General features: G+C 32.7%; 116 protein-coding genes (2 of these 116 only partly in view). 41 read left to right on the forward strand and 75 right to left on the reverse strand.

The window, feature by feature from the left end; translation table 11 throughout:
• On the forward strand, positions 1-223 hold the end of the coding sequence (locus Q0770_RS04715) for a YdeI family protein (RefSeq protein WP_299114529.1). The gene continues 353 nt to the left of window position 1, outside the view; the window shows 223 of its 576 coding nt (coding positions 354-576); its start codon lies off the left edge, out of view; it ends in the stop codon at positions 221-223.
• A 397-nt stretch (positions 224-620) separates the two neighbouring features.
• On the opposite strand, the gene Q0770_RS04720 is transcribed toward Q0770_RS04715, so the two are convergent.
• Together Q0770_RS04720 and Q0770_RS04725 are read right to left on the reverse strand one after the other, a co-directional pair.
• Positions 621-2,084 (reverse strand): magnesium chelatase, encoded by a 1,464-nt coding sequence (locus Q0770_RS04720; protein ID WP_299114530.1) that lies wholly within the window; start codon positions 2,082-2,084, stop codon positions 621-623.
• Positions 2,085-2,191: 107 nt separating this feature from the next.
• Positions 2,192-3,334: a VWA domain-containing protein gene (locus tag Q0770_RS04725; protein WP_299114531.1), complete on the reverse strand. Its 1,143-nt coding sequence runs from the start codon at positions 3,332-3,334 to the stop codon at positions 2,192-2,194.
• Between the two features lie 91 nt (positions 3,335-3,425).
• Between Q0770_RS04725 and Q0770_RS04730 the strand changes: the two genes are divergently transcribed.
• The 3 genes from Q0770_RS04730 (at position 3,426) to Q0770_RS04740 (ending at position 9,313) form a co-directional block, all read left to right on the forward strand.
• Positions 3,426-4,043 (forward strand): hypothetical protein, encoded by a 618-nt coding sequence (locus tag Q0770_RS04730; RefSeq protein WP_299114532.1) that lies wholly within the window; start codon positions 3,426-3,428, stop codon positions 4,041-4,043.
• 88 nt (positions 4,044-4,131) lie between these two features.
• Complete coding sequence (locus tag Q0770_RS04735; protein WP_299114533.1) at positions 4,132-7,341, forward strand: hypothetical protein; 3,210 nt, start codon at positions 4,132-4,134, stop codon at positions 7,339-7,341.
• A 19-nt stretch (positions 7,342-7,360) separates the two neighbouring features.
• A complete protein-coding gene (locus Q0770_RS04740; RefSeq protein ID WP_299114534.1) occupies positions 7,361-9,313 on the forward strand; it encodes an alpha/beta fold hydrolase in 1,953 nt (650 codons plus the stop codon).
• A gap of 66 nt (positions 9,314-9,379) precedes the next feature.
• Here the strand turns inward: Q0770_RS04740 and Q0770_RS04745 are convergent, their stop codons facing one another.
• Positions 9,380-10,057, reverse strand: coding sequence for a Crp/Fnr family transcriptional regulator (locus Q0770_RS04745; protein ID WP_299114535.1), 678 nt, complete (start codon positions 10,055-10,057; stop codon positions 9,380-9,382).
• A gap of 111 nt (positions 10,058-10,168) precedes the next feature.
• Here Q0770_RS04745 and Q0770_RS04750 point away from each other — a divergent pair, with 111 nt between their 5' ends.
• The 9 genes from Q0770_RS04750 to Q0770_RS04790 all read left to right on the forward strand — a co-directional run bounded on the left by Q0770_RS04750 (position 10,169) and on the right by Q0770_RS04790 (position 19,690).
• Positions 10,169-12,544, forward strand: a complete 2,376-nt coding sequence (locus Q0770_RS04750) for a heavy metal translocating P-type ATPase metal-binding domain-containing protein (protein ID WP_299114536.1) — start codon at positions 10,169-10,171, stop codon at positions 12,542-12,544.
• A gap of 81 nt (positions 12,545-12,625) precedes the next feature.
• Complete coding sequence (ccoS, locus tag Q0770_RS04755) at positions 12,626-12,790, forward strand: cbb3-type cytochrome oxidase assembly protein CcoS (RefSeq protein WP_299114537.1); 165 nt, start codon at positions 12,626-12,628, stop codon at positions 12,788-12,790.
• Positions 12,791-12,819: 29 nt separating this feature from the next.
• Positions 12,820-15,012, forward strand: a complete 2,193-nt coding sequence (gene ccoN / locus Q0770_RS04760; protein ID WP_299114538.1) for a cytochrome-c oxidase, cbb3-type subunit I — start codon at positions 12,820-12,822, stop codon at positions 15,010-15,012.
• 6 nt (positions 15,013-15,018) lie between these two features.
• A complete protein-coding gene (locus Q0770_RS04765; protein WP_073085916.1) occupies positions 15,019-15,204 on the forward strand; it encodes a cytochrome C oxidase subunit IV in 186 nt (61 codons plus the stop codon).
• Positions 15,201-16,169 carry a cbb3-type cytochrome c oxidase N-terminal domain-containing protein gene (locus Q0770_RS04770; RefSeq protein ID WP_299114577.1) on the forward strand — a complete coding sequence of 323 codons (969 nt, stop codon included), beginning with the start codon at positions 15,201-15,203 and terminating at the stop codon, positions 16,167-16,169. The genes Q0770_RS04765 and Q0770_RS04770 overlap by 4 nt, the downstream gene beginning before the upstream one ends.
• 29 nt (positions 16,170-16,198) lie before the next feature.
• The gene (gene ccoG, locus Q0770_RS04775; RefSeq protein ID WP_299114579.1) at positions 16,199-17,623 is read left to right on the forward strand and encodes a cytochrome c oxidase accessory protein CcoG; all 1,425 of its coding nucleotides are present in this window, start codon (positions 16,199-16,201) and stop codon (positions 17,621-17,623) included.
• A gap of 11 nt (positions 17,624-17,634) precedes the next feature.
• A complete protein-coding gene (locus tag Q0770_RS04780) occupies positions 17,635-18,081 on the forward strand; it encodes a FixH family protein (RefSeq protein WP_299114581.1) in 447 nt (148 codons plus the stop codon).
• A gap of 2 nt (positions 18,082-18,083) precedes the next feature.
• Positions 18,084-18,785, forward strand: a complete 702-nt coding sequence (locus Q0770_RS04785; protein ID WP_299114583.1) for a sulfite exporter TauE/SafE family protein — start codon at positions 18,084-18,086, stop codon at positions 18,783-18,785.
• 77 nt (positions 18,786-18,862) lie between these two features.
• The gene (locus tag Q0770_RS04790) at positions 18,863-19,690 is read left to right on the forward strand and encodes a universal stress protein (protein ID WP_299114585.1); all 828 of its coding nucleotides are present in this window, start codon (positions 18,863-18,865) and stop codon (positions 19,688-19,690) included.
• Positions 19,691-19,705: 15 nt separating this feature from the next.
• On the opposite strand, the gene Q0770_RS04795 is transcribed toward Q0770_RS04790, so the two are convergent.
• The gene (locus tag Q0770_RS04795; protein WP_299114587.1) at positions 19,706-20,098 is read right to left on the reverse strand and encodes a hypothetical protein; all 393 of its coding nucleotides are present in this window, start codon (positions 20,096-20,098) and stop codon (positions 19,706-19,708) included.
• Positions 20,099-20,218: 120 nt separating this feature from the next.
• Between Q0770_RS04795 and Q0770_RS04800 the strand changes: the two genes are divergently transcribed.
• The gene (locus tag Q0770_RS04800) at positions 20,219-20,581 is read left to right on the forward strand and encodes a hypothetical protein (protein ID WP_299114589.1); all 363 of its coding nucleotides are present in this window, start codon (positions 20,219-20,221) and stop codon (positions 20,579-20,581) included.
• Between the two features lie 113 nt (positions 20,582-20,694).
• On the opposite strand, the gene Q0770_RS04805 is transcribed toward Q0770_RS04800, so the two are convergent.
• Positions 20,695-21,528 (reverse strand): universal stress protein, encoded by an 834-nt coding sequence (locus tag Q0770_RS04805; protein WP_299114591.1) that lies wholly within the window; start codon positions 21,526-21,528, stop codon positions 20,695-20,697.
• 30 nt (positions 21,529-21,558) lie between these two features.
• Positions 21,559-22,923: an oxygen-independent coproporphyrinogen III oxidase gene (gene hemN / locus Q0770_RS04810; protein ID WP_299115349.1), complete on the reverse strand. Its 1,365-nt coding sequence runs from the start codon at positions 22,921-22,923 to the stop codon at positions 21,559-21,561.
• A gap of 85 nt (positions 22,924-23,008) precedes the next feature.
• Here hemN and Q0770_RS04815 point away from each other — a divergent pair, with 85 nt between their 5' ends.
• From Q0770_RS04815 to Q0770_RS04855, 9 genes are all read left to right on the forward strand, one after another.
• Positions 23,009-23,497: a YdeI/OmpD-associated family protein gene (locus tag Q0770_RS04815; protein WP_299114593.1), complete on the forward strand. Its 489-nt coding sequence runs from the start codon at positions 23,009-23,011 to the stop codon at positions 23,495-23,497.
• 58 nt (positions 23,498-23,555) lie between these two features.
• Positions 23,556-24,137, forward strand: coding sequence for a superoxide dismutase family protein (locus Q0770_RS04820; protein ID WP_299114595.1), 582 nt, complete (start codon positions 23,556-23,558; stop codon positions 24,135-24,137).
• An 86-nt stretch (positions 24,138-24,223) separates the two neighbouring features.
• Positions 24,224-24,754 (forward strand): RNA polymerase sigma factor, encoded by a 531-nt coding sequence (locus tag Q0770_RS04825; RefSeq protein ID WP_299114597.1) that lies wholly within the window; start codon positions 24,224-24,226, stop codon positions 24,752-24,754.
• 1 nt (position 24,755) lies between these two features.
• On the forward strand, positions 24,756-25,544 hold the full coding sequence (locus Q0770_RS04830; protein WP_299114599.1) for an anti-sigma factor: 789 nt from the start codon (positions 24,756-24,758) through the stop codon (positions 25,542-25,544).
• Positions 25,545-25,780: 236 nt separating this feature from the next.
• On the forward strand, positions 25,781-26,719 hold the full coding sequence (locus Q0770_RS04835; RefSeq protein WP_299114601.1) for a hypothetical protein: 939 nt from the start codon (positions 25,781-25,783) through the stop codon (positions 26,717-26,719).
• A 175-nt stretch (positions 26,720-26,894) separates the two neighbouring features.
• Complete coding sequence (locus tag Q0770_RS04840) at positions 26,895-27,398, forward strand: hypothetical protein (RefSeq protein WP_299114603.1); 504 nt, start codon at positions 26,895-26,897, stop codon at positions 27,396-27,398.
• 312 nt (positions 27,399-27,710) lie between these two features.
• Complete coding sequence (locus tag Q0770_RS04845) at positions 27,711-28,436, forward strand: hypothetical protein (RefSeq protein WP_299114605.1); 726 nt, start codon at positions 27,711-27,713, stop codon at positions 28,434-28,436.
• Between the two features lie 327 nt (positions 28,437-28,763).
• Positions 28,764-29,066, forward strand: a complete 303-nt coding sequence (locus Q0770_RS04850) for a hypothetical protein (protein WP_299114607.1) — start codon at positions 28,764-28,766, stop codon at positions 29,064-29,066.
• Positions 29,067-29,372: 306 nt separating this feature from the next.
• Positions 29,373-31,601: a SulP family inorganic anion transporter gene (locus Q0770_RS04855; protein WP_299114609.1), complete on the forward strand. Its 2,229-nt coding sequence runs from the start codon at positions 29,373-29,375 to the stop codon at positions 31,599-31,601.
• Positions 31,602-31,787: 186 nt separating this feature from the next.
• Here the strand turns inward: Q0770_RS04855 and Q0770_RS04860 are convergent, their stop codons facing one another.
• The 4 genes from Q0770_RS04860 to Q0770_RS04875 all read right to left on the reverse strand — a co-directional run bounded on the left by Q0770_RS04860 (position 31,788) and on the right by Q0770_RS04875 (position 34,869).
• On the reverse strand, positions 31,788-32,270 hold the full coding sequence (locus Q0770_RS04860) for a hypothetical protein (RefSeq protein WP_299114611.1): 483 nt from the start codon (positions 32,268-32,270) through the stop codon (positions 31,788-31,790).
• A gap of 4 nt (positions 32,271-32,274) precedes the next feature.
• Positions 32,275-33,555 (reverse strand): lipopolysaccharide assembly protein LapB, encoded by a 1,281-nt coding sequence (locus Q0770_RS04865; protein WP_306420458.1) that lies wholly within the window; start codon positions 33,553-33,555, stop codon positions 32,275-32,277.
• Positions 33,556-33,631: 76 nt separating this feature from the next.
• Positions 33,632-34,201, reverse strand: coding sequence for a DUF4331 family protein (locus tag Q0770_RS04870; protein ID WP_299114613.1), 570 nt, complete (start codon positions 34,199-34,201; stop codon positions 33,632-33,634).
• Between the two features lie 17 nt (positions 34,202-34,218).
• The gene (locus Q0770_RS04875) at positions 34,219-34,869 is read right to left on the reverse strand and encodes a DUF4331 family protein (protein WP_299114615.1); all 651 of its coding nucleotides are present in this window, start codon (positions 34,867-34,869) and stop codon (positions 34,219-34,221) included.
• A 143-nt stretch (positions 34,870-35,012) separates the two neighbouring features.
• On the opposite strand from Q0770_RS04875, the gene Q0770_RS04880 reads away from it, so the two are divergent.
• Both Q0770_RS04880 and Q0770_RS04885 read left to right on the forward strand, forming a co-directional pair.
• On the forward strand, positions 35,013-36,185 hold the full coding sequence (locus Q0770_RS04880; protein WP_299114617.1) for an LETM1-related biofilm-associated protein: 1,173 nt from the start codon (positions 35,013-35,015) through the stop codon (positions 36,183-36,185).
• Positions 36,186-36,235: 50 nt separating this feature from the next.
• Positions 36,236-36,664 (forward strand): DnaJ domain-containing protein, encoded by a 429-nt coding sequence (locus Q0770_RS04885; protein WP_299114619.1) that lies wholly within the window; start codon positions 36,236-36,238, stop codon positions 36,662-36,664.
• Here the strand turns inward: Q0770_RS04885 and Q0770_RS04890 are convergent.
• From Q0770_RS04890 to Q0770_RS04940, 11 genes are all read right to left on the reverse strand, one after another.
• Complete coding sequence (locus Q0770_RS04890) at positions 36,656-37,411, reverse strand: LytTR family DNA-binding domain-containing protein (protein ID WP_299114621.1); 756 nt, start codon at positions 37,409-37,411, stop codon at positions 36,656-36,658. The two genes, Q0770_RS04885 and Q0770_RS04890, sit on opposite strands and share 9 nt — an antisense overlap.
• A complete protein-coding gene (locus tag Q0770_RS04895) occupies positions 37,411-37,881 on the reverse strand; it encodes a DUF2306 domain-containing protein (RefSeq protein WP_299114623.1) in 471 nt (156 codons plus the stop codon). Before Q0770_RS04895 ends, Q0770_RS04890 begins: the two co-directional genes overlap by 1 nt.
• 12 nt (positions 37,882-37,893) lie before the next feature.
• Positions 37,894-38,208 (reverse strand): 2TM domain-containing protein, encoded by a 315-nt coding sequence (locus tag Q0770_RS04900; RefSeq protein ID WP_299114625.1) that lies wholly within the window; start codon positions 38,206-38,208, stop codon positions 37,894-37,896.
• 2 nt (positions 38,209-38,210) lie between these two features.
• The gene (locus Q0770_RS04905; protein ID WP_299114627.1) at positions 38,211-38,570 is read right to left on the reverse strand and encodes a 2TM domain-containing protein; all 360 of its coding nucleotides are present in this window, start codon (positions 38,568-38,570) and stop codon (positions 38,211-38,213) included.
• 4 nt (positions 38,571-38,574) lie between these two features.
• The gene (locus Q0770_RS04910; protein WP_299114629.1) at positions 38,575-38,898 is read right to left on the reverse strand and encodes a 2TM domain-containing protein; all 324 of its coding nucleotides are present in this window, start codon (positions 38,896-38,898) and stop codon (positions 38,575-38,577) included.
• 5 nt (positions 38,899-38,903) lie between these two features.
• Entirely contained in the window at positions 38,904-40,265 is a 1,362-nt protein-coding gene (locus Q0770_RS04915) for a 2TM domain-containing protein (RefSeq protein ID WP_299114631.1), read from the reverse strand.
• A gap of 14 nt (positions 40,266-40,279) precedes the next feature.
• Positions 40,280-40,903 carry a hypothetical protein gene (locus Q0770_RS04920; protein ID WP_299114633.1) on the reverse strand — a complete coding sequence of 208 codons (624 nt, stop codon included), beginning with the start codon at positions 40,901-40,903 and terminating at the stop codon, positions 40,280-40,282.
• A 26-nt stretch (positions 40,904-40,929) separates the two neighbouring features.
• Entirely contained in the window at positions 40,930-41,352 is a 423-nt protein-coding gene (locus tag Q0770_RS04925; RefSeq protein ID WP_299114635.1) for a DUF2141 domain-containing protein, read from the reverse strand.
• A 175-nt stretch (positions 41,353-41,527) separates the two neighbouring features.
• Positions 41,528-42,223, reverse strand: coding sequence for a lipopolysaccharide assembly protein LapB (locus tag Q0770_RS04930; RefSeq protein WP_299114636.1), 696 nt, complete (start codon positions 42,221-42,223; stop codon positions 41,528-41,530).
• Between the two features lie 93 nt (positions 42,224-42,316).
• Positions 42,317-42,745 (reverse strand): hypothetical protein, encoded by a 429-nt coding sequence (locus tag Q0770_RS04935; protein WP_299114638.1) that lies wholly within the window; start codon positions 42,743-42,745, stop codon positions 42,317-42,319.
• A 121-nt stretch (positions 42,746-42,866) separates the two neighbouring features.
• A complete protein-coding gene (locus Q0770_RS04940; RefSeq protein ID WP_299114639.1) occupies positions 42,867-43,799 on the reverse strand; it encodes a peptidylprolyl isomerase in 933 nt (310 codons plus the stop codon).
• A 114-nt stretch (positions 43,800-43,913) separates the two neighbouring features.
• Here Q0770_RS04940 and Q0770_RS04945 point away from each other — a divergent pair, with 114 nt between their 5' ends.
• On the forward strand, positions 43,914-44,339 hold the full coding sequence (locus Q0770_RS04945) for a hypothetical protein (RefSeq protein WP_299114641.1): 426 nt from the start codon (positions 43,914-43,916) through the stop codon (positions 44,337-44,339).
• Between the two features lie 9 nt (positions 44,340-44,348).
• On the opposite strand, the gene Q0770_RS04950 is transcribed toward Q0770_RS04945, so the two are convergent.
• Together Q0770_RS04950 and recQ are read right to left on the reverse strand one after the other, a co-directional pair.
• Positions 44,349-44,786 (reverse strand): hypothetical protein, encoded by a 438-nt coding sequence (locus Q0770_RS04950; protein WP_299114643.1) that lies wholly within the window; start codon positions 44,784-44,786, stop codon positions 44,349-44,351.
• Positions 44,787-44,913: 127 nt separating this feature from the next.
• Complete coding sequence (recQ, locus tag Q0770_RS04955; protein ID WP_299114645.1) at positions 44,914-47,115, reverse strand: DNA helicase RecQ; 2,202 nt, start codon at positions 47,113-47,115, stop codon at positions 44,914-44,916.
• Between the two features lie 87 nt (positions 47,116-47,202).
• Between recQ and Q0770_RS04960 the strand changes: the two genes are divergently transcribed.
• The 4 genes from Q0770_RS04960 to lptB are packed head-to-tail and all read left to right on the forward strand — an operon-like array spanning position 47,203 to position 50,154.
• On the forward strand, positions 47,203-48,177 hold the full coding sequence (locus Q0770_RS04960) for an SIS domain-containing protein (protein ID WP_299114647.1): 975 nt from the start codon (positions 47,203-47,205) through the stop codon (positions 48,175-48,177).
• On the forward strand, positions 48,177-49,007 hold the full coding sequence (gene tatC / locus Q0770_RS04965; protein WP_299114649.1) for a twin-arginine translocase subunit TatC: 831 nt from the start codon (positions 48,177-48,179) through the stop codon (positions 49,005-49,007). Before Q0770_RS04960 ends, tatC begins: the two co-directional genes overlap by 1 nt.
• Positions 49,008-49,011: 4 nt before the next feature.
• Positions 49,012-49,362 carry a carboxymuconolactone decarboxylase family protein gene (locus tag Q0770_RS04970; RefSeq protein ID WP_299114651.1) on the forward strand — a complete coding sequence of 117 codons (351 nt, stop codon included), beginning with the start codon at positions 49,012-49,014 and terminating at the stop codon, positions 49,360-49,362.
• Positions 49,363-49,413: 51 nt separating this feature from the next.
• Entirely contained in the window at positions 49,414-50,154 is a 741-nt protein-coding gene (gene lptB, locus Q0770_RS04975; protein WP_299114653.1) for an LPS export ABC transporter ATP-binding protein, read from the forward strand.
• A gap of 56 nt (positions 50,155-50,210) precedes the next feature.
• Here the strand turns inward: lptB and Q0770_RS04980 are convergent, their stop codons facing one another.
• Together Q0770_RS04980 and Q0770_RS04985 are read right to left on the reverse strand one after the other, a co-directional pair.
• Positions 50,211-51,014: a TerC family protein gene (locus Q0770_RS04980; protein WP_299114655.1), complete on the reverse strand. Its 804-nt coding sequence runs from the start codon at positions 51,012-51,014 to the stop codon at positions 50,211-50,213.
• A gap of 6 nt (positions 51,015-51,020) precedes the next feature.
• Positions 51,021-51,773 (reverse strand): phosphatidylcholine/phosphatidylserine synthase, encoded by a 753-nt coding sequence (locus Q0770_RS04985; protein ID WP_299114657.1) that lies wholly within the window; start codon positions 51,771-51,773, stop codon positions 51,021-51,023.
• A 127-nt stretch (positions 51,774-51,900) separates the two neighbouring features.
• Between Q0770_RS04985 and Q0770_RS04990 the strand changes: the two genes are divergently transcribed.
• A complete protein-coding gene (locus Q0770_RS04990) occupies positions 51,901-52,971 on the forward strand; it encodes a PorV/PorQ family protein (protein WP_299114659.1) in 1,071 nt (356 codons plus the stop codon).
• A gap of 17 nt (positions 52,972-52,988) precedes the next feature.
• Positions 52,989-54,161, forward strand: coding sequence for a DUF4105 domain-containing protein (locus Q0770_RS04995; RefSeq protein WP_299114661.1), 1,173 nt, complete (start codon positions 52,989-52,991; stop codon positions 54,159-54,161).
• Here Q0770_RS04995 and Q0770_RS05000 read toward each other — a convergent pair whose 3' ends face one another.
• From Q0770_RS05000 to Q0770_RS05150, 31 genes are all read right to left on the reverse strand, one after another.
• Positions 54,162-55,556 (reverse strand): sugar transferase, encoded by a 1,395-nt coding sequence (locus tag Q0770_RS05000; protein WP_299114663.1) that lies wholly within the window; start codon positions 55,554-55,556, stop codon positions 54,162-54,164.
• 59 nt (positions 55,557-55,615) lie between these two features.
• A complete protein-coding gene (locus tag Q0770_RS05005) occupies positions 55,616-56,632 on the reverse strand; it encodes a glycosyltransferase family 4 protein (RefSeq protein ID WP_299114665.1) in 1,017 nt (338 codons plus the stop codon).
• Positions 56,633-56,645: 13 nt separating this feature from the next.
• Complete coding sequence (locus tag Q0770_RS05010; protein ID WP_299114667.1) at positions 56,646-57,926, reverse strand: O-antigen ligase family protein; 1,281 nt, start codon at positions 57,924-57,926, stop codon at positions 56,646-56,648.
• A 124-nt stretch (positions 57,927-58,050) separates the two neighbouring features.
• Positions 58,051-59,178 carry a glycosyltransferase gene (locus tag Q0770_RS05015; protein WP_299114669.1) on the reverse strand — a complete coding sequence of 376 codons (1,128 nt, stop codon included), beginning with the start codon at positions 59,176-59,178 and terminating at the stop codon, positions 58,051-58,053.
• Positions 59,175-60,281 carry a glycosyltransferase family 4 protein gene (locus Q0770_RS05020; protein ID WP_299114671.1) on the reverse strand — a complete coding sequence of 369 codons (1,107 nt, stop codon included), beginning with the start codon at positions 60,279-60,281 and terminating at the stop codon, positions 59,175-59,177. Before Q0770_RS05020 ends, Q0770_RS05015 begins: the two co-directional genes overlap by 4 nt.
• A complete protein-coding gene (locus Q0770_RS05025) occupies positions 60,281-61,531 on the reverse strand; it encodes a glycosyltransferase family 2 protein (RefSeq protein WP_299114673.1) in 1,251 nt (416 codons plus the stop codon). Before Q0770_RS05025 ends, Q0770_RS05020 begins: the two co-directional genes overlap by 1 nt.
• Positions 61,532-61,589: 58 nt before the next feature.
• On the reverse strand, positions 61,590-62,444 hold the full coding sequence (locus tag Q0770_RS05030; protein ID WP_299114675.1) for an FkbM family methyltransferase: 855 nt from the start codon (positions 62,442-62,444) through the stop codon (positions 61,590-61,592).
• Positions 62,437-63,606, reverse strand: a complete 1,170-nt coding sequence (locus tag Q0770_RS05035; RefSeq protein ID WP_299114677.1) for a glycosyltransferase family 4 protein — start codon at positions 63,604-63,606, stop codon at positions 62,437-62,439. The genes Q0770_RS05030 and Q0770_RS05035 overlap by 8 nt, the downstream gene beginning before the upstream one ends.
• Positions 63,603-64,712 (reverse strand): glycosyltransferase, encoded by a 1,110-nt coding sequence (locus Q0770_RS05040; protein WP_299114679.1) that lies wholly within the window; start codon positions 64,710-64,712, stop codon positions 63,603-63,605. The genes Q0770_RS05035 and Q0770_RS05040 overlap by 4 nt, the downstream gene beginning before the upstream one ends.
• Positions 64,705-66,090: an asparagine synthase C-terminal domain-containing protein gene (locus Q0770_RS05045; protein ID WP_299114680.1), complete on the reverse strand. Its 1,386-nt coding sequence runs from the start codon at positions 66,088-66,090 to the stop codon at positions 64,705-64,707. The genes Q0770_RS05040 and Q0770_RS05045 overlap by 8 nt, the downstream gene beginning before the upstream one ends.
• 75 nt (positions 66,091-66,165) lie before the next feature.
• Positions 66,166-67,356, reverse strand: coding sequence for a glycosyltransferase family 4 protein (locus Q0770_RS05050; protein ID WP_299114681.1), 1,191 nt, complete (start codon positions 67,354-67,356; stop codon positions 66,166-66,168).
• Positions 67,353-68,111 carry a cyclopropane-fatty-acyl-phospholipid synthase family protein gene (locus Q0770_RS05055; protein WP_299114683.1) on the reverse strand — a complete coding sequence of 253 codons (759 nt, stop codon included), beginning with the start codon at positions 68,109-68,111 and terminating at the stop codon, positions 67,353-67,355. Before Q0770_RS05055 ends, Q0770_RS05050 begins: the two co-directional genes overlap by 4 nt.
• Positions 68,111-69,100, reverse strand: coding sequence for a glycosyltransferase family A protein (locus Q0770_RS05060; RefSeq protein ID WP_299114685.1), 990 nt, complete (start codon positions 69,098-69,100; stop codon positions 68,111-68,113). Before Q0770_RS05060 ends, Q0770_RS05055 begins: the two co-directional genes overlap by 1 nt.
• On the reverse strand, positions 69,093-70,211 hold the full coding sequence (locus tag Q0770_RS05065) for a glycosyltransferase family 4 protein (protein WP_299114687.1): 1,119 nt from the start codon (positions 70,209-70,211) through the stop codon (positions 69,093-69,095). The genes Q0770_RS05060 and Q0770_RS05065 overlap by 8 nt, the downstream gene beginning before the upstream one ends.
• A gap of 6 nt (positions 70,212-70,217) precedes the next feature.
• A complete protein-coding gene (locus tag Q0770_RS05070) occupies positions 70,218-70,970 on the reverse strand; it encodes a class I SAM-dependent methyltransferase (protein ID WP_299114689.1) in 753 nt (250 codons plus the stop codon).
• A 27-nt stretch (positions 70,971-70,997) separates the two neighbouring features.
• A complete protein-coding gene (locus Q0770_RS05075; RefSeq protein ID WP_299114691.1) occupies positions 70,998-71,912 on the reverse strand; it encodes a glycosyltransferase family 2 protein in 915 nt (304 codons plus the stop codon).
• A 1-nt stretch (position 71,913) separates the two neighbouring features.
• A complete protein-coding gene (locus tag Q0770_RS05080; RefSeq protein WP_299114693.1) occupies positions 71,914-72,789 on the reverse strand; it encodes a glycosyltransferase in 876 nt (291 codons plus the stop codon).
• Positions 72,776-73,609 (reverse strand): glycosyltransferase, encoded by an 834-nt coding sequence (locus tag Q0770_RS05085; protein WP_299114695.1) that lies wholly within the window; start codon positions 73,607-73,609, stop codon positions 72,776-72,778. The genes Q0770_RS05080 and Q0770_RS05085 overlap by 14 nt, the downstream gene beginning before the upstream one ends.
• A 4-nt stretch (positions 73,610-73,613) precedes the next feature.
• Complete coding sequence (locus tag Q0770_RS05090; RefSeq protein WP_299114697.1) at positions 73,614-74,570, reverse strand: glycosyltransferase family 2 protein; 957 nt, start codon at positions 74,568-74,570, stop codon at positions 73,614-73,616.
• 6 nt (positions 74,571-74,576) lie between these two features.
• Positions 74,577-75,542, reverse strand: coding sequence for a hypothetical protein (locus Q0770_RS05095; protein WP_299114699.1), 966 nt, complete (start codon positions 75,540-75,542; stop codon positions 74,577-74,579).
• Between the two features lie 5 nt (positions 75,543-75,547).
• Positions 75,548-76,993 carry an MBOAT family protein gene (locus Q0770_RS05100; protein ID WP_299114701.1) on the reverse strand — a complete coding sequence of 482 codons (1,446 nt, stop codon included), beginning with the start codon at positions 76,991-76,993 and terminating at the stop codon, positions 75,548-75,550.
• 26 nt (positions 76,994-77,019) lie between these two features.
• A complete protein-coding gene (locus tag Q0770_RS05105) occupies positions 77,020-78,258 on the reverse strand; it encodes a glycosyltransferase (RefSeq protein ID WP_299114703.1) in 1,239 nt (412 codons plus the stop codon).
• Positions 78,259-78,260: 2 nt separating this feature from the next.
• Entirely contained in the window at positions 78,261-79,172 is a 912-nt protein-coding gene (locus tag Q0770_RS05110; RefSeq protein ID WP_299114705.1) for a glycosyltransferase family 2 protein, read from the reverse strand.
• Between the two features lie 2 nt (positions 79,173-79,174).
• Positions 79,175-79,582, reverse strand: coding sequence for an N-acetyltransferase (locus Q0770_RS05115; RefSeq protein WP_299114707.1), 408 nt, complete (start codon positions 79,580-79,582; stop codon positions 79,175-79,177).
• Positions 79,579-80,280 carry a WbqC family protein gene (locus tag Q0770_RS05120; RefSeq protein WP_299114709.1) on the reverse strand — a complete coding sequence of 234 codons (702 nt, stop codon included), beginning with the start codon at positions 80,278-80,280 and terminating at the stop codon, positions 79,579-79,581. The genes Q0770_RS05115 and Q0770_RS05120 overlap by 4 nt, the downstream gene beginning before the upstream one ends.
• Entirely contained in the window at positions 80,277-81,350 is a 1,074-nt protein-coding gene (locus tag Q0770_RS05125) for a DegT/DnrJ/EryC1/StrS aminotransferase family protein (RefSeq protein ID WP_299114711.1), read from the reverse strand. The genes Q0770_RS05120 and Q0770_RS05125 overlap by 4 nt, the downstream gene beginning before the upstream one ends.
• A complete protein-coding gene (locus Q0770_RS05130; RefSeq protein WP_299114713.1) occupies positions 81,343-82,620 on the reverse strand; it encodes an ABC transporter ATP-binding protein in 1,278 nt (425 codons plus the stop codon). The genes Q0770_RS05125 and Q0770_RS05130 overlap by 8 nt, the downstream gene beginning before the upstream one ends.
• Positions 82,620-83,432 (reverse strand): glycosyltransferase, encoded by an 813-nt coding sequence (locus Q0770_RS05135; protein ID WP_299114715.1) that lies wholly within the window; start codon positions 83,430-83,432, stop codon positions 82,620-82,622. Before Q0770_RS05135 ends, Q0770_RS05130 begins: the two co-directional genes overlap by 1 nt.
• Before the next feature lies 1 nt (position 83,433).
• Positions 83,434-84,297: an ABC transporter permease gene (locus Q0770_RS05140; protein ID WP_299114717.1), complete on the reverse strand. Its 864-nt coding sequence runs from the start codon at positions 84,295-84,297 to the stop codon at positions 83,434-83,436.
• Between the two features lie 101 nt (positions 84,298-84,398).
• Positions 84,399-86,882 (reverse strand): tyrosine-protein kinase family protein, encoded by a 2,484-nt coding sequence (locus Q0770_RS05145; RefSeq protein ID WP_299114719.1) that lies wholly within the window; start codon positions 86,880-86,882, stop codon positions 84,399-84,401.
• Between the two features lie 3 nt (positions 86,883-86,885).
• The gene (locus tag Q0770_RS05150) at positions 86,886-87,680 is read right to left on the reverse strand and encodes a polysaccharide biosynthesis/export family protein (protein WP_299114721.1); all 795 of its coding nucleotides are present in this window, start codon (positions 87,678-87,680) and stop codon (positions 86,886-86,888) included.
• A gap of 103 nt (positions 87,681-87,783) precedes the next feature.
• On the opposite strand from Q0770_RS05150, the gene Q0770_RS05155 reads away from it, so the two are divergent.
• The 6 genes from Q0770_RS05155 (at position 87,784) to secA (ending at position 96,015) form a co-directional block, all read left to right on the forward strand.
• The gene (locus tag Q0770_RS05155) at positions 87,784-89,646 is read left to right on the forward strand and encodes an ABC-F family ATP-binding cassette domain-containing protein (RefSeq protein WP_299114724.1); all 1,863 of its coding nucleotides are present in this window, start codon (positions 87,784-87,786) and stop codon (positions 89,644-89,646) included.
• 3 nt (positions 89,647-89,649) lie between these two features.
• Positions 89,650-90,420, forward strand: coding sequence for an O-methyltransferase (locus Q0770_RS05160; protein ID WP_299114725.1), 771 nt, complete (start codon positions 89,650-89,652; stop codon positions 90,418-90,420).
• Positions 90,421-90,506: 86 nt separating this feature from the next.
• On the forward strand, positions 90,507-91,193 hold the full coding sequence (locus Q0770_RS05165; RefSeq protein ID WP_299114726.1) for an ABC transporter ATP-binding protein: 687 nt from the start codon (positions 90,507-90,509) through the stop codon (positions 91,191-91,193).
• Between the two features lie 95 nt (positions 91,194-91,288).
• A complete protein-coding gene (locus Q0770_RS05170) occupies positions 91,289-91,864 on the forward strand; it encodes a cob(I)yrinic acid a,c-diamide adenosyltransferase (protein ID WP_299114727.1) in 576 nt (191 codons plus the stop codon).
• A gap of 322 nt (positions 91,865-92,186) precedes the next feature.
• Positions 92,187-92,408 (forward strand): DUF2795 domain-containing protein, encoded by a 222-nt coding sequence (locus Q0770_RS05175; RefSeq protein ID WP_008272287.1) that lies wholly within the window; start codon positions 92,187-92,189, stop codon positions 92,406-92,408.
• Positions 92,409-92,655: 247 nt separating this feature from the next.
• Complete coding sequence (secA, locus tag Q0770_RS05180; RefSeq protein ID WP_299114728.1) at positions 92,656-96,015, forward strand: preprotein translocase subunit SecA; 3,360 nt, start codon at positions 92,656-92,658, stop codon at positions 96,013-96,015.
• 145 nt (positions 96,016-96,160) lie between these two features.
• Here the strand turns inward: secA and Q0770_RS05185 are convergent, their stop codons facing one another.
• The 4 genes from Q0770_RS05185 to Q0770_RS05200 form a co-directional block, all read right to left on the reverse strand.
• Entirely contained in the window at positions 96,161-96,847 is a 687-nt protein-coding gene (locus tag Q0770_RS05185; RefSeq protein WP_299114730.1) for a peptidoglycan DD-metalloendopeptidase family protein, read from the reverse strand.
• Positions 96,848-96,963: 116 nt separating this feature from the next.
• Positions 96,964-98,559 (reverse strand): hypothetical protein, encoded by a 1,596-nt coding sequence (locus tag Q0770_RS05190; RefSeq protein ID WP_299114732.1) that lies wholly within the window; start codon positions 98,557-98,559, stop codon positions 96,964-96,966.
• 47 nt (positions 98,560-98,606) lie between these two features.
• Positions 98,607-99,179, reverse strand: a complete 573-nt coding sequence (locus tag Q0770_RS05195) for a hypothetical protein (protein WP_299114734.1) — start codon at positions 99,177-99,179, stop codon at positions 98,607-98,609.
• Positions 99,163-99,708 (reverse strand): RNA polymerase sigma factor, encoded by a 546-nt coding sequence (locus Q0770_RS05200; protein ID WP_299114736.1) that lies wholly within the window; start codon positions 99,706-99,708, stop codon positions 99,163-99,165. The genes Q0770_RS05195 and Q0770_RS05200 overlap by 17 nt, the downstream gene beginning before the upstream one ends.
• Before the next feature lie 187 nt (positions 99,709-99,895).
• Here Q0770_RS05200 and Q0770_RS05205 point away from each other — a divergent pair, with 187 nt between their 5' ends.
• Positions 99,896-100,483, forward strand: a complete 588-nt coding sequence (locus Q0770_RS05205; protein WP_299114738.1) for a DUF2911 domain-containing protein — start codon at positions 99,896-99,898, stop codon at positions 100,481-100,483.
• Positions 100,484-100,493: 10 nt separating this feature from the next.
• The gene (gene meaB / locus Q0770_RS05210) at positions 100,494-101,573 is read left to right on the forward strand and encodes a methylmalonyl Co-A mutase-associated GTPase MeaB (protein WP_299114740.1); all 1,080 of its coding nucleotides are present in this window, start codon (positions 100,494-100,496) and stop codon (positions 101,571-101,573) included.
• Between the two features lie 3 nt (positions 101,574-101,576).
• On the opposite strand, the gene Q0770_RS05215 is transcribed toward meaB, so the two are convergent.
• On the reverse strand, positions 101,577-102,518 hold the full coding sequence (locus Q0770_RS05215) for an NAD(P)-dependent oxidoreductase (protein WP_299114742.1): 942 nt from the start codon (positions 102,516-102,518) through the stop codon (positions 101,577-101,579).
• Positions 102,519-102,628: 110 nt separating this feature from the next.
• Here Q0770_RS05215 and Q0770_RS05220 point away from each other — a divergent pair, with 110 nt between their 5' ends.
• Positions 102,629-103,342, forward strand: coding sequence for a glycosyltransferase (locus tag Q0770_RS05220; protein WP_299114744.1), 714 nt, complete (start codon positions 102,629-102,631; stop codon positions 103,340-103,342).
• Here the strand turns inward: Q0770_RS05220 and Q0770_RS05225 are convergent.
• The 14 genes from Q0770_RS05225 to Q0770_RS05290 form a co-directional block, all read right to left on the reverse strand.
• Positions 103,339-103,911 carry a phosphatase PAP2 family protein gene (locus Q0770_RS05225; protein ID WP_299114746.1) on the reverse strand — a complete coding sequence of 191 codons (573 nt, stop codon included), beginning with the start codon at positions 103,909-103,911 and terminating at the stop codon, positions 103,339-103,341. The two genes, Q0770_RS05220 and Q0770_RS05225, sit on opposite strands and share 4 nt — an antisense overlap.
• Complete coding sequence (locus tag Q0770_RS05230) at positions 103,911-104,138, reverse strand: hypothetical protein (RefSeq protein ID WP_295834167.1); 228 nt, start codon at positions 104,136-104,138, stop codon at positions 103,911-103,913. The genes Q0770_RS05225 and Q0770_RS05230 overlap by 1 nt, the downstream gene beginning before the upstream one ends.
• Entirely contained in the window at positions 104,139-105,521 is a 1,383-nt protein-coding gene (locus Q0770_RS05235) for an MATE family efflux transporter (RefSeq protein ID WP_299114748.1), read from the reverse strand.
• A 257-nt stretch (positions 105,522-105,778) separates the two neighbouring features.
• Positions 105,779-106,375 (reverse strand): NUDIX hydrolase, encoded by a 597-nt coding sequence (locus tag Q0770_RS05240; RefSeq protein WP_299114749.1) that lies wholly within the window; start codon positions 106,373-106,375, stop codon positions 105,779-105,781.
• Between the two features lies 1 nt (position 106,376).
• A complete protein-coding gene (locus Q0770_RS05245; RefSeq protein WP_299114750.1) occupies positions 106,377-107,219 on the reverse strand; it encodes a hypothetical protein in 843 nt (280 codons plus the stop codon).
• Positions 107,216-107,776, reverse strand: coding sequence for an adenylyltransferase/cytidyltransferase family protein (locus Q0770_RS05250; protein WP_299114751.1), 561 nt, complete (start codon positions 107,774-107,776; stop codon positions 107,216-107,218). The genes Q0770_RS05245 and Q0770_RS05250 overlap by 4 nt, the downstream gene beginning before the upstream one ends.
• Positions 107,773-108,795: a selenide, water dikinase SelD gene (gene selD, locus Q0770_RS05255; RefSeq protein ID WP_299114753.1), complete on the reverse strand. Its 1,023-nt coding sequence runs from the start codon at positions 108,793-108,795 to the stop codon at positions 107,773-107,775. Before selD ends, Q0770_RS05250 begins: the two co-directional genes overlap by 4 nt.
• A gap of 277 nt (positions 108,796-109,072) precedes the next feature.
• On the reverse strand, positions 109,073-109,828 hold the full coding sequence (locus tag Q0770_RS05260) for a hypothetical protein (protein ID WP_299114755.1): 756 nt from the start codon (positions 109,826-109,828) through the stop codon (positions 109,073-109,075).
• 93 nt (positions 109,829-109,921) lie between these two features.
• Positions 109,922-111,013 carry an AraC family transcriptional regulator gene (locus Q0770_RS05265; protein ID WP_299114757.1) on the reverse strand — a complete coding sequence of 364 codons (1,092 nt, stop codon included), beginning with the start codon at positions 111,011-111,013 and terminating at the stop codon, positions 109,922-109,924.
• Positions 111,014-111,067: 54 nt separating this feature from the next.
• Positions 111,068-111,985 (reverse strand): AraC family transcriptional regulator, encoded by a 918-nt coding sequence (locus Q0770_RS05270; protein ID WP_299114759.1) that lies wholly within the window; start codon positions 111,983-111,985, stop codon positions 111,068-111,070.
• A 24-nt stretch (positions 111,986-112,009) separates the two neighbouring features.
• The gene (locus Q0770_RS05275) at positions 112,010-112,765 is read right to left on the reverse strand and encodes an SDR family NAD(P)-dependent oxidoreductase (RefSeq protein WP_299114761.1); all 756 of its coding nucleotides are present in this window, start codon (positions 112,763-112,765) and stop codon (positions 112,010-112,012) included.
• Positions 112,766-113,004: 239 nt separating this feature from the next.
• On the reverse strand, positions 113,005-114,048 hold the full coding sequence (locus Q0770_RS05280) for a reverse transcriptase family protein (RefSeq protein WP_299114763.1): 1,044 nt from the start codon (positions 114,046-114,048) through the stop codon (positions 113,005-113,007).
• Between the two features lie 185 nt (positions 114,049-114,233).
• Positions 114,234-114,563, reverse strand: coding sequence for a hypothetical protein (locus tag Q0770_RS05285; protein WP_299114765.1), 330 nt, complete (start codon positions 114,561-114,563; stop codon positions 114,234-114,236).
• Positions 114,550-115,343, reverse strand: partial view of a hypothetical protein gene (locus Q0770_RS05290; protein WP_299114767.1) — the 3' portion only. It continues 55 nt past the right edge of the window; only the last 794 of its 849 coding nucleotides appear in the window; the start codon falls outside the window, past its right edge; its stop codon occupies positions 114,550-114,552. Before Q0770_RS05290 ends, Q0770_RS05285 begins: the two co-directional genes overlap by 14 nt.

Here is a 115,343-nt window from a genome sequence, read left to right on the forward strand (position 1 = left end):
AGCTATGGATGATGTTGAAAGTGGAGTAATACCAGACAATCTACAACAAGCATTTGATAAAAATCCACGTGCTTTCGAGAATTATCAAAATTTTTCTAAAGGCTATAGAAAAGGATATCTATCGTGGTTAAATAGTGCTAAACGCGAAGAAACCAAACAAAAAAGAATCGCAGAAATCATAAGACTCTGCGATGCAAACATTAAAAGTAGAGAAGCTTGGTGATACATACAATTCATAATAGCCTATAGAAACTCTAGTTTTCAACTTCTTATATCTAAATTTTTAATTTATCTCTTTCTGAATTTATATCATTTCAAAAAATTATTAATGATGAATTTTAATGGTATTATTTATTCATTAGTTTTCATTTGACTACACTTATGTCGTTTTTATAACCACTTATTACTTAACAATTTCATTATTTCTCTTTTTACAAGACATTAGTCATTATTAATTGATTGTAAATTTTATTAAAAATGCAGATAAGAAGAGATCACACAAAACACTGTTGGAAAATTTCATTAAGTATAATAGAGTTAAGAAAAATCTTTTTTTTGTTAGCACTTATATTATTTTCAATTCTCATAGTATCATAAAACTTGAAACTAAACTTCTTGTATTACAAACCACTAATATAACTCCCGTAAGGGTCTTGAAATTTTAAGCCTTTGGAATATCTATATTTACTTAACTTTTTGAATTGTGTTAATCCCCATAGAATAAACTCTTTTTCAAAATAAATATCTTCCTTTTCTATATCTGGTTGATACTCCTCCAATAAAGTATCCAAGGGCTTTATTTCATCTAACTTAGATTTATATTCTGCATCATTCATGGTATCTAAAAGTTCAAATCCTTCTCCATTAAAAAACCATGAAATCAAATCGTCATAAGGTGTCACCTCATCCTGTTTTTCAAGTTTCTCAATTTTAGGGAAATATCTAGGAAATAAAGTTTTTATAGCATTCTCTAACAATGTATTTGCTACAAAATCAGCACCTTCTTGTTCGCCTTCATAAACCAATTCTACTTTTCCTGTAATCGAAGGAATGATACCAACAAAATCGGATAAACGGATTACAGTATTTTTATCACCTGCTAACAATGCACGACGTTCCGCTGTACTCAATAAATTTTGAAATGCTGTAATACTCATACGTGCACTTACACCACTCTTTACATCTACATATTCGCTGTCGCGAGCTTCAAAACTAATTTGCTCTAATACATCTTTAGCTAAATCTGGTATATGTATAGTCTCAGATTGTCGAGCATCTAGTTTTGCTTCTTGTGCAGTAATGGTACGTGCAGTATCAACATTTTCTGGATAATGCGTCAAAATTTGTGAACCGATTCTATCTTTTAATGGTGTAACTATACTTCCGCGATTGGTATAATCTTCAGGGTTTGCTGTAAATACAAACTGCATATCTAAAGGCAATCTTAACTTAAATCCTCGAATCTGAATATCACCTTCTTGTAATATATTGAATAGTGCTACTTGGATACGAGCTTGCAAATCAGGTAACTCATTAATAACAAAAATACAGCGGTTTGCGCGTGGTATCATTCCATAATGAATCACCCTATCATCGGCATAACTTAATTTTAAGTTCGCCGCTTTTATGGGATCTACATCTCCTATGATATCTGCAACAGTAACATCTGGTGTTGCTAACTTTTCAGCAAAACGCTCATCACGATGCAACCAAGTAATTGGTGTATCATCTCCTTTTTCTGTAATCAATTCTGTTGCAAATCTTGAAATGGGTTGCAATGGGTCATCATTAATTTCTGAACCTTCCACAACTGGTATATATTCATCCAACAAATTAATCATCATTCGAGCTAACCTAGTCTTTGCTTGTCCTCGTAAACCTAATAGATTGATATTATGACGTGATAAAATAGCGCGCTCTAATTCAGGAATCACTGTATTTTCATAACCATGAATACCATCAAATGTATTGACTTTATTCTTTATATTTTCAATTAAATTATCTCTCAATTCGTCCTTTATAGACTTTGATTGATAACCTGATTGCTTTAATTCGCCTATGGTTTTAATAGTTTCTATTTTCATATAATTTTCGATTGAGACATCTCGACTGCGCTCGATGTGACAGTATTTATTTTATTTCTAGAGATTGTAAGACTTATAACTTTTTACTTTTAACTCTTAACTGATTTTTATCCTTTAATTCTTCTTTTTCTATTATTCTCGTAATCTTCAAAAATCATTTCTCCTAAACCTTTCAACCCAGTATAGAATGCTTTTCCTCTATTGGCTTGTGTAAACTCTCTAACAAATCGCATGAGGTATGGGTCTTCTGCAATCATAAACGTGGTTATAGGAATATGCAGACGTCTTGCCTGTTGCGCCATAGCATAGCATTTGTTTGTAATGTATGGGTCGAGCCCATTGGAGTTTTTATAATACTGCCCGTCTGATAAACGCAAACAACTTGGTTTACCATCAGTTATCATAAAAATCTGTTTATTCGTATTACGCTTTCTACGTAGCATATCCATGGCCAATTGCAAACCTGCAACCGTATTTGTATGATATGGCCCAACTTTAAGGTATGGCAAATCCTTAATTTTTATGGGCCAAGCATCATTTCCAAAAACTAAAATCTCAATGGAATCTTTTGGGTAACGCGTAGTTATCAATTCTGATAATGCCATAGCCACTTTTTTGGCAGGAGTGATACGGTCTTCACCATACAATATCATACTATGACTAATGTCTATCATTAACACCGTGCTCATTTGACTTTTATGAAGTGTTTCTTCGACCACCAAATCATCTTCTGTCAAATTGAAATTTCCTATACCATGATTAATCTGGGCATTACGCAAACTCTCTGTCATTGATACTTTATCTAAAGCATCTCCAAACTGATAAGCTCTAAAATCTCCAGTATGCTCATCTCCTAAGCCAACACCTTTACTCTTATGATTTCCTGCCCCACTACGTTTTATCTTTCCAAAAATATGGTCTAATGCTTGCTGACGAATGGCGCGTTCTGTTTTTGCCGTAATAGAAAATCTTCCATTTCCTTCACCCTCACCTTCTCCATCACCAGTTGGGTCAATCTCTTCGCGGATATAACCCTTATTTTTTAAATCTTCAATAAAATCATCTATGGTGTAATCTGGAGTTGTCAATTCATATTCCTTGTCTAATTGTCGCAACCAATCGATAGCCTCATCAAAATCACCAGAAGTATACGTAATTAGCTCCTTAAAGATTTCGAAAAGCTTATCAAAAGGTGATTGAAAAGGTGCTTCATAAGTTTTAAATACAAAACCTGATTTTCTCTCTTTCATAATTATATAAAAATAACGCTTTTTAGCCTTGTGCTCAAAGAGTAATTATATTCTAACATTTTATTAACTTTACTGCTAACAAACCAAATAAATGTCTGAGGAAACTGAACAGCTCAAAAAGAAAATTAATTGGACAACTGATAAAATAATGAGTACTTCTGCTCTGTTTATTAGTGTAATTTCTTTAATAGCATTATTATACCAATCGTATTTAGCAAGAGAAGAAAATAGGCTCATTCAAAAGCAGCAAAGTGCTAATGTAATTCCTTATTTACAGTTTGAAAACATATATAATGTTCGTTCATTTAGCATACATATGGTAAATAAAGGTGTTGGCCCAGCATTTGTTAAAAAAGTGTCTTTTGCAATAAATGATAGCCTAAAGTTTGATAACTCAACTAATGCATTTCTACATGTAATCAAAGAAAGAATAAGCAAAGGTGATTCAATTGGTTACAATGGTTCGATTACTATTAAAGAGAATACAGTTGTCCAGCCAGGAGAAGACATAAGTGTTTTTGAAATTTCCTCTACAAATAATGGTAATTTTTCTGGAGTTAAAAGCTTCAAAGACTACATAAACAATTCACCTCCTACTTTTACTATTGTATATGAGGACATCTATGGAAACCAATGGGAGCTTTCGAATAATAAAAACAAACAAGATTTTCAATTTTTAACGCCTATACTTATCAAAAAAGTGGACTAATACGGTTCAAGTTCTTTAAGATTTTTTTATGACTTTTTGAAAAGAGTAACTTGTACCTTTAAGCCTTACTCAACTAACCCAAAAAATAATGAAACAATTTTTCTCGTTTGTTATGCTATTTTGCGTAACATTTCTTTCTGCACAAGAATTTTCGATGGACATGGTGAAAAACATGGAGCCACGAAATATTGGTCCTGGTGGCATGTCCGGCCGCGTAACAGCCATTGATGTTGTAAATAATAATCCAGACGTTATGTATGTTGGTACAGCTTCTGGTGGTCTTTGGAAGTCTACTTCTGGCGGTATTAAATGGGAACCCATTTTTGATGAAGAATTAACCGCTTCGATTGGTGCTGTAGAAATCCAGCAATCAAACCCAAGTGTGATTTGGGTTGGTACTGGAGAAGGAAATCCACGTAATTCTCTTAATGGTGGTTATGGTGTTTATAAATCTCTTGACGGTGGAAAAACATGGATGGCCATGGGCTTGGAAAAAACAAGACATATCCATAGAATTATTGTAGACCCAACAAATCCAGATGTGGTTTATGTAGGTGCTATTGGGTCTCCATGGGGTGTTCATCCAGAACGTGGTGTTTTTAAAACTACAGACGGCGGAAAAACATGGAATAAAATCTTATTTGCTAATAACAAAACAGGTGTAGCAGACTTAGTTATGGATCCAACCAATCCAAACAAATTATTTGCAGCCATGTGGGAACATAAACGTGACCCCTGGTTTTTTAAATCTGGAGGTGAAGGTTCTTCATTACAGATGACGCATGATGGCGGAAAAACATGGAAAAAAATTACAGATAAGGAAGGCTTCCCAAAAGGAGACTTAGGACGTATAGGTATTGCCATAGCACCTAACAAGCCTAATATTGTTTATGCTCTTGTTGAGGCTAAAAAGAATGCACTTTACAAAAGTGAAGATGGTGGTTTTAAATGGAAAAAAATCAATGACAAGAATGATATTGGAAACAGGCCTTTCTATTATTCTGAAATATATGTTGACCCACAGAATGAAAATCGTGTGTATTCAGTTTTTACTTATGTTAATGTTTCTGAAGACGGCGGAAAAAATTTCAAACAACTCATGCCAGCTTATGGCGTAAGTAACGGTGTTCACCCAGACCATCATGCATGGTGGATTCACCCAGAGAATGGAAACTTTATGATTGATGGTAATGATGGCGGAATGAATATCACTAAAGACGGTGGGAAAACATGGCGTTTTATTGGCAATTTACCTGTGGCGCAGTTCTATCATATCTCTGTCGATAACGAATATCCGTATAACGTTTATGGTGGTATGCAAGATAATGGTTCATGGCGTGGTCCAGCTTACGTATGGCGCGCTCAAGGCATTAGAAATAGTTATTGGCAAGAAATCAGTTTTGGTGACGGATTTGATGTTGTTCCGGATAAGGATGATAGTCGTTACGGTTGGTCAATGAGTCAACAAGGATTTGTGAGTCGTTATGATTGGCAAACAGGTAATAATTATGGTGTTAGACCTACGCATCCTGATGCAGATGTGAGATTACGTTTTAATTGGAATTCGGCTATAAACATAGACCCTTTTAATAATAGCACCATTTATTTTGGGAGTCAGTTTGTACACAAATCCACTGATAAAGGTGAAACTTGGACAGTTATATCTCCAGATTTATCTACTAATGACCCAGAAAAACAAAAACAATCTGAAAGTGGTGGCTTAACTATGGATGCAACAGGTGCAGAAAATCACTGTACCATTTTAGTCATTGAGCCTTCACCTGTTGAGAAAGATATGCTTTGGGCAGGCACAGACGATGGACGTGTACATTACACTATCAATGGCGGTGATTCTTGGACAGAGGTTACAAACAACATTCCAAAATTACCTAAAGGTAGTTGGGTTGCACAAATTAAAGCTTCTAACAAAAATAAAGGCGAAGCACTTTTAATTGTTAATGATTATAGACGTTTTAACTACACACCATATGCTTACCGTACCAAAAACTATGGTAAATCTTGGGAACGCATTGTAGATGAAAATGATGTACAAAGTTATACATTGGCTATTGTTGAAGATTTAAAAGAACCAAACCTTATGTTTCTTGGAACTGATGATGGATTGTATGTATCTATAAATGCTGGCGAAAAATGGACCAAGTGGACTAATGGTTTTCCTACCACATCAGTTAAAGATTTAGTCATTCATCCTAGAGAGCATGATTTAGTAATAGGTACATTTGGTCGTGCAGCTTGGGTTTTAGACGATATTAGACCTTTACGTGAAATGGCTAAAAATACTTCTGTTATGTCTTCAAATATAACCCTATTCAATCCACCAACAGCTTATCAAGCCGCTTACCAACAACCAACTGGGAGTCGTTTTGGTGCTGACGCTATGTATCATGGAGAAAATCGACGTGGAGGCGCAAGATTGGCATACCTATTTAACAAGAAAGAGAATGTAAAGTCCGATATAAAATCAGATTCTAAAAAAGGAGATAAGAATACTAGCGATAAAAAAGATGAAAATAAAATTAAGTGGGATTCTTTAACACTTAAGCTTTATGACGGCGAACGTTTAATAAGAACTTTAAAACAAAAAGCACCAAAAGAAAATGGACTACAGCGTTGGACTTGGTTTATGGACGAATCTGGAAAAGAAAGACCTTCTAGACGTATCAGAAAATCTACTAGAGAACCAAGTGGAGTTTCAGTAAAACCAGGAACTTACAAAGCGGTGCTGCATTACGGCGACCAAACTTCTGAAACTATGGTTAATGTTGAATCTGACCCAAGACTAAATGTATCACAAAAGAATATTAATGAAGTTTACGATGCTGCAAAAGAGTTAGAAAATATATCGCAAACGCTTGCTGATGCATCAAAACAATTAATTGAAAGTAAAGACATAGCTTCCAAGTATCAATCAGAATTAAAAAAGTTAGATAAAGAAGCGTATAAAGATCAGATTAAAGCTTCAGATTCTGTTGTAAAATCTATTGATAAGCTACTAGACAAATACTTCGGTAAAGTCGATAAACGCCAAGGTATTACTAGGAATCCAGAAGTTACTGCTTTACAGCGTTTGCGAACTGCAACTGGCTATATTTATGGAAGTCAAACGGGTATAACTACTACGGAAACCACATTAATGAAACATGCAAAAGACGCCGTTAAAGAATTACTTAGTGAAACTAATGCCTTCTTTAACAATGAATGGAAATCTTACGAAGCAGATATGAAAGCTTTAAAGACCAACCCATTTAAGGAGACCAAAATCTTTGGGATTGATTAAATCAACTAAAACAATCATTATGAAAACAAAATTTTTAGGATTTTGTATTGCTGTTTTTCTATTTTCTTGTAAAGAAGATGCAAAAAAATCTGACATAGCTAAAAAGGAAGTCAAGCAATACACTATTGAACAATTTATGGATAACGAAGCCATTGGTGGCGGTAGTTTTTCGTACGACAACTCACAATTACTAGTCTCTAGTAATCGTTCGGGAATTTACAATGTCTATACTGTATCTGCAGAAGGTGGAGAAATGACTGCTATTACAGCATCTGATAGTACATCGATTTTTGCTGATGCCTTTTTTCCTGAAGATAATAGAATGCTATTAAATGCCGACGGAAATGGTGATGAAATAGACCATTTATTTGTTAGAGATCTAGAAGGAAACATTAAAGACATTACACCCGAAAAAGGTGCAAAATCAAGTTTTTATGGATGGTCCGATGACAATAAAAGTCTTTATTATGGCTCGAACAAAAGGGATCCGAGATTTTTTGATGTTTATAAAATGAATTTGGAAGACTATTCGTCTGAAATGATTTATCAAAACAATGATAACCTCTCATTCTCGGGTATGTCTAATGACGAAAATTACTTTGCACTTTCAAAAAGTTTAAATACAAATGATAGTGACTTATTCATCTACGACTCAAAAACTGGTGAGAAAACAAAAATTAATGAAAATCAAAGTGGTAATTCGGCTCAAGATTTTTCAAAAGACAATAATACCTTTTATTATACAACAGATGATGGTGGTGAATTTTCGTATCTGATGTCATATAATTTTGAAACTAAAGAGCGAAAAAAAGTTGTAGAAAAAGACTGGGACGTTAGTGGTGCAGGTTTTACAAAGAATGGAAAATACATGGTCGTTTATGTTAATGAAGACGGCAAAAATGCTATTGAAGTTTTAGATACTAAAACAAGTACTCTAATTGATTTACCAGATTTTGAAGGAAAAAGTATTACTAGCGTCGGTTTTAGCAGTGACGAGAGTTGGATGCGTATGTATGTTGGTGGTTCTAATTCGCCTTCAGATTTATATACTTACAATTTTGAAACTAAAAAACAACACCGAATTAGTGATGTATTAAATAAGGATATCAATGCAGAAGATTTGGTTACTGCAAAAGTAGTGCGATACAAATCTTTTGATGGTGTTGAGATTCCAGCTATTTATTATTTACCTCATCAAGCATCAGCAGAAAACAAAGTGCCTGCTATGGTATGGGTACATGGTGGCCCTGGCGGGCAAACACGTCAAAACTTCAGTTCTTTAATCCAGTATATGGTTAATCATGGTTATGCGGTTTTAGCTGTCAATAATCGTGGTAGTAGTGGTTATGGAAAAACATTCTACCAAATGGATAACAAAAACCATGGTGAAAAAGATTTGCAAGACTGTGTTGAAGGCAAAAATTGGCTTGCTGAACAAGCAGAGATTGATGGAGATAGAATAGGAATTATAGGTGGTTCTTATGGTGGTTATATGACTATGGCAGCGTTGACGTATACACCCGAAGAGTTTGATGTAGGTGTTAACCTTTTTGGAGTTACAAATTGGATGCGTACTTTAAAAAGTATTCCGCCATATTGGGAATCTTTTAGAGAATCTTTATACGATGAGTTAGGCGACCCTTTTTCGGCAGATTCTGTACGTTTAAAACGTATTTCGCCATTATTCCATACAGATAAGGTTACAAAACCTCTAATTGTATTACAAGGTGCTCAAGACCCTAGAGTTTTACAAGTTGAGTCTGATGAAATTGTTGCAGGTGTTAGAAAGAATAATGTACCTGTAGAATATGTTTTATTTGAAGATGAAGGTCATGGGTTTATTAAAAAAGAAAATCAGATTGAAGCTAATGAACGCATCGTACAGTTTTTAGATAAGTATCTTAAAAAGGATGGTGCTCCTAAAGACGGACAAGAACCTGTTAATGAAAAAATTGAAGCTGAAACAGATTAAAAAAATATTGTATTAAAAAAGCAGAGCCGATAATTACTTATCGGCTCTTTTTATTAACTACAACTGCTACTCTATCAATTTAAGCGCATTATAGTTTTCAATCTTTATGTGCTTTCCTGATGTACTAATAATATTTTCTTTCTTAAATAGAGATAAGATACGTATAGCAGATTCTGTTGCTGTCCCAACAATACTAGCATAATCTTCTCTTGATAGTACAATTGAAAGGTAGCCTTGCTCATCAACACCAAAAGTATCATGATTATATATTAAGGTTTCTGCCATTCTTTGTTTTACAGGTTTTTGCGCCATATTGACTAATGCATCATCTGAACCTTTTAAATCTTCAGCCATTTCTCTCAATACATCCATTGTGAATTTTGGATTCTTGGACAAATCATTCATTATTTCACGTTTTGGGATAAAACACATTTCCATATCATTGAGTGCTACTGCACTCAGATTAGTTTTCTGTTCAGTCACCAATGAGCGCTTCCCTAAAAGACCTCCTTTAATAACCAATTTAACAACTTGATCTTTACCGTTTTCACTCAACTTAGATAATTTACAAACGCCATCTCTAACACAATACACACCATTAAGTGTTTCTCCTTCTTCAAAAATCACTTGTCCTTTTTTATAGAACTTACCTGTTTTACATGCAGAGACACGCATCAATTCTTCTCTAGTTAAAGATTTTAGAGTATTAAACTCTTTAATGATACACGACTCACACTTACTCATCTGGGTTGTTTTTGGCAGTATCTCAAAGATACAAAGAACATGACAAATATCATATTTTAAAACCTATCGAAACACCAACTTTGTTCTAGGTATAAAATGAGCAAATAAAAGATGGAAGACAATACTTGTTTTCATTGTGGTGATTATTGTGATAAAAAAAACATAGATTTTCAAGGAAGAAAGTTTTGCTGTAATGGCTGTAAGACTGTTTTTGAAATTTTCAATGAAAATGATTTAATCTGTTATTACGATTTACAAAATGCTCCTGGAGCTATACCAGAAGGAGTTGAAGGTAAATACGACTTCCTCTCTCAAGAAAACATAATAGAAAGACTTACGGAATATAGAGGTGATTCTATCGAAATCGCAACGCTTTTCATCCCACACATACACTGTAGTTCCTGTATTTGGATATTAGAAAACCTCAACAAACTTAATTCAAGCATATCTGTCTCTCAAGTAAATTTTGGAAAAAAAACAGTTCGCGTAACATATAAAAATCAAGAAACAGACTTAAAATCAATAGTGATATTACTAAGTACAATCGGTTATGAACCATATATAAGCTTGGACGATTTTAAATCTGACAAGGAGTATATCAATCGCTCAATTATATATAAATTAGGTGTTGCAGGATTTGGTTTTGGGAATATTATGTTTCTCTCATTTCCTGAGTATTTTGAAGTACATGAGTATTGGTTAGAGCAATATAAACACCTCTTTAGATGGTTAATGTTTGGCTTATCGCTTCCGGTTGTTTTCTATTCTGCTCAAGACTATTTTATTTCAGCTTATAAAGGGCTTCGAGCAAGAATTCTAAATATAGATATCCCAATAGCTTTGGGTATTTCAGTGCTATTTATTAGAAGTACTATTGAAATTGCTTTTGATATAGGCTCTGGTTTTTTTGATAGCCTAGCTGGCTTAGTTTTCTTCTTATTAGTTGGCAAATTTTTTCAGCAAAAAACCTATGCTTTTTTATCATTCGAGCGTGATTACAAGTCTTATTTTCCGATTGCAGTTACCAAAATAGACAAGAATAATGAAGAAACTAATATTCAAGTATATGACATAAAAAAAGGCGACAGAATTATTATTAGAAATGAAGAACTTATACCTGTTGATGGAATTATAATAAATGGTAGAGCAAAAATAGATTACAGTTTTGTTACAGGCGAATCTCAGACGGTTACAAAGCAATCTGGCGACAAGCTTTTTGCAGGCGGAAAACAAACCTCTGGCGTCATAGAAATTGAAGTTCTTAAGTCTGTTGAGCAAAGCTACTTAACCCAATTATGGAGTAATGATGTTTTCAACAAAAACAAAGAAGAAGATTTTAAAAGCATTACTAATTCTATAAGTAAGCATTTCACAATAACAATTTTGGGGATAGCTCTTATATCAACAATTTATTGGTTATTTATTGACCCAAATAAATCCTTAAATGTTTTTACTGCAGTATTAATTATTGCTTGTCCATGTGCAATAGCACTATCAGCCCCTTTTACTTTTGGTAACTTATTACGAATATTCGGTAAGCTAAAATTTTATATTAAAAATGCTAGTGTCATAGAGCAATTGGCACAAATAAATACTGTTATTTTTGATAAGACAGGTACAATAACTTCAAATAAAACAAGCTCTGCAGAATATAATGGTAAAACCTTATCGGATAAAGAATCTCTTATTTTAAAAAACTCGCTTCGAGGTTCTAATCACCCGCTAAGCAGAACACTTTATAATATTTTAGATGAGCACCATATTATTACTCTTGATAAGTTTGAAGAGCACATTGGTAAAGGCATTGAAGTGACGCATGATGACATCAATCTAAAAATTGGCTCAGCCAGTTTTGTTGGTAATATACAGGACACTTCTGTATTAAACACTACTGTATGCATAAGTAATAATAATAAGTACAAAGGTAAATTTACATTTTATAATAGTTACCGAAAAGGAGTTTCAAAACTATTTAATCAACTAAAAAAGCATTACGATTTAGTGATTCTTTCTGGTGATAATGAAGGTGAATTTAAAAACCTTAAAAAGTTATTACCATCTAGGACAAAACTCATATTTAATCAAAAACCTCAAGACAAGCTAGAATACATAAAACATCATCAAAGCGAAGGCTCAAAAGTATTAATGATTGGTGATGGACTAAATGATGCTGGTGCTTTGATGCAAAGCAATGTTGGGTTAGTCATCTCTGAAGACATCAATGTCTTCTCTCCTGCTTGTGATGGCATTTTAGATGCTTCCAAATTCAAACAATTATATCACTACATAAGAGCTTCAAAATCGGCTATAAAAATTATAAAATGGAGTTTTGTGCTCTCCTTCATTTATAACATAATAGGTTTATACTTTGCAGTTACAGGTCAATTAGAGCCTGTTGTAGCGGCAGTTTTAATGCCTCTGAGCTCTATAAGCATTGTAGTATTTACAACAGTTGCTACAAATATTTTAGGAAGACGATTAAAGTGATAAAAAATAACCCAACATGATAAATATCATGTTTTAAAAAAAGGTTCAACTGTATTTTTGAACCATAACTTCAAATTAGGTATGAGTGTTATATACATTTTATTGGCAGTAAGTATTATAGTTGCTATTGTATTTTTTGCAGTCTTTGTTTTTGCTGTAAAATCAGGACAATATGATGATAATTATACACCTTCTATTCGTATGCTTTTTGAAGACGAATTGGTAAAGTCAAAAAAAGAAAAATAACTCAACTAAATAAATCAATTACACTAACTATGGAAATTCAACAATTCTATTACGATAACAAAATCGTTAAAAAATTCCTTTATGCAACCATACTTTGGGGAGTTGTTGGGATGCTAGTGGGGCTCATACTAGCATTTATGTTTTTATTCCCAAACATGACAGATGGTATATCATGGTTAAGCTTTGGTAGGCTTAGACCACTACATACTAACGCTGTAATATTTGCCTTTGTAGGTAATGCCATTTTTGCGGGTGTTTACTATTCCTTACAGCGTCTCTTAAAAGCGAGAATGTTTAGTGACATGCTAAGTAACTTTAATTTCTGGGCATGGCAATTACTTATTGTTGGCGCAGCAATTACATTACCATTAGGTTATACAACTTCAAAAGAGTATGCCGAATTGGAATGGCCTTTTGACATTGCTATTGCTTTAATCTGGGTAGCATTTGGTGTTAACATGATTGGAACCATTCTTAAACGCCGTCAGAGGCATTTGTATGTTGCTATTTGGTTTTACTTAGCCACTTTTGTAACAGTTGCTGTACTACATATTTTTAATAGTTTAGAATTACCTGTTAGTGGTCTAAAAAGTTACTCTGTATATGCTGGTGTACAAGATGCCTTGGTACAATGGTGGTACGGGCATAATGCAGTCGCATTTTTCTTAACGACTCCTTTCTTAGGCTTAATGTATTATTTTGTACCAAAAGCAGCTAACAGACCTGTTTATTCTTATCGTTTATCTATAGTCCATTTTTGGTCACTGATTTTTATCTATATATGGGCTGGACCTCATCACTTATTATACACTGCTTTACCAGAATGGGCGCAACACTTGGGTGTAGCTTTTTCAATAATGTTAATTGCACCTTCTTGGGGTGGTATGATAAATGGTTTATTAACCCTTCGTGGTGCTTGGGATAAAGTTCGTACAGATCCAGTTCTTAAATTTATGGTTGTAGCCATTACGGGATATGGCATGGCAACTTTTGAAGGTCCAATGCTATCATTAAAAAATGTAAATGCAATTGCTCATTACACAGACTGGATTATTGCTCACGTACATGTAGGAGCTTTAGCATGGAACGGCTTCTTGGCATTTGGCATGATTTATTGGCTAATTCCAAGAATATTTAAAACAAAACTATTCTCTAATGGATTGGCTAACCTTCACTTTTGGATAGGAACACTTGGCATCATTCTTTATGCTTTGCCTATGTATGTTGCTGGGTTTGCTCAAGCAAGTATGTGGAAACAATTTAATCCTGATGGCACTCTGGTTTATGGAAACTTCTTAGAAACTGTTACTGAGATTATACCAATGTATTGGATGCGAGCTATAGGTGGAACACTATATATAATAGGTATGCTCATTCTAGTGTATAATGTAATAATGACCGTAGTTAAGTCTAAAAACAAAGTCACTGATGAATTAGCTGAAGCACCTGCTTTGCAACGCGTATCTAAAAAACGAGTAATCGGAGAAGGTTGGCACACATGGTTAGAACGCAAACCCGTTATGCTTACCATATATGCTACTGTAGCTATTTTAATTGGTGGTATAGTACAAATCATTCCAACTATAGTTGTAAAATCTAATATTCCTACTATAAGCAGTGTAGAACCCTATACTCCACTTGAATTAGAAGGTAGAGATATATACATACGAGAGGGTTGTGTTGGCTGCCACTCTCAAATGATTAGACCATTTAGAAGTGAGGTAGAACGCTATGGAGAATATTCTAAAGCAGGTGAGTATGTCTATGACCACCCATTCCTTTGGGGAAGTAAACGTACTGGACCCGATTTACATCGAGTTGGAGGAAAATATACAGATAGTTGGCACCTGAGTCACTTATACGATCCACAAGCCATGAACGAAAAATCTATTATGCCAAGATACCAATGGTTGATTAGAGATGAGCTAGACAAGTCCATGACCGAAAATAAAATGGAAGTAATGGTGAGTCTTGGCGTCCCTTATACAGATGAAGATATTGCAAATGCGCAACAATCTATGCTAGAACAAGGTGCACAAATAGAGAAAAACCTATACGATGACCCTGACTTTGTCAAAAGTTACGAAGCAGATAAGGCAGCTTCTGGAACTGATTTTATAGAAATGAAAAATCGCGAAATCGTTGCAATTATAGCTTACTTACAGCGCTTGGGGACTGATATAAAAGTGAAAGAAATCTTAGAAGAAACCGTTCAAAACTAAAAAGCCATGCTAAAATTTGTAAAAGGACATATGGAAAGTATCACAGGTATAGAAATATATCCATTGATATCACTACTTATATTTTTCATCTTTTTTGTGACCCTCTTTTACTGGGTGTTTACAGCCAAAAAAGAATATATCAACACCGTGAGTAATTTGCCATTAGACAACCAAAACGATACAGAATCATGAGAAAGTTAATCCCATCATACATAAGAGTCCCGTTAATATTCTTTATCATAGCTGGACTCACCGAATATTTTTTAGACTCAGGAGACCAGCCTGCATTTATGGAAAACCCTGTGGTAATGGTATTTCTATTACTTGTACTATTAATACTCATCGCTATTGAGGGTATTGTTGGTGCAATGGAAAATTTACTCTACCAAAGTTTAGACGAAGAAGGAAGAGCACGTTACGATTCAAAACAAGCTGAACCATCTAAGCTAATATTATGGATTAAAAACGCTTACAAAAAACTTCTAGGTACAAAACCGATTGAAGAAGAAGGCGAAATCATCCTAGACCATAATTACGATGGTATAAAAGAATTAGATAACAATCTTCCACCATGGTGGGTATATAGCTTTTATATCACTATAATTTTTGGAGTTATATATATGATACGCTATCATGTATTTAATGCAGATGACCAGTTTGCTGAATATGAAATCGAATATGCAGAAGCGCAACGTGCTATCGAAGAATACAAAAAGAATGCAAAAGATTTGGTAGACTTTAATACGGTAGAATTGTTAACAGATGCCTCAGACTTAAAAGCTGGAGAAAATATTTTTGTAGCCAAATGTGCTGTTTGCCACAAAGCAGACGGTGGTGGCGGTATTGGACCAAACTTAACTGATGAGTATTGGATACTTGGTGGTGGTATTAAAAATATTTTCAAAACCATTTCTGAAGGCGGACGCTCAGGTAAAGGTATGGTATCATGGAAAAAAGAAGGTTTAAAACCTTCAGAGATAGCACAGGTAGCCAGTTATATATTACAATTCCAAGGCACAACACCAGCAGACCCTAAAGCTGCCGAAGGCGAAATCTGGGTAGATGAGTCTGCTCCTGAAGAAAATACAGATAAAGAAGAAGCAACAACAACTGAAGATACAGAAGCTATCGAAGTTGTAGAAGCTACAGAAAACTAATAAAATAAGTCACCAGTAGCGTAAACAAAATGGAAACTCCATCAAACGAAGTCTTTAGAGATTCTATTGGTACCATTAATGAAGATGGTAAACGCAATTGGATATTCCCAAAAAAGCCATCTGGTCCTTTTTGGGAAAAGCGCAAATTAGTTAGTTATTTTTTGTTAGCATTTTTAATTGCTGCACCGTTTGTAAAGATTAATGGCAATCAGTTTTTAATGTTTAATGTTCTGGAGCGTCGTTTCAATATATTTGGTTTTCCGTTTTGGCCGCAAGATTTTCATTTGTTCGTTATATCAATGATAATTCTTGTAATCTTTATTACACTGTTTACTGTAGGATTTGGTCGTATTTTTTGCGGTTGGATTTGCCCACAAACCATCTTTATGGAAATGGTATTTAGGCGCATAGAATTTTGGATTGATGGCGACAGAAACAAACAACGTAAACTCGCAAAACAAAAATGGAATGCAGAAAAGGTTAGAAAACGTGTCTTAAAGTGGTTTATCTTTTTAGTGATTTCGTTTTTAATTGCTAATGTATTCTTAGCCTATTTAATAAGTGGAGATAAACTCCTGAGATATGTAATAGATGGTCCTTTTAAGCATCTAGGGACGCTTATACCTTTAATAATCTTTACTGGAGTATTCTATTTTGTATTTGCCTGGTTTAGAGAGCAAGTCTGCATTATTGCTTGTCCTTATGGTCGATTACAAGGTGTACTCTTAGATACAAAATCTGTTGTAGTTGCTTATGACCACAAAAGAGGCGAAAGCGAAAATGGACGAAAATCTTTCCGAAAAAATGAAGACAGACAAGCCCTTGGACATGGCGATTGTATAGATTGTATGCAATGTGTACATGTTTGCCCTACTGGTATAGATATTAGAAACGGCACACAATTAGAATGTGTTAACTGTACAGCATGTATAGACGAGTGCGATATTATAATGGAAAAAATAAGTCTTCCCAAAGGTTTAATTCGTTATGCGAGTGAAGAAAACATAGAAAACAAAACCAAGTTTAAACTCACAGCGCGTATGAAAGGTTACATTGCTGTATTAACTATTTTAACAGGTATTTTAATTGGAATGCTTGCCTTACGTAATGATATTGAAGCCAATATACTTAGGTTACCAGGACAACTCTATGAGCAAAAAAGCGAAACAATAATTAGTAACGTTTACACTTATAAATTAGTAAATAAAACTTCTGAAGACATCGAAAACATAAGTTTTAAAATTAGAAATATGAAAGGTGAAGTGAATCTTGTTTCTAACTCAGATAATTTAGTTCTAAAAGCGCAAGATATTGCGGAAGGCACCTTATTTATTGAACTCAATAAACAAGATTTATCTGGAGATAAAAATAAATTGACAATTGATATTTATAGCGACAATAAACTTATTGAAACCACAAGCATCGGTTTTTTAGGACCTAGAAGCTATAATTAAATATACAAAAGATGAAAATAAATTGGGGAACAGCTATAGTAATAGCATTTGTAGGGTTTATATCCTTTATCATGTATTTTGTTGTAAGCATGAGCACTAATGATAAGTATAATCACGATTTAGTGACGGATGATTATTACCAACAGGAGCTTAAGTATCAAGAAGATATTGATAAGGTAGAAAATGCCAAAAAACTATCAGAAAACATTAGCTGGAAAAAAACTGAGAAAGGTATTGTTTTAACCTTCCCTAAAGATTTAAGCATAAAAGATATTAAAGGAAAAGTGTTCCTATATAGGCCATCTAATAAACAACTAGATTTTGAGATACCTATCTCATTATCTATTCACAACTTGCTCATACCTGACAATCGTTTATTAGATGGTCGCTGGAACATAACTATAGATTGGTCATACAAGACTAACGAATTCATGTATAAAAACGAATTTAATTACTAAAAATGTTAACAACGGCTTTTATACTGGGACTTTTAGGTAGTTTACACTGTGTAGGCATGTGTGGTCCTATTGCTTTTATGTTACCTGTAGACCGTTCTAATTCTTTTAAAAAAATAACCCAAATTGTCATTTATCATTTTGGACGTTTATTGGCTTACAGTATAATAGGTTTAGTTTTTGGTATTGTTGGCAAGAGTCTTTACATCTTTGGTTTTCAGCAACAACTATCTATTGGTATTGGTATTTTAATGATTGCATTAGTATTAATACCTTATAAAACCATTGGTAAATATAACCTGTCTAAGCCATTGAACAAGCTCCTCTCAAAATTAAGATCTAATCTAGCTCAGGCTTTAAAGAAGAAAACTGCAGACACCTTTCTCTCCATTGGTTTTCTTAATGGGTTTTTACCTTGTGGTTTAGTATATATGGCGATTTTTGGCGCCATTGCTACTGGCAGTTTGCTCCAAGGGAGTTTTTACATGGTTTTATTTGGGCTAGGAACAATTCCTTTAATGACCTCAGCAATTTATATTGGTAAGTTTCTAAACTATACCATAAAACAAAAAATTCAAAAAGCAATCCCTGTATTAGTTATTATTATTGGAGCTTTATTTATTGCGCGTGGTTTAGGTCTTGATATACCATATATATCTCCCGCCCCAATCATTGAGCCTGTGTTAGGTAATATTAATTGTCATTAGAATACTCTAACTGACCTTTATCATATTCTGCATGTGGAATTATTAATAACTTTAAAGTAGAACCAATTCTATTTATCATGAAAAATGTACTATTACTAACTGACTTTTCGGATAGTTCTATAAATGCTATAAACTATGCCATGCATTTTTTTAAATCAGAAAAATGCACGTTCTATATAATGCATGTTCATAAATCTGGGTCCTTTACTAGTGATGATTTTATTTTAAGCGATTCTAAAACTAGCATTCATGATATTATTGCAAGTAAACCTAAAGCGAAGTTGGTCAACTTAATAAAAGTACTAGAGAAAGACTTTAATAATACTAAGCACAATTTTGAAACAATCATTGATTTTGACAACTTTATTGACGCTGTAAATCATATCATAAAATCTAAACATATTGAGATTGTTATTTTGGGTAGCAATGGTAAAACTGGAGCCAAAGAAATTATTTTTGGCAGTAATACGCTAAACATAATTAGTAATGTAAATTGTACAACGCTAGTCATACCTGAAGACTATACACATAAAACCCCTAAAGAAATATTACTCCCAATAGATGAAAAAGACAATTTGCATGGCAAAGCACTATTAAGCTTAAATTCTTTTATTAAAAAACACAAACTCAATCTAAGTGTATTAAGAATTAATCCTCAAAAGAAGCATAAAAATTTTGGCTTCTATGATCAATCAAATCTTTCGAATATATATTATACCTATTTTGAAGTAAACGAAGTCCCTGTGCATTATGCTACAAGTTGCTTTATACAGATAAAAGGTATTGATATGACTATCCTCTTAGCTTACAAAGACACCTTTTTTGAGCGGTTGTTTTATGGTTCTAAAGCTTCGAAAATAAGGAGCTCATTAAAAACACATCTTTTAATACTGCATAATGACTAAATAACACTTATCCTTTTAGTTGTTATAAAATTCAGCAACCCATTGAATAAGCTGATTTCTAGTCATACTATCTGTTGTTTCAACAGCTACAACTCTATCGCTTAAATCTTTATAATTTTCATCCAACTCTTTTTTAAATTTATGCTTAATTTCTGCTGGTCCAAAAATCACTAAAGTCGCATTAGTTTTAATAAAATCTACTATGCTAGCAAAGTATTTCTTAAGCTGCTGTTTATTTCTCTCTAAATATTTACTGTCTTGAACTACATCTTGAGGACCTCCTTTAAACCGAGTTCCTGAACCGCCTTTAGGATGAAAATGTTCAATATTGGAAGGCACCTCCTTTATATGTTTATTTGCAATTATATAAGCGATATTTCCATCTAACCAAATTCCTATATTTTCCATAATAATTAAGTTTAATCTACTCTATAAATCTATAAGAATATTACATCAATCGATATGATATAAGTCATTGTTTTGTAATAAAACAAGCTCTAATTTTAAATACATAATTATCTAGAAATTATGGACTTATATAAAAACATCGGTAAGTTATTTTATGCCATTTCAGCTTCGGACAAGGTTATTAAAACCATTGAGTTTAAGGCATTAAAAAAAAGCTTAGATACACAATGGCGTAATGATTATACCAAAGCTCAGATAAACGCTATCATCGATTCTTTTTTATTTCTAAAAGACTGTTATGCCTCTCCAAATATTTGCTTTAATGAATTTTCAAAATACAAGGAAGAACATGAATGGCTGTTTACCACGAAATTAAAAAACTTAATTTTTAATACTTCATGCTCAATTGCTTCAAGTTTTGCTTCAAAAAATAAGTCTGAACTAATTTTGTTAGCAAAGCTAGGTTTACTATTTAAAAAGTAATTGTCTAAAAAAATAAAACTCTTCCATTTAGATATAACATAAAAAAACGCCAAAATCTCTGATTTTTGGCGTTTTATAATAACCTTATTAATACTAACTAATATATATAAGAATTATATTTTAAATGTCATTACTGGTAGTGTGGAGTGGTTAGCAATATCTTCAGAAATACTACCTTCAAAAAAGTGTGCTAAACCTCTACGTCCATGAGTAGCAATCGCTACCAAATCTGCACCAATACTATTGGCAAAGTTTAAAATGCCTTTTTCTACCGAATAATCTGATACCACATAAACATTAGGATAATTATCTAAATTACCTTCTGCTTTTTTAAGAAATTTAGTGACCAACATATCTATTTCCGTACTACTTTTAAAGCTATTATCTGGTGTATTGACATAGAGAATGTGCATGTTAGCATCCAGCATATCGAAAGTGCTTTTTGCTCTTAGATAAGGTGCAATTGCATCTTCTGAAAAATCACTTGCAAAAATAGCAGTATCAAACTCCACTAAAATAGGATTGTGTTTTACAATCAAGACTGGAACATTAGAGTAGCGCACCACTCTTTCAGCATTAGAGCCTACCATAACCTCTTTTACACCACTAGCACCATGAGAACCCATCACTATAAGATTAATACCATGAGCATCAACTATTTCATTAATTTCTTTAAAAACCTTAAAGTGTTTTACTATTGGTGTAATTTCTATGCCTTCAAGGAATTTTCGGTCCAAAAAAGTGTTCATTTTCTTTTCTGCAAGTTTAAAGTAAAACACCCCAGCATCACTAAGAGAATCTCTACTCGAGGTATAAACCGCGCTAGATATTTCTAACATATGCAACACAAAAATCTCTGAATTGTGTTCTTTAGCGATAGCTGCTGCTGTTTCTAGGGCATATTCTGAATGCTCTGAAAAATCTATAGGCACTAGTATTTTTTTCATGATTAATAGTTTTAAGGTTACTAAATACAGTTATATCGTCATTGAAAATAACTGACTCTCTGGGCGTTTGCGTTGTAAAAGCAAGTCAAATGCCATACAAATATTTCTTATAAATGGTTTACCTGCTTTATTGACAACTAATCCTTTATCAGTAAAATTGAGTAGACCATCTGTTTCTAATTCTTTAAGTTTAATAAGCACTTCTGGTAATTCTGTAAATTGCAATTCTTCTTCTTTCCAAGATGTTTCAAAATGACACATTAGATTTAAAATGTGCTTTCTAATCTTTAGGTCTTCAGAATTAAGTATATGTCCTCTATACACAGGAAGGATATTTTCATCTAAAAGGTGATAATACGCCACGATGGATTTTACATTTTGAGCAAATCCGTACCAACTATCTCCTATCGAAGATACTCCCAACCCAATCATAACTTGAGTCTTAGAAGCGGTATAACCCATAAAATTTCTATGAAGTGTATTATTTTCTCTAGACTTGTAAAGTAAATCATTAGGTAATGCAAAGTGATCCATGCCTATTTCCATATAACCAACTTGTTGTAAAAATGCTTTACCTGTTTCGTATTGCTGACGCTTATCTTCCGCTTTTGGCAAATCTTCATCTTTAAAACCACGTTGACCATTACCTTTTATCCATGGTACATGAGCATAGCTATAAAAAGCAATACGATCGGGTTGTAATGCTTCAGTCTTTTTTATAGTCTGAATAACATCATCTTCGCTTTGAAATGGTAACCCAAAAATAATATCGTGTCCAACAGATGTATAACCGATTTTTCTTGCTAACTCTGTGACTCTTTTTACGTTCTCATATGGCTGAACTCTATTAATAGCCTTCTGGACTTTAAGATTATAATCCTGTACTCCAAAGCTCACACGCCTAAAGCCTAAACTGAATAACGTTTGTAAATGAGACTCTGTAGTATTATTTGGATGACCCTCAAAACTAAACTCATAATTTTCAGCTAATTGAGATGTAATTAACAACTCATCAATAAGGAATTTTATATTCTTTTCTGAAAAAAATGTAGGTGTTCCACCACCTAGGTGTAATTCTTTAATTTTTGGTTTTGCCCCCAAAATTTCTCCATATAAACTCCATTCTTTTAACAGTGCTTTTATATATGGTAGCTCTAATTCGTGACGTTTAGTAATTCGTTTGTGGCAACCACAAAATGTACATAAACTCTCGCAGAATGGTAAGTGTATGTATAGACTTATACCTTCAGTTGTATTACTTTCATTAAAAGATTGTTTTAATGAAGCCTCCCATTTTTTTTGAGAAAACGTATCTATATCCCAATAAGGAACCGTTGGATAACTTGTATACCTTGGACCCGCTACGTTATATTTATTAACTAATGATTTGCACATACCTATAAATTGATACTCAAAATTACTGGTATGACTTATCATAAAATATGATATTTGTCATATCTATGATCTAATGTTATACTTTATGATTAAAACTGAATCTTTCGAAGTCTCCTTGGCAGACAAACAGAGTGTTATTATTCCTAAAGAGTTTGCTGAACAATTTTATAAAGCCGATAAAAAACGAATAAAAGTAAAAGCCCTTTTCGAAGGAAAATCTATAGATTTTCATGCAGCACTTAAGCACGAAAAAACAGGTGTATTTAGAATTTATTTCAGCAGAGCAAAACAAAAAGAGCTTAATATATTTCCTAATGATTATTTTGAATTACAACTCTTCGAAGACAGGTCAAAATACGGCGTTGAACCCTGTGAAGAGTTTGAAGCTGTAATGCTTAGCGACTATGAAGCCTATACCATTTTCGAAAACTTTACACCCGGAAAAAAGCGAAGTATTATTTATGCCATAGGCAGATACAAATCCTCGCAAACCAGAATTGACAAATCCATTTTATTTACCAACAATATAAAACGAGGCGTTTCTGACCCTAAACTTTGGTTAAAAGAAAATTAGAGCATTTGCATAGCCCATACAATCTGCTTAACTTTACTTCTAACTAAAAAACCTAATAATGAAAAATGTAAAACTCATAGCATTTCTTTTCTCTATTACAATTATGGTCGCTTGTAAAAACGACAAAAAAACGGAAGAAGTAATAGAAGAAACGGAAGTTGAAGAAATAAAAACAGAGACGTCAGAAAAAAAGGAAATGACCATTACGCTTTCTCCAAAAAGTGAAAGTAATGTAGAAGGCACAGTGACTTTTAAACAAGATGGAGACCCAGTAATGATGATAGCAAAAATGACGGGCTTAACAGAAGGCACACATGCCATACACATACATCAAACTGCAGATTGTTCTTCAGCAGATGGAAAATCTACTGGAGGCCATTGGAACCCAACATCTCAACCACACGGAAAATGGGGAGATGCCGCTGGCTTTCATAAAGGAGATATTGGTAACTTTGAAGTAGGTGCTGATGGCACAGGAGAAGTCCAGTTTTCTACAGAACAATGGTGCATTGGCTGTGGTGATGAGACTAAAGACATCCTAGGAAAAGCTATTATAGTACATCAAGGTACGGACGATTTTACATCACAACCGTCAGGTGCTGCTGGCAAACGTGTGAGCTGTGCAGGAATTATAGAATAGTATTACAGAAAAGACATAACAAAAGCCATCATTTTAGTGATGGCTTTTGTATTTTTAGACTTATAAACCAAGACGAAAGTCTTTTTATGGATCATATAGACGCACTTGTAAAACAGTTTCAAGATAAGGACATAAAAGCCTTTGAAACCCTATACAAAATGTATAGCAATAGCATACATGGTGTAGTCTACAATATTGTAAAAGATACAGCTATTAGTGATGAGTTAATGCAAGATGTGTTTATAAAAGCTTGGAACAGTGCTGAGAGTTACAACTCTAGTAAAGGACGTTTTTTTACGTGGATACTTAATATTGCCAGAAATGCGGCAATAGATAAGACACGTTCTAAGGCGTTTAGGCAATCAAAACAAAACTTAGATGCTAGTTTTTTCGTAGATATTATTGCTGGTAATAGTAATTTAGACAATCAGACAGATGCCATAGGTATTAAAAAATTTGTAAATCAATTAGGTGAAAAATGTAAAGTACTAATTGAGTACCTTTATTTTAAAGGTTATACTCAAAAAGAAGTGGCAGAAACTTTAGACATACCCATTGGTACTGTAAAAACAAGAAATAGAAGCTGTATCCAAAAATTAAGGGATATCGTTTTATAATATGGATATTAAAGCATACATAGAATCTGGAATTTTAGAGCTGTACGTGGCTGGGCAACTTTCTGAAAAAGAAAATCAGGAGGTTTATCAACTCATGCAACAACATCCTGAGATACGCAAAGAAGTATTAGAGATTGAATCTGCTATTGTAAAACTAACGGGAGCAGTATCTTCTAATGCTGTAAAATTTGATGCTTTAAAAGATAAAATAACAGATACAAAAGTTATAGACCTAAAACCAAAAAAGAACAATTGGATAAGCTACTCTGGTTGGGCGGCATCGATTATTCTGGCGGCCGGATTATTGTGGACACTTAATAACAAAAGCCAATTAGAAGAAGACATAAAAACTGTTGCGACAGAAAAACAATATCTCGAAACTCAAATTGAAGACGCGCGTAACAATCTTGCAAAAACCAAAGATTTATTGGAAGCCATTAGAGCGAAAGACATTGTAACGGTTCCACTTGATGGACAAGGTAATTTTGACAGCTCCTATGCCAAAGTCTATTGGAATAAAAGTGATAATGCCATATATCTAGATGCACTAGGACTGCCTGATGCTCCAGAAGGCAAAGTATGGCAAGTTTGGTCATTAACACTTAATCCTTTAACACCAACGAGTTTGGGCACTATCGATGACTTTAATACCGATGACAATAAGATTTTTGCAATTGCCAATACCAACGAGAGCCAAGCCTTTGGTATTACACTTGAGCCAGAAGGCGGTAGCGAAACACCAACCATGGAGCAATTACATACACTTGGTATTGTAAATGCCACACCATAAAAACTCAAGATTTAGTTTTGGTATAGTAATAGCGGATAATGTATATCAGAACATAAATAATACAGGCATTTTGTATATCATTTGTATACAAATATAAGGATTTGATATACAAAATGCATGACTCTAAAAAATAGAAGACTTCTTGTATGGCAGGGTGTTGAAAGAATTTGCTATATTAGAAAAAAGAAACGTATATACAGACATATATACGAGTTCTACGCAATTTGACCAAACCAATGAATGTATATTTCGATTTAAACATTTTCGATAGAATAGAAAAGAAAGAAAATCTTTCTGAATCTGAAAATGAAATTTACACAGAATTGGAAAACTTAATTCTTAATAAACAAATAACTGTACCTTACTCAAATGCACATCTGAATGATTTATTTCGTGGATATCAAAAAAATCCAAACTACATAGATGGTCACTTAAATAACATTAAACGTTTAACAAACGATTTATGCATTTGCCAATACTGGAATAGAAAAGATGTCACTTGGCACTTTAGAGATATCAAAGAATTTTTCGAGAAAAAAAAAGACGAACGAGATTTTGAATCGAACTCTTTTGGCGAACTTTTCACAGATAATGGATTACCAAATTTATTGTTACCTATGAAACTTATTCCATTAGACGATAATTGGAAACTTGGCTATAAAGACCCAATGTTTGGTGTAATATATCCAAAATCAAAAATTGAAAACACAGCTTATTCCTTGATGGAAGATATCTATGATTTTCAATTAAGACTAAAATCTGATTATTCTTTGTACAAAAACTTTAAAGCATATTTAATCAAGAGTATCTCAAAATTGAAAAACAACAGAGAATATATGAAGTCAATTCGTGAAAACTTTAAAGATTTACCAAAACATTTGGACATTTTTGAAATTTCGGAATTATACGCACCTAAAGAAAACTCATTGAAAAACAGAAACTATTCAAAGGTTCTAGATGTATTCTATAAATACGACTTGAAAGGTTACAAAACTGATGGAAACTACAATAATATGTTTGATGATTCTTTACACACTTTCTATTCAGCTCATTGTGACTTTTTTGTTACTAATGACGATAGATGTAAATACAAAGCGGAAAAAACTTTTGAAAGATTAAAAATTAATACCGTAGTAATTAAAGCAAATGAATATAAACAAATAAAAACTGCGTAGAACAACGTGTATAGCTCATTGCGGCTGAATTCCTTAATCGGAATTCATTGCAATTTGCTATCTTTCGTTTACGGCGGAAAATCATAGCTGATTTTCCGCAACGAGCCATACACAACACCGTTGTGTGTCATACCCAAAAAACCGTGAAAACTGAATGAAATTAAAGAATATAAATTTGAATTTATCCTTTTTTGGAATATTAGTTCTTATGCTTTCTGTGTCTTGTAATAATGGAGATTATTTGCAAGAATTTGAGAATTACGATGAATTCAGCAAAGTTGAAAACCCAAGATTAACAGGTTGGTTTCCTGTCGAATTAATAAAATCTGACGCGCAGAATATAAAAAACATATCCTATTTAAGTACAAAATGTGTATTTGGAGTTTTTGATTACGAAAATGAGGAACTTTATAACTCAATCTTTGATAAAGAAAATCATATTGACAAAACCTACATTGGAATTTTCCACTCGCAAGTTGAATTAGTGAAAGATATCTTTCCTGAATGGTTTCCGAAAATAGAATACTGGAGGAATATAAACTCTGGAATAATACTTTTTGATAATTGTTATGCAGTAAAGGATTCGAATAAAAAGAAGATATATTATTTCCATCCAGAAGAAGAGAGTACTCAATTTAATGGGAAAATGTATCCTGGAATACGAAACACAATTAGATGAAAAAGTACGAACACACAACAATGTATAACCGCAATTGCGGCGGATTCGACTAAGTCCGAATCCACTCGGAATTGCTAAAGCCTGTGCTAAACCGAAAATTAACGCATATTAACCCGTAACTGACGGTTATACGAGACCGTTGGCAATAATTATGAAAACACGTTTTTCTCATACACTACATTTTTTTTAAATATTTTGGGACAAAAAGGCTCTATTAGTTGTGAAAATAGTCAGACTTAACAGAAATTAAAAAACCTATGTAGCACAAAACTATGGACTAGATTCGCTAAAGTGTAAATAAAAATAATATTAATGGAAGAAGAGACCATTGAACATAACGAACTTGTAAAGATGATATTTAAAGAATATTCATCATTGGTAAAAAGTAAAATCATCGCTCAATTTTTATCTAGTTTTAATTCTCAGAAAATAAAATTTAGAAGTGGATTACCTGTATTTGCAATATTACAGTCGTTTCCCAAACATGAATTCATCCTTAGAGATGGACAAGAGATGGACGACACAACTCCATGTGCTATTTGTTCAAATTACCCTAAAATTGATGTTGATTTAGAATTAGCTGAAGAATTTTATCAAGATTTAGGTGGATTAGTTGGTTTCCAATTAGAAGATTTTTGGTACTACCTTTCCGCAACAAATAAACTTGAAGAAGTAAATCCTACAAAAACTGACATTTCTATTTTTTCTGAAATTATTTTTATAATAAATAGTGCCAACGATGAGGATACCGTAAAAAAGAATGTTCAAAAGCAAATATCAAAAATAAAGGGATTTAAATCAGATGCAGAGCAAAGAAAATCCTTATTGGAAACATTAGGTTACTGCAGTATTCTTGAAACTAGTGAACACCAAGGCTTACTGAAAAAATATATAAACTTGGCTGTAGCACCTTCAAAAACCCATAGTTCAGATTGGTATTACCCTGTAGATTGGTGGTTAGGAAAAGACGGAATAAACAAAGACGCTTTTAAATTTTGGTTCGGTAATTATTCGGAATTGGAAAAATTCTGGAAGTAAAATAGTTTAATTTCAAAGAAATTGAATGCCGAAAATTTAGAAATATTGACCTCAATGTATAAAACTTTGAAAAGAGAGCTTGAAAAATAACTATTGCCAACATAACCTATAAACAATACGGGCTTCGGGCTTTATCCCAGGGTTTGTGTATTTTTATGAAGTTCGCAAAATCTGTTGGATTTTACTTTAAACAAGGAAAAGAAAAAAGAAAACCAAAAGATTTCGCTATGTTCTTAGCAGAAAGCAAACGCTAGTTTGCTCCCGTACTGTTTATAGCTAAACCGTTGTGTGCAATGCCCAAACAAAACTGCTGTAAATCACCTAATCATGTCAAAAATAATAATCAATAGAATTTCTGAATTTGAAAACCGAGCGAGAAAAATAAAACTCCAAATCGATGGGGAAATCTTAGGTGAAATAAAAAATGGTGAGGAATTAACCTTTGAAATCTCTCCAGGACATCATTACATACAGGCAAAAATTGATTGGTGTACATCAAATTTAATTGAGACTCATATTGAGGAGAATTCTAAAATTAAATTTGAATTAAGAAAAGGACTTGGGTCTGCGTTATATAGAACTACTTTTGGTTATGAGAAGTATTTGCAACTAATTCCTATCAATAGCTAACACTATTAATATCTTATTAGGCTTGAATTTCCTGTTAGGAATTTCAAGCCTTTTTATTATCTTTCGGTCACAACGGAAAATCCTTACTAATTTTCCACAACCAGCCATAGACAAAATCGCTAGGCATCATTAACACATAAAATAACTATTGTTTTAACACAAGTTCATGTTGCAAATCATTAATCTAAATTTAAACTTTCCAAAAGTAAAACTAGGTCATATATCACATGATTATGGTATGATTAAATGTATTGGCATATTTTATATTCAAAACCCAAATATTTAATAAGCCTAGATAGATCGTAAATGGAAGGTATACCAAAAAAAGGCTTTAAGGGCCTCATTGAAAATTGGCAAAGTGATTTAATTGCTGCAATAAGTGTTTCTCTTATTGCTTTACCGCTATCATTAGGTATTGCATTGGCAGCAGGTGCACCTGCAATGTCAGGCATCATTTCGGCAATTATTGGCGGCGTGGTTACAACACTATATCGAGGCGGTCATATATCGGTCAACGGACCAGCCAAAGGCGTTATCGGGGTCATCCTTTTGGGTATTGCATTAATGGATGATGGTTCTGGCCAAGCCTTTAACTATGTATTGGCGGCAGTAGTTGTTTCGGGTGCTCTCCAAATGTTATTAGGGCTATTGAAATTGGGTCGATTAGCAGATATTTTCCATTCTTCCGTAATTCACGGGATTTTGGCAGCCATCGGAATCATCATATTTGCAAAACAAATTCATGTGGCTATGGGTACGCATTCCGATAGTCCGAGCATAGTGCAAAACCTTATAGATGCAGTTGTATACTTACCTCAAGCCAATCCCTTTGTAGTGGTTATTGCCTTGTCAGGCTTGCTTTTATTACTGTTTCATTCCAAAATCAGTAACCGATTTTTCCATTTGCTACCTGCACCAATGTGGGTTATAGCACTTTCAATTCCATTTGTTTATGCCTTTAATTTTTTTGACGAGCATACACTCTCGTTCTTCGGAAAAGCATATGAGATAGGACCTCAGCTATTATTGGATATTCCCGATACAATTATGGATTCCATTATGCATCCTAACTTTAGTAAAATTAATACTATTGAATTCTGGACAACGGTGTTCTCTATGCTAATTATTACAAGTATAGAATCCTTAGCCATTGCAAAAGCAGTTGATAAAATTGATCCTTATAAACGAAAGACAGATTTAAATAAGGATTTAACAGGTATTGGATTGAGTACCATAGTAGCAGGTATGATTGGAGGCATACCAATTATTGCTGTGATTATTAGAAGTACGGTTAATATCCACAATGGCGCGAAGACAAAATGGTCTAATATGTATCAAGGTCTTTTGCTGCTCCTTTTTATTGTGGTATTAAGCCCGATAATGAGGCAAGTACCCTTATGTGCCTTTGCTATTTTACTTGTTTACACTGGGTTTAAATTGGCATCCCCAGCGGTTTTTAAGCAAATTTATAGCCAAGGAACTGAGCAGCTCATATTCTTTGTTGCAACGATGATTTTTACCCTTTATACAAATTTATTAATTGGTTTAATTGGTGGATTATTATTAGCACTGATTACCCATATGTTATTGGCGAAGCTATCCATTCCTCAATTTTTTAAAATGGTGTATAATCCACGAACAAAAGTGGTGAAACGACCTGATGGTACATTCGATTTAAAGATTAGAGGAATTGCAAATTTTTTAGGAATTATAAAAGTCGACAAATTGGTGGCCCAGATTCCTTCTGGAGCAGACGTCAATATTGATTTATCAGAAACAAGATTGGTAGGTATAACTTATATGGACTACCTCGTGGAATATTTAAAGACGCAAAGAGCTACAGGCGGTAATGTCTTTATATCTGGATTGGACTCACATGTTTCATCATCTACGTATAATAGGGCTTTAAAAATTAGTTTAACCAGTTCTTCTGCTAAATTATCACCACGGCAAAAACGATTACGGAATTTAGCCACTGAGAAAAGTTATCAATATACGAGTCAAGTAGATTGGAATACAATTTACCTAAAGAAATTCCACTTTTTTGAAATTAGACCTATTGAGCGTAAATATAATTGCCTCAAAGGAACATTTGAAGGCTTGGACGCATCCTGGGAAATTGCGGATGTCACATTTAATGAAGGCCAAGCTTTTACAGCAGAGACGTTTAACACGACACTAATGGTCTTGAAATTGAATAGAAAAATACCCGTTTTTACCATGGAAAAAGAAGGGGTATTAGAAAAAATATTTGATCGTATGATGGCATTTACGGGCTATAAAGACATTGATTTTAAGATGTATCCCGATTTTTCTAAAAAATTCCTGCTTATGGGGAATAATGAAGTAGAGATTAGGGAGTTTTTTACAGATGAAATCATTCGTTTTTTCGAGAATCATCAGATTTACCATATAGAAAGTAATGGCGAGGCGCTAGTTATTTTTGATAAAATAAAACTAGCAAGGACAGATGAAACCATTGCATTTATAGATTATGGTGCAGCATTAGCCACACTTTTAGATGTAACCGATTAGGATAAAGAAATTAAGCACCTATTGTAGCTCAGAACACCTAGAATTTAGATAAAAACACCCACTATTTCTAGCAGGTGTTTCAACTAACAAAACTCAAAAAACAGCATTTAAATAATGCTTGTAATTCCCTTGAAATCACGATTGTTAGTTTTCAAATCAATCAACCAAAAAAACTTTTCTTTTTCATTAAAAATTAAATGTTATTGATAGTAAAGCCAGAGCATCTGCTTCTTGGCTGTAATAAAGCGTCTGCTGTATGTTATTAATGACTTCGACATTGGGCTCTATAGCAAAATTTGTATTACTAAAATTCAATATATTTTCAAGAGATAAGCCAAAACTAAAGTCACCAACATTATAGCTAAAACCAAAATCTAAATAGTAAAACCCATTATAGTCATAACTAGAATCCTCGTAAGGCAGCTCTTCTTCTATTCTTGCGGCAAAACCTACTGACACTTTATTATTAGTATAGTTTAATAATTGCGCAGTAAAGGCATCACTACCAATTGCAAAAGTTGAAAATAATGGTGCTTCAAATTCTTGATTAATAATGTTTAAATCAAAGGTTTCATCAACTTCAACTAAGCTAAATTCTTTCAATTCTTGCGAAAATACCTGGCCTAAACAAAGGCTAAAGAATAGCGATATATAAACTCTGACTTTCACCTTTTTAAAGCTTTAAAATCTTTTCTTCCATCGTCGGGCCTAACTCATAAATACTCGCTAATAACTCTTCTTTTAGTGGAGAGACTTTATCTGTTTTACCAATAGCTTTGTATATTTCTGCCATATGATACAAAACATCAGGCTCGCTAGTCTTACCAGAAATATGTTTGTCTACAATAGTGTTAGCCTCTTCTAAATTTCCGTTTTTAAAGTAGCTCCAAGCCAACAAATCATAACTCTGAGCTGTAGGTCTATTTTTCACTTCTTGCATTGCTATTTCAATAGCTCTTTCAGGTTGTAGCATATCTTCTGCATAAAGCAACGCATTGTATTTGTTATACATATTACCATACAATCTGTTTTTGCTTTCAGACATGTATGTTTTGTAGGCATTTTGTTTTAATTCTTCATTACCAATGAATTCAGCAATCTCCGCCTTAAATAAGTTATAATCTGGCGCGTTGTAATAAGAGGTAATATGATTTAATAGGGTCAATGCTGCTTCAGGATTCTTTTCATAAGAATAAACAATCCAAGCAATCCCTTTTTTGGCGTACGCATCATTAGGGTTTAACTCAAGCGCTTTTATATAATAATGATACGATAAATCTATTTTGCCAGCATGACCATAAAAGTCAGCCAAGTTAGTATATGACCACTGTTTTAGAGATTTTGTGTTACTAGATTCTGAAATTTTAGTAGCACGTTCCATATAAGTAATGGCACCATCTAAATTGCCATTGTGGTCTTCCCATTTGGACAAGCGGATTAGGTAATCAAAATCTGAAAAATTCTTAATCTTATTAAGATACTCTTCTGCTTCAGTAATATTGCCTAATTCTAGATTTACATCAAAAAGCATTTTTTGTGTTCCTCTAAGTTTTTCACCTAAAACTTCAGCTTTCTTAAGAAGATTAAGGGCTTCTTTAAACCTATGCTGAGAAATATAATTATGCGCTAAAGCTTTTAAGCATCCTGAAGTATTATAATTTGTTAACGTATTAGCGTTAACTAAATCTTTTTCGGCATCTATTAAATAGTCTATTTTTCCTGTAGCACTAAATAAATTGGTATTGGCATTAGCACGCTTAACCATATATAGGTATTCATTGGGAGCTTTTTCTAATTTGTTTGTCCAGAAAATAATATCTTCTTTAGCTACAGAATTATCTTCATTTTGAATTAAAAACGCTTGATAATCTTTAATATCTGTCACTTTTTTTGAATCACAGCTGTAAAAAGCTATAAAAAGTAGTAGTGTAAGTAATCTATATGTTGACATCATAATTTATTGTTTTGAGTTTTTTTTGAAATACAATTCTGAAGTGAGCTATAGACTCACCTCAGAATTTATAAGTCATCTACCAAGGTGTTGCTAAATATGGAAAGCTTGATAAAAATGCTTTATCATTGGCATTGACATTGTCATCTGATAATCCAGGGTTTTCAGAGTTAGTTAAACCTGTTTCTCCACCAAAAATTAAAATTAATTCTACCGTAATGACATCATCAGCTAAGGCTCTCCCCGTTAATACATTTGTACCATCAAAGAATGTGGTTGTACCATCTAAAGACACATTTAAAACATCTGTTGCAAGTAATCCAGAGAATTGTGCAGACGTTAATCCTAAGGCATTAGCATCTCCAGGATTTGTATACGCTGGACTTAATCCTTCTAAGTTATTCTGAAACATCATCTGAAATGCAGAACTCTGCTGTGATGGTGTTGTTACATTAAAGCTATCCTTACTGCCTGAAGACACAAATACTGTCCCAACTGCTGGCCTAGCCATCTGATCTTCTTGCATATAAGTTCCTGTAAAATCTGGACCTGTTGGTAGAGTGATATTATCATCATCATTACTACAATTAAAAGTCACTAATGCTATTGTGATTGCTAAAGCAAATAATTTTATTCTATTAAATTTCATGATTTTAGTTTTTGAGATTATTGTCTTCTTTTAGATTCTACCCAAGTATTTATTGTTCCTGACCCTCCGACAAGAGATTTAGGTACTTCTACTACTATTGACAGAACATTAGTACCTGCAAACGAGTCATTACCAGGATTGTTAAAACTTGTCGCCATGCCATCGATTATTGCATTATACTGACCCGAGTCGAAGAAAAAAGGATCATCTCTTGGTCCAGCAAAAAATTGCATACCGTTTTCAGTCGCAGTAATTGCATTTTGTCCATAGGCAGTAATATCTACTGAACCAGCTTCATCATTAGTTAAGATGGTACTATTAAGCCCTGTTTGCAATGGTGCTGCGGGACCAAAGAAGTACATTACACCGTCTCTTGGAGTTGCTTGGATAACTAAGTCTTCAACATTATCATTATTAGTATCAATGTTAAATTCTATAAGTGTGCTCTCATCAAATGTTGCATTTGCTGTCGAGCTAGGACTTAGTAAACCTTGAACATTGGCTACCAATACTAAGTTTGACGTATTCTGACCTTGAAAGGCATAAAAATCTGTGATATCATTTGTACCACCAGTAACTGCGGGCGCATCTATATGATCTGCCGCAATAGCAACAATACTGGAAATACCAATAATAGCCGCTGTAATTAAAAATTTTGTTTTTTTCATAATAATGAGATTTTGTTAATTTATTTGTTCTCTGGTCTACCTACGAAAAAATGAATAGGTGGGTTTTATTTTATTTTGAAAAAAATTTTAGGACTTAAAAAATTAGGAGATAAAAACTATCTTTAACCTTTAATAACTGGTATATGAATCCTTCTGCTTCTGGCTGGATAAAAAAATTACTAACCGTACTTCCTGATAGTTCTGTTTTAGGACAGGATAGATATGGTTTTTACAATAGACTCAAGGAAACAGGTTTTATTTATGGTAGTAATGTTAGCTGCTTATGTGGTTTGGTCAAGGATGAGGATTTTAATGAAGAAGAACGCTGCAAGGTGAACTTAGTAACTGCTTTCTATTACATACATGATTTAGAAAACAGCCAAAAAAATTTCATAGAAAGTATTGTAGACTATTATAAGGTAACTGACGAGCATAAACGCTCTTTTTTATCTGGACTTTTTGGTGAACCCGATAAAGACAAACTGCTTGAGCAGATTATTCATAAGCGTATACATATTGATGATAATATCATTACAAAGAATTTTAATTACTTTTTAATTAATGCCTTTTTATTTATAGACATTATAGGCTATCATCATTACCTTACCACTACTGATAGTACAAAGGCTTATATCACAAATTTTGAATCTGCACTTGAGAATATTGTGTTTACAGTTTTAGATTCTAAAACCGATAAAACAGAATATGATTATAACTTAGTAAAGCTTTTTGAAGCCTCATTAGGTCATAAAAATTCTAAACGAGATAATTGTGAAGACATTGCCAAAACCATAACAGAACCTCTAGAAAAACTCTATATTATTGATACGGTTTGTATGGCCTCTTGGAGTGATAAACAAATTGACAAGGCGGAATACCTTTACCTCAATAAGCTAAGAACAGATTTAGATATTGACACAAATGTACTTATAAAATCTGTAGATGACATCAATCTATTTTATGAGAAAAATAAAGACAAAATTGCGTTTTTAAGTGCTAAAAACTTAGCGCAAAGTTTTTATGATAATAGTAGCAGTATTGTAACCAGACTTATAAAACGAAATAGTAAGCGTTTACTAAAAGAACTATCGCAGAGTAAAGAAGCCATGCTATTACTTACGCAATCTACAACCAGAAACCTTACAGATGAAGAGCAAAAGAAAATTCAGAATCAGTTGCTTGACATTTTTAAGTCTATTCCTAGCTTAGCCATATTTATGTTACCTGGAGGTATGTTATTGTTACCACTTTTTGTGAAATTTATTCCTAAATTATTACCATCTGCTTTTGATGAAAATCGTATTGAAGAAGATTAGGTTGTAACATTTTATTAGAATTTGTGACTTACAAATAAAGCCTTCTAAAAATGATAACTGACTACTACTCTATTCTTGATATAGAAAAGAATGCCGATATAGAAACCATTAAAAAAGCATTTAGAACTCAAATTGCTTTATATCATCCTGAAAATAACAAATCACCTGAAGCCAAAGAGAAGTTTGATATCCTTATTGAAGCTTTCAACGTGCTTTCTGATGAAAAAAAGCGCAAAGAATACGATATTATATTAGAAAAAAGTTTTTCTAATAAACCTATGGTGATTACTCCAAAAGAAGAAAAAACCTATACAGATTGGAAAAAAGAAGCCAAAAGGAAATCCAAAAGATCTTGGGAATCTGATTTAACAGATTTATTGCTTCTAGATTTATTTTTTGACGTAGGCATGTTTGGTATGTTTGATGACTTTGGAGATATTATTGGGGATACTATCGGAGATGTTTTCGATTTATTCTAACCAATTTTTAAAGTCTTTTACACGTTCTCTTGCCACAATAACATCTTGCTCATTATAGGTGTTTAATTTTATTTGTAGTCTTGAATTGGTATAGCTTACCATATCTTTTATAGCATTGACATTGACATAAAACTTTCGGCTAATACGAAAGAACACATGTGGCTCCAATTCATTTTCGAGTTGGTCTAATGTAGAATCTAAAAGATAGTTTCTTCCTTCTTTAGTATAGGCATAAGTTCCTTTGTTTTCGCTATAAACACATTCAATATCTTCGATATTAATCAACTTTAAATGCTGCCCAACTTTTACCGAAAAACGCTTTTTGTATTCGCGTTCAATAGGATTGACTAAGAGATTCTTTATATCATTAAAATCAAGTGTTACTGCTTGTTTTTGTGGTGCTCTATTTTTGAACTTTTCTACTGCAGTTTTTAAGTCATCGTCATCTATTGGTTTTAATAGGTAATCAATGCTATTTAGCTTAAAAGCCTGTAGTGCATACTCATCATAAGCAGTTGTAAAAATGACCGCAGATTTTATATCTACAGCATCAAAAATCTCAAAAGATAAGCCGTCACTTAATTGAATATCTAAGAAAATTAAATCTGGGTGTGTATTATTTTGAAACCATTCTACAGCTTCTTCAACAGAATGCAGCATCGTTTCTGCATTAATATCAATAGCGCTTAGCATACGCTGCAAGCGTCTTGCTGATGGTTTTTCGTCTTCAATGATTATAACATTCATTACTTAAGCTTTAATTTTTTTGCTTCTCTATTTATTATTCTACTGCCTATATATCCTGTAATTCCGGTAGCTAGGGCTACCATCCACCAAAAATCTGCCATATTATTTACAAAACGAGTTCCAACTTCTGCCCAAAAGGCACAGTACAAACCAACAACTGACCAACTCATAAAATAAAAATGGTATTGAAACCAATTTTTAACTCTACGAATAGTAGGTATAATTGCTCCTAAAACAGTAGCTAAACTAGCTATTGCAAAAAAGTGGAACAAACTAAATCCTCCAAAATTGACAATAAAAAAAGAACTAATATTTAGCAATAACATTGATGTTACATAAACATAACCCGTACGCTTATGAAACATTGTTCCTTTTTTGTTTAATAGAACTATTGTTCCGGATAGCATTGCCAGTATAGAGGTTATAAAATGGAACCAACCTATATTACTATCTATAATATCTACAAACATAATCGCTAATTATTACTCCCAAGTTTTATGATTTTCACCCATGAATTCTTGCATCTTTTTCTCTTCCCATTTTTTATTGAAAACACTACGGCCTTTAAAAACCTTTATAGCATTAAGGACAACAAAAAATCCCCAAATAACAATGGTAGAATAGTTTACAGCTAAAATTGTATTTGTATATGGCGTATCTTCAATAATTATAAGATTCCAAATAACACAGGCAACCACAACTAAATAGCCTGCTAAATGAATGTAAAACCATTTGAGTTTGGATACCTTTTTTTTGGCTTCTATATAAAATAATTCTTCTTGTTCTTTGCTATTCATGACTACTCAAATTTTCTATCCTTTTCGCGTTCTTTATCCATAAATTCTTGGATTTTACGTTGCTCCCAATTATTACCTAAAATAAAATTGAAACCAAATACACCAATAAAATGAAACAGCAATCCAATACCCCAAAAGAAGGCTGTTGCATAAGGTCCAAATCCTCTAAATCCACTACCAGAATTTAAGCCAATAAGTAAGATTAAAAAGATATTAACTACTACATATGATGCTAAATGCCAATAAAATCCTGTAATAGCTTCTACACGTTTTTTTGCTCTTAGATAAGCTTCTTCTTTTCTATAATCTCTATCTTGATGAGATTGATTGTCTTTATATGGTTCTATACTATACTTTTCCATAATACTATTTTTTTGAATTTAATTCTTCCTGCATATACTTTTCAATTTTTCGCTCTTCCCAATCGTAACCTAATAATGATGGCAAAACAAATACGGTGAATGCATGTATAACTAGTATAATGCCCCAGATTATCCAAGAACTTAAAGTACTGAAGCTTAACAAATCTGCTTGAAAGGCATCCCAGCTATCTAAATTATTAGACACTTTAAATCCTGTAATTACGCTATTTATAATAAAGTAAATACCCAAATGCGTGTAAAACTTCTTTAGCTTTTCAACGCGACTTTTAGCTCGTTGCAATTTTGAAATTGAATCTTGATGTTTCATAACTCTTAGTTCCAGCGGTTATTATTTTCTTCTTCACGCATAAATTCTTCTATTTTACGCTCTTCCCATTTGGCTCCAAAAGCACCGTCATTGACAAATACTCTATATGCTTGAAAAGCTAAACCTAATCCCCAACCAAACATTGGGAACCAAAACCATTGTATGGTATGGCTAGAATATGTGTACCAAATAAATATTAGAAATGGTATAACTAAGCAATAGGAAACTAAACTTCCGTAAAATCCTTTAAGTTCCTCTAGACGTTTACGAGCTTTAACGTAATTATCGTCTAATCTGTTTTGTGGTAATTGTGATGTTCTCATGATTGATACTTGTTTTGTGAGCATTGGTATTGCTACTGCAAAATCTTCTGCTCGTTGATTGATGATGACTTTTTTATTTGATAACAGTTTGTAGCGCTGCATAATGTTCTCTAATCCTACGCCACTACTCTTTTTTACAATTTGCTTTGGCTGTAGATTATTCATAACTACTAGATAATCGCCATCTTCATATATTTTGATGTGTAATGGTTTACTAGATGTTACCATATTATGTTTTACAGCATTTTCTAAAAGTAACTGTAGTGATAATGGCACTACTTTACTCTCCGGGTTTGAAGCTTTTTCTGGTATCTCGAAAATAATACTGTCTTCAAATCTCATTTTTAATAAAGACATATAGGTTTTCGCAAACATTAACTCTTCGTCTACAGTCACTAAATCCTTACTCTTTTGCTCTAAAACATATCTATATACTTTAGATAATGAGGTTGTAAACTTCTGTGCACTATCTGGATTTTCTTCAATTAAACTTGTTAATACATTTAAGCTATTAAACAGAAAATGAGGGTCTAATTGGTTTTTTAAAGCATCGAACTTAGCACTTGCTGCTCCGGCTATTACCTTTTGCTCCTTTATTTTACTTTTTTGATAGCGATTATAAAAGTAAATGATATAAAAGCCAGAAATTATTGTCAATGTAATCCAAAGTCCAAAAGAATAACCTTGCCAGCTTTCAAGCTCAATAAAACTCTCTAAGGTTTTTCCATATACTAATGTAGTAATGGCAGCTCTTAATATAAATATTGTAGCTAGTGTTATTACAGTTGCCCCAGAAATGCCAAATACAATCCGTTTAATAATTTCATAGTTGGCAAAATTAAGCTTGAGTATATAATTAAAATAAAACGAATTGGTGTAACTGATAGAAAAGGTGTAAAGTTGATAAAATGAAAATTCAATTAAAAACTGATTGAAATCAGTATAAGTAAACATGTCTTTTGATAACAGCTCGCCAATAATAAATATTAAGCAACCTATAAGAAAAGTTATGACTATACTCTTAATTGATTTTAAATTATACATGTTTTCCTTTTTAATTATTCTTTACATTCTTTTATAACTTGTTCTGCTCTGTTTCTTCCCCAGTTTGGGTGGTATTCAGACTCTGGCTCATAACTATCGAACATAGTTATAGAAGCTTCTACTTGTTCACAGAATGGCTTTGTGTCTTGTCCAAAATACCTCGCAGAACCCATTGCCCAATCTGCTTTACACATGGCTACTCTTGGATTTTTAGCATCTATACTATAGGCTTTATTATAAAGCTCGGTAATCTTTGCTGCATACTTCATACCATATGTACTACCATCAAAAGCAACCCAATTGGTATATATCTGACCTTGCATAACTAATAACTCTGGATTGTTTTGGCTTAAACTCATAGCTGTATTTAAATGTTCTTGTGCTTTGTCTAGTTGTGCCTTGAGTACCGTTTCATCTTTCTCATTCCAGCTTTTTAAGCTATTGATTTGTGCAATGTAATAGTGAGGCAACCAATTGTCTTTTTCTGCATTGGCAATACGCTCAAACAAATTTATAGCTTCATCTAGTTTATCTGATTTCCATAACTCAAACGCTTTGTCCATTCCTTTTTCAAAATTGGATTGTGCTTGTGTAAAGCTAAAGATTCCAACGCATATAATTAATACTATTTTTTTCATGATTTGTATTTTTAGTGATTAATGAATTATAATGTAATATGTATAGTCTTGTCTGCTTTAAGTTCAAATTTGGCATCTTCCCATTTTGGTGGTCCCATAAATCCTTTGGCATTATTTGAACAGCCATAATCTTCTTTTGGAATGCCCATAAAATTAGTGTCCATTTTTCCGTTATCATTTTCATCGTGAATAAAAGAAATAGCATAAACACCTTTAGGTACGTCCTTAAATGTTATTGTACTTTTTTCTTCGTTTATAATCCCAATTGCATTTTTGAAACGTTTGCTTAAAAATTTGTCCTCAGAGTCATAAAGGCCAATTAAGATTTTGCCTTCGTCACTGTCTAACCCACTTATATTTACAGTAATATCGTGAGCTTTTGCGTCTTGTAACATTACAAAAGTTGCCTTAAGTATTAGCATGATTAATATTCTTACGATTGTTGACATGATGATTGATTTTTTATTTGATTCAAATATCCGAAGACCTTCTTGATATAAAAATCAAATATTACCCAATTGTAGTTTTTTAGTGACGAATTGTAATATACTAAAAAAAGCACCTTTGAAAGGTGCTTTTTAGATACTAGAAAAGCAGGCTGAAAAGCTGCTTTAGTTTATTTATTTACTTGTCTTCATAAGCTTCAATATAACGTATAGCCCGACTATTTGCCTGATTGATTTCCAGCGACTTCTTGTAGTTTTCATAACCTTTAATACTATCGCCGCTCATAACATAAGCATCTGCAAGACTATCATAAACATTATCACTATTGGGATGCAATTTGGTATTCATTATAAAAACCCCAATAGCATCATTAAAATTATTTTCTCTTAAATATTTATACCCCAATCGATTAAATTTATATTGATTTATAAACTCACTCGTAGAATCCTTCTCTTTTATTTTTAAAAAGCCTTCTAAAGCTTTTTCAAAATCTTTTTCGTCTAAATACTGACTTGGCGTTTTGTAATTATCTGCCACCTTTAGATAATCATAACTCAAACTATCTGGATTATTTTCTGCTATTACAGCAATATATCGTTCCTTAGTATCTGGGTGCACTACAAAACGTAGTTTCTTGTATAAATCTGGGACAAAAAACTCATTTGTATCTGTAACAACTGGCTTTGACTTTAAGCCACGCCATTTTAGATAAAGCTGATTATCCTCGTAGGATATAATCATAATATCATCGGCATTGAATAAATATTTACCAGATGTTTCTTTTTTAAATGATTCTGAATAGTCTACTGATGAAGAACACGCTAAAATTAAAACTGAAAGCAGTAAAAGCGAAAATAGGGATTTAGTTTTCATACTGAAATTAAAGATTGATTGGTTATTGAGCAAAAAAGTCTCACTTAATAGTGAGACGATTTTATATTAAAAATGTTACCACAGAATATAGCATTACTCTATAGCTTCAGTAATTTCTTTATTTCTAGCCCAATAAATAGCAGCATCTAGACTATTAAAGCGTTGAATTTTTTTATTAAAAAATAAATTTTCTATCATGGTATTCATCACACCACCTCTAGTTCTAGAAACAACACCATAACCTCTTATACTATAACTATGAGAAAAGAACTTTAACCAATCATTTGGTTTTACAGCATAAGAATTAATACGGTTAGAAATGTAAACTAAGTTATTACCTGTTTTTCCAAAAAAATCTACAATATCATCGACAACCTTCTTTCCATGGTCATCCCATGTGTATGTGATACCATAGTTGTTTTCAGAAACTACAAATCCATCAAAAACGAAGACGTCTCCATGGTTATAATTAAACTCTTTTAGAACGTCCTTATAAAAAGGAGAATCTTTTACACTTATCATTATTTGGGGGTTATAATGAGATACTAAATTAGATAAATTTTAACACTAAAAAAGAATATTTATACAAAAAAACGCTCTAACACATGAGTATCAGAGCGTTATATATAAACCAAAAGAATAGTTATTTAACTCCCATGAGTTCTACATCAAATACCAGAGTTGCATCTGGAGGAATAACGCCACCAGCACCGGCACTTCCGTAACCCAAATCACTAGGAATTACCAAACGAGCTTTGTCGCCAACATTAAGTAAACAAATGCCTTCATCCCAACCAGCGATAACTTGTCCCACACCAACTTGAAAATCTAATGGTGCATTTCTTTTATATGAAGAATCGAATACTGTACCATCAGCTAACTGCCCTTTGTAATGTACAGAAACCGTATTTCCTTTTTCTGCTTTTTTACCTTCTCCTTTTTGGATAACTTGGTAACGCAAACCTGAGGCAGTTTCTTCAAAACCTGCAGATATTTTATCTAATTCAGCTTTCTTAGCTTCACGCTCAGCAGCTACTCTTTTTTCTCTTGCACCTTCAAACGTTCTAAATGCCTCAATAGCATTAAAACTTTCTGCTTCTGCACCTACTCTTACAATCTCTAAGCTCTCAATTATATCTCCTTGAGCCACAGCATCAACAACATCTTGACCTTCTACAACATTACCAAAAACAGTATGCTTGCCATCTAACCAATCCGTAGCAATGTGCGTGATAAAAAACTGACTTCCGTTTGTACCTGGACCTGCATTTGCCATTGATAATACTCCTGGACCATCATGCTTTAAATCTGGATGAATCTCATCATCAAACTTATAACCAGGATTACCAGTTCCTGTACCTTGAGGACAACCACCTTGAATCATAAAATCAGGAATCACTCTATGGAATTTTAAGCCATCATAGTATGGTGTGCCTTGAGGCTTAGCTGAATTTTCTAAATTTCCTTCTGCCAAAGCCACGAAATTACCAACTGTACCTGGTGTTTTTTCGAATTCTAGATTCACTAAAATTGCACCTTTAGAGGTATTAAATTTTGCGTATAAACCGTCTTGCATTGTTTTATGTTTTATTTAAGGCTGCAAAGATAATAAATGAATTACGATTGACGATTTTTGAATGACGAATTTAAAAATTGAATAATAATCTTAGATTTGCTGAAAATTTAATTCATGGCATTTTCATTTTTAAAAAGTAAAAAAAGTAAATCTACAGATACTATTGAAGCTATTATAAAAGATGTTGAAAGTACACCTTTTGGCGTCTCTGAGAATGACGTATTATATGCTGGTTTAAATGAATTAGGTGGTTACTACTTCTTCCAAACTGTAATTGTTGGTCAATTACACATCAAAACCATGAATGGTGCAAAACTTATTTTAAAAGGCGAAGGCATTGAACTAGAATTAAAATCCGATTCGCCAGAATTTGAATCTGACCCATCTCCAGTAAAAAGTAGAAGCATCACTAAAATAGATTTCCAGATTGAAAAATCTGATATTAAAACATTAGAGAATAGTAGAATTACGAGTATTCAGTTAAAAGCTAAAAAGCAAGATATTTTGTTTACGAAATATGATGAAGCAAAGGAATATTAGCCTTTTAGGCTAGCAATTTTCTTTAATCTTTTTTAATGCTATTGGAAGTTTTTCGGACATAAAATCTATGTGTTCGTCAAGAATATCGATATCGACTAAAAGTGTACAGAAGTCCAAACCGTCTATAATTGTATAAGCTTCTGTAGTTCCTGACCATTTTTTTGTGTCATCATCCAATGGTTGTTCCTTTCCATTTACCACAGTTCCAATATGTGCAAACTGAATAATTTTATTTGGAATATACTTTTCAATACTACTGAATATTCCATTTTGGTCAGAATCAAGAAACATTATTTTATTTCCTTCTTTCCAATTTTCAACAACAAAATGAGAACCTTCTCCAAAGACGCCACTCCAATCTCTATAATGTTTATCTTCCCAAAGTGCATTCCAAATCTTTTCTTTATCAGCTTGAATATCAATAGAAAATTGTAACCGGTTAATCATAACTTTCTTTTGCTTTAAGTTTTTGTATCAAATTCAATTATTAGCTTAAGTAATTTATCATTTTTTAATTAGCATATAATTGTAATCATTAAAAGGAGATAACATACGAATCTTTACGAGAATATATTTAATTCGCCACCTCACTAATAAACTTAATACGATACAAACGGAGTTCTTCGTCATCGTAATCGCCATCGAACTCGTCAATAGCAACGTCTATCTTATCCGTTTCAGATTCCATGAAGTAGTCGTGGATTTCTTCTTGTTGGTCTTCGTCTAGGATATCATCTATCCAATAACTAATGTTTAGTTTTGTTCCCGAAAACACTATAGCTTCCATCTCTTTTATGAAATCCGGCATTTCCATGCCTTTTGCAGATGCGATATCAGATAAGGGTAGTTTTCTGTCTACATTTTGAATAATGTAAAGCTTTAGAGCAGAATTGCTTCCTGTAGATTTTACAACCATATCTTCTGGGCGCATAATGTCGTTTTCTTCAACGTATTCGCTTATCAATGCAATAAAATCTTTACCGTATTTTTTGGCTTTACTTTCTCCTACGCCATGAACATTAGATAATTCTTCAAGAGAAGTTGGATATTTTAACGCCATATCTTCTAAAGAAGGATCTTGAAAAATAACAAACGGCGGTACACCTAATCGTTTGGCATTAGACTTACGTAGGTCTTTAAGCATGTTCATTAAATTCTCATCGGCAACTGCCCCACTAGACTTTGCATTGGTTATAATACTATCGTCAGTGGCTTCATCAAAGACATGGTCTTCTGCCATCATAAATGATGTTGGAGAAGTCATGAATTTCTCGCCAGCTTCTGTTATCCGTAAAACACCATAAGTTTCAATATCTTTTTTAAGCAGTTTACCTACTAAAATCTGACGTATGAGTGCCATCCAATGTCTGGCATCTTTGTCTTTACCAACTCCAAAAAATGGCTGTTGGTCAGTTTTATGTGAAGAAATCAGGGCATTAGATTTCCCAATAATAACTTGCACTAAATCCTTAGCCTTATATTTCTGATTAGTTTTCTGAACTACATCGATAACCGTTACAACATCATCTTTAGCTTCTTTCTGTGGTTTTGGAAAACGAATATTATCATCCATATCCCCACCTTCTCCGGTTTCGTTGTCAAACTCTTCGCCAAAATAATGCAGTATAAACTTACGTCGAGATACAGATGTTTCAGAAAATGCCACAACTTCTTGTAACAAAGCATGACCAATTTCCTGTTCAGCTACAGGTTTACCAGCCATAAACTTTTCAAGCTTCTCAATATCTTTATAGGCATAATACGCTAAGCAATGACCTTCACCACCATCACGACCGGCACGACCAGTTTCTTGGTAATAACTCTCTATACTTTTTGGAATATCATGATGAATCACAAAACGGACGTCTGGTTTATCGATTCCCATTCCGAAGGCAATAGTTGCGACTACAACATCTGTGTCTTCCATCAAAAACATATCTTGATGTTTTACACGTGTTTTAGCATCCAACCCTGCATGATAAGGAACTGCTTTAACACCATTAACTTGTAACACTTGTGCTAATTCTTCAACACGTTTACGGCTTAAACAATAAACAATCCCTGATTTGCCTTCATTTTGTTTTACAAAACGTATAATATCTGCATCTACATTTTTTGTTTTTGGGCGTACTTCGTAATATAAATTTGGTCTGTTAAAAGACGCTTTAAATTTCACAGCATTAGAAATACCCAAACTTTTTAAGATATCTTCTTGTACTTTTTCTGTTGCTGTAGCAGTTAAGCCTACAATAGGAATATTGTCACCAATACGTTTAATGATATGCCTTAGATTTCTGTATTCTGGTCTAAAATCATGACCCCATTCGCTAATACAATGTGCTTCATCAACCGCCATAAAAGATATAGTGACTGACCTTAAGAATTCTACATGCTCTTCCTTAGTCAAAGATTCTGGAGCAACATATAACAATTTAGTCACCCCATTTCTGATGTCCTCTTTTACGCGCTTTACTTCGGTTTTATTAAGTGAAGAATTTAGAACATGAGCAACACCTTCATTTTCAGAGACACCTCTTATGGCATCTACCTGATTTTTCATTAAAGCTATTAATGGAGAAACGACTATTGCTGTACCTTCTTTTATTAAAGCAGGCAGCTGATAACAAAGTGATTTTCCGCCTCCAGTTGGCATGATAACAAATGTATTGTTTCCAGCAACTACATTTTTTATAACGTCTTCTTGCAGTCCTTTAAATTCAGAGAATCCAAAGTATTTTTTTAGTTCAACATGCAAGTCAATTTGTGCAACATTCATTAATCCCTATTCGTAATTTTATATTTACCTTTGCGTGAAGTTTAAAGATAATAAAAATCTTTAGAAAAAAAGTATTTATAAAATTACATGTCTACTTTGAACACTAAAACATCTATTCTAGAAATTGCAAAGTCTACCATAAGCATGGAACGTGACGCTATTGCTAACCTCATCAACCTACTTACTGATGATTTTGCAAATGCTACTGAGCTCATTTACAACTCCAAAGGTCGTGTTATTATTACGGGAATTGGCAAGAGCGCTATTATAGCAAATAAAATTGTTGCAACACTTAACTCAACCGGAACGCCTTCTGTTTTTATGCATGCAGCAGATGCTATACACGGAGATTTAGGATTGATACTCAAAGATGATGTTGTCATTTGTATATCTAAAAGTGGGAACACTCCAGAAATCAAAGTTTTAGTCCCGCTTATAAAAAATGCTAAGAACAAAATGATTGCCATTACTGGTAATAAAGATTCGTTTTTAGGACAACAAGCAGACTATGTTTTAAATGCTCATGTAGAACAAGAAGCTTGCCCCAATAATTTGGCTCCTACAACAAGTACAACAGCCCAGTTAGTTATTGGAGATGCATTAGCTGTTTGCTTATTAAAACTTCGTGGGTTTTCAAGTAACGATTTTGCTAAATATCATCCTGGCGGTGCATTAGGCAAGCGGCTTTACTTAAGAGTTAACGACTTATCTTCTTTAAACAAAAAGCCTGAGGTATCTTTAGATGCCAGTTTAAAGGAAGTGATTATAGAAATTTCTGAAAAAATGTTGGGTGTTACAGCAGTTACAGAGGACTCAAAAATTGTTGGAATTATCACAGACGGTGATTTAAGACGTATGCTTAGTAAAAGTGACGATATCGCGCATTTGACTGCAAAAGATATCATGGGTAGCAATCCAAAACGTATTGAAGAAGATGCCATGGCTGTAGATGCCAAAGAAGTTATGGAAGAGTTTGGTATTTCTCAATTACTAGTAGAAAAAGATGGCGCATACGCTGGTGTTGTTCATTTACATGATTTAATAAAAGAAGGCATTATATAATGGCAAAGAAATCTGTTGACGACATGTCTTTCTTAGACCATCTCGAAGATTTAAGATGGCATCTTATAAGAAGTACTATTGCTATTTTAATATTTGGTATTGTTGCGTTTTGCTTTCCATACATATTGTTTGATCTCATCATCTTTGCACCAACAGAAATGAACTTTCAAACATATGAATGGTTATGTCATATGTCACAAAGTTTAGGTATCAATGACACCACATTTTGTGCAGACAGACTTCCATTTGATATGCAAAGTAGACAAGTAGGAAGTCAATTCTCAGCCAGAATATGGACTTCAATATATGCTGGCTTTATAATAGCATTTCCATATATCATATATCAGCTATGGAAATTTATTAGTCCAGGTCTGAAACGCAATGAACGAAAATATTCAAGAGGCTTTATTGTAGTCTCATCTTTGTTGTTCTTCATCGGTGTACTGTTCGGATATTATGTAATTACACCACTAACGATTAACTTCTTAGCAAATGAAAGTATTTCTGATAAAATATTTAATGACTTTGACTTTGGTTCAGTAATCTCAGTAGTAAGGTCTTCTTCTCTAGCCTCAGGATTAATGTTTCAACTTCCTATTGTCATCTATTTTTTGACCAAAGTTGGATTAGTTACTCCTAAGATATTAAAGAAGTATAGAAAATTTGCACTTGTTATAGTACTGATAATATCGGCTGTTATAACACCACCAGATTTAACAAGTCAGGTCATTGTAGCCGTTCCTATATTAATATTATATCAAGTCAGTATATTTATTTCACGAATAGTTGTAAGAAATCAGGAAAGAAAAGAACGAAAAGTAAAAGCATAACAAAATGTCAGACATTGTAAAAGAATTTAATGAGTACCGTTCTAAAATGAACGACAAAATATTAGCAGATAATAACAAGATTGTAAAACGCATATTCAACCTAGATACTAATGCGTTTCAAGCTGGTGCTCTAGATGTAAAAACAAAAGAATTACTAGGCTTAGTAGCCTCAACAGTTTTACGTTGTGATGACTGTGTGCGCTACCATCTAGAAACATGCCATAAAGAGGGTATTACAAAAGAGGAAGTAAGCGAAACTTTAGGCATTGCGACTCTAATAGGTGGTACAATAGTCATCCCGCATTTAAGACGTGCTCATGAATATTGGGAAGCTCTCGAAAATCAAAACAATTAACCTTAGTACGAAAATTGTATTTTTACCGTTCTTGATTTTAGAATCTAGTATATGAAATTACACGCCGAAAATTTAATGAAGTCCTATAGCGGACGTAAAGTGGTAAAAGATGTGTCTCTTGAGGTTAATCAAGGTGAGATTGTTGGTTTGCTAGGTCCTAATGGTGCTGGTAAAACCACCTCTTTTTATATGATTGTTGGTATTATAAAACCAAACGGCGGGAAAATTTTTTTAGACGATAAAGAGATTACCAAATACCCAATGTACAAACGTGCTCAAAATGGTATTGGTTATTTGGCACAAGAAGCTTCAGTATTTAGAAAATTAAGTATCGAAGATAATATCCTTAGTGTTTTGCAAATGACTAAGCTCAGTAAAAAAGAGCAAGTAGATAAGATGGAATCTCTTATTGAAGAATTTGGTTTAGGGCATATTAGAAAAAACCGCGGTGATTTATTATCTGGTGGTGAACGTCGCCGTACAGAAATTGCACGTGCTTTAGCTACCGACCCAAACTTTATCTTACTAGACGAGCCTTTTGCAGGAGTTGACCCAGTTGCCGTTGAAGACATCCAGCGTATTATTGCTAAACTGACTAAAAAGAACATCGGTATTTTAATTACTGATCATAATGTACAAGAAACACTTGCCATTACAGATCGTACATATTTAATGTTTGAAGGTGGTATTCTTAAAGCTGGTATCCCTGAAGAACTGGCAGAAGATGAAATGGTACGTAAAGTCTACTTAGGCCAAAACTTTGAGCTTCGTAAGAAGAAATTGGAGTTTTAGACGCTAAGCGTCATTTGGCATTTTCTTCTCAGTCTTTAATATTTATTAAATATCATCTATTCTGAAGCTGATTTCTCTTTCATCAGTTTCTTCTGATATCTTCCTTGCACAACATCAACAATAACAAGTACAACAATAACAAAATAGAATGTTGTTTTACTCATAGGTACAATTTCGTTACCAAATATTTTAAGGTGTGCTAAATGACCGCCTTCTGTTACCAACATTATTCCTACTATAAAAAGTATAAATAATCCAAGTACTTCGTACATTCTATTCTTTGCTAAAAATTCTGAAATACGGTCGGCTAAAAAGAGCATTAATAAACCGCTAGCTACAATAGCGATAGCCATTACAATAAATGCTGTCGTAGAATTTTCGATTTCACTTGTTAGACCAATAGCTGCAAGAATAGAGTCGAAAGAAAAGACCAGGTTCATAATTACAATACTTACAATAACAGCGTTTGAAGATTTTGTGCCTTTAGATTTATCTTCTACATCGATAGTTAAATCATTTAAAGAAATCATATGCCAGATTTCTTTTATTGCTGTGTAGATAATAAAACCTCCACCCGCAAGCACAATAAGACTATGTCCATTGAAAGCAAACTCTAAAACATTTTCAATTTTACCAGTTAAAAACGAAAATGGGTTCTGAAAATATCCTATTAAAGACACTAGCACAAATAGTAACACAATACGTAATGCAATGGCAATTAAGATCCCTATTTTTCGAACTCGTTTCCTATCATTCTCGGGTGCTTTTTTCGACTCTAATGAGATATAAAGTAAATTATCGAATCCTAAAACTGCTTGTAACATAACAAGCATGAGTAATGTAAAAATAACTTCAGCCATGTGTAATTATGAAATTGATTGTTGTGTAAATAGTGAAACTAAAATGTATAGTAATATGATAATTGGTATAGCTATAAAATGAAATACTACCATGAGAATAATACTTGCAATCAAGAATAAGTATCTAACCCTATTTTCCTTAAAGCTCCAGGTTTTAAATTTTAATGCAAATAACTTAATATTAGAGTTAAGCAAATAACAACTCAAAAGCGTAAAACCAATTAAAAACCAAACATTACCAAACAAATTTGATACGGTAATATTATATTGAAAATGTAAAATTAATGGTATTGAAAATATTAGCAATGTATTGGCAGGAACTGGTAATCCTTTGAAGTAGGTCTGTTGGTCTTCATCTAAATTGAATTTTGCCAAACGATATGCAGAGGCAACCGGTATTAAAAACCCTAACAGTGCAAGAGGACGTATTTTTAAGCCATCCCAACCCATGGTTTGGTTCCATGCATTTTCAACAACAAAAATAGTTCCACCACCAAGCGCATCATTTATTAGACCATACATAATAATACCTGGTACTACTCCACAAGTTACCATATCTGCTAGTGAATCTAACTGAATACCTAGGTTACTCTGTACATTGAGTTTTCTAGCTAATAAGCCATCAAAAAAATCAAAGAATATGCCTAAAAACACAAATAATGCAGCGCCAACGTAATGATTATTAACCGCAAATAATATGGCTATACAACCAGAAAATAAGTTAAGTCCAGTAACAATGTTAGGTATATGTCGCTTCATATGATGAGTTGGTAGTTTCCGTAAAAATATAAAAGTATTTTAGTTCTATGCCTATAGCATGCAATAACTCAACCTTTTTATAGTTTAATAGAAACAAAATATTGTGCATCTTTGTAAAAAAATTGACTTGAAAAATTACTTAGTAATTCTTTTAGCATGTTTGTCATTGACAATATCAGGGCAATCAGCAAGAAAATACTCCAATGAATTTATGAATATTGGTGTTGATGCTGCTGCGCTTGGGATGAGTAATGCCGTAACTTCACATACCAATAATGTTAATTCTGGCTATTGGAATCCTGCTGGTCTGGTAAACCTAGAAGATAACCAACTAGCTTTAATGCACTCTAGCTACTTTGCAAATATTGCCAATTATAATTACTTGGCTTACGCTATGCCTCTAGATGATAGAAGCGCTGTTGGTATTTCGGTAATTCGATTTGGGGTAGATGATATTTTAGACACTACGCAATTAATAGACGACCAAGGCAATATCAATTACGATAGGATAAATACTTTTTCTACTGCGGATTATGGTGTAACCTTGTCCTACGCACGTAAATTACCAATAGATGGTTTAAACTATGGTATAAATGCAAAAGTGATTCGTCGTGTTATTGGTGATTTTGCTTCTGCTTGGGGTTTTGGTTTTGATGCAGGTATTCAGTTTGAAAGCAAAAACGATTGGAAATTTGGCTTTATGGCTCGTGACATTACAACAACTTATAACTCTTGGGCTATTGACGAAGATGAATTTGAGAAAATTAGTGGCGCCATCGCCGGACAAAATCAAACTTTACCAGAAAAATCTGAATTAACTTTACCTAAGTTAGAAATAGGTATGTCAAAGTCATGGACTTTTCATTATGATTATACATTGCTTGCAGCCCTTAATCTTAATATGCGCTTTGCTGAAACTAATGATATCATATCTACATCTTTTGCTAGTATTGCACCTGCACTAGGATTTCAGTTTGGCTATACAGATTTAGTCTTTTTACGTGCTGGGGTTGGTAATTTCCAAAATGAGTTACAAATTGACAACTCTGAAAATTTGACATTTCAGCCTAATTTTGGTGTTGGTTTTAAATACAAAGGTATTGAGATAGATTATGCTTTTACAGACATAGGCGACCAAAGTGCTGCATTATATTCTAATGTCTTCTCCGTGAAATTAGATTTCAGTATTTTTAGATAGAATTTTCAGAATCAACTATGAAACTCAAATTATCTGTACTTACTCTACTTTTCTTTTTTAGTTATAATTTTTCACAACAATTACAATTATCGCCACAAGCAGAAGTTTCTGTATTAACATTTGGGCCAGGCACAAACCTAAATGATGCTTTTGGACATAATGCTTTTAGAATAAAAGATAGAGCCCAAGGAATTGATTTGGTTTATGGCTACGGCGGTTATGATTTTGAAGCTCCAAATTTCTATTTAAAATTTGCCCAAGGCAAATTGAATTACCTCATCAGCAGGAAAAAATTTTCAGATATATTTCAATTATACCGCTATTACGATAGAACAATAGATGAACAAACACTAAATTTTGACCAAGACCAAAAACAGAAATTATATAATTATCTAGATAATAATTATAAGCCTGAAAACAGAAGATATCTGTATGATTTTTTTTATGATAATTGTGCTACTAAAATTAGAGATGTTACCAACTCAAGTGCTAGCCAAGGTATCCGTTTTTCTGAAATAAAAGACGAAGAAAAAAAAACATTCAGAACTCTTATCCATGAACAAGTTGGTCTAAACACTTGGGGGAGTTTTGGTATTGACATTGCGTTAGGCTCTATAATTGATAAGCAAGCTACTAGTGCTGAACAAATGTTTTTACCAAAATATATTTTTAAGAATTTTGAAAATGCCCAAATTGGCTCTAAAACACTAGTCAAAGGCACCAACACCATTTACAAATCGAGACATAATAAAGGTTATAAAACTAATCTGTTTTTTAGCAGTCCAATTGTAATAATGAGTATATTATCTGCTCTTATTATTTACCTCACTTACAGAGATTATAAATCTAAAAAAAGAACAAAATGGTTAGATGTTATCCTATTTGGTATTACAGGTATAATTGGTGTTGCGCTTCTTCTTTTATGGTTTGGTACAGACCATACTGCAACAGGATACAATTATAATTTGCTTTGGGCATTCCCTATTAACCTATTTGTTATAGGGCAACTCTTTAAAAAACAAACCAAAAATTGGTTTAGGAGTTATATTAAATTTTTAATCATTATGCTAGCCTTAATGATTATGCATTGGTTTATTGGTATTCAAGTTTTTGCGATTGCACTACTACCGCTTTTAATAGCATTACTGATAAGATATTTGTATTTGCTTCGCTATTATAAAACAGCTTAATTATTGCCCTCTGTAATATAGAACTGTACTCAAAGTTTTCAAAATAATATTAAGATCTAGAAATGGACTTCTATGCTTTATATAGTACAGGTCATATTGAAGTTTAGTAAGGCTTTCTTCTACAGAACCACCATATCGTGAATTCACCTGAGCCCAACCCGTAAGTCCAGGTTTAATAATATGACGTGTTTCATAAAACGGGATAGATCGTGATAATTCTGCAACAAAAAATGGGCGTTCTGGTCTTGGTCCAATAATGCTCATTTCACCTTTTATTACATTAATAAACTGTGGAATTTCATCTAATCTAGAGCGCCTTAAAAATTTCCCAAAAGTAGTGACACGAGCATCATCTTTTGTAGCCCATTGCGCTTTCCTAGCTTCGGCATTAACAACCATTGTCCTAAACTTATAAATAGTAAATAAAGTACTATTTCTTCCTATGCGTTCTTGAGTATAAAACAAAGGCCCTCTATTACCAAAGGCATTACCTATAAATACAAATGGTATTATTAATAACATGAAAAGCAATCCAAAAAATGAAAACACAATATCAAAAGTCCTCTGAAAGAATCTGTAAAGTTGATTTTCATTATTACGGCTAAACGGAAAATATTTATAGAAATCTTTACCTACGTATTGAATAGGCACTTTGTTAGTTACTTCTTCATATACCTGAGTATACTCTCTTATTTTAAATCCACGTTCTAATAACAGCATCAATTCGTGATATAAATCTGGAGTGATATGCTCAGCATTGTTAGCTGCCACAATAATTTCAGAAATTTGCTCATCAATAATTACATTAGAAAGATGTTTAGTGGTATACTCCTTTAAACCTTTATATTTTATTGAATCTCCATCGTTACCTTCACTATTTATAAAACCTACAAATTTATAATTAGAGTCTGCAGATGTTAGCGTGTTTACTACATTATCTATATTAGGTAATTCGCCAACCAAAAGTATATGCTTGTAGAATCTCGGAGAAGCAATCAGAGTATTATAAAGCACACGCCATAAAAATACAAATGCTATAAGCGCTATATAAAAATATATGATTTGCAGACGTGCTTCTGGCAAAAAAGGTGTAACAATAGGTGTTAAAAGATAGAATAAAACCACTGTTGACATACAGAGTACAATATTCTTAAAGCTTACATCTAACTTACTTGCTTTTTGTAAATCGTATATTTCAAAAATAGTCCCAAAAATAGATATGTAAACGACCAATACAATAAGAGGAACTGTATTCTCTGAGGTAATCTCAAGATACTCAAATCCAAAATAAGTAGATAAAATAAATATCCCTAAAAATGCCATGAGTACATCTACTATGCGCAATAAAACCTTGCGCTCTGATATCTCAAAGTGGATGGCACTATTCTGTTTCATGTTAGGGGAATAATTGTTACTGTAAAGATAGACCTCTTATACAGAAAACAAAACAAATCTTAATTAGGTTTAAAAATTGAATACCACTGTGTCTTAATTACTTCCCAATCAAAGCACTCTACTTTTTGTCTTGCATTCGTAGAAAGTTGATGTCTTAAATCTTTATTATTAAAAATCCTTAAAATACTTTTTACCATTGCATCAACATCATTGACAGGCACTAATAGACCATTTTCATTATTATCTATTAAAAAAGGTAATCCTCCAACATTTGTCGACACCACAGGAAATGCAAGTGCCATAGCTTCAATAATACTGACTGGCATATTATCATAGTTAGTCGTATTAATAAAAACATTATAGTCTCTAGATAATTTTATCCATTGTTCTTTTGATAGCTTACCTGTAAACTTTACATCCACATTTAGTTTTTTAGACAGAGCTTTTACAGATTCTAAACTTCCATCAGAATCTGGACCAACCATACATAGTTCAACACTATATCCAGAATCTTTCAAATCTTTCATGACTTTTACAGCCATTTTAGGGTTATATATTTCTGAGAAGGAACGTACCCAAAGCAATCTTATAGCATCATACAGTTTTGGTGTCACTTCATATTTATCAATAGATATACTATTGGGTATATATACCACATTGTCAAATCCTTTATTATTAAAAATAGATTTCAGATACAATGATGGTGAGACATTTAGTCTACTATTATTGAATATCGAAGCAGACATCTTTGGGTTTTTATCTAATCGTTCTGGAAGATTACCTCCATGAAGAATAGGATAATAAGGCACCGCAAATAATCTGCATACTAGGCTACATAAAAACGCATAATAGAAGTTTTGAGTGCTATACGTATCTATAAGTACGCCATCTACCCATTTCGCATAACGTATACAATACCATAACATATGCAAAAATCGGATGAACTTATTACTGTAAGACGATGCATAACGCAAATTATAACCTTCGAACTCAAGCAAACCTCCTAAAACCTGAATAGATGATATATTAGTTTTAGTTGTATTTAAGTTATTGCCTATGTACAATAGGTTCTTCATCTATAGATATCTTTTATTGCTCCGATGCAATTTGTGGTTGAATATTCCTATTCCGTATTGAACGCTTATTCTGACTCGTATCGTGTGTTACATTTAACAAGGCTAGCGCGTATAAAACTGCTGGTGCCGCAATACGAATCCCAGAATGATTAATTGTTGCAAACCAAAAAGCTAAAAAGGAAAAGAAAAATATATTACGCCGATTATTTGTTCTTAAAGTTAGTGGCTTAAATATTAAAATTAAGATACATATAATTCCTAGCATTCCATGCTCAGATAATAATCTACCTAATTCATTATGGGAAGGTAATTGTTGACCCGTTTCTTGAACTCTTTTATTTTTTACGCGAGAAGCTCCAATACCCAAAAACGGACTCTCCAAGAAGCCATCAACCTCTTCTATAAATAAATCTAATCTACCAGTGGTTAAATCTTCCTTCTCACGTCCTAATGCATCTTGGTTGGCATAACGTTTGTCTATTAAACCACGTGTTTGATTTGAGCTTACAACCCAAGTTATAGCTAGTATGCTCACCAACAAGAACACAGAACCAAATAGAGGAATAAGACGTTTTACCTTTAAACGAAAAACAACTGTAGCAAAAAATGCAGCAATTACTAATCCTGCTGCTAGAACACCACCACGACTAAAAGTAACAATAGCTCTAAATGTCATCGCAGCCAATAGAATAAGATTAAGTGATTTTAAGAATATATTAGGTGATTTTAATACCAAACGTACAACAACACAAAAAATACCCAATCCTAAAATTGTAGATACCTGATTTGGCCCAAAACCTCCTGAAAGCGCAGCGTTAGAAGCGGTACCACTCAACCTATCTTTTATTGATGGTGTGTATAAAAACAGATAGGTCGTTGTCGAAATAATGGGAAGTAGAATGTACAAAATAAGTTTATGTAGTTGCTGATACGTCACTTTTCTATCGTAACAAAACAAGGCTGCTAAACCTAAGCAAACAGGACCACTTAATACAAAAGTGATATTAGATCTAAACTTAGCATCTAAAGTAAGAGTTACAGATGCCACAATAATAGAAGGTATTAATAAAACGAGATAAATAAAATAGGCATACCCTTTTCCTGAAACACCTCTATAGAACATACCAATAAGCACAAAGACGACGACTAAATATTTTGAAGCTTCATAAGCCAAACCACCTTTAGTCATCCGAAATAAAATCTCAATACCAGTAAAATAGGCACAACCCAAAAGCACATTCATGGTCAGCTTAGAAGGTGTGGAAGTTACTATGCGATATAAGAAATATCCCATTATAATCAGAAAAAAAATCTTTGCAAATGGCTTAAAAATAAAGAATATCAAGCCTAAACCTATATGTAACAATACAAGTTGAATGTAAGAATCGTTTTGTAATAATCTTCGTCTCAAACTAGGCTTAAGATAGTATTTCTGTTAGAATTCTATTGGTATAATGATTAAAAGTAAATCGCTTTACAAAATCTTGACTATGATTTAGTAAGTTTTGATATTGAGTGTCATCTAGATTAAAAATAGTATCTAATTGGAGTTTCAATCCTTCAGCTGATATTGGTGATACTATAAAACCATTTTCTCTATGTTTTACATATTGCGCAATGGCAGAAACCGAAGAGACCACTGGTAAGCATCCAAAATTTGAAGCTTCAGCAATTACCTTTGGAAAACCTTCTGAGGCACTTGTCGGCATTAGTAAAAATTGACTTTTCTTATAAACATCAAAAACTTCAGAACGTGGCAAATAACCACGAAATCTAAAATCAATATCGGATTGTTTTACTATTTCTTCAAAATGCGTTTTCTCATTACCATCACCTATAAGGTGTACTTGTCCTACTCTACTCTGCTCACTTTTCGACAAACTCATAAAAGCTTCAATAATTCGTCCAACACCTTTTGGAGTTTCTAAACGACCTACATAGCAAAAATTTAATTTATCTTCTAACTGTCTTATAGACACTATATCTTTTCCTCTTAATAAATCCTCATCTTTAAGACATGGATTCTCAAAAGTCAAGCATTGTCTAGGTTGATCTGACCATTGCCCATTGATTGTTACTAATCTGGATTGTTTTTTTAATAGCCAACGTTGCAATCTATAACCTAAAGGCGGATTTTTTTGACTCCAATTACCGGCATATTTATACCAACCCTTTTTCTTTGAAAACAATGTCAAGTATGGGATTAAAAAGACACCTATACCTGTTGGTGTTCTTAGTTGAAAGGCATCAGCATCTTTTAATAATTTATTGACTATACCGATTACTTTTGGAATGTTGCTAATAGTCTTTAGTTTACTTGAAACACTTGTACCTCCTAAAGCTGGTAAAGCTTCAAAATGAATATTATCTTCTGTATATTCAGCAGTGCTTGGAGGTGCTTCAGAATTATGAAGCATGGCCACATGGGTAATAGACTCAAAATGAGGCGCTAGGTGATTAATTTCGTTAATCGTCGGCCCCCAACCTATTATTTTACCAGCTGCAGTTTTATAATGTTCTGTATGTGAAATGATGACGAGTTTCAAGAATCTATAAAATCTATATAACGTTTAATAATATGTTGCCATTGGTGTAACTCAGACCAAGATTTAGCCTCTCGTTCAAATGCAGATTTGTTATCCAAAATTGTAGTAACAGCATCTATTAATTTTTCTGATTCACGAGCATTTACAAGCAATCCTGACTTACCATGAGACACTGCATCTTCTATTCCACAGCCTTTTGCTCCAATAGTTGGCAAACCAAAATGATTGGCTTCAATTAATGCAATTCCAAAGCCTTCAACATCTCCTGTTTGGGTTGTTTTGCTCAGCATTACACAAATATCGGCATTTTCGTAAAAGCCTTTCAGTTGTTGATGTGTTACATGTCCATGAAACGTAACGTGTTCTAAAACACCAAGAGACTTTGCTATATCTCTACAAGCGTCAACTTCAGTTTTAAAACCTACGCAATGGTAATGTACATTTGGGTATTTCTCTTTTAAAATAGGCAAATGCTTAATTACGTTTGCCTGCCCTTTTCGTTCAGTAACATTACCTACAGTAAGTAATTTGGGCGATCCTTTTAATTCAATAGAATTATTGTCTACATATTTTAATGTTGAAACTGAAAATCCATTAGGAATTACAGTTACAGATTTTAGCTTTAATTCTTCAACTAATGTCTTTGTGAAATTTGAAACAGCAATAATTTTATCAAATCTTATTAAAGAGGAATTAACAGACTTTTTTAAACGTGGATTCGTGAAATTGACTTCAGTACCATGAATAACAGCAATAATTTTAGCAGAAATTATCGGTTTTAAAATAGCACCTATCCATAATGGGAATTTACCCGAACATATCAGAAAACTAGCAGATTTAGAAAGCTTAAAACATAACCAAATTCGTTTTAAATACATTAAATACCGAGAGTTTTTTAATGTTATACGATAGACTTTACTTTGCAATTCCGAATCAAATTTAGCTTCATTTTCAACAGTATCTCGTTGGTCTGCAATTACTGAGACTTTGTAGCCAGATTTTTGGAGATATTCTGCTAAATTATAGGCATGATTTCCTATACCTCCAGGTAAAGGTGGAAATTCCGAAGTTAAAAGAACAATATGTTTCTTCCTTTTTGACATTAAAGCATTTCAATTTTTGGTCCTTCTTTTAGTTTTTTCGATGCCAAATGCCATGATTTTACAACCTGAATTATAATCAAAGGGGATAATATTATAGCTATAAAACTACTTAGCAATAACATAAGTTTTTTACTCTTGTATCTATAAGGCACAACAGAAATAGGAACCGTTCTTAAAACGGACAATAAGCTTCTTTTTGTACCAAAATAACGCCTGTGAAAATAAAGTACACTTGGTATTGGTCTTGGCTGAAATAGATTTTTTGTACGAAATGCATCCCAACTTCCCATCTCTCGTAAACCTCCAGAGTCCACTTTTAAGTGTAAACGTTTTGCATAAGGATTTGAGATATTTTTATAACCATTTAAAAAAGCTCGAAGCCCAAACTCGCCATCTCCCATGCGTTGCTTCTCAAACTGTCTATCGAATAATCCAATATTTTTAAAAATGTCTTTTTTCAATAGTACATTACCAGTATCTAACTGGTCGCTAATCTTAAAATAGGCATAATGAGCTGGCACTTTGTCTCCAACTTTTGAAATTGACACACCAGAAGAGATATCTGCGTTAAAAAAGTCTAAGGTTTTTAGATGCTGACTTATCCAATTGTTCTCAATACGACTATCATCATCAAATAACAAAATATACTCACCTTTAGATTGTTTAATGGCATTATTTCGAGCTAACCAAAGGGCTTTTTCTTCTTGGAATTCAGACTTTAAATCTAAATTAAAACCTTTATAAAACTCTGCTTGATAAGGTTCAGATTGGTCAATAACTATTACTTCAAAATTGGTGTAATCTTGAAGCTCTAAATCTTTCAAAACATCTTTCAGGTAATCATAGCGGTTTAGCGTTGGAATAATAACAGAAATTAATGGCTGCGCTCTTAAAAGCTGACTTCCAAAATTTTGATATTCATTATACTTTACAATTTCGTTCCCAAAAACATAACGTTTAATATGTCTAGTTTTAATAAATCCTGAAATCTCCCTTAGAGGGTTTTTCAAGCTTAAAATCCTAATTAAACACACATAAAACACCCAAGCTTTACTGAAATATTTTCTCGAAAATATATAATTATCAAAAACAGATAACTTAACAGTTTCAGTAATAGCTTTAGAAAAATTTATGTATCCATTCTGAATAGCTCGCCATGATTGGTCATATTGTTTAGCTTCTTGAGATTTGTATCTGATATCTTCTTCGAATTGAGATGAAATCTTAGCATCAACTTTTGGAAAAATCAAATTTCCATTTTTGATTTTTAATCCAAAATAATGGGTTGGCTGCAAATATTTAAGGAAACTAAACAGCATGATTTTCTAAATTTTTTGGGACACAGAAAATATTTAGTGGTAATGCTTCATGAGTATCAAAGACATTTAGCTTCATATCGTAAATTCTGTAGTCTAGCTCTTTAAAAAACTCTACAATGCGCATATCATCATTAGTTTCTACAATGACTATAGAATTATTCTGCTTTAATAGATTAATAGCTCCTTTTAAAATATCTAGCTCTATGCCGTCAACATCAATTTTTATTAGATCTACTTGCTGAATATTTTCCGTATTTAGAAAACTTTCCAAAGTTACCATCTCTACGTCATAAGTCTCAATAGCAGTATCCATAGATTGGGCATTTGAAGAAAAATTACTTGCGTTAATTGTTATGGTTTCATTTTCGGCTCCAACTGCAAGATTATATACCTTAAAATTACGTTTAAAATGTACATTTGCTTCAATCGTCTTTGTGATAGATGCAAATAGATTTTTGTTAGGCTCAAATGCCAATACTTTACCATTTTTTGCAATTGAATCCGCCCATACAGCTCCTAAATATCCAAAATTAGAACCTACATCTAATACCGTTAAATTATTTCTATTTGATTTGTATTGTTCGATTAAAAAAAAACTATTACGAAGCACCGTATTTTCTGTTCCCAAGCGTTTTGCTTTAGATGCCATTTTTATGGAAGCCACGAATTGAAAATTGACTTTATAGTTTCCATAAACTCTGTTTACTACAACTTTTGCTGTTTTAAATCCTTTTGAATCATATAACAAGTACCTTCTAAACCCTTTAAGCCATTTAGATTTTCCGATTTTAAGTCTTAAATCTTTAGGAATTGTATCGTATATTTTGACTAAAAGGTTATTCATAAAAATCTATAAAAGATTGTATCTGACGCTTAATTGCAAAATCATTTAAAACCCTTTTTCTAGCTTTAGTTCTTATAGCTTTCAAAGCTAGCGCATCCATATTTAAAACCCTAAAAATAGTTTCAGTTAATGCTTTTGGATTTCGCTTAGGAACAACCCAACCTGTCTCATTATCTAAGACGTTTTCTGGTAAAGCGCCACCATCAGAAACTACACATAAACAATTCATAGCTTGGGCTTCTAAAACAGCATTACAAAAGCCTTCGGATTGACTATACTGAATATACAAGTCAGTACTTTCTAATCGATTTAATGTCTCTTGATGCGATAATTTGCCAACAAAACTTACAGAGTTCTCTAGTCCTAACTCATGTACAGCAAAACGCAACGATTCGTATTCTGTTCCAGTACCGATGATTTGGTATTTGAATTTAATGTCTTTGGATTTTAATAATGTTAAAGCTCGAAGTGTATAATCCAATCCTTTTATCCAATGTAATCGTGCAATAGTTGTAATGTGTATTAGCTTTGTTTTATCTATTTGCTTTTCTATATCATTTTCAAAAAGTGATGTCTTTATAGCTGGAGTAATGATAGTCGTTTTGGTAGCATCTAGCATTCCATTAGCTTTAGCTTTGGCTAACATATATTTTGAGATAGTATGAACCTTATCTACATTTTTCCAAACTAAATTATAACAATTTGGATTTTTTAGTGGATAGACATCCATATCATAGCCACGACAGCTCACAGCCATCTTTGCTCCGATACTTTTGGCTACATGCTCACTTTCTATAGCTAATGTTGTAAAACCAAAGTGCAACCAATTTATATCTGCTTTAAGCAAATGTGAGTTGGTATATACATTCTTAAAAACTTGTGCCTTTGAGCGACCTGCTGATTTTTCAAGTTTAATAAAAGTTAGAACTCGTTTTAAACTAAACAATAAGCCCAGTAATACAAATGCTGTCTTAAAAAGTTGAATAACCTTGGTTTTACTGACTTTTGGAGCAGAATAAACTTTACAGTTCTTATAGCCCGAAGAATTGTCTCGCACATAAAGCTCTACTGTATAGCCATACTCTGAAAGTCCCTTTATTTTTGAATTAAAAAAGGTTTCAGAATACGATGGTGGCTGAGCTAGTACAATACCTATCTTCATGTTCTACATTTATTCATTTTTAAATACAGTACTTCATGCATTTGTATACTTTTTTCAATATTGTAGTTCTCTGAAGCAATTTCAAACATACGCTTCGCTAATTGTCTTCTCTCTTCTTGATGCAACTGCGTTACAGATTCTAACTTCTTTTTTAAATCACTGACTGAGCTAGGCTCAAATAACCAATCTTGGAAAGATGATAAAATATCTTTTACACCAGAAATTCGTGAACCTATAACTACGCGCCCCGATAACATGGCTTCAATGGGTGCAATGGGTTGCCCTTCTTTACGACCTTCGTCCTTTGTTGGTATAACAAATACATCTGCCAGAGCTAAATACGATTTAATATCCTGCTTCTTTCCAGTGAATATGATATTTGAATTAGCATACTTTTCTTTTAAATTTATTGCATAATCAGAAGAATCATCACCAACTATAAATACTTTAATTTTTGAGTTATCGATTTGCTTTACGGCTTCTAATAATATCTCGATGCCCTTTACAGGTACCAAATTGGCAATACTCACAATAACGAAATCATCTTGATTAATAGAATAACCATCTGAGCTATTATATCTCTTCTCTAAAATACCAAAATCATTAATGCTTAGTCCTATAGGAATTGATAAAACTTTATTAGTAATATTGGAGAAAAACTGAGCTTCCATATCTGAATTAATCGTCACAATCTTAGAGCTTAATTGCGAACGCCAACGCCAAGCCTTATTACCCCAACCCATAGCTTTTTTTGTATACACAAAAGGAATACCTGCAAGTTTTGCAGCTAATGGTTCTGTAAAATCACTACTCCACTGCCATGAATGAATAATATCGAATTGATGATGCTTAAAAAACTGTTTAATCTTCCAAACTCGAAAAGGCAATGTTATAAAAGGACGATACTTTGCAGCAACTTTAAAAATATGGATAGGCACATTCAAAGCTTCTACCCGTTTAAAGAATTCGCCTTTGTCATGCGTACAACAAATGTGTGGCTCAAATTTGGTTTTATCAATGTGCTTCACCAAATCATAAACCACTTTTCCACTACCAGCAGTATCAAAATTTGGTATGGTATATAGAATCTTTATTCGCTTAGCCATTGTTCTGTATTTGATTAAACATAGCTAAGGTTAACAACATATTTACAGAGTGTGCATTTTTTATAGTATCTCGATTGTAAAAACCCTTTATGTGTTTTGTTATAAATTCTTCGGGAATTAATTCTGACAGCTTTGAATTTAGTATAACAGTCTCTAATTGTTGTCTATTATTATCACCCAGAAATTGAAGTTCCCAGTTACGCTGTATGTATGGTCTACCTGATAGTTTTGAAACGGTACGCTTTAATTTATAAATAGCTTTATAACTCAAGGTTTTTATAACACTTGGATTAGTATAGTTATATAAATTATAAGGTCGTTTGTCTTGCCATATTAGAGTTGCTAACTCTGGATTACGCATTTTTATATATTCAATTTGAAGTTGTCTATCTTTCAAAAACGCCTCAGGAACAGTACAGATAAACTCACACATTCTATTATCGTAATATGGTAATGTTATGGGTTTTGAGTTTTTAAACACTGAAAGATTAACAGATGTCCATCTTGGTGCCCAATATTTGGACTTAAATGCTCTGAGTTTTGCATTAGTGTCTTCAATCTTAATAGTGCTTAGTAAATTTGAGATTCTATTTTCAAAATAGGATTTAAAATCTCCCTCCAAATCCCATGTTTGCCATAATTTAGAAGCAAATTCTAATCCTCCGCGCTTTAATAGTTTTTTAGTTAAAAATTGAACTTGTTCTTCATGAGATAGTTTTTCAGTATTATAACTATCAAACATCACGTCGCCCCAATGACCTAGTGAGAAAACATCTCCCATTTTTGAGAACTCCTCTGAAATAGCCATTTGTCTAGGACTAGTAAAATCTGAATAGCAGTTATTTAGCTTAACTAAATCATCTAGCTTCTCCCATAAATAACCACTTTCAATTTTAAAAGATTGAAAATCAAAACCGCAGACTTGTGCAATTTGTTTAGCAATTTTGGTTTCGGGATAACCATTTCTATAATCATAACTATATGCTGATACATTGGCTCCTAAATGCTTTAATGCTACCGCTTGTGTTCTGCTATCTAATCCTCCAGACAATGGTAAAATAACTTTTTTGTCTTCAATTTGTTCAGCTATAATGGTTTCGAATAGTGAAGAGAATTCTTCAAGAGCCTGTTTAAAACTAATATTGCGTGGCGTATAATGCCAATTAAAATAGGTTTCAGACTTTTCTAGAATATTCTCTGAATTAATATGATGGATTGAAGCTGGCTTCAGAATTTTTTTATGTGTCCAATAGGTATCACCATCCAAGAAAAACCCAATAGCTGCAAAAACGCAAATGGCTTTTAAGTCTAACTCGCCATTAGTGTCAATGTAGACTTCTTTAGGTTTTATTGGGATTATTGGGTTGGTGATTTGCATAAATAAACAACTGCTCTAATATAGAGTTTTTGCAACAATGCTGGAGTATAATATCTTGCACATTGTTAACAGTTTTTATTTAACAACTGTGTTATAGAGTTCAATGAATTTTTCAATATTATTGACATAATCAAATTCTCGTTTTACAAATTCATGTGCCTGAGAAACCATAGATTTCAATTTATATTCTGGTGTATTATCAAAATCAATTATAGCAGCTTCAATAACTTTTGCATCTCGCATTGGCACTAGCCAACCTGTTTCTTTATGTTTTACAACCTCAGCCATACCTCCACAGTTTGTAGAAATCACGGGCAATCCCATAGCCATAGCTTCTAAGACAACATTTGCGATACCTTCTTCAACACTTGGTAAAAGCAAAACATCTTGATGCTGCAAAGCCTCTAATAATTCTTGTTGACTCAATTGACTTTTAAAAGAAACTGCCTCTAAGACATTAAGCTGGCACATTTGAAATAGCAAGGCCTCTGTCGGTCTTTCTGGTCCAATCAAAGTATACTGTACATCATAACCCTTTACTCTTAATTGATGTAAGGCATCAATAGCATATTGGTAGCCTTTTTTCCAATGATTACGACCTACAGATACAACGCGGATAATCTTACCTTTTGGTTTCTGATAGGGTTTGTATGTATTAAAAAAGAATTTTGGTGTTGGCGAATAAATGACAGTACTACGACTACTAATATTGCCATATTGCGATGCTTTTTTTATAATGGTATATGAGACCCCATGAAAAGCATCTACATGAGGAAATAACTCGTTATAAACAGACGCAAATTTAGGCTCTACTACTGGTGTATAATTAATGTGAGCACCTCTAAAACTAACTACTAATGGTATATTAAATCTAGTTTTTAAGAACCCATAAGCACCAATATCTTTTGCCCATTGCAAATGCAAAATATCTGGCTTATGGAGTAAAATAGGTAAGCATTTAGAAAGCTTCATGAACTTTGAATAGTCCGATGCTTCTTTTTTAACTTCCTCTAAAAGCTGAAATAATGCTTTTGGGTTAGAAAAAAATAATTTTATTACTCTGCGTAATGTTATAAAAATGCTTTTCCATTTTGAATTTGGGGTAGAGAAAATTCTAATGTTTTTTGAAGTATAGTTTACATTTTTTTTCTGAATACCAAATAAAAAAACCTCATGATGTTCTGCAACTCCATTGATGAGACGTTCTATAAAAGACGTACTAGGAATATTGCCCGAGAAAATTGCTATTTTAAGTTGTTTGTTCAAGATTCAGGTTTTTCGAAAACTCCAATTATGGTTGCACTTAAATACTTAGATGGATGCTTTATTAGATAATTATTAATGCGTCCTTTAAAGATAAAACGCATGCCTTTATGAATTATCTTCTGAAAGAGATTCAGTTTTTGATGTACCGAAAATGGGAAGCCTCCATAATATTGCAGAGTGTTTACTTGCAGATTATTTCTATTAGCAAACTTGTTAAAAACACTTTGCTTCATACATTTAAGATTATGAATTTTTAGGTTTTCATAATCACATAAATAGCCATAAATCTTTCTCAAATACCTTTTATTAGGAATCATAATTAGCATCTTTCCTCCCGGCTTTAAATACTTACAATGTAAATCTAAAATCTCATCATAGTTTTCAAAATGCTCTATAAAACCATTTGAAACAACATAATCATATAACTGTTCTGGTTGATGCTCTGTAAAGTCTGCTCTAATAATCTCATAATCTTTGACTTCCATAGTTTTAAAAGAATCTTCAATTTGAGACACGTTAGAATTATAATCTAGGCATGTTGGTTTAACGCCATATTCTGAAGCAAGATATGCCAAATAACGCCCAGGGTAACCACCAATTTCTATTAGGGTTTTACCTGTATTCTTTTCTGAAATAAGCTCATCCCAAAAAGATGCATAAAACGAACACACATTAACTATATGGGCTTTGTCAGTATGCTTAGCCTTATAATAGGTTTCCCAATAGGATTGTGTTGTGAGTTTATTGTCGGACATTAAATGTATCTATACTGATGGATATTTGGACTCAACAATTTACGTCTTACTTTGTACATAAATTGAAATATTGGTCTTCGGTTTTTAAAAGGTAGTCGTATTACCAATTGCAAAATTAAAAGTTCAAAATGTTTTATAAGCGATTTGGTTGTTTTTTTTGAAGCTTTTACCAAATCTATACTCTCTTTTTTGTAACCTGTAAGATTGACTCGCATTGCAGCATGAAACATGCGTTCTGCTAATGGATTAGCATATATTTTTTGTTTCAATAAACCTTTTTCTTTGAGTTGAGATTGCATTCCTAGATTTAAATCTAAACAATCGTTAACAAAACGAGGGTGATTCCTTTCCAAACCACTAGCATTAGATAATCCACCGTCAGGATTATCAAAAACAAGGTTTACCATAATTTTATTTTCAAAATGCACTTGACCTCTATTATTTATAGCAACTTCAAAATCATGAAATACATCTTCTCCATTAAACAAACTTGACCAGTATTTTCCTCTTTGGTAATCCCACAAAGGTGCAGATGTATGCCATTTTCTAACTTCAAGTACATTTTTGAGTAAATCATCAAACTGATTTCTATTCAATTTTGGACGGTGCAATTTCTTTGGATTACCATCAATCATACTCAATCCATAGGTCATTATTACAGTAGGATTCTCATCGAGAATTTTAACTTGTTGTTCTAATTTTTCTGGTAATAATTCGTCTCCAGCATCTAAATATTGAATGTATTTTCCATTAGATTTCTCCAAACCTAATTGTCTTGCCAATCCTGGACCTTCATTTTCTTTATCAAAGAACTGAATAGAATTATTTTCTTTGAATATCGATTTCACGGCCTCATAATCCACCTCAGAGCCATCATTAACAATAATAACCTCAATATTAGAATATGTTTGGGTAACTACAGACTTTACAGAACGCTCCAATTGCTTTGGGTTATTATATGTTGGTATGATTACTGAAACCTTATGCATTTTCAGTAAGCCTTTTGTATAAATTAATATAGGATTCTGCTTCTGCCTGATTAGTGAATTTGCTATTTACATTAGCAATTGCTGCTTTAGAAAATTGCTGGTATAATGCTTTATCATTAATAAGACGCTCTATCTTCACAGCCGCTAAATCACTCTTATAAAACGGAATAGCATAACCAGATTCCTCATTCAATATTGTCTCTGGCATGCCTCCAGCATCAGATATAATTGCCGGTAAACCAAAAGATTGTGCTTCTATTGTACTTATAGATAATGACTCAGACTTACTTAACTGCAAGTAAAAATCATAGGCTTTGAGTTGTTTAACATATTCATCATTTTCAACTTTACCTTTTATATTGACGACATCATGTAAACCATATTTGTCAATTATAAAATAAGCTTCGCCTATATCGTGACCTCTTCCATAAATATCATAGCTAATATTATATCCCTTTTCAATAAGGTTTCTTATTGCACGTAGGTTGCCTTCTATATTTTTTTCCCATGTCATCCTAAAAGATGATACAATTTTAATTCTATCGTTATCTAATTGCTTTGGCGAATTGTTACTTACTTTTATTGACGCAGGAATGACTTCTATTATGTCCTCGGAAACTCCCCATTTTTGAAGGTAATTTTTCTGATGCTGACTCATAACCACAAAAGCATCTATTCTATCTGTACTGTTTTTATAAAAATCCAACCATCGTTTATCATACCAAGGTCTTAAATATGTATCACTACCTCTAAGTGTTACTATTAGCTTTGGTCTATTAATTTTTTTTAAACTAGAAATTCCATTGAAATACTTAAACAAAAATGAATGGTGCAGATGTACAATCTGTTTTTTGTTTTTAAGCCATTTTATCTCCCAATATGATAAACCTTTATAAGTATTAGAAAATAATCCATAAAAGCGTTCGTATAAACGCTTTTGGAAATAACTTGGCGCTAATTGTACTTTTATTGTTGACTTATAATCGCTTTCTTTTAATCCATTAATCTCTAAATCAACAGATTTCTCCTCGGCCAATGATTCCACCATATCAGCAATGTATGATTGGTTAAATGCTGGAAAATGCTCGAAAAAGAGATTAACTTTTATCATTTATAATTAATTGAACATTTTATAAAGCATACAATAAACACGTAGCCTAAAAGGGATTTTTAAATCGCGAATTTTCCAAAGTGCCATTGACTTGCTCTTATATTTTTCCTTGCCTTGATAATTTTCATTTATTAATACTTCTGGCTGTGGGAAATAAAATGGATAAATATCAAAATTTAAAGGTCGCCATTCTCCAGACACAATATCTTTATTCTTAGTGATTCCAGGAAAAGTAGTCATTAATACATAAGTACTTTTGCTGCGTTTTAGGTTTTTAATTGTTTTTACAATATTACTATAAGAAAAATGCACAAGGCAATCTCTACTTAACACCACATCTTGACGCCCTAAATCTGAAGTTATAATATCCATAACATCAAACTTTATATTTTCTACTTCGAACTGAGATTTGTTTTTATCTATAATATCTTGAACAATGTCTCCACCTAAATAATTTAATTTAGATAAGTCTACATTTTGCATCCAATTAAAATCTCCGCAAGGCAAATCCAATAAACTTGAAACTTTATGAGTCTCAAATAACTTTTCTAATTCAGTAATTAAAACCTTTGTGTGTTGTAACTCTGAACCTGGTCCAGAAACACTTTCTTCACTAGACCAAAAATTATCCTTAGCTATTAAATCAAAAGTTTCTTTGACTGTCTTCTTCTTAAAATTACTTTTCTTTCTTTTTAAGATGTATAGTTCTTTAAGTTCTAATGGTAGTATAGTCTTAATTATATTTCTAATGGTCGACATATTTAAAGTTTTGGTCTTTCGTTTAATTTAACTCCTAGATTTAGTATAAAACTTAACTTTTTTGAAAAGATAATCAATATAAAAACGGTCAAATGTCATCAAATAATAGGCTATACTCTTCAACACAATTTTATATTTAGGATTATTTCCTATCTCAATTTTGCGATGCATATTCAACGCTTTTTGGTAAAGTTTTTTACTCACAATATTAGGGAAAGTCGCATGAAAATCCTTTAATAAATTGCGACTGGCATTATACTGCTCATGCTTTTGTTGTGTAACTGAATCTCGTTGTTCTAACCTATTCATAGTCACCAGTTTCTTGGATATTCCGTGAATCTTAGATAATAAAGAAAATCGAAGCACAAAATCCCAATCTACATTAAAGTTTCCGTATGTATTATTAAATATTAAATCGTGTTCTGCATGTATATATTTACGCCACATCATGCAGGTATTGACTACTTTTAACTGATTAACATAAAGGTATTTAAACAATTCTTCACCTTGCGGAAACTGTCTATTATTGACTAATATGCCTGGAAATTGTAAGACTTTGTTATCACTTTTAAATTCTGCTATCCCAGAGACTAAACCTACATCTGCATACTTGTTCATAACCTCAACTTGCCACTCGAGGCGTTCTGGCACATAGATATCATCTTGTTCTGCCATAGCAAAATAGTGACTATTTGAAGATGCATGCCTAATAATTGCATTCAAATTATTAGCTAATCCTAAATTTTGAGGATGTTCAATTACCCTAATCCTTGAGTCATTAAAAGCTAATGCAATATTTTTAGAAGCATCAGTTGTACCATCAATACCCAGCAATAGTTCAAAATTAGTAAAGGTTTGATTGAGCAAGCTCTCAATAGTAGTCTTTATGGTTTTTTCGCCATTATAAACAGGTAATAATATGGTGACTAAAGGTGAACTCATCTTAACTAAATCTCGCTTTTAGTTTTACTAATCTTGATATTATAGGGTGAAATCTCTTTTGAAGTTTTAGACGGCATTCTTTATGCAAATAAGGTAACAAGGTATCGTAATACATCTTATATAAAACTTCAGTTTCATTTATTTTTTCAGACTTATTAACAGCAGATGCTTGAGCAGCATGCAATCTAAACGAGCTTAAATGCTCATCTACAAAACCTATTTTGTAAAAAGGCATTAAACGGCTCCAAAACTCACAATCTAAAGCTTGCTTTAATTCCTCATTAAAATAACCCACTTTATCAAAACAAGCTTTGTCAATAAGTACACTTGTTGGTTCCCCTATTTTATTTTTTGGTGCATTTAAAAAATTTCTATCCTTTAAATATGCCTTACCTTCAATAACACCCTCATTAATCTTTAGATTTGACCAATTTTCATGAAGGTTGCCATATACTTTTTTAAACTCTAAAATAGATTCAGAGTTTTCAACATGAATAAAGTGACGCTTTGCATACACCATAGCTATATTACTTTCAGAGCGCATAACGTTAACGTGCTTCTCAACACAGTCTGGAGCCAAAACATCATCTTGAAATAGAAACTTAATATATTGACCGTTGGAATTCTTAATACAATTATTCCAATTGGCACCTATGCCATTTGGTGCATGATGAAAAATATGAATAGGAATTTCTGTATTACCTTTTAATACATTAATAATCTCTAATGTGTTATCATTTGAAGCATCATCAGAAATTATTAATTCTATGTTATTGTAGGTTTGAGATAGCGCCGAATTAAGACATTCCTCAATATAAGCTTCACCGTTAAAGGTAGGAATACAAATGGAAACTACTGGAACATTATTTGCTTTCATCTGTATATGTTTTTTGATGTAAATCGCTTTTTAATTCGCCATCTTCTTCCAATAGCCAAGACGCTGATTCATTTGCCGTTTTCTGATAATAAATTTGCTCTTCTGTAAGATTGGCAGGATTAATATACCAGCCGCCATGAATAGCTTGCAAAGGATAATCAGTACGCCAAGCTTTAGTAAAGTTTTTACGTTGGTATTGGTAATCTGGTCTATACAACGCAAAAGTTGTATCTATCTCCGCTTTATGGGCTTGAGGATGAATCTTAGTAGTCCAGAATTGCTTTTCCCAATTTTTAATTTTTTCCATCTGTGGATTATGTTCTGGTATGTCATCCAACTTTAAAGAAAAACCAACTTTTGTTCGGTCATAAGCTTTATCTAAAAGTTTAAGCATGGTTTTTAAAAAATCGTCAGGACATTCTGTAAGAGGAACAACATCCGGGTCAGTAACCACATAATAACCCTTAGTATATTTTTCTACTAATTCTTTATGTTTCCAAAAAGATAAGTGTCCATCATTACTATCCAATCTATGAATTTTAACATTCATTTCAATAGTATTATAATACTCTAACAATGGTTTGTACGTTGAATTATTATCAATAACAACAATATTTGAATAGCCCTTTTCTTGTAAACTCTCAATAAGCTGTTTGAGATAAAATAGTTGATTAAAATTGATAATAATTATTGGGATTGTTTTAGGGCTTTTGCGCTGTTGTCTAATTAGAGAGCTAAAGAAGCACTTTATATAAACAAAATGCATATTGCTAATAAAAGCAATTAGTTTCCCGTAACGATATTTAATATTTGAAAGCATAAATTTACTTATACAGAGATACTTTACTTAAAAAAAAGTCGCCTTTAGAAAATAATTTATAGCTTAATAAGCCCAATTTTAAAAGCCTTTTTTCTTTGCCTGTAAGCTTTTCTACTTTTTTAATTTTTTCATTAAAAACAATCTCAGCATATTTAAAACTACCTAATCTTGTAAATCGTTTAAAGATAAAAAGGTAGAAAATATTTAAAATGTCTTTACTCTTTTGAGTGAGATTTCCATCTAACTTTTTTTCTAGCATATTTCTAGCTAGATAATAGTGCCAATACTTTTCGCCTGATATGTTGTTAGATATATTATTATCATGATTTCTGATATAATCAAGTGGCTCATCTATAACCGAATAATTTGTTTCCTTATGCAGAACTCTTGCAAATAACTCCCATTCTTGCCCTGCTTGTAAAGACTCATCAAAATAAAAATTATTATCAGTCAAGAATTGCTTCTTAAAAATTGGAGCCTGAATTGGAATAATAATATGCTTTGATATAAAATCGTTGAAAGCATCTTCTGTTTTTATATGCTGTGATTTTAATAAAAGAGAATCACTCTCGTCAATAGACCTATTAAAAACATAAGACTTACACACTGAAAAAGATATCTCATTATCTTGGATACTAGAAATCTGCTTTTCTAATTTTTCAGGATGATACATATCATCACTATCTAGCCAATTAATATAATCACCATTACTTAGTTCAAAACCATAATTTCTGCATGCGTTAGCGCCTTTTGGTTTCGTCTCTGGTCTTTTATAAAACTTTATCCGATTATCTTTTTCTGCTAACGCATTGATAATCTCAAAACTATTATCAGTGCTACCATCATCAACAACAATACACTCCCAATTAGTATAGGTTTGAGAAATAATAGACTCTAGTGTTTCGCCTATTAAGTCTGCGCGATTATAGCTTGGAATAATTATAGAAACTTTTAGACTCATAAAATATTAATAATCAAATCGATAACTTATTATTTTTTTAAAATCATTAGCAAAGGTTGACGTAAATATATCTGCTCCAGTTTTATTTAAGTGATTTGAGTTGTAAAACAAAGATTTATCAAAACTTATTTTATTATTTGAATAATTTAAAAATTCAAGATTGTACTTATCAGAAAAATTCTCAAACACTTTTACAACTTCTTCCTTATTTTTTATAAAATTTTGTCCTTCAATATACTGAGGTGAATAAACTAATACTAGGTTAATATTCATTTCTTTACACTCAACTATAAATTTTTCAAATAAATTTACAGATGGTTTATGTTGCTTGACCTCATAAGATTTCATCTTTTTTTTTGCATTTTCAAAGTCTTTATTCCATTTTCTATCCATACCTCTATATCCTAAATTTCGGTATGGTTTCACTTGCTTTTTATTAGAAATTATAGCTGACAATAATGGTAATTTTTTCCTTTTACCAAAATACCTTATAAAAGGAATATAATATTCTGCTGAATGATATCCATCGTAATCAGAGAGCGTTTCTCGTAACGAGTGATTCCATAACATATATGGCAAAAATTGATGCTGATTGTAAAGATCTTCTCGCTTAGCTAAAGAAAACATGTCAACAGCAATTATTATTGTTTTTGGAGCAGGATTATATTTTAAATACTCTTTATGTCTGTAGTATTGTAACCAAAAGTTATGGCCGTCAACTCCAAAGTTATAGGTAGATAGCCTTAAACTATCATTTAAAATTTGCGAGTTAAAATGTACAAATGCTCTTGAAGAGCCATAAATGGCAACATCTAAATCCAAATTACTTTTGTATATATCTTCCCATACCTCAATCTCACCAGAAAACTCATGGCTACTCTTAAGATATTTTGATAAATAGATATCAAGAGCCAAAAGAATAACATAAAGAAGACAAAGAAAAAGTAGACTATTTTTTATAAACCTTCTCATAAAAATTAAAATTGAAAATAAATAAACTCCTCACCTTTTCCACTATACCATATTATTACCAGTATAATTAAATAATAAAAAGTATACCTTAGTGGTCTATTTAGCTTAGTAACCAAGGCTTCTAAAGCATGTTTATTATCTCGTCCAAACCACTCAATAATAATCAAAGTGATAATTAACCCTATAACTCCTTTATACTGCCAATAAATATTAATATCTAAATATGAGGCTCCATTTGTTATCATACTTGACAAATACGCTATCGCATGATTAAAATTTTCTGCTCTAAAAAACACCCATGCCAATGTAGTTAAACAAAATGTTATACTGATAGCAAAAAATTCTCTTAAGCTTAGAAACAGCTTTCCTTTGGCAACAATTTCAATATTATTTCTATTAGTTTTAAGTATTAATTGTGGCAAAAAGTATAAGGCATTTAATACTCCCCAAATTATAAAAGTCCAGTTGGCACCGTGCCAAAATCCGCTAACTATAAATATTATAAATACATTACTAATAGTCTTAATCAAACTACCCCTACTACCACCTAATGGTATATATACATAATCTCTAAACCATGTAGATAAAGAAATATGCCAGCGCCGCCAAAATTCAGCAATATCTCTAGAAAAATATGGGAACGCAAAATTTTGCATTAAATTAAAACCAAATAAGCGCGAAGTACCAATTGCAATATCAGAATAGCCAGAAAAATCACCATAAATCTGAAATGAAAACAATACAGCGCCTAATGCTAGTGTACTTCCTGAGTACTCGGATGTATTATTAAAGATTTGATTTACGTATTCGGCACAATTATCAGCAATTACAACTTTTTTAAATAACCCCCATAATATTTGCCGCAAACCATCAGTTGCTTGTTGGTAATTAAATGTGCGGTTCTTATAAAATTGAGGCAAAAGATTTGTTGCGCGTTCTATAGGACCTGCTACAAGTTGTGGAAAAAAACTAACAAATGCTGAAAACGCTATAATATCTTTTGTAGGCTCTAGCTTTTTTCTATAAACATCTATTGTATAACTTAATGTTTGAAATGTATAAAAACTAATTCCTACAGGCAATATTAGATTTAAAGACTTAGGACTAATATTTCTGCCAAAAAATGAAAATACCTCGATAAAATTATCTAGGAAAAAATTGTAATATTTAAAAAAAACTAAAATACCTACATTAGAAAGCAGACTTACATATAACAACAATTTGCGCTTATATGCTTTATTTTCCTTTGCCAAATATACACCTACTGAATAGTCGATTAAAGTGCTAAAAACTATTAGCGATAAAAACCGCCAGTCCCAAGAGGCATAGAAGAAATAACTAGCACCAAGAATAAATAAATTTTGAAGCTTTAATTTATTCTTAAAAACAAACCAATACAATACAAAAACTACTGGCAAAAATATCGCAAAGTCAATAGAGTTAAAAAGCATATCTTGGCTAGTAGATTAAAATAATTTTACTCATTATAATTTTTTGAATCATATATAATTAATAATTTTTCCCCTAGGATTTCGCTATCATAATTTGCCTTTACAAACTCACGTCCAGCCTCTCCCATCGCTTTTCTTTCGCTTGGATTATTTATTAACCATAAGATTTTAGAAACAAACTCATCTATATTTTTTTCGTTCACTAAAAATCCTGTTTCGTCATCAATTAATCCATCAGAAATCCCACCAACATTAGATGTTACCACAGGCAATTGCATAGCTTGCGCTTCTTGAAGAACTAAACCTTGATTTTCACATCTTCCTGTCTCATCTACTATACCTGGATAAACAAATATTGTGGAAGCATTCATCATTTCTACAATTTCTTTCTGTGATTTGCTTCCATGTAAATAAACACAGTTACTTAGGTTTTTTTCAATAATTACAGATTTACATTTAGCCAAAAGTGGGCCATCACCAATAATATTCATTTCAGCTGAAACACCTCGTTTAATTAATTCTTCAACTATAGAAATTGCAATTAAAGGCGCCTTAAATTCAACCAACCTTCCAACAAAAAGTAATTTAATACTATGCTTTTCTTCAGAAGATTGATAGTCTATAGGCTTAAAGAATTTTGTATCCAAACCAACTGGCAGAACATAGATTTTATTTTGAAAACCTAATTGTCTCACTTTTGAAGCTGTATAATTAGTATTTACTGTAAGTCTTAAGTTCTTATAATCTAATAACGGCTTATAAAACTCAGCATCGAATTTGTGCGCATCATATCCGTGAAAAGAAAGCAATACTTTTTTATCAAAATTTTTAATCTGATTTTTTAAATGCACTGCATTATCTCCAAAATGAATATGCACAATATCATAGTTATTAATAGTGAAGAAATATTGGTAATATAATCTATAAAAGACTTTAAAGTTTAAAGCATCTTTTCCATATTTAAAAACATTAAACGTCTTTAATAAATGTATTGTAAGTCTAAATTTTAAAAGTAATTTAATTGCCTTTGCAAATCTTATAATTATAGAATTTGGAAGAACACCTTTATTACTTAACAGTTGCGTTTTTGCAATCAGACCTTTGTACTTCTCAGAAGAAAAAAGCGGATTTATATCATCTAATTCTCTAGTAGCAAAAACATGAACCTTATGACCAGTGTTAATTAAATACTCTATCTGATTTACTATAAATGCTTCTGAAACACTTGGAAAAACGCCAACTACTACCGCTATTTTTTTAGACATATTCATTTATTACCAACAAGCTTTACGAAAATACGTTTTATATGACGTAAAAAATCTAGAAATTTCCAATCTCTAATAAACAAATCTAAACTCATCCAAAATGCTTTCATCAAATGCCCAGCTCTAATATTTGCATTAACAAAGTTCTTATAAGAATGTAAATATTTACGTTTTAAATAGATATTAGTCTTATTATCCAAATAAATCTCTTTGTGTGTTAAATACCCAATCTTATAGCCATTATATTCTGAAATAGTAGTATGGATACCACCATCATGTTGCCGATATACTGCACCAAAAAAGTTAAGGCAAGCGCCTTGATTAACTTTTAATAACTGAGATATAAGATGTACATCTTTAAAATTCTTAAATTTTTTAAATGATTGTTCATTAAAATCAGATTTTCTAAAAACTAAAGTCTGATTTCCTATATGCCATCCTTCACTAAAAGTCTGATAAGTAAATGGAACAAATTTAGATTTATTATAAAAATGCTTACCATTAAAATCTTCTGCAAAAGAATCATTATTATTCTGATATACTTTAAAGCGCGTGTAACAAAAGCTAAATCCTTCGTTATTTTTTAGGAAATCTACTTGCTTTTGAAGCTTATTTTTATCACTCCAATAATCATCACCTTCACATATTGCAATAAAATTTCCATTAGACTTTGAATATGCATATTCAAAATTCTTAGTCATACCAAGGTTTTCTTGGTTTTTAAAATACCTTAAGCTTAATTTTTCAGAAATATTATTAATAGATTTTACAACCTTCTCTGTATTGTCTTTAGAATTATCATCAGCAATAATTAGCTCAAAATCAAAGTCAGTAATCTGATTAACAATACTTTCAATAGCTTGTTTTATGTACTTTTCATGATTGTACGTAATCATTAAAACACTGACTTCCATAGTTATAATGATTTTCTCATTTTGTAATGCGTAGTATCATCTTCAAAAATGCTAAACCCTTTTTTCGCATACAATGCAATAGCTGATGCATTGGATTTTAAAACCTCTAAATCAAAATACTTAAATCCAATCTTTTTCAAATGGCCTTCTGCTTTGACAATTAGCATCTCGGCAACACCATTACCCCTATAAGATTTATCTACAGCTAACATACTCATATAACCAGTTTTCGTCTCTGTATTGTTAGCATAAAAAGCTATAAAACCAGCCAAGACATCATTTTGATATTCTGTGTTTATTACACTATTCCCTATTAACTTTGAAATATATTCTTCTATTCCAGTAGAAATAAGCTTACCCGAAAATTCTGAGTTTATGCGTTCTAATAAATCAATTAAATCTTCTTTCAAACTAAACTACATTTGTTCAAAAGGTCTTTTGTAGACGCTTTAGAATTAAACATTAACACATCCAATATAGAAAGAAATGGAACGAATTCGTTTCCAAACTGCTCATATTTTATGTCTTGAGTTTCGAGAAATACTAAATCTATATTCTGGGCTTTAAACTCATTTTTGTTATAAAGTGATCGACCACCAATTGCGTTGACATAAGTCTGCTTACCTGACTGTTTTGCAATCGCAATTAAACGTTCTGCTTTAGCTAACTTTTTTGTATTTGAATAATCTTGCGAACTGACACTAAACTTACTGTCGATTTTTAAATATTCACAAACTTCTGTAACGCTTATAAGAGATAAGTCCGCTATATTTTTGTAGTCAGAATTAAAAATAGTTTTTACTATTTGTAGCACTTCTTGATAAAAAGGCGCTGATTTATAGGCATGCTCTAATGTTTTAAAAAAATCATTAAACCATTTTTGGCCAGTAAAAACTTCAATGTCTTTTATGAGTTTATTCTGAGATGCTTCTTTTAATGGCACAGTAAACTGAAATGCCTTTTGGTTAAGTAATATTGAGTTTCTATTGATGTAGCTCTTTTTCATAAAATTTACATCGTCATAAAACACAAATTCATCTACAGCATTTATTAATTGAAAATACCCTATATATGGAAAAAAATAAGGCTGCATTATAGCTATGCTCATAAACTCTGTTTTACTAAATCTATAATTTTTTCTTGCTTAGATTTGTCTAAATCATGATATAATGGTAAACACAATACTCTACTAGCTATTGACCTAGACATCTCACAATTATAACCGCTTACATAAGGTAATTCATCCAAACTAGGATAGAAATAGCGCCTTGGATAAATATCATTTGCATTTAAAACTTCTGAAATGGCTTTTAACTTTTTCTCTGAAGGGCAAATAATGGGGTAATAACTAAAATTCCATTTTGTAGCTTCTCTAAGTTTTAAAAGACTCAGTGTAGTATTACTAAAAGCTTTATTATATGCCAATACAATAGCTTCTCTACTTTCAATTATTGTCTCTATATAAGGAAAAACAGCTAAGCCCATGGCGGCTTGTAGCTCACTCATCTTTGCATTGATACCAATACCGTAAAATCGCTCAGTACCATCATGTCCAAAATTATGATGGTAATACAAATCGTTATACAACTCATCAGAATTAAAAAAAGCTGCGCCTCCTTCTCCTGTATGAAATAACTTCGTCGCATGAAAACTACAGGTGCTTACATCACCATATTCAAAAACACTTTTCCCATTATAGGTCACTCCAAAACAATGTGCCGCGTCATAAATAACTTTTAAATTATGCTTTTTGGCAATGGCTTCAATGGCATCGATATTACATGGATTACCAAAAACGTGCGTGGCTAAAATTGCAGTTGCATTTTTGGTTATAGCTGCTTCAATTTTAGTTTCGTCAATGGTTAAATATTCTGGATGTATATCTACAAAAACAGGTTTACAACCTTCCCAAACAATACTAGAAGTGGTAGCTACGTAGCTAAATGGCGTTGTAATTATATCTCCTGATAATTCTAAAGCTTTAATGGCTATTTGTATGGGCAAAGTTCCATTAGTCATGCAAATTACGTTCGTCACGTTTAGATAGTCTTTCAATTGAGCTTCTAATCGCTTTACCAAATGACCTCTGTTGGTTATCCATCCAGAATCCCAAGCATGTTTTAAAATGGCTTGGTATTCATCTTGAGGAGGTAAAAATGTTTTGGTAACGTTAATCATCTGCAATGCTCCAATTAAAATTTGGTCTTATGTAACCTGGTTCTCTTCCCATATATTCGCCTATCTCACGACTAGAATCTACTACTGTAAAACTAATAATATCTCGTTCCACAAATGCGGCATGCTTTCTATCTCTCACCACTATTAATGACAAAAAATATTGACCAGATTGTAAAAATTTTGCTGGTATGTTACACAACAAGGTATTTTCACCTTTCTTCAAAGGCGCTCCAGATTTATGGTTAGAAAATGAAAACATGGCATCACCTAATTCATTAGTCATATGATAGGTTATATGTAAATTTTCGGGAGTATTGCTTTTTACAAATATTTCGGTCTTCACTTCGATATCCTGGCTCTCTTTAATCACATCTTTTACCTTATTTCCCGAATTATAGACACTAATGTTTTGAAGTTTAAATTCGGCCTTATCATAATCTTCATCAAAATCTTTGGTATTTTCAACTTCTCCTCCACCTTTAAGATAATAACTCACTGCTTCATCTGTTCCTCCTGAAAAGACAATACTTCCGTGCTCTAACACTATAGCTTTCGTACACAATGTTTTCACTGAAGCCATATTATGACTTACAAATAGTACTGTTCTGCCTTCGCCTTTGCTTATATCCTGCATCTTACCAATAGCCTTTTTTTGAAACTCTGCATCACCCACAGCCAAAACCTCATCGATGACTAAAATATCTGGCTCTAAAAAAGCAGCTACCGCAAAAGCTAAGCGTACTCGCATACCAGATGAATATCTTTTTACTGGAGTATCTATATACATTTTACAACCGCTGAACTCAACGATATCATCTTCTTTCTTCTGAATTTCTGCTTTGGTCATACCCAAAATAGCGCCGTTTAGATAGATATTTTCTAGGCCTGTTAACTCTGGATGAAAGCCTGTGCCTACCTCAAGTAACGAAGCTATACGTCCTCTCGTTTTTATTTGTCCTTGTGTTGGCAAAGTAATACGAGACAATATTTTAAGTAAGGTAGATTTACCTGCACCATTTTTTCCTATAATACCGAGAACCTCTCCTTTTTGAACATCAAAATCTATATTACGTAACGCCCAAACATAATCTGAAGTTGCAGATTTATTTCTGTCACTGCTATCTCCTATTTTTAAAAAAGGATCTTCCTTTCCTCTAATCTTATACCAAAAACGCTTTAAATCATCACCTAAAGTTCCTGTTCCAATAAGACCTAAGCGGTATTGTTTAGATACATCTTCAACTTTAAGTATAATCTCTTTTTCTTTCATTATGCGTTTTTAAAGATGCTTTTTAATTTAAAAACTCCTAAGTTTTTACAAATTACAAATAACAAGTAAGATAATTTAAACTTGACACTATAATCAAAATTAAATCCTTTGAGTAATTTTTTACTATATGTTAGGTCTTGATATAACCTATTAGAAATATTTGCATCATGAATTGTTTGCAGCCAATAAAAATTACTATCAATTGCTATAAAATCTGCTAAATCTCCCCATGAAGTATGTTCACAATCATAGACTGTTTTAAGCGATTTAACATCTGATTTCTTTTCAATTAAAGTTATAAATGGGCCAGAAAACACATTTTCTCTTTTTGCTAATTTAGTTTCATCTTCAATGAGCATAGTTAAGCCTTTAGATAACTCAATAATGGTTAAATCCTTTTTTACAAAAGCTTTCTGAATAGCGTTTATTGCATCTTCATGAAAAGAATCATCATTATCAAAACGCGATGTCATAATATACTCTGTGTGTGATTTTTCAAATACAAACTCACGTAAAGTATTTTCAAAATCTAAGAAGTCATTTACATATAAAGGAATAAACTGAGGCAGTTGCTCACTAATTCCTTCATTCTTTTTTTTGAACTCTTCCGGTGTATTCACATCAAAAAAAACCAACCAAGAATACTCTTTTTCGGTTTGGGCTTGCATTGATGGCAAACAAAATGTTTTAAACAAATCGTACCGTTTCTTAAGCCATGCTAAGTCATTGACCTTCTTTCCATTTTTATCATTTACCCAACCTTCAGATTTAATATTAAATCGAGTAACTATATAATGAGAAAAGGCTTTCATACTAAACTGTATCTATAAACGTTTTTTCTGTTTTATTGAAAATAATAAGGCCTATAAAGAAAATAACAACAGTAATTAAACTTGTGTAGGCTAAACCTCTTAATGAAAAAGAGCCTTCATTTAGCAATACATATCGAGTAGCTTCTATAATATACGCCAGAGGATTATAATCTACTAACCATGCAAACTGAGGTAACTTTTCACGCATTAATGCCAATGGATACATCACTGCAGATACGTACATTAATAATTGGACACCGAAATTTAGCAAAAACTTGACATCTCTATATTTAGTAACCATTGATGATATAATCATACCCAATCCTAGACCTTGCAAGGCCATAAGAATTATTAATAACGGAAAAATAAAAATATATTCATTAATACTAATTGCAGCTCCATTTAGATAATAATAAATATAGAAGGCAATAAAGACTAATAACTGAATTAAAAAGCGTAATAAATTAGATATTACAGATGATAGAGGAGAAATAATTCTAGGAAAATATACTTTAGAAAATATCCCCGCATTACCACTAAACGTATTTGAGGTAGACGTTAAACAACTTTTAAAGTAATTCCATATAGAGATTCCAGCCAAATTGAACAAAAAAGGCGGTACTGTACCCGTTTCTATATTAGCAACTTTATTAAAAATTAATGTGAAGGTTAAGGCTGTAAATAGAGGCTGTATTAAATACCACAACGGTCCTAAAATGGTTTGTTTGTATACCGTAATAACATCTCGTTTAACAAAAAGCACCAATAAGTCTCGGTACTGCCAAATCTCCTTAAAATTAAAGTCTATAAGCTTACGCTTTGCAGAAATGGTGTATAACCAATTATCGTCTTGATGAAATTTCAAGTAAGTTACTATTTAGGGTTTTGCTAATATAACAATTATAACAAAGTCTTAAAATGAAACTTAAAGAAGTTGTTAATAGCAATATCTACTATAATAACTTATTATTTACGCTTAAAGATTTTTTTAACTCGACCTAAAAGGCTTTTCTTCTCTTTTTCGAGGTATGCATTGCCATAGGCTCCATAACCGTAACCATAGCCATAACCGTAGCCGTAGCCATAGCCATAGCCACTTCCTTTTTTATGCCTGTAGAAATTAAGTAAGAAATTAACATTCTTTAATTCTCCCTTTTGTTGCTTAGAGTTTACCAAAGCAAGCATGCCCTTTTTTGTGTAGTTTAATCGCACCATAAAAATAGTAGCATCTGCATGCTGAGATAATTCTAATGCATCCGTAACCAAACCGAGTGGTGGTGTATCTAACACAATCATATCATACTTAGTTTTCAACTCAGCAATTAATTCGCTCATACGTTCGCTCATTAATAACTCGGAAGGATTTGGTGGTATTGGACCTGATAAAATTATGTCTAGATTAGGTATATGCGTATTGTGAGTTATGCCATCTAAATCTGAATCATTAATAAGATAATTTACCGCTCCTTTATCATTCTTAACATCAAAATCATTAAAAATCTTCGGTTTTCTTAAATCTAAACCAACTAATACTGTTTTCTTACCTGTAAGCGCGTAAACTGTTGCTGTATTAATCGAACAAAATGTTTTCCCTTCACCACTAATCGAAGAGGTAAACATTAGTGTTTTTGAACCATCTGGACTCTTTTGATTTTTATATATGAATTGTAAGCTAGATCGAATAGACCTAAACGATTCTGCTACAGCAGATTTAGGTTTTTCAAAAGCTACCAAATTATTTTTGTATTCGTACTTACCAACTAAACCAATAATTGGAATTTTTGACAAACGCTCGACATCTTCAGATGTATGAATATTATTATCAAAAATAAATATGACAAATATTATCAGAGACGGTATAAGTCCGCCCAATAAAAGTGCCATCATATAATTTAGCGATTTCTTTGGTCCTATTGGCCCATTACCAACATCCTTAGCTGCATCAATCATAGTAATATCAGAAACATTAGCTGCTTTAACAATAGCAGCTTCAGAACGTTTTGCTTGATACACATTATAGGCTTCTTGACTAATGTCTAACCTACGTTGTATTTTTAAAAACTCTTGCTGTTCTTTCGGCAACTTTTTTAATTCACTCTCAAGTTTTGCGATTGAACTATTCAATGAACTGAGTTGCAAATTGACACCACGTTTGGCAGCACTAATCAACTCAAAAGTAACATTCTTCTCTGCATCAATTTGTGCATCTAATCGTCGTAATAAAATAGAACCTTCACGTGCTGTCTTTTCTTGATTCTGACGCTGTATTGCTAAACTTGTTAATTTTCCTATGCTATTTAATAGGCCACTTTCTTCAATACCAACAGATGTAGGTGCAGCTATATTTGTATAATCTGATTTGTTTCGTAAATAGTTTTCAAGGTTATCTAAATAATTAACTTTTGTCCGTTCTGATTCTCTACTAGTCTCATATTCTTTAAGGCGTTCAGAGGTATTTGAAATATCATCAGAGACATTAAACACTTTGTTGGATGACCTAAAATCATCCATTTCTTGATTAACGCCTTTAATATCATCTCCAACAGCTGCCATTGTACTATCTATAAAAGCGATAGTGTTAGTCGCATACAAGTTTTTTGTACGTAATTCTGTTTCTCTTAATATCTCAGTAGTGGCATTTAAGTAGTCTACTATCTTTGCCTTATTATTACCGGATTGCGCTAGGGATAATACTGTAGAACTTCCTCTAAAAAAAGAGACATTCACACTATTTTGAAACCCAGAAACAAGACCATCAAAATTCAAAAAATGAATAAAGTACTGATTATTGGTATCTGGAGTTCTTCCATTACGCTTATTTATGACTCCATTAAAAAATGGCAATTGCACTGGCTGTCCATAAGTAAATTCTTGTTCGAAAACTCCTGACGAGACACTAAAACTTTTTATTGAACGATCAGAATAACGTTGACAGCTGACACTCTGCGTTTCAAGAAAATCATAGATTAATTTATATGTATTGTCATTAATATGCTTAATTTCTATTGGACGCCCCAGCATTTGGTACTCCGCCTTATCTATTTCGACATCGTAAGGAGATGCTTTATAAATATCTAGCAAATGGTATTTTCCTTGCTTTAGATATTGCTTATAGAATTGTAGAGAATCTATAACCAACTCATTATGGCTACGAGTTGCTATAGTGGTCATTACTTTGCCAAGTTTCCCCGAAACACCACCCCAATTAAAAGAAATACTAGTATTGGCTGTAAAAAAAGGATTTTGTTCGGACTCTACAGATACTAATGCATTTAAGCGATAAATATTCTGCTTCCTAACATTGATATAATGTGATATACCCAAAGCAATAGCAACAGATATTCCTATAAAAAGCCAATTGCGTAGAATCTTAAATAAAAAGCCCTGAAAATCAAAAGTCAATCGACCCTTTGAGTCATCAAATTCAAAATCTTGATCTAAATTGGTCATAAATTATAGTCTATCAATCAATATAACAGTACTTGTAACTACAGTAATTATACTCAATATCGTTGTAAAAGTTTGAATACCATTAGTTCCGGTTCCAAGTGATTTTTGCACCAATGGATCTACAATTATTACATCATTAGGCTGAATATAATAGTATGGTGATTTCATCACATTAATATCTGTTAGGTCTAAACGATGAATCTCTTGCCCATGAGGATACTGTCTTAATATTCTAACTTCTTTTCTGTTACCTTCTATAGGGATGTCACCTGCATTAGCAATGGCTTCTAAAATAGTTGCGCGCTCTTGAAAAAGTACTTGAGAGCCTGTACTATTGATTTCTCCTAATGTTGTATATCTTAAACCTGCTAGTTTTACTGTAACAAATATTTGTGAAAACTCATTAAATTCTGTTTCTAACAAACGTTTTTTTATTAAATCTTCTATTTCAGTAGCGGTTAAATTTAATACTTGAAATTCCTCAAGCTGAGGGATTTTAATATTACCCCTTAAATCTACTGTAAAACCATCAAAATAGGCACGTTCTTGAGGGCTTGCCTCTAGAGAACCTTCACCTGTAGGATTGAAAATTGTTGCATCCTCTTGATTAAGGACTTTAATTCTAATGTTTAAAATATCGTTAATCTGAACACGATAAGGCTTTTGCTGCTCAACTAAGCTAGGAATAGTATCATTTGTATTGCCTTTATCCTGAAGGTAAATAATATCTTTCTGAGGAATACACGATGTACATAACAAAAGTCCTAAGCAGATAACAGCTAACAAATACCGAGTCATATATAAATAAGGTTTGCACACAAATATAATCTAACGCTAGAAATAACAAAACTATTGAGTTGCTTTTTGGATTAATTCCCATATTTGCAAAAAACCGAACAACTTGAATTACCTTAATGTTGAAAACATATCAAAGTCCTATGGTGAGCTAGAATTGTTCAGCAATATCTCTTTTAGCATACATAAAAACCAAAAGATTGCTTTTGTAGCCAAAAACGGAAGTGGAAAAACGTCTATACTTAATATTTTATCTGGTAAAGACGCGACTGATTCTGGACAAGTTGTAATTCGTAAAGGTTTAAGACTGGCTTTTCTAGATCAAGAACCAAATCTTGATAGCAAACTCACAATTGAAGAAACCATTTTTGCAAGTGATTTACCTATTCTAAAAGTTATTGAAACATATGAAAAAGCACTTCAAAATCCTGAGGATACAGAAACCTATCAATTAGCTTTCGAAGACATGGACAGGCATAATGCTTGGGAGTTCGAAACACAGTTTCAACAAATATTATCACAACTAAAACTCAATGACTTAAAAGCGAAAATAAGTTCGCTTTCAGGAGGACAAAAAAAACGTTTATCATTAGCACAAGCTCTAATAAGTAAACCTGACATTCTTATTCTGGATGAGCCAACAAACCATCTAGATCTTGAAATGATTGAATGGCTAGAAGATTATTTTGCTAAAACCCAGCAGACATTATTCATGGTAACACATGACCGTTACTTTTTAGAGCGTGTTTGTAACGAAATTATCGAATTAGATCACGGCAAAATGTTCACTTACAAAGGTAATTACTCTTACTACCTCGAAAAAAAGGAAGACCGTATTGCCAATGAATTAACCGAAGTTGGTAAGGCCAAACAACTCTTTAAGAAAGAACTCGACTGGATGCGTCGTCAACCAAAAGCACGTACTACAAAATCTAAAAGCCGTATTGATGATTTCTTTGAAATAAAAAAGAAAGCGCATCAACGCCGTAAAGACCATGTTATTCAGCTTGAAATTAGCATGGAACGTTTAGGTAGTAAAATTGTTGAGTTTCATAACGTTTCAAAAGCCTTTAAAGACAAAGTAATTCTTAATGGTTTTGATTACACCTTTAAAAAAGGAGAACGTATTGGCATTATTGGAAAAAATGGCACAGGAAAATCTACATTCCTAAACATGCTTACCCAATCCATGCAACCAGATGGTGGAAAAATCGTCGTTGGGGAAACCGTAAAATTTGGTTATTATACACAAGGTGGCATAAAGGCAAAACCAAACCAAAAAGTTATTGATGTTGTTAGAGATTATGGCGATTATATCCCATTAGCAAAAGGGAGACAAATAAGTGCACAACAATTATTAGAACGTTTCTTATTTGACCGAAAAAAGCAATATGATTTTGTTGAAAAATTGAGTGGCGGCGAGCAAAAACGTTTGTATTTATGTACCGTTTTAATTCAGAATCCCAATGTTTTAATTTTAGATGAACCTACCAACGATCTAGATATCGTAACGCTTAACGTCCTCGAAAGCTTCTTGTTAGATTTCCCTGGTTGTCTACTGGTAGTTTCTCACGACCGTTACTTCATGGATAAAATTGTAGATCATTTGTTTGTATTTCAAGGTGAAGGTATTGTAGATGATTTCCCAGGAAATTATTCTGATTACCGCACTTATGAAAATAGTCAACCTAAACAAGTCTCAAAATCGGAAAAGACTGAAAATATTGAGGTAACGAAACAAAATCAAGCTAATAAGTTATCTTATAACGAGCAGAAAGAATACAAAAACTTAGAATCTAAAATCCGTTCTTTAGAATTGGATAAAAAAGCTTTAGAAGCTAAATTCTTAAATCCTGATTTATCACAAGATGATATAGCAAAACTATCTGAAGACTTGCAAGTTATAATAGTTACTATAGAAGAAAAAGAAATGCGATGGTTTGAACTAGCTGAAAAATTTGAAGGATAATTAATGTATCAAATACTTGCATACATAAAGTTTTTATTAAAATCTACCAACCAACATGGTGTACACTCCCCGTTTGTATATGATTTTATAACAAAATGCCTCTATGATAATACGCAATATGAAGCTTACAGCAATATAAAAGCATTTAGAAAGCAGTTATTACAATCTAAAGACACTCTTGAGATAAAAGATTTTGGAGTTGGCTCAAAACGCATGAGTGCCAATAAGCGTAGTGTTTCAAAAATGGTAAAAAATTCTAGCAGTAGTCTTAAAGACACCAAATTACTTTTCAGAATATCCCAATATTTTCAATTCAAGTACACATTAGAGTTAGGCACTTCTTTAGGTGTCGGTACACAAGCGCTGTCTTTAGGAAATGCATCAAACAAAATCATAACAATAGAAGGTTGTCCAAATACATTTCAATACTCAAAAAACAAATTCAAAGTATTAGAACTTTCAAATATATCGCCTATTAATTCAGATTTTAAATCAGCCATTAAACAATTAGGTAAGAAAACTTTAGACTGTATTTTCTTTGATGGACATCACAATAGAGAAGCTACCTTAGAATATTTTAACTTACTTATATCAAAAACACATAACGATTCTGTTTTCATATTTGACGACATCTATTGGTCTAAAGACATGACTCAAGCTTGGAGGGAAATCATTTTAGATTCAAGAATAACAGCTTCAGTAGACTGCTTTAATTTAGGCTTTGCTTTTTTCAGAAAAGAGCAACCAAAACAACATTTTACAATCAGATTGTAACAAGCTCCCAATTTTAACGTCTTATTCAGACAACAGCTTTTTAATTATTTTATCTTGCAAAAGATTTAGCTAAAAGACCAACAAATATGAGTGACAACGTCATTGAAATCAGAAACATCATCAGAGATTTTAAACTAGGTCAAGAGACCGTTCACGTACTTAAAGGCATTGATTTAGATATAAAGCGTGGTGAATATGTTGCCATCATGGGACCATCTGGTTCTGGTAAATCTACGCTAATGAATCTTTTAGGTTGTTTAGATACACCAACAGCTGGTTCATATTTACTAAACGGAAATGATGTTAGTGAGATGTCAGATGATGAGTTGGCAGAAATTAGAAACACAGAGATTGGTTTCGTTTTTCAAACCTTTAACCTTCTACCAAGAACAACAGCTTTAGATAACGTAGCATTACCAATGATATATGCGGGTGCTTCAAAAAAACAGCGTGTCGAGCGTGCATCAGAAGTACTAACAGATGTTGGCCTTGATGACCGTATGGATCATAAACCCAATCAGCTTTCTGGCGGACAGCGCCAACGTGTGGCTGTTGGTCGTGCCTTAGTAAACAGGCCATCTATAATTCTTGCCGATGAGCCAACAGGAAACTTAGATTCAAAAACAGGAGAAGAAATTATGGCACTTTTTGACGAGATACATTCTAAGGGTAATACAGTAATTATGGTAACTCATGAAGAGGATATTGCGGCACACGCCAAACGCGTCATCCGCTTACGCGATGGTATTATTGAAAGTGATACATTTAATTAAAAGTCAGAGAAATAAATTTCTAATTCTCAGTTATATTCACTTTATTTTTTCTCCTAAGTTTTCTCTTTTCCCTTTTCAACTTGTAACTTTACATTATGAAAATCTATACAAAAACAGGAGATAAAGGTACAACTGCTCTATTTGGCGGCACTCGTGTTCCTAAACATCATATACGTATTGAAAGTTATGGTACCATAGACGAGCTCAATTCATATATTGGTTTAATTAGAGACCAAGCTATTGACCCAATGCATAAAAAGGTCTTGATGGAAATACAAGACCGCCTATTTACCGTTGGCGCTATTTTAGCTACTGACCCAGAAAAAGCGACTTTAAAAAACGGAAAAAACCGTTTAAATATTCCTAAAATATCCGAAGCTGACATCAAACTTCTTGAAGATAATATGGATAGTATGAATGCTACATTACCACCAATGACGCATTTTGTTTTACCTGGCGGCCATCAAACTGTGTCATTCTGTCACATTGCACGTACCGTATGCCGTAGGGCAGAGCGTTTAGCGAGCCATCTTAATGATTTAGAGCCTTTTCAACCTGAAACATTAATGTATATCAACCGACTATCTGACTATCTTTTTGTATTGGCACGGAAGTTGTCTCATGAGTTACAAGCAGATGAAGTAAAATGGATACCTAAAAAGGAATCTTAAACCTTATTTGTCTAGGATTAGCAAACGCAATACGCCAATCCGAAAAGTTATGAAACAAGCATGTTCAAAATTTTATCATCAAAAGAGAATGATTAGTTGCGAACAGCATGTGTCTGCTAAAAAGCAGTAATAAAAACACATGAAATTATACGTTCTTTATATTGATGAGTAAACATTTATAAATTATTCTAATTAATAGAAATATAGATGTTCAGCGAGACCAATTTTGAATAATATTATTCTACCAAGCTAAATAATTTAATTTTTTCTTGACTTTTTAAACTAAAAAATTATTTTTGCAAAAATTAAAACGCAATAGCAAATGTATTGGACATTAGAATTAGCATCGTATTTAAGTGATGCACCTTGGCCAGCAACTAAAGATGAATTAATCGATTACGCGATTAGAACTGGAGCTCCTCTTGAAGTTGTAGAAAATTTACAAGCTATAGAAGACGAAGGTGACTCTTATGATTCTATAGAAGAAATCTGGCCAGATTATCCAACTGACGAAGATTACCTCTGGAACGAGGACGAATATTAATACTATAAAAATTACACTAAAAAAAGTCTCTTTCGTTTTAACGATATTGAGACTTTTTTTGTTTGAGATGGTTTCATCAAACCTAATACAAAACGTATATTTGAAACTGCCATATTGAGCATTGCTTGAAACAAAATGTATTTTGTTGAGAGTATTTTGCAAAGCAAAACGAAATGCCTTCAAAGGCCAAATAAAAAACTAATACAAAAGCAACTTCGGTGAGCTTTTTATAAACATACATACCAAAATGGGATTACTAGATTCAGTACTTAAAGTTTTTGTTGGAGACAAATCCAAACAAGACGTCAAGTCCATAATGCCTATCGTAGAGAAAGTTAAAGCTTTTGAGCAATCTTTAGAAGCCTTATCGCATGACGAGTTAAGAGCAAAAACAGTAGAATTTAAAGCTACAATTGCACATGCACGTGCACCTTTTAATGCTCGCATTGATGAGCTTAATACCAAAGCAGAAAACACAGAAGATATTGATGAGCGTGAAGATATCTATCAAGAAATTGATAGTATTAAAGACGAAATCTACACAACAACCGAAGATGTATTAAACGACATTCTGCCAGAAGCCTTTGCTGTTGTTAAAGAAACTGCAAAACGTTTTGTAAACAATACTGAGATTAAGGTTACAGCAAATGCTTACGATAGAGAAATCTCTGGAGATAATGATTATGTAACTCTCAAAGGCGACAATGCACTTTGGGCCAACTCGTGGGATGCAGCTGGTAAGCCCATAACTTGGGATATGGTTCATTATGACGTTCAGTTAATTGGTGGTATTGCCATGCATCAAGGTAAAATTGCAGAAATGCAAACTGGTGAAGGTAAAACTTTGGTAGCAACATTACCGGTTTACCTGAATGCCTTAGCTGGTCGTGGAGTTCACTTAGTAACCGTAAATGACTACTTAGCAAAGCGTGATAGTGCTTGGATGGCACCATTATTCCAGTTTCATGGCTTAAGTGTCGATTGTATAGATTACCACAGACCAAACTCTGACGCACGTCGTAAAGCGTATAATGCTGATATTACCTACGGAACAAATAACGAATTTGGTTTTGATTACCTACGTGATAACATGGCACATTCGCCTGATGACTTGGTACAACGTCCACATCATTATGCAATTGTCGATGAGGTCGATTCTGTATTAATTGATGATGCTCGTACACCATTAATTATCTCTGGTCCTATTCCTAAAGGCGATGAGCATGAGTTTGATGTTTTAAAACCTAAGGTGCAGCAAATAGAAGAAGTACAACGTAAATATTTAGTTGGTGTCCTTGCTGAAGCTAAAAAACTAATTGCAGCTGGTGACACTAAAGAAGGTGGTTTTCAATTATTACGAGTTTATAGAGGTATTCCAAAAAATAAAGCATTAATTAAGTTTTTAAGTGAAGAAGGTATCAAGCAACTCCTTCAGAAAACAGAGAACTTCTACATGCAGGATAACAATAGAGAGATGCCTAAAGTAGATGCAGAACTCTATTATGTTATTGATGAAAAAAACAATCAGGTAGAATTATCTGATAAAGGTGTCGAATTTCTTTCTGGAAAAGACGACCCAAATTTCTTTGTGATGCCAGAAATGGGCACTGAAATTGCAAAGATTGAAAACAAAGGCTTATCGTCAGAAGATGAAGCTGCTGAAAAAGAAGTATTATTTCGTGATTTCTCAGTAAAATCAGAGCGTATACATACATTAAATCAGCTTTTAAAAGCTTACGCGCTTTTCGAAAAAGATACGCAGTATGTGGTTATGGACAACAAAGTAATGATTGTCGATGAGCAAACTGGTCGTATTATGGATGGGCGTCGTTATTCTGATGGATTACACCAAGCGATTGAAGCTAAAGAAAATGTAAAGATTGAAGATGCAACGCAAACTTTTGCTACAGTAACACTTCAAAATTACTTCCGTATGTACCGTAAGTTATCTGGTATGACGGGTACTGCAGTTACAGAAGCAGGTGAGCTTTGGGAAATTTACAAATTAGATGTAGTAGAAATACCTACCAACAGACCAATCGCTCGTGATGACAGAGAAGATTTAGTTTATAAAACAAAGCGTGAAAAGTATAATGCTGTTGTTGATGAAGTCACTAAACTATCACAAGAAGGAAGACCAGTTCTTATTGGTACAACTTCGGTAGATATATCAGAATTATTAGGAAAAATATTAACGCAGCGTAAAATTTCGCATAACGTACTTAATGCCAAGCAACACAAACGTGAAGCAGATATTGTTGCCGAAGCTGGTAATGCTGGTCAAGTAACAATTGCTACAAACATGGCTGGTCGTGGTACCGATATTAAATTATCTGACGAGGTAAAAGCCGCAGGTGGTTTAGCCATTGTTGGTACTGAGCGTCACGATTCTCGTCGTGTAGATAGACAGTTGCGTGGTCGTGCTGGTCGTCAAGGAGACCCAGGAAGTTCACAATTTTATGTGTCTCTAGAAGACAACTTAATGCGTTTGTTTGGTAGTGAGCGTATTGCTAAGATGATGGATAAAATGGGCCTTAAAGAAGGGGAAGTTATTCAGCATAGTATGATATCTAAGTCTATTGAACGTGCTCAAAAAAAAGTTGAAGAAAACCAATTTGGTGTTCGTAAGCGCTTATTAGAATATGATGATGTTATGAATGCACAACGTGAAGTGGTTTACAAGCGTCGTCGTCATGCTTTAGATGGTGTAAGATTGCGTGTAGACTTAGCCAACATGATTTTTGACACATCAGAAATCATTGCAGATACTAATAAGGAAGCTAACGATTATAAGAACTTTGAGTTTGAACTCATTCGCTATTTCTCTATGGCGTCTCCTATTTCTGAAGCTGAATTTGCTAAAATGGGCGCTCAAGAAATTGCTGGTGTCGTTTACAAAACAGCTTTTGCACACTACAGAGATAAAATGCAGCGTGCAGCAGATTTAGCTTACCCAGTAATTGAAAATGTTTACAATACACAGCGTGATAAATTTAAGCGAATTGTTGTACCATTTACAGATGGCACAAAAACACTACAAGTAGTTACTGACCTTGAAAAGGCATACGAATCAAAAGGTACGCAACTGATTAATGATTTTGAAAAAAACATTACGCTAGCCATTGTTGATGATGCTTGGAAAACGCATTTGCGTAAAATGGACGAGTTAAAGCAATCTGTACAATTAGCAGTACACGAACAGAAAGATCCATTACTAATCTATAAGTTTGAAGCTTTTGAACTGTTCAAAGTTATGATTGACCAAGTAAATAAGGATGTGATTTCATTCTTGTTTAAAGGTGAAATTCCTCAAGACACAGCAAATAATCTTCAGGAAGCTAAGGCGCGTCGTCAAGAGAAAACAACAGAACAAAAAGACGAAATCCAAAATATGGATGAGCGTGCTGCACAAAGTCGTGCTGTTGGTGAAGGTGCTTCTCGTCGCCAGCAACAAGTCGTTGAAACGATTGTACGTGAGCAACCAAAAATTGGACGTAACGACCGTGTCACCATAAAACACGTGATGAGTGGTGAAGCTAAAACCGTAAAATACAAACAAGCCATTCCTTTAATTGATAAAGGCGAATGGGTTTTGGTGGAAGACTAAGTCACTAAGCGACATTTAACAATAAAATCTCATATATACTAAATCCTGATGTTCACCGCATCAGGATTTTTTTATGTTGGCATTGCCATTTGAAAAACTGAACTTCGTCTAACATCAAATAAAAACATTAAACAAAACTTCAAAATTACTCCATCCTCAACAACAAATTAGGATCTGGGCAATTGGTACTATAAAATTCTAAATCGTTCTGATTTGAAACCCCAGGATAATCTCCTAAATAACCTTGCATATCTTTTATAATCTGAAAATGTAAATGTGGCGGATAATCACCATTTTCTTCTACAGTACCTAAAATGGCTATTTGCTGTCCTTTTATAATGGTATCACCTATCTGTTTTTTGCTTAAAGATTTTAAGCTTAAATGCCCATAAAGCGTATAAAATTCAATACCATTATGTTGGTGTTCTAAAATGAGTGTTGGACCATAATCTCCATAACCAGAGTTGTCATTAAAACTATGTAGTTGCCCATCTAAAGGTGTATAAATTGCCGTATTAGCCTCAATCCATAAGTCTATACCTAAATGGATATTTCGCTCGGTTTCAGGGTTATTCTGGTTAAAATTTTCGCTTCGGTTATAAATACCTCGCTTTTCGAGATAACCGCCATATGCCACTTTAGCATTATTGACTTTTATATGATTCGAGACATAACACCCTAAATCATCAGAATTTGAGACATCTACATTAACTAAATCCTTATTAGTTACTGATAAATCTAATGGCACATAATCTGCTTTGTTATAAAACTCTCCTAATACTGGAAATGGATTTAGAGATTGTAACGTAGATTCAAATTCAGGGATAATCATAAACTAAAAATTTCCATAAAAATACAAATCAATTTTATGGAAAACAGAAAAGAAAATTATAGAATTTGTAATTAAGCTTAGACCAAATCCTATATTAAAAAAGAAATGGTCTAAGACTAATTTGTAGTTATAGTACTATACTTTGCATTTAATACAATGGTTTTACCAGAGCTACCATTAACTGTTTTACTTTTTGTAATCTCGTCATTGAATTTAGAACGCTCACCTCTAAACATTAAACTATAATCTACATTTGGTAACTTTACCCAAGCATCACTATTTTCTAGTATAATATTTAGATTATTAAAAGTGTCTAGGATGTTGTGTATGGTTAACTCATCAAAACTACCATCAATAATGTTGTTACCAGATAAGTAATCTACATTAACTTTAGAGGAGTTAGAATTTAATGTTAAGTTCTGAACATTTTTTAATAACGCATCATCAACATAATTAAGTCCCAAAGTACCATTTTTCCAATCACTAACTAAAACGCTAGAATATGAAACATTGATGGAAGTGTCACTTCCATCAATGTTTTTTGCTAATAAATTTGTGTGAGACAGATTACCTTTTGCATTGTGTATTGCTGAAGCTATCTTAAGTTCACCATGTCTAACATTAAGCTTTAACTTAGCCTTCTTAGGCATCTTAATTTTTATAACACGCTTTACTTGACTATTTGCTTTTCCGTATCGGTTTACAAAAATAGACTCTCTTCTTTTTTGCATTTTGTCTTTACGCTTAGCTAGCTCTTCTACTCTCTTCTCACGCTCTTTAGCTCTTTGTTCATGGCGCTTTTCCATCTTCTCTGCTCTTTTCTCCATAGCCTCAGCACGTTTTTCCATAACCTTAGCTTTTTTCTCCATTTGTTTTTCAAAACGTTTTCCCCAAGCTTCCATTTTTTCGCCCCATTCTTCACCAAATTTCTCTCCAAATTCTTCGCCCCATTTTTCCATGTCTTTGCCAAACTTTTCTCCAAATTCTTCACCCCATTTCTCCATATCCTTTGACCATTTGCCTTCAAAACGCCTTCCATATTCCTCGCCCCATTTTGCCATTTTTTCTTGGTAACCAGATTCTGCAAACTTTTTAGCCCATTCTTCCATACGTTTTTGCAACTCCTTACCACCTTTCTTTTCATATTTCTTACTCCATTCAGCTAAATATGTTTCGCCATCTTTTTGATATTTATCATAATCAAATTTAATAGTAGTTACACCTTCAGGCAACTCTGGAAGCTCAGGAAATTCTGGCATTTCTGGCATTTCTGGCATCTCAGGTAAATTTGGAAAATTAGCCATGTTTGGCATTACCAATAATTCTGGTAATTCTGGCATTTCTGGTATATCTGCTAATTTAAACTCTAAGTCTTTAAGAATTTCATCATAAGAGTCTCCAGAAAACAACTCATATCGTCTACTGCCTTCTGAAGATATGACTACATTATCCATAGAGGCATCAACGTTAAGATTCCATGCTTTTAAAGATTTTTCCAATTCTTCTCCAGACAACTTACTACTTTCTATATGGGCTTCTACTTCTACAACATCTTTGTCCCATGTTTCAATCTCGATTTCTACATAGTTAGTGTTTAAATCTACAACAACATCTTTGTTGACTTTAATGGTCTGAGAGGTTTTGTTTAGTTTCTTCTGCGCAAAACCTATTGTGGTGATTAAGCACAGGGTTAAAATTTTAATTGTCTTCATTTTGTTTTGGTTTTTAAAACTGTTCGTTTTTTGATTTATAATTATGATTAGATACTTACTTCTTCAAAAGTGTCGTTATTAAACTCTTGCAATTTTTCTTTTAATCGCATCACTAGATTAAGCCTGAATTTGAGATTATCTATTAATGCGTCTAAAGTCTGTTCGTTAGGTCCATTTTCATTAAGTTCTAGAGTTAACTTATCGTATTCTGTATTTAGTTCTTTAAGTCGCTCTATATAACCATCAACTAAGTCTTTGTTATCTGGTGTTAAATTCACTTTAGACAATTCTAAATTGATGCTTGCTAAATAGTAATCTTCTACCTTTTTTAACTCAGGAGAGAATGCGCCCATAGTCTTAATTTCATCGTCTTTAACAATCACTGTTGGTTCAACAACTGGCTCATCAGGTCCATTTAAAAACTGAAATGCGCCGTAGCTTAACCCTAATAAGACGATGATACTGGCTGCAATATTTAAAAATCCAAAATGACTAGACTTTTTCTCTTGCGGTAGTGCTTTATCTAGCTTTTCTAAAAAACGTGCCTCATGACCTTGAGACATTTTTACGCTCTCATCTTTAGGCTGATTTTTAAATAGGTCTTTAAGATTCTGTCCCATTTTTCTTTTTATTTAATAATTCTTTTAATTTTCCTTTTCCTCTTGATAGTTGTGTTCTTGATGCTACTTCAGAGATATTTAATATTTCAGAAATTTCTTGATGATCATAGCCTTCAATTAAATACAACATCACTACATATTTGTATTTTTCCGATAATTTCTGGATGGCAGTCTTAACCTCATCAATAGTAATTCCGTTATCTACAGACCAGTCATTGTCTTCATCTACAATTTTAAGTTGTACATCTTCTATATCTACAAGTCTTTGTTTTTTTGACTTTAATAAGTCTATACTTTTATTAATTACTATGCGTTTTAACCAAGCCCCAAACGTCACTTCAGCTTTATACTGTTCTAATTTTGTAAATGCTTTTATAAATGATTCTTGTACAACATCCTCTGCTTCCATAGTGTTTTTAACAAAACGCTGTGCTACAATGAGCATACCATCACAGTATTGGTTGTATAGTTTTAACTGCGCCTTTCGGTCATTTTGTCTACACTTTTCAATGATGTCTACTTGAAACATTCTTGGTTAGCTTTTGGTTGTTTTTTGATTGGTTTGTCTTAAAGACGATGCAAAAAATGGAGTGTTGCAAAAAATTGAAAAAAACTTCAAGATATTTTATTTACGTTAAAATTAAATCGCCTTAGTCTATAAATTTAGGGATTTCGATTATCTTTATTTTTTAAAAATTGTTATTGCTTTAGAATTTATGTTGAAACGCATCCTCATTTTCCTATCCATTGCTGCTATTGCTTTATTATTGTATTCTGTTTTTGTAGAAAATATTTTTTCGCAAAGATTAAGCCCTAAAGATTCTGCAACTATTACTCTAAATGATTTAAAATGTAAGGTCCAATATAATAGACCTTCAAAACGCGAGCGTGAAATTTTTGGTGCCTTAGTACCATATAATAAGGTATGGAGAACTGGTGCAAACGAAGCAACTACGTTTTCGACAAATAGAGATTTAATCATTCAAGGCATGCTTTTACCAAAAGGTGATTATACGTTGTGGACTGTACCTATGGAAAACTCGTGGAAAGTCATGTTTAACTCAGGGCAATACCAATGGGGTGTTAACGAAAAAATGGAACCTATGTGGGATCCAAATTATGACGTGATAGAAATAGAAGTCCCTACCGAAAAACTAGATGCAACTGTAGAGAAGTTCACCATAGCTTTTGATAACACTACTGGAAACTTAAAACTAACCCTAGCTTGGGATAGTACTAAAATCGAAGTTCCAATAAGAGAATCTAATACTGAGGATTCTAGCAATATAAAACAGAAACAATAATCCATTTGCTGTGGCTAAATCTGACAAACAAAAAACATCAGCCTTAAAAGAAAAGGATGGTATTAAAGCACCTGATGCTTTGAGTTCTGTTTCTGCAAAAGCCATAAAGTCAAGACGCCAAAAACAACCTTCTGTAAATGATTTGGTAAAAGGCATTACTAATGGAGACATTACAGCATTAAGCCGTGCCATTACACTAATAGAAAGTACAAACCCAAAACATACAGAAAAAGCCAATAAAATTATAACCGCTTGTTTGCCTTATGCCAACAATTCTATTAGAGTTGGTATTACTGGGGTTCCTGGTGTAGGAAAAAGCACCTTTATCGAAGCCTTAGGTAAGCATCTAACCAATACCAATAAAAAAGTTGCTGTATTAGCTGTGGATCCTAGTAGCTCTTTGAGTAAAGGCAGTATTTTGGGTGATAAAACTCGCATGGAAGATTTGGTGAAAATCAAAAATGCGTTTATTAGACCGTCACCTTCTGGTGATTCTCTTGGTGGTGTAGCGCGTAAAACTCGGGAAACTATTATTTTATGTGAAGCTGCTGGTTTTGACACTATTTTAATTGAAACCGTTGGTGTTGGACAAAGCGAAACTGCTGTACATAGTATGGTCGATTTCTTTTTATTATTGAAATTGGCAGGTGCCGGAGACGAACTTCAAGGAATAAAGCGTGGCATTATAGAAATGGCTGATGCCATTGTGATTAACAAAGCTGATGGTGAGAATGTAAAAGCTGCAAAGTCTGCTAAGTTAGAATTTAATAGAGCATTACATCTATATCCTGAAAAAGCATCTGGTTGGACACCAAAAACAGCGTTGTGTAGTGCGTTGCATAATGAAGGTATTTCTGAAATTTGGGACATGATTACCCATTATATTTCCGAAACAAAATCCAGCAATTATTTTGAAACGCATCGTACTGAGCAGAACAAATTTTGGTTATTACAAACTATTGAAGAGCGTCTAAAATCTAATTTCTACAATAAATCAGAAATAAAATCTGAATTACAACAACAAATAGAGCTTATTGAATCTGGAAAAACGACACCTTTTGCTGCCGCTGAGTATTTGTTAGGACTTTGAAAATTAAAGACAATTTTCTTTAAACCATTTTACCTGAGCTTCAACACTTTGCACTAATGTTGTTTGTGGATTATAACCAAGTAGTTTTCTAGCTTTGTCAATATTGGCTTTAGTTCGTAATTGATCACCAGCTCGTTTTGGTTTAAGCTCTAATTTTATAGACTTACCAATCACCCTTTCTACGGTTTCAATGCCTTGCTTTGTGGTATACTCTGCTTCTGTTCCTAGATTTATAATTTCGCCATTGACCTTATCTTCATTACCAATAACACTTACAATGCCATCAATGATATCGCCTACATAAGTAAAACTTCTTAAATGTTTTTCGCTGCCTTCAAATAGTGGAAATGGGTCGCCTTTTAAACCCAAATCAATCAATTTGGTATACATTTTTTCTGGACGTTCACGTGGTCCAATCACTGAGTACAAACGCAAAGAACAAGCTTTAAAAATATTGTTATGACTATTTTCTAATACCATTTGTTCCGCTCTATATTTAGTCACCCCATAATCCGAAGCTGGCTTTGGAACAGAATCTTCTGTAAAAGTTGCTTCTAAACCATAAATTGAAGATGTACCTATGTTTACAAACATCTTTAAATCCTTACAAGTTTTAGCAAATGCAATTAAGTTTTCTGTTCCTGTAACATTATTTGAATAGTAGTCTTCGTAGGTTGCTGTTTTAGATAAACCTGGTTGCGCCGCAAAATGAAAGATATAATTGAAATCAGCATTTAATACTTCTAAAGCTTCAATGTCTCTCAAATCTAAAGTTATCATCTTTCCGCCTATAGCTTTAACTGCATCAGCATTTTTCGCCTTTAAATCAGTACTGTAGTAGCTTGAAAAATTATCTACACCAACAAGTTCATGACCCATTTGCAATAAACGTTCTGCACAATGCGACCCTATAAACCCAGCTGCTCCTGTTATTAATATTTTCATTTATCAAACAAAAAGTGATACACAAATAAACATCTTTTTTACTAGTAAACCTATGGCAAATCAAGTTAAGTAAAAACAATACTTTTGTAGATGTTGACTAATAACAACTTATGCACTATTCCTTTACCATCATTATCCCTGTATACAATGAAGCCGAAAATCTTCTTCGGGTTGAAGAGGCTTTACTAGACTACCTTAAAGTCGCCTCTGTTAAAACGTCTATACTCTTTGTAAATGATGGCTCAACAGATAAGAGTTTTCAACTTATTGAAGACATCTGTTTAAGAAACGAAGTTTTCAATTTTATCTCACTGAAAAAAAACAGTGGTTTAAGTGCAGCTCTAAAAGCTGGTTTTGATGTAGTAGAAAGTGACTTAATCGGTTATATCGATTCGGATTTACAAACATCACCTAAGGATTTCAATTTACTTTTAGAGCATATTGACGATTATCAATTGGTTACAGGTGTTAGAGCAAATAGAAAAGATAGTGTTACAAAAAACATGTCTTCTAAAATTGCCAATTCTATACGGCGAGCTTTTACTAAAGATGGCATGGACGATACAGGTTGTCCATTAAAAATAATACATACAGATTACGCCAAACGTATTCCTATGTTTAAAGGCTTGCATCGATTTTTACCAGCTATGATATTGCTTCAGGAAGGGAAGGTAAAACAAGTTCCTGTGCAACATTTCCCGCGTATCGCAGGAAAAGCAAAGTATGGCTTAAGAAATAGACTATTTGGGCCTCTTTCTGATTGCTTTGCCTATTTATGGATGAAACGAAAGTATATTAATTACCAAATAGACAATAGGTCTTAAGCTTTGATAAATCGCTTCACCAAAACTCCAGAAAGCTTATAAAAGCCATAACCAGAAATGGCACCGAAAGTCATTCCGCATATAATATCAATCGGGAAGTGTACACCTACATATATTCTACTATAGGCAACCATAGCACTCCAAAACAATAATATAAATATTAGGTTCTTAAAATACGGTCGCAGAATAAGTCCTCCAAAAACTGCTGCCGCCATTGAGTTAGAGGCGTGACCAGAAAAGAAACTACGATTAGAACTACAACGTTCTGCAATGAATCTTATAGAATCCATAATATCATCACAAGCACATGGTCTAAATCGCAGCACTGAGCGCTTTACAACGTTTGTCATTTGGTCAGTAAACGTTATCATGGCTGCTATAACTATCGCAAATAATACTAATTTTTGCCAACCATATTTTTTATAAATCAAAGCCAGTAAAATCGCATAAAACGGAATGAAGGTTAGCTTATTAGTGACCAATAACCAAAAACCATCCCAAGTTTCGCTCCCTAAACTATTGAGAAAAACAAAGAGTTCTGTATCGTATTCTAGTAGCTGCTCTAACATTAGTCTTCGTATCGTGCGACTTCTCTATCATAAAATTCTGTGGCTAAACGAATATAGTTTTCCGTTTCAGTAGCCAATTCTTTTTCATCGTGCTGGTCAAATTCTTCAAACCACTCCACCTCATCATTCTCTAGATTAATGATAAATCTTGGAAACTCGGTATGAACGATAAATATCGCATCTGGATAATCCGTGTTATCTCCTAATATAAACTTTGGAAGTTCCATTTAGTTAGTTTCGTTTTTTAGTATTAAACGCTTCGTCAAATATACAAACCTTATGTATAATAAAATTGCCGCAGAACTTAAACCTGCCAATAATCCTAACCAAATACCAAGACTACCATAAGCATCCGATTTGCCCAGATAATAACTCACAGGAAAACCTATGAGCCAATACGCAATAAATGTAATTAATGTAGGTATGTATACATCTTGCAATCCTCTAAGGGCACCCAAGACAATAACCTGCAAACTATCAGTAATTTGAAACACTGCTGCCGCCAATAATAATGTCGCTGCTATTTTCACAACCTCAGCAGTATCTAATGCATTTGCTGGGTCATCTAAATTCACATATAGATTGGGTAAAGCTTGATGAAATATGACAAAGACCAAAGCGAAGACAACTGCAAATAAAAACCCTAAAAAGAATATAGATTCTGCAATACGTTTTAAGGCTTTAAAATCTTTTAATCCTTTTTGATTACCCACACGTATCATAGCCGCCACACTAAGTCCCATTGCCACCATAAATGTCATTGAGGATAGATTTAAGGCTATTTGATTCGCCGCTTGAGCATTTGCACCTAGAGTTCCGCTTAACCAAATAGCTGCCGTAAAAATCCCAACTTCAAAAAACATTTGCATGGCACTAGGTAGTCCCAAATTGGTGAGTTTTTTTAAAGCTTGTTTTGTTAGAGTAAAAAACTTTATACCAGTAACATATAATTTTGATTTTTCTTTTTTTGATAATAAAAACCATAAGTAGAACAGCATCACAAATCTTGAAACTAAAGTCCCCACTGCAGCACCTACAATACCCATTTCTGGGAAACCAAACTTTCCGAAAATTAAGACATAATTGATGGCAACATTAAGCACATTAGCTAAAATTGTAGCATACATCGGGTATTTCGTCAAGGACAAACCATCGCTAAACTGTTTAAAAGCTTGGAAAATAATTAACGGCACTAAAGAAAAGGCCACTAAATCTAAATATGGTAAGGCCAAAACCACCACTTCTTCGGGTTGGTCCATGATATACATCAAAGGCTTGGCTAACAGTAATAGACCAAAAAGTATCAGCGATAAAACAGTACACAGAAATAGACCGTGCTTAAATGCTGATTTCCCTTTGGTAAAATTACCTTCTGCGTCAGCTTCTGCAACCAACGGCGTTATGGCTGTAGAAAACCCAATACCTATAGACATAGCAATAAAAATAAAGCTATTACCTAAAGACACTGCCGCTAGTTCTGCAGCACCCAATTGCCCTACCATGACATTGTCCACAAAGCTAACAAAGGTATGCCCAAGCATACCTAAAATGACTGGTGTTGCTAATTTTAGATTATATGAAAACTCTTTGGTGTAATTACTAAAAACCATCACGCAAAAGTAGCGGTTTTGGTTTTAACTTTTTAGGGGAAATGTTATTGAATTTTTGGAAATGCGCTTATCGGTTTAGTATAAGAAAAATAGGGCAGTTGTAAGTGATACTTTTCGGATTAAGCTAAAGCCGAATTTTTAAATTTTGCTGATTATCTTTTCTCATTTTAATTATACCAAATTAAAAATTTAGCTACTTGGTAAACACTCACAAACCTTTCGATTAAGTACTTTTTGCCCTACTTTTTTATACATTGTTAGCGAGCGTTTTCTTTGTTCAAAATATATTTTAAAAGGATACCTACAGTTCTATCTTCTTTAATACGTCCATCAAGGCACATTGCTTTAGCTTCTTTCAATGAAAACCATTCTGGATATATGATTTCAGCAAATTCAGTTTCATTCCCTTTGGAAGCCATTTCAAATTCGTCAACTATATAATAGTATAAATCCCATTCCATTGTTGCACCAGATTTAGATATATAGATTAGTTCTTGATTTTTGGCTATTATTCCCGCTTCTTCAAGCCCTTCATTCTTAACAGCTTCGATAGATTTTTCTTTAACAGCATTTTTATCATCAACAAATTTTAAATACTCAGTAAGTGATTCATATATTTTTCCTCCTGCAACTCGATAGTCCCAATCTTCTAATTCAGACCTAAATTCTTTTGTAAGCAAAATTTTATCCTCTTTTATAATAATTAATCTTACGCCAGGTGGTCGTCTTGCTATTTCAATAGTGAAATTATCAATTTTTCCATTTTTTGAAAGTTCAAATTCTCTATCAATTATCTCTAACAATTTCCCTTTAAATTTTCGTTCGTCTTTTACTTTCTTTATGTATTCTTCCATTCTATTTGTTGAAATGTTTTTTGTACAAATTATTAATCAATGTTTTGCATTCTGAATGCCCACAACTTTCACTGTGCATTAATTCGTCTTGTTCTATGAGATTACTCACTAGCTCTAAAGATGAATTGTCATATAGATTGTCGAAGGTAAAATTTAAATCGTCACAAAGAGAGCTATTTCCTCCTTTTACTTTGAGCATTTTTGATTTTGAACCTTGAATTTTTTTGTTATAGTGATTGAACAGTAAAACTTTGTCATTATCGTGTTTATGAAAAATATAATATCTCCATTCTTTTTCTTTTTTTGAAGTATAGAATTTTACAAAAATCTTTTCATCTTGTGAGGTGTCTCTAGAATGTTCTTTGAAAATTTTTAATAATTTAAATAAGTCTTCAACGTATTCTTCTTTTGGAATACCGTTAGCATTAGCACGTTCAGAAATATGTATAGAACGAAGACAAGGAAAATGTAGAAGTACTTTTATTGTTTTTTCTTCATTAAATTTTTCAACAAATAAGCATTGATGAAACACTTTACCTTTTTTAAATAAATTTATTCCTCTTGTTACCTTAATTTTTATTTCAGAAGAATTTTTATATTGGTTTAAAATTACTTTATCAAGATATTTATCTCCCCATAAACCTCTAATTTTTGAAAGAAAAACCATATGTAAATATGACTTTATAATTGGATATACATATTGGATAAATAGCAAAACCAAAAATACAATCCCACAAAAAATAAGAAATGATAATGCTAAATTTATCTCTGGTGCTTGATTAGCTAAATAACTACCCAAAAATCCAATTATAAGAGAGATAATATATTTGAAGTAATCTTTCATAAGAATTGGTTAGTGATTTTTATAAGCCTATTTTTCAATTGATAAGACTCAATATATGGTTGAGTAGATTTATAGACTAAACTTTTCCAAGGTTTGTTTACTAAAATTTTTTCTCTAACTAAAGTTGAGGAAATATTTTTTTCTTTATTATTAGTCAATTTTCTAGCTTTAAAACCGTTATTTTTTAAATATTTGATTTTATTTTCTCCCCATTCATCAAATACGGTTAAATAATGTGTTGCATCTTTCGGCACATAGAATTTTAATAATTGAGGAAAGTTTATCGGAAATGGAACTATTAAAAAATCTTCTTTATTCATTCCACTTTCGTAAAGTGCAGCTGTAATAATATTTAAACGCTCGTAGTAAGTTAATGGGTTATTTTGGGGTCTTGTTCTAGATAAGTTTGACTCATCAGGCAACGAATGTGTTGGGTCAGGGTTAGTAATTCCAATAATTAAAAAGTCACATTTTTCAAGAGCTAAAAGGATGTAATTGTCCATATGACCCTTATGTAATGGTTGAAATCTTCCGTGAACTACTCCAATTTTTTTCATAAGATATTAATATTAATTTCACTTTGTGTTTTGTGTGTTTCTCCAATATGAAAAAATTCTGTTTCACTTATTTCGACAAAGGTTTTAAATTCTTTTATTTTTTTATTCTCAACTAGTAAAAGAAGACCTCCATTAGTTTGCGGGTCAAACAATATATTCTTTTTCTTTGTTTCTAAATCTCCAACTATAAATTTAGATTTTTGATAATTAGTTTCGGTAACACTTGTTGAAATACCCTTTATTAAATAGTCTTCTATATTTTTAATTATTGGAATATTTCTGTAATTTATTACTGCATTAATATTACTCCTTTTACAAATATTTATTAAATGACCGATAAGACCAAATCCACTAATGTCGGTCATTGCTTTTACACATCCTAACTTACCTAGTTTATAGCCAACTTCATTTGATTGTAAAATAATATTTTTAAATTCTAAAAAAGAATCATTATCTAAAATCCCTCTTTTAATCGCAGAAGATAATATCCCAATACCTATTGGTTTAGTTATATAAATCTGACAATTTGATTCTATAGAGTGCAATCTTTTTGCATTTTGTTTTAAGACAGAACCAGTTATTGATAGTCCGAATATTGGTTGAGGATTAATGATAGAATGACCTCCAGAAATTGAAAAATTTAATTCATAGGCAATATCGCTCGCACCTTCCAAAACTCCTTTAGCTTCTTCAATTGGTAATTCTTTAGGCCAGCCCAAAATACTTAATGCCTGCAATGGTTTCCCTCCCATTGCGTAAATATCACTTACAGCATTTAAAGCAGATATTTGCCCATAAAGATATGGTTCATCAACTAATGGCGAAAAGAAGTCTAATGTGCTGAGTAAATAATTTTGTTTATCAAATTCACTTACAGCACAGTCGTCCATTGATAAATAATTAGAATCTATATTAGAATCAATGCTATTATTTTTAAAAGTCAAAAGTTTAGATAACGAGTCTTTATCAATTTTACATCCGCATCCACCTTTATCTGTATAGTTGGTTAATTTTATCATAGTTTCTTAAAATGCTCACTAACGTTAAGATATGGTTCGTTATTAATGAACTATATCTTATGATACTGAAAACACCTTCAGCACATGTAAGCAAGTTAGACTATAAAATAGTGCAAATCAATACGTAGAAATACGTAATTTTTAGGGATAAAATGGCATTTTTGGCAAAATGAACGTCAATTTTTTGTTTTCAGTCTTAAAAACTTAACAAGAAAAAACGGTCAGAAATAAATTTCCTGACCGCTTAAAACAAACTCAAATGACAACTACTTATAAGCTACTGTAATATATTTATCAACTCATCATAATAACGTCCTGCTATAAATGCTGCACCTGCTTCATTATAATGCACATCATCTTCAAGATAGGCATCTATAAACCCTGTTGCCATATCTACCGTTAAAACACTCGAAGTCGAAGTGCTTTGCTGCTGAGCCACAACTGGAATATCCATTAATGCTTGATTGTAATAATCCATAAACTCAGGCGTTTGCTCACTTGTCATTGGCGGTGCTGGCAACTCTAAATAAATAGTAACATTTGGGTTTCGTTCTTGGAGTAAATCAATGATTGCATTCACATTAATTAATGTTTGCGCATATTGGTCGATGCCATCGTTGCCTCCTGGTGAGCTAAACAATACAATATCTGGTACAGAAGACAAATCATTCAACCAGATTCCGAGTTCTGCCAATATCTCCGTAGAATTAATACCACCACGGCCTTCGTGATTTCTGTCAAAACTCATACCATTAAAATCTGGGTAAGACGCATTGTCGGTTTCTGTACCAATAAAATCGAAATCGTATCCACCATCAATCAATAATTTCCAGAGTTCGTACCTGTAACTTTCGTATTCTGGTCTGGCACCAGCCACACGAGATGCACCTAGTGGCATAATAATATTGGCTGAGTTACTTGGGCCGGTTGGTGTGGGATTTGGATTTGAATCGTCATCGCTACTGCAAGCAAGGCTGATACTTAATAGCAAAATAATTGTAAATAGATAAGAGGTCTTTTTTAATAATTTCATAGGATTTTAAAATTTAATGATTAACATGATTAGGTAAGAGTACGCAAACATGTAGGCATTATTATCTACTAATACAGTATGTGTGTACGGGATTTAAGCATTTGGAAGAATTCCGGACAACCTATATTCTTTTTTAAACTTTCCGGGTGCAATCCCCACTTCTTTTTTAAAACTTTCGTAAAAGGTACTTCTGGATTTAAATCCGACTTCTTTACCAATAGCTTCTAAAGAAAATATATTGAATCGCTCATCGAGTAGCATTTCTTTTGCCAAATCTATTCTATAGCTATTGACAAAATCATTAAAGTTAATTTGAGCATCCTCTTTCAAAATCCGTGTTACAGAACTCGCACTAAGCCCTAATTTTGAAGCTAATAATTCTCTATCTAAATCTGGGTTCTTAAACAATTGTTCTTTAGTCATCAATAATTGAATGTTTTCAAAATGACTGAGCTTATTTGTTGTCGAATACGATGTGTTGGTGCTCTTAGGCTTTTGAGAGATGTGTTTTATTTGTTTTAGTTCTTGTTGTACTTCTAGTTGTTGTACCCCATTATAAGTAACAAGAATAAAGAATATGGAAGCGGCTATTCCGAGGTAACTCCACAACTGTATATCCAACAACAGCTCTACAAATTCTGTTATTAAAAATGCACCTAATACTACAATTAAACCGCCAAGCACCACATACATCCATTTTTTAAATTCTGAAGTACTGCTACTGTTTTTCACTTTTAAAAGCAACATAGTAATCATTATAAAATTGAATCCTAATATGATATAAATCTCAAAAGGTTCAAACAGTTCTAGAGCATTGATAAGACTATCCATTTCAAAATCTTCGGTGATAGAAGCTAAAGTATATACAATACTAAACACTAAAAACGGACTTAGTAATAATACATAAGTACTAGATTTTATGTGCTCTTTTATAATCTTGAAGACATAGAGATAGAGAAATACTGAAAACAGGTGCTCTATCCTTAAATAGTCTGAAAGTTGGAATAGTAGATTATCAAAATAAAAAAAGTTAACCTTTGCTATAAGTACTGAAATTGATAGTAATGATAATGCCAAGTAGGTATTATAGGAGCTTCGGTATTTTCTTGACGTTAATAACAGAATAGACAAAAATGTGATTAAAGTAATGCCTATTAAAACAAAAACTTGCTCCGTTTCTATCATAGTTTAGTCTTGGTTGTTCATGTGTAAAACGGATAAAACTGTAAGTATTGTATTTTAATTATAGGTTTTTCTGAATTCTAAAGGTGACATCTCTGTTTTATTTTTGAAGAGTTTTGAAAACGATGCCGCTTGTTCAAACCCTAGGCTATAAGCAATCTCACTCACCGAAAGTGCCGTACTCGATAATTTTAATTTGGCCTTTTCTATTAGCTTATTGTGAATATGTTGCTGCGTACTTTGACCTGTAATAGATTTTAATAAATTACTCAGGTAGTTAGGTGATAAATTAATATGTTCTGCTACAAAGCTTACCGTTGGCAAACCTTTATCGATGACATCATCATTATTAAAATAGTCCGTAAGCAGTTTATTTAATTGCTCCGAAATCTGATGATTCGATTTTTGTCTTGTAATGAATTGCCGTTCGTAAAACCGATTGGCATAATTAAGCAATAGTTCTAACTGAGAGACAATAATTTGCTGACTAAACTTATCGATATTGGCCTGATACTCGCGTTGAATATTTTTAAGCAAGTCTTCCATCATGATTTCCTCTTTTTCAGATAGAAACAACGATTCATTGACACTGTAATTGAAAAAATCGTATTTGCTTATGGATTCAGCAAGTGATGTGTTCCACAAAAAATCTGGATGAATTAACAATAACCAACCTGTTGGTTCTTTTGCTCTAATATTTGGATTATCTCCTACACTTATGATTTGATCAGGTGCAATAAAAGCCATTACACCTTCATCAAAATCATACTGTTGTTGTCCGTAAAAAAGCTTATAGGGAATATTACGTTTTAACCCAATGACATAATAATCTTGTTTCCATTTTAGTGTTTCGATATTGTCAGGATATCTAACTTGACTATAATCTATCAGGCTAATCAATGGATGCTCTGGCGGCGAAATACTAACCAGCTTATGGTAGTCGGCTACTTTTTTAAAGTGCTTTAAATCTTTCATATGTTTAAATTTATGGAAAAGATTTTACACCAACATCCCACCAGACACTTCAATACGCTGTCCGTTAATCCAACCTGCTCTATCCGAACATAAAAAGGCTACCGTACCACCAACATCTTCTGGCTCTCCTACTCTACCTAAAGCCGTGATGCTTGAGATGATGGCTGCTTTTTCTGCATCTTTATTGCTGCCTCCAGCAAAGTCTGTGGCTATGGCTCCTGGCGCAATAACATTAGCTGTAATCTTGCGCTCACCTAACTCTTTTGCCAAGTAACGTGTAAAAACTTCGATAGCGCCTTTCATGATGGCATAAGACGACATGCCTGGCAAACTAAATCGTGCCAATCCACTAGAAATATTAATAATACGTCCGCCAGTATTGATGTATGGTAAAGCCGCTTGGCTTAAAAAATATATGCTTTTAAGGTGTACGTTCATCATTTCATCGAACTGCTCTGTTGTGGTATCGGCGACCATATTAAAAGTACCTGTACCCGCATTGTTCACTAAAAAATCAAAGTTTGGACTCCCAGTTTCTTCTTTGAGGTAATTGGTCGCTTGTACTATAAATGCTTGACCACTTTTGTAATCGTTAGCATTAAACGGAAAGGCTACCGCTTTTTGCCCTAAAGCTTCAATTTCTGAGATCACCTCATTGGCTTTTGTGGTGTTGGTGTTGTACGAAAATATAATGTTTACACCATCTTTTGCGAGATTAAGCGCCATATCACGACCTAATCCTCGACTTCCTCCTGTAATAATTGCAGTTTTTTGACTCATTTTTTTGTTTGTTTTTGTTTACAATACAAAGTTGAGTCTTATGTAGTAGACCTATTTGTCTAAATCTATGAAGGTCTTGTCCGAATCTATGGTTTGAGGGTTTTTAGATGGATTTGGTGTTACGCTTATTAGTTCAGTATAAAAATAGTAGTTGATTTTTACGTACTAATTTTTCAGTTAAACACAGACCTTTTATATATTTACTTACTTTCGTTTTAGCGATTAAGCCGCTATTATTTTTATACATTGTTACCTGCTGGCTTTTCTAATGTATATAAATGTTTTTTATATTCAATAAATTCCTTGTCTTTTGGATTTATTGTCAATAAATAGTTGATTTTTCCAATCAGATGCTTTAGATAATTAGGCCGAGTTTCATTAATCCTTTCTAAATGACTTTCAAAACTAAATTTTTGAATATAGAACATTTCATTTCTTATTTCGTTCCTTTTAGTTTTTGGTATTTGTGCTTTTTTATTCACCACAATTCCAGAGATAATTTGTGGTTGATTTTGCTTCATTAAATTGATTTTATCATTATTCAATTTCAATCCTACCTTTTTTAATTCTGCTCTGACTAATTTAATTAAAGCAGTTTTTTTTATTTCTCCTGAAAAGGCTAAATCATCCGCATATCTAGTATATTTCAAATCGTTTTCAGCACAATATTTTGAAATTTCATTATCAAAACTTATTAATATTATATTAGATATATAAGGGCTAGTAGGGGCTCCTTGAGGCAATTCTCCTTCTAAGAAGCATAACTTTGTTAAAAGATTTGATATTAGTTTTGAATAACCAATTTCCAAAAAAATATTCTCAACGAGATTAAATGAGATTGTATTAAAAAACTTTTTTATATCAAGTGTTAAAACTATTTTTTCATTTGTATGATACCTGACGTGATCTTTTATGCTTCTATTTGGAACGTAACCTTTGGCATATCTACTAACTTTATGTTTATATAAGATATTGATTAATATCCAATTCTGTATTTCTTTTAAACTGGGAAGTGGTTCTAAAAGAGTTCTAATTCCACCGCTTTTTTTGGTGATGGTAAACTCTCGATAAAAATGTTTAGAATATAAGACAGCTCTTTTTAAATAAGTTTTGTTGTAGCCTACAAGAGAACTTAAATGAGACGTATTGTAAATTATTGGAAAACCTTTAGATAAAATTGGTTCAGCATATTTTAAACATTTTTGAATGTTGTCTTCTGAATAGCCACTATTAATTGCCTTTTCAGTAAATCTTTTGCTGTACGTCTTAAAATTATTCTTCATTTGATAAATCCTTATGAGCGGGGGACTACTCAGAGCCCCCGTTCGGAATAAAGCAGATTTTGAAATTTAAATATTTGAGGGTTTTCGCAGAAAATCCCGAGAATTTTAAATTTTAAAAGCTGCTTAAGCTTGAAATTATGTTCACAATAAGGGTAAGTGACATCACCACCCAATTTCATATGGATTCAAAAATGAATTTCATTTTGATTAGGCAAAAATATAAAATCTTTTTCCAGTTTAGGAATTTTACTTTTGTTTTCTGCCATTATCCATTGTTTTTTATCTCTTACTTTGTAATCAGTTTCTAACGATTTTAGTTTTTCTTTCCCTTTGTCTGAGAGAGTTATTTTATCACCTTTATAGTTAACTAATTTTTGAGTAATAGCAGATTTTGTAAGCTCTGCTATTTTCTTATAATCAATTCCTTCACGCTTTAATTTACGTATGTCTCCATTCGTTTTTATAACGTTTAATAGTATGTAGAGGTGTTTATTATCCATTTTAATATCTTGCAAACGGTGCTTTTAGTAATTCCCCTTTTTTTTGAAAATCTTTCCAAAAAATTGGGAATGTATTGTTAGGTGTTTTAACCATAGTAACTAAGGCTTCAGATTTTTCAAATCCAAATCTGTAGTTTTTAACTTTAGGTATTAAACTTTCAATTTCGGCCATTATTTTTTCTTTACTCTCTAAGTCCTTCCCTTCGTAAAAATTAGTAATACCTTTTTTTGTTGTTTCTCCAATTATGTTTTTAACTCCATTTTGATCTAAAACATTCTTTGTTTCTTCTTGAATCATTACTGTTAGAATTACAAAGTTGTTTTTAATAATATCATTCTCCTTTATTTTATCTAAAGTCGAGGTCAAAGTTCCTCCTGAACCAATATAGTCATCGACTAAAAGAAGTGTTTCATTTTCTTTAAGTTGTAACTTCTTTGAAGATATATCTTCAAAAGAGTTTAATTTAACAAACTCAACCTCGTTAAATTCTGACAAGGATGGTTTTATAGCATCAAGCATATACATTACTGCGTGACCACTTTTTGTGTTTAGTTCGTCTTCAGGTTTAATTATTGGAAATAAATAAACCTTTTCAATATTTGACATATATGTTTTAAAAAAAGCTTTCAAAAGTTGTCTTAGTTGGCTATGGTACTCATTTAAACTAAACCATCTATACCTCTCTGTTAGCTCAATTATAAGTTCGATTTGTTCACTTTTTAAATTGTCAATTAGCTCCCCAAAACGAGAAAGGCTTTCTTCATATCCATCAATTTCAACCCACTTTTTGTTCG

Source organism: uncultured Winogradskyella sp. (assembly GCF_947501905.1).
GTDB lineage: Bacteria > Bacteroidota > Bacteroidia > Flavobacteriales > Flavobacteriaceae > Winogradskyella.

Bases quoted from the DNA above. Each gene is read 5' to 3' on its own strand.
- Q0770_RS04720 (WP_299114530.1), bottom strand. From the start codon at position 2,084: ATGAAAATAGAAACTATTAAAACCATAGGCGAATTAAAGCAATCAGGT.
- Q0770_RS04725 (WP_299114531.1), bottom strand. From the start codon at position 3,334: ATGAAAGAGAGAAAATCAGGTTTTGTATTTAAAACTTATGAAGCACCT.
- Q0770_RS04730 (WP_299114532.1), top strand. From the start codon at position 3,426: ATGTCTGAGGAAACTGAACAGCTCAAAAAGAAAATTAATTGGACAACT.
- Q0770_RS04735 (WP_299114533.1), top strand. From the start codon at position 4,132: ATGAAACAATTTTTCTCGTTTGTTATGCTATTTTGCGTAACATTTCTT.
- Q0770_RS04740 (WP_299114534.1), top strand. From the start codon at position 7,361: ATGAAAACAAAATTTTTAGGATTTTGTATTGCTGTTTTTCTATTTTCT.
- Q0770_RS04745 (WP_299114535.1), bottom strand. From the start codon at position 10,057: ATGAGTAAGTGTGAGTCGTGTATCATTAAAGAGTTTAATACTCTAAAA.
- Q0770_RS04750 (WP_299114536.1), top strand. From the start codon at position 10,169: ATGGAAGACAATACTTGTTTTCATTGTGGTGATTATTGTGATAAAAAA.
- ccoS (WP_299114537.1), top strand. From the start codon at position 12,626: ATGAGTGTTATATACATTTTATTGGCAGTAAGTATTATAGTTGCTATT.
- ccoN (WP_299114538.1), top strand. From the start codon at position 12,820: ATGGAAATTCAACAATTCTATTACGATAACAAAATCGTTAAAAAATTC.
- Q0770_RS04765 (WP_073085916.1), top strand. From the start codon at position 15,019: ATGCTAAAATTTGTAAAAGGACATATGGAAAGTATCACAGGTATAGAA.
- Q0770_RS04770 (WP_299114577.1), top strand. From the start codon at position 15,201: ATGAGAAAGTTAATCCCATCATACATAAGAGTCCCGTTAATATTCTTT.
- ccoG (WP_299114579.1), top strand. From the start codon at position 16,199: ATGGAAACTCCATCAAACGAAGTCTTTAGAGATTCTATTGGTACCATT.
- Q0770_RS04780 (WP_299114581.1), top strand. From the start codon at position 17,635: ATGAAAATAAATTGGGGAACAGCTATAGTAATAGCATTTGTAGGGTTT.
- Q0770_RS04785 (WP_299114583.1), top strand. From the start codon at position 18,084: ATGTTAACAACGGCTTTTATACTGGGACTTTTAGGTAGTTTACACTGT.
- Q0770_RS04790 (WP_299114585.1), top strand. From the start codon at position 18,863: ATGAAAAATGTACTATTACTAACTGACTTTTCGGATAGTTCTATAAAT.
- Q0770_RS04795 (WP_299114587.1), bottom strand. From the start codon at position 20,098: ATGGAAAATATAGGAATTTGGTTAGATGGAAATATCGCTTATATAATT.
- Q0770_RS04800 (WP_299114589.1), top strand. From the start codon at position 20,219: ATGGACTTATATAAAAACATCGGTAAGTTATTTTATGCCATTTCAGCT.
- Q0770_RS04805 (WP_299114591.1), bottom strand. From the start codon at position 21,528: ATGAAAAAAATACTAGTGCCTATAGATTTTTCAGAGCATTCAGAATAT.
- hemN (WP_299115349.1), bottom strand. From the start codon at position 22,923: ATGTGCAAATCATTAGTTAATAAATATAACGTAGCGGGTCCAAGGTAT.
- Q0770_RS04815 (WP_299114593.1), top strand. From the start codon at position 23,009: ATGATTAAAACTGAATCTTTCGAAGTCTCCTTGGCAGACAAACAGAGT.
- Q0770_RS04820 (WP_299114595.1), top strand. From the start codon at position 23,556: ATGAAAAATGTAAAACTCATAGCATTTCTTTTCTCTATTACAATTATG.
- Q0770_RS04825 (WP_299114597.1), top strand. From the start codon at position 24,224: ATGGATCATATAGACGCACTTGTAAAACAGTTTCAAGATAAGGACATA.
- Q0770_RS04830 (WP_299114599.1), top strand. From the start codon at position 24,756: ATGGATATTAAAGCATACATAGAATCTGGAATTTTAGAGCTGTACGTG.
- Q0770_RS04835 (WP_299114601.1), top strand. From the start codon at position 25,781: ATGAATGTATATTTCGATTTAAACATTTTCGATAGAATAGAAAAGAAA.
- Q0770_RS04845 (WP_299114605.1), top strand. From the start codon at position 27,711: ATGGAAGAAGAGACCATTGAACATAACGAACTTGTAAAGATGATATTT.
- Q0770_RS04850 (WP_299114607.1), top strand. From the start codon at position 28,764: ATGTCAAAAATAATAATCAATAGAATTTCTGAATTTGAAAACCGAGCG.
- Q0770_RS04855 (WP_299114609.1), top strand. From the start codon at position 29,373: ATGGAAGGTATACCAAAAAAAGGCTTTAAGGGCCTCATTGAAAATTGG.
- Q0770_RS04865 (WP_306420458.1), bottom strand. From the start codon at position 33,555: ATGATGTCAACATATAGATTACTTACACTACTACTTTTTATAGCTTTT.
- Q0770_RS04870 (WP_299114613.1), bottom strand. From the start codon at position 34,201: ATGAAATTTAATAGAATAAAATTATTTGCTTTAGCAATCACAATAGCA.
- Q0770_RS04875 (WP_299114615.1), bottom strand. From the start codon at position 34,869: ATGAAAAAAACAAAATTTTTAATTACAGCGGCTATTATTGGTATTTCC.
- Q0770_RS04880 (WP_299114617.1), top strand. From the start codon at position 35,013: ATGAATCCTTCTGCTTCTGGCTGGATAAAAAAATTACTAACCGTACTT.
- Q0770_RS04885 (WP_299114619.1), top strand. From the start codon at position 36,236: ATGATAACTGACTACTACTCTATTCTTGATATAGAAAAGAATGCCGAT.
- Q0770_RS04890 (WP_299114621.1), bottom strand. From the start codon at position 37,411: ATGAATGTTATAATCATTGAAGACGAAAAACCATCAGCAAGACGCTTG.
- Q0770_RS04895 (WP_299114623.1), bottom strand. From the start codon at position 37,881: ATGTTTGTAGATATTATAGATAGTAATATAGGTTGGTTCCATTTTATA.
- Q0770_RS04900 (WP_299114625.1), bottom strand. From the start codon at position 38,208: ATGAATAGCAAAGAACAAGAAGAATTATTTTATATAGAAGCCAAAAAA.
- Q0770_RS04905 (WP_299114627.1), bottom strand. From the start codon at position 38,570: ATGGAAAAGTATAGTATAGAACCATATAAAGACAATCAATCTCATCAA.
- Q0770_RS04910 (WP_299114629.1), bottom strand. From the start codon at position 38,898: ATGAAACATCAAGATTCAATTTCAAAATTGCAACGAGCTAAAAGTCGC.
- Q0770_RS04915 (WP_299114631.1), bottom strand. From the start codon at position 40,265: ATGTATAATTTAAAATCAATTAAGAGTATAGTCATAACTTTTCTTATA.
- Q0770_RS04920 (WP_299114633.1), bottom strand. From the start codon at position 40,903: ATGAAAAAAATAGTATTAATTATATGCGTTGGAATCTTTAGCTTTACA.
- Q0770_RS04925 (WP_299114635.1), bottom strand. From the start codon at position 41,352: ATGTCAACAATCGTAAGAATATTAATCATGCTAATACTTAAGGCAACT.
- Q0770_RS04930 (WP_299114636.1), bottom strand. From the start codon at position 42,223: ATGAAAACTAAATCCCTATTTTCGCTTTTACTGCTTTCAGTTTTAATT.
- Q0770_RS04935 (WP_299114638.1), bottom strand. From the start codon at position 42,745: ATGATAAGTGTAAAAGATTCTCCTTTTTATAAGGACGTTCTAAAAGAG.
- Q0770_RS04940 (WP_299114639.1), bottom strand. From the start codon at position 43,799: ATGCAAGACGGTTTATACGCAAAATTTAATACCTCTAAAGGTGCAATT.
- Q0770_RS04945 (WP_299114641.1), top strand. From the start codon at position 43,914: ATGGCATTTTCATTTTTAAAAAGTAAAAAAAGTAAATCTACAGATACT.
- Q0770_RS04950 (WP_299114643.1), bottom strand. From the start codon at position 44,786: ATGATTAACCGGTTACAATTTTCTATTGATATTCAAGCTGATAAAGAA.
- recQ (WP_299114645.1), bottom strand. From the start codon at position 47,115: ATGAATGTTGCACAAATTGACTTGCATGTTGAACTAAAAAAATACTTT.
- Q0770_RS04960 (WP_299114647.1), top strand. From the start codon at position 47,203: ATGTCTACTTTGAACACTAAAACATCTATTCTAGAAATTGCAAAGTCT.
- tatC (WP_299114649.1), top strand. From the start codon at position 48,177: ATGGCAAAGAAATCTGTTGACGACATGTCTTTCTTAGACCATCTCGAA.
- Q0770_RS04970 (WP_299114651.1), top strand. From the start codon at position 49,012: ATGTCAGACATTGTAAAAGAATTTAATGAGTACCGTTCTAAAATGAAC.
- lptB (WP_299114653.1), top strand. From the start codon at position 49,414: ATGAAATTACACGCCGAAAATTTAATGAAGTCCTATAGCGGACGTAAA.
- Q0770_RS04980 (WP_299114655.1), bottom strand. From the start codon at position 51,014: ATGGCTGAAGTTATTTTTACATTACTCATGCTTGTTATGTTACAAGCA.
- Q0770_RS04985 (WP_299114657.1), bottom strand. From the start codon at position 51,773: ATGAAGCGACATATACCTAACATTGTTACTGGACTTAACTTATTTTCT.
- Q0770_RS04995 (WP_299114661.1), top strand. From the start codon at position 52,989: ATGAAACTCAAATTATCTGTACTTACTCTACTTTTCTTTTTTAGTTAT.
- Q0770_RS05000 (WP_299114663.1), bottom strand. From the start codon at position 55,556: ATGAAACAGAATAGTGCCATCCACTTTGAGATATCAGAGCGCAAGGTT.
- Q0770_RS05005 (WP_299114665.1), bottom strand. From the start codon at position 56,632: ATGAAGAACCTATTGTACATAGGCAATAACTTAAATACAACTAAAACT.
- Q0770_RS05010 (WP_299114667.1), bottom strand. From the start codon at position 57,926: ATGGGATATTTCTTATATCGCATAGTAACTTCCACACCTTCTAAGCTG.
- Q0770_RS05020 (WP_299114671.1), bottom strand. From the start codon at position 60,281: ATGTCAAAAAGGAAGAAACATATTGTTCTTTTAACTTCGGAATTTCCA.
- Q0770_RS05030 (WP_299114675.1), bottom strand. From the start codon at position 62,444: ATGAATAACCTTTTAGTCAAAATATACGATACAATTCCTAAAGATTTA.
- Q0770_RS05035 (WP_299114677.1), bottom strand. From the start codon at position 63,606: ATGAAGATAGGTATTGTACTAGCTCAGCCACCATCGTATTCTGAAACC.
- Q0770_RS05040 (WP_299114679.1), bottom strand. From the start codon at position 64,712: ATGGCTAAGCGAATAAAGATTCTATATACCATACCAAATTTTGATACT.
- Q0770_RS05045 (WP_299114680.1), bottom strand. From the start codon at position 66,090: ATGCAAATCACCAACCCAATAATCCCAATAAAACCTAAAGAAGTCTAC.
- Q0770_RS05055 (WP_299114683.1), bottom strand. From the start codon at position 68,111: ATGTCCGACAATAAACTCACAACACAATCCTATTGGGAAACCTATTAT.
- Q0770_RS05060 (WP_299114685.1), bottom strand. From the start codon at position 69,100: ATGCATAAGGTTTCAGTAATCATACCAACATATAATAACCCAAAGCAA.
- Q0770_RS05065 (WP_299114687.1), bottom strand. From the start codon at position 70,211: ATGATAAAAGTTAATCTCTTTTTCGAGCATTTTCCAGCATTTAACCAA.
- Q0770_RS05070 (WP_299114689.1), bottom strand. From the start codon at position 70,970: ATGTCGACCATTAGAAATATAATTAAGACTATACTACCATTAGAACTT.
- Q0770_RS05075 (WP_299114691.1), bottom strand. From the start codon at position 71,912: ATGAGTTCACCTTTAGTCACCATATTATTACCTGTTTATAATGGCGAA.
- Q0770_RS05080 (WP_299114693.1), bottom strand. From the start codon at position 72,789: ATGAAAGCAAATAATGTTCCAGTAGTTTCCATTTGTATTCCTACCTTT.
- Q0770_RS05085 (WP_299114695.1), bottom strand. From the start codon at position 73,609: ATGCTTTCAAATATTAAATATCGTTACGGGAAACTAATTGCTTTTATT.
- Q0770_RS05090 (WP_299114697.1), bottom strand. From the start codon at position 74,570: ATGAGTCTAAAAGTTTCTATAATTATTCCAAGCTATAATCGCGCAGAC.
- Q0770_RS05095 (WP_299114699.1), bottom strand. From the start codon at position 75,542: ATGAGAAGGTTTATAAAAAATAGTCTACTTTTTCTTTGTCTTCTTTAT.
- Q0770_RS05100 (WP_299114701.1), bottom strand. From the start codon at position 76,993: ATGCTTTTTAACTCTATTGACTTTGCGATATTTTTGCCAGTAGTTTTT.
- Q0770_RS05105 (WP_299114703.1), bottom strand. From the start codon at position 78,258: ATGTCTAAAAAAATAGCGGTAGTAGTTGGCGTTTTTCCAAGTGTTTCA.
- Q0770_RS05110 (WP_299114705.1), bottom strand. From the start codon at position 79,172: ATGGAAGTCAGTGTTTTAATGATTACGTACAATCATGAAAAGTACATA.
- Q0770_RS05120 (WP_299114709.1), bottom strand. From the start codon at position 80,280: ATGAGCATAGCTATAATGCAGCCTTATTTTTTTCCATATATAGGGTAT.
- Q0770_RS05125 (WP_299114711.1), bottom strand. From the start codon at position 81,350: ATGATTAACGTTACCAAAACATTTTTACCTCCTCAAGATGAATACCAA.
- Q0770_RS05130 (WP_299114713.1), bottom strand. From the start codon at position 82,620: ATGAAAGAAAAAGAGATTATACTTAAAGTTGAAGATGTATCTAAACAA.
- Q0770_RS05135 (WP_299114715.1), bottom strand. From the start codon at position 83,432: ATGAAAGCCTTTTCTCATTATATAGTTACTCGATTTAATATTAAATCT.
- Q0770_RS05145 (WP_299114719.1), bottom strand. From the start codon at position 86,882: ATGACCAATTTAGATCAAGATTTTGAATTTGATGACTCAAAGGGTCGA.
- Q0770_RS05150 (WP_299114721.1), bottom strand. From the start codon at position 87,680: ATGACTCGGTATTTGTTAGCTGTTATCTGCTTAGGACTTTTGTTATGT.
- Q0770_RS05160 (WP_299114725.1), top strand. From the start codon at position 89,650: ATGTATCAAATACTTGCATACATAAAGTTTTTATTAAAATCTACCAAC.
- Q0770_RS05165 (WP_299114726.1), top strand. From the start codon at position 90,507: ATGAGTGACAACGTCATTGAAATCAGAAACATCATCAGAGATTTTAAA.
- Q0770_RS05170 (WP_299114727.1), top strand. From the start codon at position 91,289: ATGAAAATCTATACAAAAACAGGAGATAAAGGTACAACTGCTCTATTT.
- Q0770_RS05175 (WP_008272287.1), top strand. From the start codon at position 92,187: ATGTATTGGACATTAGAATTAGCATCGTATTTAAGTGATGCACCTTGG.
- secA (WP_299114728.1), top strand. From the start codon at position 92,656: ATGGGATTACTAGATTCAGTACTTAAAGTTTTTGTTGGAGACAAATCC.
- Q0770_RS05185 (WP_299114730.1), bottom strand. From the start codon at position 96,847: ATGATTATCCCTGAATTTGAATCTACGTTACAATCTCTAAATCCATTT.
- Q0770_RS05190 (WP_299114732.1), bottom strand. From the start codon at position 98,559: ATGAAGACAATTAAAATTTTAACCCTGTGCTTAATCACCACAATAGGT.
- Q0770_RS05195 (WP_299114734.1), bottom strand. From the start codon at position 99,179: ATGGGACAGAATCTTAAAGACCTATTTAAAAATCAGCCTAAAGATGAG.
- Q0770_RS05200 (WP_299114736.1), bottom strand. From the start codon at position 99,708: ATGTTTCAAGTAGACATCATTGAAAAGTGTAGACAAAATGACCGAAAG.
- Q0770_RS05205 (WP_299114738.1), top strand. From the start codon at position 99,896: ATGTTGAAACGCATCCTCATTTTCCTATCCATTGCTGCTATTGCTTTA.
- Q0770_RS05215 (WP_299114742.1), bottom strand. From the start codon at position 102,518: ATGAAAATATTAATAACAGGAGCAGCTGGGTTTATAGGGTCGCATTGT.
- Q0770_RS05220 (WP_299114744.1), top strand. From the start codon at position 102,629: ATGCACTATTCCTTTACCATCATTATCCCTGTATACAATGAAGCCGAA.
- Q0770_RS05225 (WP_299114746.1), bottom strand. From the start codon at position 103,911: ATGTTAGAGCAGCTACTAGAATACGATACAGAACTCTTTGTTTTTCTC.
- Q0770_RS05230 (WP_295834167.1), bottom strand. From the start codon at position 104,138: ATGGAACTTCCAAAGTTTATATTAGGAGATAACACGGATTATCCAGAT.
- Q0770_RS05235 (WP_299114748.1), bottom strand. From the start codon at position 105,521: ATGGTTTTTAGTAATTACACCAAAGAGTTTTCATATAATCTAAAATTA.
- Q0770_RS05240 (WP_299114749.1), bottom strand. From the start codon at position 106,375: ATGGAAGAATACATAAAGAAAGTAAAAGACGAACGAAAATTTAAAGGG.
- Q0770_RS05245 (WP_299114750.1), bottom strand. From the start codon at position 107,219: ATGAAAGATTACTTCAAATATATTATCTCTCTTATAATTGGATTTTTG.
- Q0770_RS05250 (WP_299114751.1), bottom strand. From the start codon at position 107,776: ATGAAAAAAATTGGAGTAGTTCACGGAAGATTTCAACCATTACATAAG.
- selD (WP_299114753.1), bottom strand. From the start codon at position 108,795: ATGATAAAATTAACCAACTATACAGATAAAGGTGGATGCGGATGTAAA.
- Q0770_RS05260 (WP_299114755.1), bottom strand. From the start codon at position 109,828: ATGAAATTATTAAAAAAGACCTCTTATCTATTTACAATTATTTTGCTA.
- Q0770_RS05265 (WP_299114757.1), bottom strand. From the start codon at position 111,013: ATGATAGAAACGGAGCAAGTTTTTGTTTTAATAGGCATTACTTTAATC.
- Q0770_RS05270 (WP_299114759.1), bottom strand. From the start codon at position 111,985: ATGAAAGATTTAAAGCACTTTAAAAAAGTAGCCGACTACCATAAGCTG.
- Q0770_RS05275 (WP_299114761.1), bottom strand. From the start codon at position 112,765: ATGAGTCAAAAAACTGCAATTATTACAGGAGGAAGTCGAGGATTAGGT.
- Q0770_RS05280 (WP_299114763.1), bottom strand. From the start codon at position 114,048: ATGAAGAATAATTTTAAGACGTACAGCAAAAGATTTACTGAAAAGGCA.